The 115,343-nt window shown below is 62.9% G+C and carries 98 protein-coding genes and 2 riboswitches (2 of these 100 running past the window's edge); of the genes, 61 read left to right on the forward strand and 37 right to left on the reverse strand.

What is annotated here, in order from left to right:
- A protein-coding gene (locus EKO19_RS13060; RefSeq protein ID WP_175597044.1) for a hybrid sensor histidine kinase/response regulator crosses the window boundary here: on the forward strand, positions 1-1,320 show its 3' end. 1,767 nt of this gene lie to the left of the window's left edge; only the last 1,320 of its 3,087 coding nucleotides appear in the window; its start codon lies off the left edge, out of view; the stop codon is at positions 1,318-1,320.
- Between the two features lie 14 nt (positions 1,321-1,334).
- On the opposite strand, the gene EKO19_RS13065 is transcribed toward EKO19_RS13060, so the two are convergent.
- Positions 1,335-1,781: a putative toxin-antitoxin system toxin component, PIN family gene (locus EKO19_RS13065; protein ID WP_157995239.1), complete on the reverse strand. Its 447-nt coding sequence runs from the start codon at positions 1,779-1,781 to the stop codon at positions 1,335-1,337.
- 4 nt (positions 1,782-1,785) lie between these two features.
- Positions 1,786-1,920, reverse strand: coding sequence for a hypothetical protein (locus EKO19_RS39490; protein WP_281281054.1), 135 nt, complete (start codon positions 1,918-1,920; stop codon positions 1,786-1,788).
- 125 nt (positions 1,921-2,045) lie between these two features.
- Between EKO19_RS39490 and EKO19_RS13070 the strand changes: the two genes are divergently transcribed.
- Both EKO19_RS13070 and EKO19_RS13075 read left to right on the forward strand, forming a co-directional pair.
- The gene (locus EKO19_RS13070; protein ID WP_157995240.1) at positions 2,046-3,197 is read left to right on the forward strand and encodes a hypothetical protein; all 1,152 of its coding nucleotides are present in this window, start codon (positions 2,046-2,048) and stop codon (positions 3,195-3,197) included.
- Between the two features lie 72 nt (positions 3,198-3,269).
- Positions 3,270-4,010, forward strand: a complete 741-nt coding sequence (locus tag EKO19_RS13075) for a carbon-nitrogen hydrolase family protein (RefSeq protein WP_129776837.1) — start codon at positions 3,270-3,272, stop codon at positions 4,008-4,010.
- Here the strand turns inward: EKO19_RS13075 and EKO19_RS13080 are convergent.
- Positions 4,004-5,185, reverse strand: a complete 1,182-nt coding sequence (locus EKO19_RS13080) for a multidrug effflux MFS transporter (RefSeq protein ID WP_129776838.1) — start codon at positions 5,183-5,185, stop codon at positions 4,004-4,006. The two genes, EKO19_RS13075 and EKO19_RS13080, sit on opposite strands and share 7 nt — an antisense overlap.
- 155 nt (positions 5,186-5,340) lie before the next feature.
- Here EKO19_RS13080 and EKO19_RS13085 point away from each other — a divergent pair, with 155 nt between their 5' ends.
- Both EKO19_RS13085 and EKO19_RS13090 read left to right on the forward strand, forming a co-directional pair.
- Complete coding sequence (locus EKO19_RS13085) at positions 5,341-6,180, forward strand: helix-turn-helix transcriptional regulator (protein WP_129776839.1); 840 nt, start codon at positions 5,341-5,343, stop codon at positions 6,178-6,180.
- A gap of 34 nt (positions 6,181-6,214) precedes the next feature.
- Positions 6,215-6,667: a VOC family protein gene (locus tag EKO19_RS13090; protein ID WP_129776840.1), complete on the forward strand. Its 453-nt coding sequence runs from the start codon at positions 6,215-6,217 to the stop codon at positions 6,665-6,667.
- Here the strand turns inward: EKO19_RS13090 and EKO19_RS13095 are convergent.
- On the reverse strand, positions 6,664-7,092 hold the full coding sequence (locus tag EKO19_RS13095; protein WP_129776841.1) for an organic hydroperoxide resistance protein: 429 nt from the start codon (positions 7,090-7,092) through the stop codon (positions 6,664-6,666). The two genes, EKO19_RS13090 and EKO19_RS13095, sit on opposite strands and share 4 nt — an antisense overlap.
- A gap of 110 nt (positions 7,093-7,202) precedes the next feature.
- On the opposite strand from EKO19_RS13095, the gene EKO19_RS13100 reads away from it, so the two are divergent.
- A complete protein-coding gene (locus EKO19_RS13100; protein WP_129776842.1) occupies positions 7,203-8,033 on the forward strand; it encodes an AraC family transcriptional regulator in 831 nt (276 codons plus the stop codon).
- A gap of 59 nt (positions 8,034-8,092) precedes the next feature.
- On the opposite strand, the gene EKO19_RS13105 is transcribed toward EKO19_RS13100, so the two are convergent.
- The 3 genes from EKO19_RS13105 to EKO19_RS13115 all read right to left on the reverse strand — a co-directional run bounded on the left by EKO19_RS13105 (position 8,093) and on the right by EKO19_RS13115 (position 14,508).
- Positions 8,093-11,662 (reverse strand): hypothetical protein, encoded by a 3,570-nt coding sequence (locus tag EKO19_RS13105; protein WP_129776843.1) that lies wholly within the window; start codon positions 11,660-11,662, stop codon positions 8,093-8,095.
- Positions 11,663-12,152: 490 nt separating this feature from the next.
- On the reverse strand, positions 12,153-12,812 hold the full coding sequence (locus tag EKO19_RS13110; protein ID WP_129776844.1) for a tetratricopeptide repeat protein: 660 nt from the start codon (positions 12,810-12,812) through the stop codon (positions 12,153-12,155).
- A 7-nt stretch (positions 12,813-12,819) separates the two neighbouring features.
- Positions 12,820-14,508, reverse strand: coding sequence for a hypothetical protein (locus tag EKO19_RS13115; RefSeq protein WP_129776845.1), 1,689 nt, complete (start codon positions 14,506-14,508; stop codon positions 12,820-12,822).
- Positions 14,509-14,639: 131 nt separating this feature from the next.
- Here EKO19_RS13115 and EKO19_RS13120 point away from each other — a divergent pair, with 131 nt between their 5' ends.
- Positions 14,640-15,104: a GFA family protein gene (locus tag EKO19_RS13120; RefSeq protein WP_129776846.1), complete on the forward strand. Its 465-nt coding sequence runs from the start codon at positions 14,640-14,642 to the stop codon at positions 15,102-15,104.
- A gap of 3 nt (positions 15,105-15,107) precedes the next feature.
- On the opposite strand, the gene EKO19_RS13125 is transcribed toward EKO19_RS13120, so the two are convergent.
- Complete coding sequence (locus EKO19_RS13125; RefSeq protein ID WP_129776847.1) at positions 15,108-15,701, reverse strand: DUF2946 family protein; 594 nt, start codon at positions 15,699-15,701, stop codon at positions 15,108-15,110.
- 87 nt (positions 15,702-15,788) lie between these two features.
- On the opposite strand from EKO19_RS13125, the gene EKO19_RS13130 reads away from it, so the two are divergent.
- The 7 genes from EKO19_RS13130 (at position 15,789) to EKO19_RS13160 (ending at position 25,227) form a co-directional block, all read left to right on the forward strand.
- Positions 15,789-17,063, forward strand: coding sequence for an Hsp70 family protein (locus EKO19_RS13130; RefSeq protein WP_129776848.1), 1,275 nt, complete (start codon positions 15,789-15,791; stop codon positions 17,061-17,063).
- 119 nt (positions 17,064-17,182) lie between these two features.
- A complete protein-coding gene (locus EKO19_RS13135) occupies positions 17,183-18,709 on the forward strand; it encodes a methyl-accepting chemotaxis protein (RefSeq protein ID WP_129776849.1) in 1,527 nt (508 codons plus the stop codon).
- A 98-nt stretch (positions 18,710-18,807) separates the two neighbouring features.
- Complete coding sequence (locus tag EKO19_RS13140) at positions 18,808-19,821, forward strand: DUF6454 family protein (RefSeq protein WP_129776850.1); 1,014 nt, start codon at positions 18,808-18,810, stop codon at positions 19,819-19,821.
- A gap of 188 nt (positions 19,822-20,009) precedes the next feature.
- On the forward strand, positions 20,010-20,801 hold the full coding sequence (locus EKO19_RS13145; protein WP_129776851.1) for a Cof-type HAD-IIB family hydrolase: 792 nt from the start codon (positions 20,010-20,012) through the stop codon (positions 20,799-20,801).
- 62 nt (positions 20,802-20,863) lie between these two features.
- Entirely contained in the window at positions 20,864-22,540 is a 1,677-nt protein-coding gene (locus EKO19_RS13150) for a thiamine pyrophosphate-binding protein (protein WP_129777394.1), read from the forward strand.
- Positions 22,541-22,568: 28 nt separating this feature from the next.
- The gene (locus tag EKO19_RS13155) at positions 22,569-23,147 is read left to right on the forward strand and encodes an NnrU family protein (RefSeq protein WP_129776852.1); all 579 of its coding nucleotides are present in this window, start codon (positions 22,569-22,571) and stop codon (positions 23,145-23,147) included.
- Positions 23,148-23,427: 280 nt separating this feature from the next.
- On the forward strand, positions 23,428-25,227 hold the full coding sequence (locus EKO19_RS13160; RefSeq protein ID WP_129776853.1) for an ABC transporter ATP-binding protein: 1,800 nt from the start codon (positions 23,428-23,430) through the stop codon (positions 25,225-25,227).
- A 138-nt stretch (positions 25,228-25,365) separates the two neighbouring features.
- Here the strand turns inward: EKO19_RS13160 and EKO19_RS13165 are convergent, their stop codons facing one another.
- Positions 25,366-25,767, reverse strand: coding sequence for a GFA family protein (locus tag EKO19_RS13165; RefSeq protein ID WP_129776854.1), 402 nt, complete (start codon positions 25,765-25,767; stop codon positions 25,366-25,368).
- An 18-nt stretch (positions 25,768-25,785) separates the two neighbouring features.
- Positions 25,786-26,253: a DUF1203 domain-containing protein gene (locus EKO19_RS13170; RefSeq protein ID WP_129776855.1), complete on the reverse strand. Its 468-nt coding sequence runs from the start codon at positions 26,251-26,253 to the stop codon at positions 25,786-25,788.
- Positions 26,254-26,364: 111 nt separating this feature from the next.
- Between EKO19_RS13170 and EKO19_RS13175 the strand changes: the two genes are divergently transcribed.
- Positions 26,365-27,225, forward strand: coding sequence for a DMT family transporter (locus EKO19_RS13175; protein WP_129776856.1), 861 nt, complete (start codon positions 26,365-26,367; stop codon positions 27,223-27,225).
- Here the strand turns inward: EKO19_RS13175 and EKO19_RS13180 are convergent.
- Positions 27,215-28,387 carry an MFS transporter gene (locus EKO19_RS13180; RefSeq protein WP_129776857.1) on the reverse strand — a complete coding sequence of 391 codons (1,173 nt, stop codon included), beginning with the start codon at positions 28,385-28,387 and terminating at the stop codon, positions 27,215-27,217. The genes EKO19_RS13175 and EKO19_RS13180 overlap by 11 nt on opposite strands.
- Positions 28,388-28,500: 113 nt before the next feature.
- Here EKO19_RS13180 and EKO19_RS13185 point away from each other — a divergent pair, with 113 nt between their 5' ends.
- The 3 genes from EKO19_RS13185 to EKO19_RS13195 all read left to right on the forward strand — a co-directional run bounded on the left by EKO19_RS13185 (position 28,501) and on the right by EKO19_RS13195 (position 32,090).
- On the forward strand, positions 28,501-29,397 hold the full coding sequence (locus EKO19_RS13185; protein ID WP_129776858.1) for a LysR family transcriptional regulator: 897 nt from the start codon (positions 28,501-28,503) through the stop codon (positions 29,395-29,397).
- Between the two features lie 54 nt (positions 29,398-29,451).
- Positions 29,452-30,504: an ATP-dependent DNA ligase gene (locus tag EKO19_RS13190; protein ID WP_129776859.1), complete on the forward strand. Its 1,053-nt coding sequence runs from the start codon at positions 29,452-29,454 to the stop codon at positions 30,502-30,504.
- Positions 30,505-30,731: 227 nt separating this feature from the next.
- On the forward strand, positions 30,732-32,090 hold the full coding sequence (locus tag EKO19_RS13195) for a M20/M25/M40 family metallo-hydrolase (protein ID WP_129776860.1): 1,359 nt from the start codon (positions 30,732-30,734) through the stop codon (positions 32,088-32,090).
- Positions 32,091-32,112: 22 nt separating this feature from the next.
- Here the strand turns inward: EKO19_RS13195 and EKO19_RS13200 are convergent, their stop codons facing one another.
- The 6 genes from EKO19_RS13200 to EKO19_RS13225 form a co-directional block, all read right to left on the reverse strand.
- Positions 32,113-33,558: a DHA2 family efflux MFS transporter permease subunit gene (locus EKO19_RS13200; RefSeq protein WP_217705310.1), complete on the reverse strand. Its 1,446-nt coding sequence runs from the start codon at positions 33,556-33,558 to the stop codon at positions 32,113-32,115.
- 27 nt (positions 33,559-33,585) lie between these two features.
- On the reverse strand, positions 33,586-33,906 hold the full coding sequence (locus EKO19_RS13205) for a thioredoxin family protein (RefSeq protein WP_129776861.1): 321 nt from the start codon (positions 33,904-33,906) through the stop codon (positions 33,586-33,588).
- 57 nt (positions 33,907-33,963) lie between these two features.
- Positions 33,964-34,419 (reverse strand): type II secretion system major pseudopilin GspG, encoded by a 456-nt coding sequence (gene gspG, locus EKO19_RS13210; RefSeq protein WP_129776862.1) that lies wholly within the window; start codon positions 34,417-34,419, stop codon positions 33,964-33,966.
- A 175-nt stretch (positions 34,420-34,594) separates the two neighbouring features.
- Positions 34,595-35,437, reverse strand: a complete 843-nt coding sequence (locus EKO19_RS13215) for a lipid-binding SYLF domain-containing protein (protein ID WP_129776863.1) — start codon at positions 35,435-35,437, stop codon at positions 34,595-34,597.
- Positions 35,438-35,523: 86 nt separating this feature from the next.
- Positions 35,524-38,298, reverse strand: coding sequence for a serine/threonine-protein kinase (locus EKO19_RS13220; protein ID WP_129776864.1), 2,775 nt, complete (start codon positions 38,296-38,298; stop codon positions 35,524-35,526).
- The gene (locus EKO19_RS13225) at positions 38,295-38,876 is read right to left on the reverse strand and encodes an ECF-type sigma factor (protein WP_217705311.1); all 582 of its coding nucleotides are present in this window, start codon (positions 38,874-38,876) and stop codon (positions 38,295-38,297) included. The genes EKO19_RS13220 and EKO19_RS13225 overlap by 4 nt, the downstream gene beginning before the upstream one ends.
- Before the next feature lie 359 nt (positions 38,877-39,235).
- Between EKO19_RS13225 and EKO19_RS13230 the strand changes: the two genes are divergently transcribed.
- The 12 genes from EKO19_RS13230 (at position 39,236) to EKO19_RS13285 (ending at position 50,712) form a co-directional block, all read left to right on the forward strand.
- Complete coding sequence (locus tag EKO19_RS13230; RefSeq protein ID WP_129776865.1) at positions 39,236-39,973, forward strand: hypothetical protein; 738 nt, start codon at positions 39,236-39,238, stop codon at positions 39,971-39,973.
- Between the two features lie 50 nt (positions 39,974-40,023).
- Positions 40,024-40,257, forward strand: coding sequence for a hypothetical protein (locus tag EKO19_RS13235; protein ID WP_129776866.1), 234 nt, complete (start codon positions 40,024-40,026; stop codon positions 40,255-40,257).
- Positions 40,258-40,537: 280 nt separating this feature from the next.
- Positions 40,538-40,622, forward strand: a riboswitch (cyclic di-GMP riboswitch).
- A gap of 72 nt (positions 40,623-40,694) precedes the next feature.
- A complete protein-coding gene (locus EKO19_RS13240; protein WP_129776867.1) occupies positions 40,695-41,240 on the forward strand; it encodes a TlpA family protein disulfide reductase in 546 nt (181 codons plus the stop codon).
- A gap of 131 nt (positions 41,241-41,371) precedes the next feature.
- Complete coding sequence (locus EKO19_RS13245) at positions 41,372-41,950, forward strand: AraC family transcriptional regulator (protein WP_175597045.1); 579 nt, start codon at positions 41,372-41,374, stop codon at positions 41,948-41,950.
- A 3-nt stretch (positions 41,951-41,953) separates the two neighbouring features.
- Entirely contained in the window at positions 41,954-43,903 is a 1,950-nt protein-coding gene (locus EKO19_RS13250; protein WP_129776868.1) for a tetratricopeptide repeat protein, read from the forward strand.
- Complete coding sequence (locus EKO19_RS13255) at positions 43,900-46,731, forward strand: tetratricopeptide repeat protein (RefSeq protein WP_129776869.1); 2,832 nt, start codon at positions 43,900-43,902, stop codon at positions 46,729-46,731. The genes EKO19_RS13250 and EKO19_RS13255 overlap by 4 nt, the downstream gene beginning before the upstream one ends.
- Before the next feature lie 10 nt (positions 46,732-46,741).
- The gene (locus EKO19_RS13260) at positions 46,742-47,392 is read left to right on the forward strand and encodes a tetratricopeptide repeat protein (protein WP_157995241.1); all 651 of its coding nucleotides are present in this window, start codon (positions 46,742-46,744) and stop codon (positions 47,390-47,392) included.
- 8 nt (positions 47,393-47,400) lie between these two features.
- The gene (locus EKO19_RS38600; RefSeq protein ID WP_175597046.1) at positions 47,401-47,880 is read left to right on the forward strand and encodes a hypothetical protein; all 480 of its coding nucleotides are present in this window, start codon (positions 47,401-47,403) and stop codon (positions 47,878-47,880) included.
- Positions 47,881-47,965: 85 nt separating this feature from the next.
- Positions 47,966-48,658 (forward strand): MotA/TolQ/ExbB proton channel family protein, encoded by a 693-nt coding sequence (locus EKO19_RS13270; protein ID WP_129776871.1) that lies wholly within the window; start codon positions 47,966-47,968, stop codon positions 48,656-48,658.
- A gap of 40 nt (positions 48,659-48,698) precedes the next feature.
- Entirely contained in the window at positions 48,699-49,205 is a 507-nt protein-coding gene (locus EKO19_RS13275) for an ExbD/TolR family protein (RefSeq protein WP_129776872.1), read from the forward strand.
- Positions 49,202-49,768, forward strand: coding sequence for an ExbD/TolR family protein (locus EKO19_RS13280; protein WP_129776873.1), 567 nt, complete (start codon positions 49,202-49,204; stop codon positions 49,766-49,768). Before EKO19_RS13275 ends, EKO19_RS13280 begins: the two co-directional genes overlap by 4 nt.
- A gap of 14 nt (positions 49,769-49,782) precedes the next feature.
- The gene (locus EKO19_RS13285) at positions 49,783-50,712 is read left to right on the forward strand and encodes an AgmX/PglI C-terminal domain-containing protein (RefSeq protein WP_129776874.1); all 930 of its coding nucleotides are present in this window, start codon (positions 49,783-49,785) and stop codon (positions 50,710-50,712) included.
- Positions 50,713-50,801: 89 nt separating this feature from the next.
- Here EKO19_RS13285 and EKO19_RS13290 read toward each other — a convergent pair whose 3' ends face one another.
- Entirely contained in the window at positions 50,802-51,290 is a 489-nt protein-coding gene (locus EKO19_RS13290) for a GNAT family N-acetyltransferase (protein ID WP_129776875.1), read from the reverse strand.
- A gap of 146 nt (positions 51,291-51,436) precedes the next feature.
- Here EKO19_RS13290 and EKO19_RS13295 point away from each other — a divergent pair, with 146 nt between their 5' ends.
- Both EKO19_RS13295 and EKO19_RS13300 read left to right on the forward strand, forming a co-directional pair.
- Entirely contained in the window at positions 51,437-51,931 is a 495-nt protein-coding gene (locus EKO19_RS13295; RefSeq protein ID WP_217705312.1) for a ClpX C4-type zinc finger protein, read from the forward strand.
- A 115-nt stretch (positions 51,932-52,046) separates the two neighbouring features.
- On the forward strand, positions 52,047-52,376 hold the full coding sequence (locus EKO19_RS13300; RefSeq protein WP_129776876.1) for a hypothetical protein: 330 nt from the start codon (positions 52,047-52,049) through the stop codon (positions 52,374-52,376).
- Here the strand turns inward: EKO19_RS13300 and EKO19_RS13305 are convergent.
- Positions 52,361-54,175 carry a monovalent cation:proton antiporter-2 (CPA2) family protein gene (locus EKO19_RS13305; RefSeq protein ID WP_129776877.1) on the reverse strand — a complete coding sequence of 605 codons (1,815 nt, stop codon included), beginning with the start codon at positions 54,173-54,175 and terminating at the stop codon, positions 52,361-52,363. The two genes, EKO19_RS13300 and EKO19_RS13305, sit on opposite strands and share 16 nt — an antisense overlap.
- A 233-nt stretch (positions 54,176-54,408) precedes the next feature.
- On the opposite strand from EKO19_RS13305, the gene EKO19_RS38265 reads away from it, so the two are divergent.
- Positions 54,409-54,969, forward strand: coding sequence for a nitrogen regulation protein NR(II) (locus tag EKO19_RS38265; RefSeq protein WP_157995242.1), 561 nt, complete (start codon positions 54,409-54,411; stop codon positions 54,967-54,969).
- A gap of 56 nt (positions 54,970-55,025) precedes the next feature.
- On the forward strand, positions 55,026-57,740 hold the full coding sequence (locus EKO19_RS13310) for a phosphoenolpyruvate carboxylase (RefSeq protein ID WP_281281055.1): 2,715 nt from the start codon (positions 55,026-55,028) through the stop codon (positions 57,738-57,740).
- Between the two features lie 41 nt (positions 57,741-57,781).
- On the opposite strand, the gene EKO19_RS13315 is transcribed toward EKO19_RS13310, so the two are convergent.
- Positions 57,782-57,994, reverse strand: a complete 213-nt coding sequence (locus EKO19_RS13315) for a hypothetical protein (protein WP_129776879.1) — start codon at positions 57,992-57,994, stop codon at positions 57,782-57,784.
- A gap of 462 nt (positions 57,995-58,456) precedes the next feature.
- Between EKO19_RS13315 and EKO19_RS13320 the strand changes: the two genes are divergently transcribed.
- On the forward strand, positions 58,457-58,954 hold the full coding sequence (locus EKO19_RS13320; RefSeq protein ID WP_129776880.1) for a MarR family winged helix-turn-helix transcriptional regulator: 498 nt from the start codon (positions 58,457-58,459) through the stop codon (positions 58,952-58,954).
- Here EKO19_RS13320 and EKO19_RS13325 read toward each other — a convergent pair whose 3' ends face one another.
- The 3 genes from EKO19_RS13325 to EKO19_RS13335 are packed head-to-tail and all read right to left on the reverse strand — an operon-like array spanning position 58,955 to position 62,502.
- On the reverse strand, positions 58,955-59,851 hold the full coding sequence (locus EKO19_RS13325; RefSeq protein WP_129776881.1) for a bifunctional 5,10-methylenetetrahydrofolate dehydrogenase/5,10-methenyltetrahydrofolate cyclohydrolase: 897 nt from the start codon (positions 59,849-59,851) through the stop codon (positions 58,955-58,957).
- A 14-nt stretch (positions 59,852-59,865) separates the two neighbouring features.
- Positions 59,866-61,392 (reverse strand): malonate--CoA ligase, encoded by a 1,527-nt coding sequence (locus tag EKO19_RS13330; RefSeq protein ID WP_129776882.1) that lies wholly within the window; start codon positions 61,390-61,392, stop codon positions 59,866-59,868.
- A 57-nt stretch (positions 61,393-61,449) separates the two neighbouring features.
- Positions 61,450-62,502, reverse strand: coding sequence for a diguanylate cyclase domain-containing protein (locus EKO19_RS13335; protein ID WP_246038897.1), 1,053 nt, complete (start codon positions 62,500-62,502; stop codon positions 61,450-61,452).
- A 223-nt stretch (positions 62,503-62,725) separates the two neighbouring features.
- Here EKO19_RS13335 and EKO19_RS13340 point away from each other — a divergent pair, with 223 nt between their 5' ends.
- The 5 genes from EKO19_RS13340 to folD all read left to right on the forward strand — a co-directional run bounded on the left by EKO19_RS13340 (position 62,726) and on the right by folD (position 68,330).
- Positions 62,726-63,631 (forward strand): carbohydrate kinase family protein, encoded by a 906-nt coding sequence (locus tag EKO19_RS13340; protein WP_129777399.1) that lies wholly within the window; start codon positions 62,726-62,728, stop codon positions 63,629-63,631.
- 45 nt (positions 63,632-63,676) lie between these two features.
- Positions 63,677-64,861 carry a methionine adenosyltransferase gene (gene metK, locus EKO19_RS13345; RefSeq protein WP_129776884.1) on the forward strand — a complete coding sequence of 395 codons (1,185 nt, stop codon included), beginning with the start codon at positions 63,677-63,679 and terminating at the stop codon, positions 64,859-64,861.
- A gap of 78 nt (positions 64,862-64,939) precedes the next feature.
- Positions 64,940-65,030, forward strand: a riboswitch (S-adenosyl-L-homocysteine riboswitch).
- Positions 65,031-65,046: 16 nt separating this feature from the next.
- Positions 65,047-66,465: an adenosylhomocysteinase gene (ahcY, locus tag EKO19_RS13350; RefSeq protein WP_129776885.1), complete on the forward strand. Its 1,419-nt coding sequence runs from the start codon at positions 65,047-65,049 to the stop codon at positions 66,463-66,465.
- A gap of 135 nt (positions 66,466-66,600) precedes the next feature.
- On the forward strand, positions 66,601-67,449 hold the full coding sequence (gene purU, locus EKO19_RS13355) for a formyltetrahydrofolate deformylase (RefSeq protein WP_407676650.1): 849 nt from the start codon (positions 66,601-66,603) through the stop codon (positions 67,447-67,449).
- On the forward strand, positions 67,446-68,330 hold the full coding sequence (gene folD / locus EKO19_RS13360; RefSeq protein WP_129776887.1) for a bifunctional methylenetetrahydrofolate dehydrogenase/methenyltetrahydrofolate cyclohydrolase FolD: 885 nt from the start codon (positions 67,446-67,448) through the stop codon (positions 68,328-68,330). The genes purU and folD overlap by 4 nt, the downstream gene beginning before the upstream one ends.
- Positions 68,331-68,433: 103 nt before the next feature.
- Here the strand turns inward: folD and EKO19_RS13365 are convergent, their stop codons facing one another.
- Both EKO19_RS13365 and EKO19_RS13370 read right to left on the reverse strand, forming a co-directional pair.
- Positions 68,434-69,396: a hypothetical protein gene (locus EKO19_RS13365; RefSeq protein ID WP_129776888.1), complete on the reverse strand. Its 963-nt coding sequence runs from the start codon at positions 69,394-69,396 to the stop codon at positions 68,434-68,436.
- A gap of 21 nt (positions 69,397-69,417) precedes the next feature.
- Positions 69,418-70,062, reverse strand: coding sequence for a hypothetical protein (locus tag EKO19_RS13370; RefSeq protein WP_129776889.1), 645 nt, complete (start codon positions 70,060-70,062; stop codon positions 69,418-69,420).
- Positions 70,063-70,202: 140 nt separating this feature from the next.
- Between EKO19_RS13370 and EKO19_RS13375 the strand changes: the two genes are divergently transcribed.
- The gene (locus EKO19_RS13375; RefSeq protein WP_157995244.1) at positions 70,203-71,279 is read left to right on the forward strand and encodes a TonB family protein; all 1,077 of its coding nucleotides are present in this window, start codon (positions 70,203-70,205) and stop codon (positions 71,277-71,279) included.
- A 3-nt stretch (positions 71,280-71,282) separates the two neighbouring features.
- Here the strand turns inward: EKO19_RS13375 and EKO19_RS13380 are convergent, their stop codons facing one another.
- Positions 71,283-72,173, reverse strand: coding sequence for a rhomboid family intramembrane serine protease (locus EKO19_RS13380; RefSeq protein ID WP_157995245.1), 891 nt, complete (start codon positions 72,171-72,173; stop codon positions 71,283-71,285).
- Between EKO19_RS13380 and EKO19_RS13385 the strand changes: the two genes are divergently transcribed.
- Complete coding sequence (locus EKO19_RS13385) at positions 72,172-72,612, forward strand: hypothetical protein (RefSeq protein ID WP_217705313.1); 441 nt, start codon at positions 72,172-72,174, stop codon at positions 72,610-72,612. The genes EKO19_RS13380 and EKO19_RS13385 overlap by 2 nt on opposite strands.
- A gap of 52 nt (positions 72,613-72,664) precedes the next feature.
- On the opposite strand, the gene EKO19_RS13390 is transcribed toward EKO19_RS13385, so the two are convergent.
- Positions 72,665-73,156 carry a DUF1003 domain-containing protein gene (locus EKO19_RS13390; protein ID WP_246038886.1) on the reverse strand — a complete coding sequence of 164 codons (492 nt, stop codon included), beginning with the start codon at positions 73,154-73,156 and terminating at the stop codon, positions 72,665-72,667.
- Positions 73,157-73,295: 139 nt separating this feature from the next.
- Here EKO19_RS13390 and EKO19_RS13395 point away from each other — a divergent pair, with 139 nt between their 5' ends.
- The gene (locus tag EKO19_RS13395) at positions 73,296-73,931 is read left to right on the forward strand and encodes a hypothetical protein (protein WP_129776893.1); all 636 of its coding nucleotides are present in this window, start codon (positions 73,296-73,298) and stop codon (positions 73,929-73,931) included.
- A gap of 55 nt (positions 73,932-73,986) precedes the next feature.
- Here the strand turns inward: EKO19_RS13395 and EKO19_RS13400 are convergent, their stop codons facing one another.
- The gene (locus tag EKO19_RS13400) at positions 73,987-74,916 is read right to left on the reverse strand and encodes an aldo/keto reductase (protein ID WP_129776894.1); all 930 of its coding nucleotides are present in this window, start codon (positions 74,914-74,916) and stop codon (positions 73,987-73,989) included.
- A 31-nt stretch (positions 74,917-74,947) separates the two neighbouring features.
- Positions 74,948-77,065 carry a S9 family peptidase gene (locus EKO19_RS13405; protein WP_217705314.1) on the reverse strand — a complete coding sequence of 706 codons (2,118 nt, stop codon included), beginning with the start codon at positions 77,063-77,065 and terminating at the stop codon, positions 74,948-74,950.
- A gap of 180 nt (positions 77,066-77,245) precedes the next feature.
- Here EKO19_RS13405 and EKO19_RS13410 point away from each other — a divergent pair, with 180 nt between their 5' ends.
- The 4 genes from EKO19_RS13410 (at position 77,246) to EKO19_RS13425 (ending at position 83,873) form a co-directional block, all read left to right on the forward strand.
- Positions 77,246-77,728 (forward strand): RNA polymerase sigma factor, encoded by a 483-nt coding sequence (locus EKO19_RS13410; RefSeq protein ID WP_129776895.1) that lies wholly within the window; start codon positions 77,246-77,248, stop codon positions 77,726-77,728.
- Positions 77,725-78,777: a FecR family protein gene (locus tag EKO19_RS13415; protein WP_129776896.1), complete on the forward strand. Its 1,053-nt coding sequence runs from the start codon at positions 77,725-77,727 to the stop codon at positions 78,775-78,777. Before EKO19_RS13410 ends, EKO19_RS13415 begins: the two co-directional genes overlap by 4 nt.
- 98 nt (positions 78,778-78,875) lie before the next feature.
- Positions 78,876-81,593, forward strand: a complete 2,718-nt coding sequence (locus EKO19_RS13420) for a TonB-dependent receptor (RefSeq protein WP_129776897.1) — start codon at positions 78,876-78,878, stop codon at positions 81,591-81,593.
- Between the two features lie 87 nt (positions 81,594-81,680).
- A complete protein-coding gene (locus tag EKO19_RS13425; protein ID WP_157995246.1) occupies positions 81,681-83,873 on the forward strand; it encodes an Atxe2 family lasso peptide isopeptidase in 2,193 nt (730 codons plus the stop codon).
- Here the strand turns inward: EKO19_RS13425 and EKO19_RS13430 are convergent.
- Positions 83,830-85,767, reverse strand: a complete 1,938-nt coding sequence (locus EKO19_RS13430; RefSeq protein ID WP_129776899.1) for an asparagine synthase-related protein — start codon at positions 85,765-85,767, stop codon at positions 83,830-83,832. The genes EKO19_RS13425 and EKO19_RS13430 overlap by 44 nt on opposite strands.
- A gap of 12 nt (positions 85,768-85,779) precedes the next feature.
- Positions 85,780-86,472 (reverse strand): lasso peptide biosynthesis B2 protein, encoded by a 693-nt coding sequence (locus EKO19_RS13435; RefSeq protein ID WP_129776900.1) that lies wholly within the window; start codon positions 86,470-86,472, stop codon positions 85,780-85,782.
- Positions 86,473-87,103: 631 nt separating this feature from the next.
- Between EKO19_RS13435 and EKO19_RS13440 the strand changes: the two genes are divergently transcribed.
- From EKO19_RS13440 to EKO19_RS13450, 3 genes are all read left to right on the forward strand, one after another.
- The gene (locus tag EKO19_RS13440; RefSeq protein WP_129776901.1) at positions 87,104-88,429 is read left to right on the forward strand and encodes an IucA/IucC family C-terminal-domain containing protein; all 1,326 of its coding nucleotides are present in this window, start codon (positions 87,104-87,106) and stop codon (positions 88,427-88,429) included.
- Between the two features lie 100 nt (positions 88,430-88,529).
- Positions 88,530-89,003, forward strand: coding sequence for an ECF-type sigma factor (locus EKO19_RS13445; RefSeq protein ID WP_129776902.1), 474 nt, complete (start codon positions 88,530-88,532; stop codon positions 89,001-89,003).
- A 127-nt stretch (positions 89,004-89,130) separates the two neighbouring features.
- The gene (locus tag EKO19_RS13450; RefSeq protein ID WP_129776903.1) at positions 89,131-90,252 is read left to right on the forward strand and encodes a metallophosphoesterase; all 1,122 of its coding nucleotides are present in this window, start codon (positions 89,131-89,133) and stop codon (positions 90,250-90,252) included.
- Positions 90,253-90,265: 13 nt separating this feature from the next.
- Here EKO19_RS13450 and EKO19_RS13455 read toward each other — a convergent pair whose 3' ends face one another.
- From EKO19_RS13455 to EKO19_RS13470, 4 genes are read right to left on the reverse strand one after another with little or no spacing between them, the layout of a single operon-like run.
- A complete protein-coding gene (locus EKO19_RS13455) occupies positions 90,266-91,291 on the reverse strand; it encodes a LacI family DNA-binding transcriptional regulator (RefSeq protein ID WP_129777402.1) in 1,026 nt (341 codons plus the stop codon).
- 58 nt (positions 91,292-91,349) lie between these two features.
- The gene (nagA, locus tag EKO19_RS13460; protein ID WP_129776904.1) at positions 91,350-92,492 is read right to left on the reverse strand and encodes an N-acetylglucosamine-6-phosphate deacetylase; all 1,143 of its coding nucleotides are present in this window, start codon (positions 92,490-92,492) and stop codon (positions 91,350-91,352) included.
- Positions 92,492-93,523, reverse strand: coding sequence for an SIS domain-containing protein (locus EKO19_RS13465; protein WP_217705316.1), 1,032 nt, complete (start codon positions 93,521-93,523; stop codon positions 92,492-92,494). The genes nagA and EKO19_RS13465 overlap by 1 nt, the downstream gene beginning before the upstream one ends.
- Entirely contained in the window at positions 93,520-94,263 is a 744-nt protein-coding gene (locus tag EKO19_RS13470) for a GntR family transcriptional regulator (RefSeq protein WP_217705317.1), read from the reverse strand. Before EKO19_RS13470 ends, EKO19_RS13465 begins: the two co-directional genes overlap by 4 nt.
- Before the next feature lie 251 nt (positions 94,264-94,514).
- Here EKO19_RS13470 and EKO19_RS13475 point away from each other — a divergent pair, with 251 nt between their 5' ends.
- From EKO19_RS13475 to EKO19_RS13505, 6 genes are all read left to right on the forward strand, one after another.
- On the forward strand, positions 94,515-97,103 hold the full coding sequence (locus tag EKO19_RS13475) for a TonB-dependent receptor (protein ID WP_129776906.1): 2,589 nt from the start codon (positions 94,515-94,517) through the stop codon (positions 97,101-97,103).
- 115 nt (positions 97,104-97,218) lie between these two features.
- Positions 97,219-99,363, forward strand: a complete 2,145-nt coding sequence (locus EKO19_RS13480; protein WP_217705318.1) for a family 20 glycosylhydrolase — start codon at positions 97,219-97,221, stop codon at positions 99,361-99,363.
- On the forward strand, positions 99,360-102,140 hold the full coding sequence (gene ptsP, locus EKO19_RS13485) for a phosphoenolpyruvate--protein phosphotransferase (protein WP_129776907.1): 2,781 nt from the start codon (positions 99,360-99,362) through the stop codon (positions 102,138-102,140). The genes EKO19_RS13480 and ptsP overlap by 4 nt, the downstream gene beginning before the upstream one ends.
- 24 nt (positions 102,141-102,164) lie before the next feature.
- Positions 102,165-103,907, forward strand: coding sequence for an N-acetylglucosamine-specific PTS transporter subunit IIBC (nagE, locus tag EKO19_RS13490; RefSeq protein ID WP_129776908.1), 1,743 nt, complete (start codon positions 102,165-102,167; stop codon positions 103,905-103,907).
- A gap of 960 nt (positions 103,908-104,867) precedes the next feature.
- Positions 104,868-106,190, forward strand: a complete 1,323-nt coding sequence (locus EKO19_RS13500) for an amidohydrolase family protein (protein ID WP_129776909.1) — start codon at positions 104,868-104,870, stop codon at positions 106,188-106,190.
- A gap of 87 nt (positions 106,191-106,277) precedes the next feature.
- Positions 106,278-107,198 carry a dihydrodipicolinate synthase family protein gene (locus EKO19_RS13505; RefSeq protein ID WP_129776910.1) on the forward strand — a complete coding sequence of 307 codons (921 nt, stop codon included), beginning with the start codon at positions 106,278-106,280 and terminating at the stop codon, positions 107,196-107,198.
- A gap of 21 nt (positions 107,199-107,219) precedes the next feature.
- Here EKO19_RS13505 and EKO19_RS13510 read toward each other — a convergent pair whose 3' ends face one another.
- The gene (locus EKO19_RS13510; RefSeq protein WP_129776911.1) at positions 107,220-108,539 is read right to left on the reverse strand and encodes an MFS transporter; all 1,320 of its coding nucleotides are present in this window, start codon (positions 108,537-108,539) and stop codon (positions 107,220-107,222) included.
- Positions 108,540-108,584: 45 nt separating this feature from the next.
- Entirely contained in the window at positions 108,585-109,496 is a 912-nt protein-coding gene (locus tag EKO19_RS13515; protein ID WP_129776912.1) for a LysR family transcriptional regulator, read from the reverse strand.
- A 172-nt stretch (positions 109,497-109,668) separates the two neighbouring features.
- Between EKO19_RS13515 and EKO19_RS13520 the strand changes: the two genes are divergently transcribed.
- The 5 genes from EKO19_RS13520 to EKO19_RS13540 form a co-directional block, all read left to right on the forward strand.
- Positions 109,669-110,865, forward strand: coding sequence for an NAD(P)/FAD-dependent oxidoreductase (locus EKO19_RS13520; RefSeq protein ID WP_129776913.1), 1,197 nt, complete (start codon positions 109,669-109,671; stop codon positions 110,863-110,865).
- A 111-nt stretch (positions 110,866-110,976) separates the two neighbouring features.
- Entirely contained in the window at positions 110,977-111,264 is a 288-nt protein-coding gene (locus EKO19_RS13525; protein ID WP_129776914.1) for a (2Fe-2S)-binding protein, read from the forward strand.
- The gene (locus EKO19_RS13530; RefSeq protein ID WP_129776915.1) at positions 111,264-112,958 is read left to right on the forward strand and encodes an FAD/NAD(P)-dependent oxidoreductase; all 1,695 of its coding nucleotides are present in this window, start codon (positions 111,264-111,266) and stop codon (positions 112,956-112,958) included. Before EKO19_RS13525 ends, EKO19_RS13530 begins: the two co-directional genes overlap by 1 nt.
- 268 nt (positions 112,959-113,226) lie before the next feature.
- Positions 113,227-114,507: a sugar MFS transporter gene (locus tag EKO19_RS13535; protein ID WP_129776916.1), complete on the forward strand. Its 1,281-nt coding sequence runs from the start codon at positions 113,227-113,229 to the stop codon at positions 114,505-114,507.
- A gap of 91 nt (positions 114,508-114,598) precedes the next feature.
- Positions 114,599-115,343, forward strand: partial view of an ATP-binding protein gene (locus tag EKO19_RS13540; protein ID WP_129776917.1) — the 5' end (the start) only. The gene runs 1,049 nt beyond the window's last position; 745 of the gene's 1,794 nt are visible here — the first part of the coding sequence; its start codon is at positions 114,599-114,601; its stop codon lies off the right edge, out of view.

The raw sequence follows: 115,343 nt of genomic DNA on the forward strand, positions 1-115,343 counted from the left end.
GCCATGAGCGGTGACATCCGGGTGGATAGCATCGTCGGTGCCGGGTCGACCTTCACAGTGACTCTGCCGCTCGAAGCTGCGTCCGCGGATCTCATGCCGACGCGACCCGGCGTGATGGACCCTGCTCAATTGACCGGGCGACACGTACTCATCGTCGAGGAGAACGAGACGACTCGCGGTGTGTTGCGACAGTACTGCGATTCCTGGGGCATGACGGTCATGGATACGCCGTCGCCCACCCGGGCGCTGGACTTTGTTCGCGCTGGCCAGCAGTTCGATGTGGCGCTCATCGACTACTCCTTGACGCCCATGAATGGCGCAGCTCTGGTCAACGAAATCGCCACGTTGGGGGGCACGCGGTCGATGAAGGTTCTGATACTGGCGAGTCACGGCCCCGCCCATGAAGCCGCGCGCGCGGCGGGACCGAATGTTCAGGGCGTGTTGACCAAGCCGCTGCATCAGTCTCATCTTTTCGATGCGCTCGCGGCGGTGCTGACAGGCTCAACCGACGGCCTGCCGGATCAACGCAACTTTCAATGGGTCCACGGCCATTCGCAGCTGCAGTCGCCGTTGCGCATCCTGCTGGCCGAGGACAATGTTGTAAATCAACGGATGGCGCAGCTGCTGCTGGAGCGGCTCGCGCAAACAGCGGACATCGTGTCGAACGGCATCGAGGCGGTCGAGGCCGCGATCCGCTTGCCGTATGACCTCATCCTCATGGATGTTTTGATGCCGGAGCTGGATGGTCTGGATGCGACTCGCCAGATTCGCGAACGACTGCCGAAGGAACGACAGCCGCGCATCGTCGCGATGACGGCCAACGCGTTGACCGGCGATCGAGAGTTGTGTCTTGCCGCGGGTATGGACGATTACATCAGCAAGCCCGTGCAGCTCGACGAACTCGCCAGGGTGCTGTTACGTCAGCAGGTGCATGTGGAAGCGGCGGCTGCGGCCGCCCCAAGCGTTATGTCGGAGGCGGAGTTCCGGCAGGAGGCCATCGATCAACTCGTCTCGGCTGCCAGTGCGAAAGGCGCGGCGATGATATTGGGGACAATGGTCGACAGCACTCCTCGACTGCTGGAGGGGCTGCAGCGATCGCTGGCTGCGGGCGATGCGAAGGAGTTCAGACGCAGCGCTCACAGTCTCAAGGCCAACGCCGCCACCGTTGGTGCCGATGCGTTGGCGGCGCTGTTCCAGGAATTGGAGAATCTGGGGGCCGCCGGCGATTTATCGACTGTGGGCGACAAAGCCTCGCTGGCCGAACGCAGCTACCGCAGTTTGGTTGCGTCGATAGACGATCTACGCAGAAAGCTCGGCTGAGCCGGCAGTCGTCGTCATGGGCCGAGTTTCGTCGTCAACTGCGGCGGGCTGAGAATCGTCACGCCGAATTTCCGAGCACGCTTGGCCAGATCCAGCACGGCGCGGTCCTTGCTGACGATGGCGTCCGCGTGATGATGGTAGGCGAGGGCGATGAAGTGGTCGTCATCGCAGTCCTTGCAGCGAGGAAAGCCCGGGGGCATACCGAGATCCTGCATCGTCACGCCGTCCGGTAACGACACGATACGAACGCGAGATTCGTAGTCTTCCAACACAACGCCTTGCTCGCGCTCCGCGAGCTTGAACTGCGGGTACGTGAGCACGCGTCGCAGCTCATCCAGCGCTGGTATGTGAGTGATGAGCTCCAGGCGTCGCTCCTCCCAAGCGCGCTGTAGCTCGGACAGGCGAGAGTCTTTGAAGACGAGCCAGTCGAGGACGATATTGGTATCGAGCACCAGCTTCATGCGATCAGCGGCGTGACTTCTTTTTCGCGGCGGGCTTGGCCGCGTCGGCTGGATTGCCGAGTTCTTCATTGAATGCAACGGCCGCGCGCAGACGTAGGCATCGGGATTCGCCGCGGAACCTGATTTCTTCAATCACCATGACGATGCTCCGCCCGAAAGGGCATGGCTCCTCGGGTGCGTCTTACGGACGATTCGATGCGGTCGCCGACTCAAGATACTTCCGCGCGTCCTCATCACTCCCACCGTGCCTATAAGGAGATTGCAATGATAGCCAGGCGACTCGCGTTGGCGTTGATTCTCTTGCCGGCGCTTGCCTCCGCTGGCGAGCCGGCAGACAGCGTAGCAGACATTTCCGCCCACGACGCCGCTGGGCTCGAGTTCTTTCGCGGTCCGCTGGATTTCCTGAAGGCGCGCCAGCTGTTCGAGCGCGAGACCTTTGGCGGCAACGGTCGCACTTGTCTCACCTGTCACAGCCGCGAAACGGGCACGGTGTCGCCGGCGGATGCGCGCAAGCGCTATGCTCACAATCGCAAGGACCCGCTGTTCCTCGCGGACGGCAGCGATGACGGCGCGGGTCATGGGACGAAGCGCATGCTCGACGATGCAACGTTCCTGGTGCGCATCCCGCTGCCGGACAATGTTCGTCTGGCCAACGATCCCAAGGCTCGCAGTGTCGTGGTGAGGCGCGGCGCTGCGTCGACGTTGAATACGCCGGCGCTCGATCCGGTGCTGATGCAAGACGGCCGGCAGCCCGATCTGGTCGCGCAAGCTCGCGGTGCCATTTTCGATCACGCGCAAGTGCGTCGCGAGCCGAAGCAGCGCGACCTGGAGTTGATCGCCGCGTATCAGCACACGCCTCAGTTCTTCAGTTCGATGACGATGTTCAAGTACGCCTACTTCGGCACCACGCCGCAGCTGCCGGCCGCTCGCACAGCGTCGGAAGTTCGCGGTCGCCGCTTCTTTCTCGACGTGCCGCTGGAAGGCGATTTCAAAGCGGGCCTGTGCGCCAACTGTCACAGCGGCCCGATGCTCAACGAGACCAACGAGTTCGGCCCGTTCCCGCCGTTCGCACGCGGCGGCCGCTTCCAGACGGTCGGCGTGTCCGAGATGAATGTCGCCGGCAATCCGGTCTACGACTTCGTATTCACGAATCCCGATGGTACGACCACTACCGTGTCGAGCCCCGACCCGGGCCGCGCACTGATCAACGGTTCGACAGACTTCGAAAGTCTGAACGCTTTCAAGATTCCGTCGTTGTGGGGTGTGTCGCGCACGGCTCCGTACTTCCACGACAACTCAGCGAAGACGCTCGAGGAAGTCATGCAGCAGTACGCCCGCTTCTTCGGCGTGCTGGGCCTGACGCTCACCGAGCAGGATCAGAAGGATCTGGTGGCGTATATGAAGTTGATGCAATAGGCGGAACAGGCTGGAACAAATGCCGGCAGTGGCCCGTCGTTTCAGACGGGCCTTTTCAGCAGGGGTGTGGCCATGAAGATCACCGTCTGTGAGCTGCCGGACCGGCGCAAATCGTTCGATACCGCGTGGGTCGATCTCGTCGAGCACGTGCGCGGCGAGAACAGCGATCTGGTCGTGCTGCCTGACATGCCGTTCAGTGCCTGGTTTGCGGGCTCCGATCGATTCGATCGCAGCGTGTGGGCGGCGGCCGTGCATGCCCACGATGAATGGGAACATCGGCTGCGCGAGATGAGTCCCGCGATCGTGCTGGCGTCCCGCCCGGTCGATTTTGGCAACGAGCGATACGACGAAGGGTTTCTGTGGGAGGAGCCGCTGGGCCTATTGTCGGTGCACGCCAAATCATTTCTTCCCGACACCAAAGGGGCGCGCGAAGGCTCCTGGTACGACAGCGCGACCGCCGAGTTTATTCCGCTGGAAGTGCGTGGGCTGCGCATCGCCATGCTGATCGGCAGCGAGATGTGGGCGCCGAGAGGCTATGACGCTGAGACGGTCGATGTGCTCGCCATCCCGCGCGCGGGAGATATGGTGGAGCAGGGTGATTGCATCGAGCGAGCGTGCTCGTTGGCTCAGCGCACGCATGCATTTGCAGTGTCGTCGAATCGCTCAGGGACCTTCGGCGGTCGGGCGTGGATCATTTCACCGGAAGGTCAGGTGCTCGGCACCACGAGCGCCGACCAGCCATTTCTGTCCATGGAAGTGGCGCTCCATGCAACGCCGGGCGAATGCCGTCACTTCGACGTGTTTGCTCACTGATTCAGACGACCAGCCGAGCGCAGCACGAGCCAGCCCGCGGTGGAACAGGTTGCCATGACGAAGGCCATGGGCAGTGGGCCGGTCAGATCGAGCACACCGACCAGCGCCGCTGCGATGGAGCCCATTCCCAGTTGCAGAAAACCCAGCAACGAAGAGGCGCTGCCGATGTTCTTGGTGAAAGGCTTCAGTGCCAGCGCGGCTGCATTCGGATAGGTGATGCCGGCACAGTGCAGGAACACGAACAGTAGGGCCACCGTCGCCCACTTGCCGAGATCCAGCGTCAGCGCCAGCACCAGAAACGTCACGCCACCGATGACCTGAAGTGACAAGGCGCGGCGAAACACTTGCTCGCTGGCGAGATATCTCAACAGCAGATGATTCAATTGGCCGCCGAGAATCATGCCGCCGGCCAGGATGGCGAAGATCGCGCCGAAACCGCCCGGCCCGACACCGAAGCCGTCCATGAAGACCGCCGGCGAGCCGGAGACGAAGACGAACAATCCCGCGAAGGACAATGAGCCGGCGAGCGTATAGGTCCTGAACTGCGGCTGCGCGAGCGCATCGCCGAACGTTCTGAGAATCGGTGCGAGCCGCAAGCTCACGGACGGATCGGGTGAATAGGTGCGAGGGATGACGAATATCACCAGCGCGAGATTGAAGATCGCGAGCACCGCCAAAGCAGCGAAGATCACACGCCAGCCCGCGACGGTCGCGATCAAACTGCCTATGCTCGGCGCGAGCAGCGGCGACACGCTCAGCACGAGCATGAGCGTTGCGAAGGCGCGAGCTGCCTTTTCGGCGGGCACATGATCTCGCACCAGAGCAATGGCGCCGACCGACGCGGCACTGCCGCCCAGCGCCGAAATGAATCGAAACACCAGCAGCCCTTCGAAAGATTTCGTGGTCATGCAGCCCAACGTGGCGAGCACATAGATCGCCAGGCCACCGTAGATCGGGCGCTGCCGGCCGAAGCGATCGAGCAGCGGGCCGTAAATCACCTGACCCAGCGCAAAGCCGATGAAATACACGGACACGCTGAGCGACATGCGCGACACGGCCACGCCCAGATCGGCTGCGATCTGCGGGAACGCCGGCAGATACAGGTCGATGGTGAACGGTGTCAGCGCATTCAAGAAGCCGAGCACCACGATCAGGAACACAGGATGTCTTTGCATGCCGGAACAATGACGTCGGGGCGCCCCGCCGTCGGACGTATGCTGGAAAATGAAAAAGGGGAGCAGCGCCGGGCGGATTCCCCGGGGCTGGTGAGGCGGAGTATAAAGAGATCCCAGGCGTCCCGTCAGCAACAGATTGAGGAGGGCGAGCGACGATGATCCGATACTCTCCCGCCCGGCCGCTGGACGTTGCGATCGACTGCATCTGGCTGAGCCAGCGTCGCCAGCACTGCGCGAGTCTCGAGCACATGCTGCCGTCGGGCAAGGCGCAGCTCGTGATTCCCTTGCATGATTCTGCCATTCAGTGGGCCGCGCCCGAGAGCAAGGAGCTGTGGCATTCCTGGACTCGTGGCGTGATTCATGGCCCGCAGTCCCGCTACTACATGGCCGGGCCGAAGCCGCCGGGTGTCATTGTCGGCGCATCATTTCGGGTTGGTATGGCCGCTGAGATTCTCGGTGTGCCGCTGGATGAATTGCGCGATCGTCATGTTTCCATCGAGGAGCTGTGGGGCTATCGCGGACTCGATCTCCACGATCGGCTGGCTGCGATTCGCGAGCCGATGGATGTTTGCCGCGCGCTGGAAGCTGAGTTGATCGCGAGGATCCGGCGACCGTTGTTGATTCATCCCGCCATTGCGTACGCCTTGCATGCCGGTTCCGTATCGGCGCGCGTGGATCAGATTCAACAGCGCACCGGCTACAGCCCGCGGCATTTCATCGATTTGTTTCATTCGACGGTCGGGCTCACGCCGAAGCATTTCTATCGGGTCCAGCGTTTTTCCACTGCGCTCACTCAGCTGGCGCGTGGCGGCGGCAGGCTCGCCGACGTGGCATCGGCGGCGGGGTATGCGGATCAGGCGCATTTTTCCCGAGAATTCCGTGAGCTCGCGGGCGTCGCGCCGTCGGCTTATTGCCCGCCGGCCCCGAATAGCGAGCATCACCACGTAGTCGGCTCAGGTAAAAAAGCTTCAAGACTCGTGCGCCGCCCGGCGTGACACTATGCTCCTTCCTCGCGGACCAGGAGCAACCATGAGCGAGCAGACCATTCACGAGGTGTACGCATACCTGCGGCTGCACGACACCAAAGCTGCCATCGATTTCTACACGCGCGCGTTCGGCGCCAAGGAATTATTCCGGCTGGTGGAGCCCAGCGGCCGGGTCGGTCATGCCGAGCTGAAGATCGGGCCGGCAACCCTCATGCTGTCCGATGAGTATCCGGAGTACGGCATTCAGGGACCGCGGACGATTGGCGGCACCAGCGTGTCGATTCATATTCACGCCAGCGATGTGGATCGGTTGTTCGAGCAAGCGGTCGCGGCCGGCGCCACCGTCGTGCGTCCGTTACAGAATCAGTTTTATGGCGAGCGTTCCGGCACCGTACGGGACCCCTTTGGTCACGAATGGCTCCTCGGCGGCCACATCGAAGACGTGACCGTCGAGGAGATGCAGCGGCGTTATACCGCGCTGTTCAGTGAGGCTTAGTCGGCGACGACCAGCGTCACGTCGATGTTGCCGCGGGTGGCATTCGAGTAAGGGCACACGATGTGCGCTTTCTCGACCAGTTTCTGCACCTGTTCCTTGGGCAGACCGGGGGCCTTGATGGTCAGCTGGGCTTCGATGCCGAAGCCGGTCGGGATGGCGCCGATGCCGACACGGCCGGTCACGGTGGTGTCCGCCGGCAGCGCGACTTTTTCCTTACCGGCCACGAACTTCAGCGCGCCCAGGAAACATGCCGAGTAACCGGCGGCGAACAGCTGTTCCGGATTGGTGCCCGGGCCGCCGGCGCCACCCAGCTCGCGCGGCGTGGACAGCTGAATATCGAGGACATTGTCCGAAGACCTGGCGCGGCCGTCGCGACCTCCATTGGCGGTGGCCTGGGCGGTGTATAGAACTTTCTCGATCGACATGTCGGGCTCCTTGGCTGGTGGGGTGTTGTGCGTCAGTGGGGGGAACTTTACGCGTGCCCATCGGACTCCAGGTCGCCTAAAATCCTGAAAACTTGATCGGGAATCCTGAAATGGTCGATCGCCTGGAGTCTTTACTCTCGCACTTCGCGGTGCATGCCCACATGTTCCACTCTGGAGCGCTCTGCGGACTGAACGAAGTGCCGACCTTGCCCGGCACGGGGCAGCTGCATCTCATCAAGCTGGGGCCGGTCGAGGTAACGCATGAGGGCGAGAGTCCGCTGCATGTTGTCGAGCCCAGTCTGCTGTTGTATCCGCGGCCACTGAAACATCGCTTCCTGACGGATGCCAAGCGCGGCGCCGACCTCGCATGCGCGAATCTTCACTTCGACGGCGGCGTCGCGAATCCAATCGCCGCCGCGTTGCCTGCTGCGGTCTGCGTGCCGCTTGCAGAGATCTACGGCGCGGACGGCGTGCTCGAACTGTTATTCGATGAAGCCTTCAATCAGCGCTGCGGACGACAGGCGCTCGTGAATCGCTTGTTCGAAGTGGTGCTGATCCAAGTGCTGCGTTATTTGATGGAAAGCGGGCAGATTCGCAGCGGCATGCTCGCGGGTATGGGACATCCGAAACTTCGAAACGCGTTGGTCGCCATGCACGAGCAGCCCGCGAACGAATGGTCGTTGGAACAGCTGGCGGATGAGGCCGGCATGTCTCGCAGCGTGTTCGCGAATGCGTTTCGCGAGACTGTCGGGCTCACGCCTGGTGCTTATCTCCAGAGCTGGCGCGTGACGCTTGCCCAGCAGGCACTCCGCCAAGGTCGCTCGCTCAAGATGATTGCGGTGGAAGTGGGCTACGGCAGCGAGGCCGCGTTGTCCCGCGCATTCAAAGTTCAAAGCGGGCTGTCGCCGCGCGAATGGAAACAAGCGCAGACGAACACTTGATACAAAAGAAAGGGCCCCGCCTTGCGACGGGGCCCGATCTGGTTCGCCCTAAACGTTTCTTACTGCGCGATCGTGTAAGCCAGTTCCGCCGGGATCAGCAGTTGCTGGCCCACCGTCAGCGTCGGACGGCCGAGGTAGTCCCACAGCGCGGTCGCTGCTTCGCTACGGTTCGTGCCATACAGCGCCAACGTGATGCTCTGCCACGTGTCACCGGTCTGCACGACGTAGTTCGTCGGCGTCGGCGGCGTCACGGTCAGCGTCGTCGGCAGCGGCTGCAGGTGCAGGCCCGTCGTCAACGTCACATTCGACATCGCAGTCTGCAGCGCCGAGGCGGCAGGCACCGAGTCGATGCCGTACAGCGTGTTGGCGAGCGACTGCCACGTCGCACCGGCCGGCACGGAGTAGTACGGCACAGAGGTGGAGCGAGCGCCGTAGATCGAACGACGGACGCCGTCGGCCTGGATCCACAGCACCGTCGCGTTGGCGTTGCCGTCCATCGCGGCAACCGTCACCGTCGCGGCTTCAGCGCGATTCTCGATGTTGACCGCCGCGCCCCACACGCCGTTGGCGTAGCGGGCGGCATAGAGCTGACCGTTAGCCTGCGGCCAGGCGACGATGCCCTTGCCGTTGACGAAGGCCACCGTCGTCTCGATGTCGATGTTGACGGCTTCGCTGCTGTTTTCCAGCGCCACAGCGCTACCCCAGGTGTTGGTAGACGCAGTGTAGTGACGTGCGTACTGCGACGGACCCGTGCTGTCAGTCTCGACCCAGGTGGCGAGTGCATCGCCGTTGGTGTCGACCGAGACTTCAGCCGTGGTGCCAGCGCCGCCGCCGACGTTCAGCTGAATCTGCGGGCCCCACGTGCCGGTGGTCACATCGTAACGACGCGCGTACGCGCCGCCACCACGCCACACGGCAATGGCATTGCCGGCTGTATCCATGCTGATGCGGGCATGACGATCGCCCACGCCGTTGATGTTGAGCGGAACCACCGCGCCGAACGCCTGCGTGGTGTTGTCCCAGCGGCGCGCGTTGATGCGGAATCCTGTCGCCGCATCGCGCTGACGCCACACGAGGATCGCGTTGCCGTTGTCATCGACCTGCACTTCGGGGTGGTCGCCCACGCCGTAGTCATTGCCAGTGTCGACACGCTGCGGGGCGGCCCAGGTGCCGGCCACGAGGCGCGACATATACAGGTGCATCGCCGTGCCATCGGACTGCAGCCACGCGATCACCGCGTGTGCGCCCCTTCGCGCGCTGGCGGTCTGCTCCGACGAATCGGTGACTGCCAGATTGCTGGTCTCGAGCAGCTGCGGCACGCTCCAGGTGTTGGTGCTGGCCGTCAAGCTGGTGACATACATGGAGACCGCCACGCCATCGCTCTGCGAGAACGAGACGAAGGCGTCGCCCGTCACGCGATCGACGGTGACCTTCGGCGAGTACGCCGGCGTGGTGCCGATATCGACCGCCGTAGCCGTCGACCACTGACCGTTGCTGATCGTGTACCGGCTCACATAGATGTTGCCTGCCTGCAGCCACGTGGCGACGCCATTGCCGGCGTTGTCGAAGGCGACGCGCGGGTTGAACGCTTCGTTCGGATCCGTCTCCAGCAACACCTGCGTGGACCAGTTGGTCAGCGGCGTGGTCAGCACGCTGTTGTTGAGCTGGTGATAGGTGGTCGATGTGGTGTTGACGCGAGTCCAATCCAGCGGCGCGCGGAAGTTGGCCGACTCGGTGTAGACGAAGGAGCTCGGCACGACGAGGTGCGCACCCGTGGTCAGCGTGGTGGTGCCCACCAGCTGCTGCAAGCGGGCGATGGCGGCCGCATCGGTCACGCCGTACACGCGCTGAGCGACATGCGCCCAGGTGTCCGTCGAGAGCACGGTGTAGTAGCCCGGGATCGGCGTCGTCACAGTCAGCGTCGCCGGGAAGCCGCTCAGGATGGCGCCGGTGGTCAACGCGCCGCCGCCCATCGCGGTCTGCAACGCGGTGCCCGCTTCGGCATTGTTCACGCCGTACAGCGAGTTGGCGATCGACTGCCAGGTCGCGCCAGCCGGCACGATGAAGTTGGCGGTCTGGTACATCGCCTGGTAGATGGAGCGCTGTGCGCCATCGGCCTGCTGCCACAACACGGCGGCATTGCCCGCGGCGTTGATGGCGGAGGTCAGCTCGTTACCCGCTTCGGCGCGATTCTCGAGCAGAGTCATCGGACCCCACACGCCGTTGTTCATCTTCGAGGCGTAGACGTCGTTGGCGCTGCTGATCCAGGCCACGACCGCTTCGTTGCCGCTCATGGAGGCGGTGATGAAGGTGTCGGGATTGACCGGCACGGTGCTGGTTTCCACCAGCTCGGCATTGCCCCAGGTGTGGGTGGTCGCGCTGTAACGGCGCGCGTAGATCGACGGAATGGAGCTGGCGTTTTCGATCCAGGCCACCAGCGCGTTACCGGCGGCGTCCACCGACAGCTCGGCATCCACGGTGCCGCCGACGCCGGCGCTGAGGTCGGTCTGCGCGGTCCAAGTGCCCGTCGCCGCGTCGTAGTAACGGAAGAACACACCGCCGTTACGCCACACCAGGAAGACGTTGCCAGAGGGGTCGATGCCCAAGCGATGCTGACGCTCGCCATTGCCGTTCATCGGCATCACAGGACCCAGCGTCTGTGTGGCGTTGTCCCAGCGACGCGTATTGATGCGATAGCCCGTCACCGGATCGTTCTGACGCCAGGCGACCGTCACGTTGCCGCTCGAATCGACGACGACATCGGGATGCAGGGCCGGGTTGGTGCCGGTGTCGATCAGGAGCGGGGCGCTCCACACGCCGCTTTCCAGGCGCGACAGATAGACATTGACGTTCGTGCCGTCCGACTGACGCCATGCCGCGGCGGCGCGCGAGCCATTGACGTGCAGGTTCGAGTTCTCGGCGGCGCCGTCGACCGCGTTGTTCGAGTTCTCCAGAACCTGCGGCGCGCTCCAGGCGCCGGTCGACGCGGTGTAGCGAGTTGCGTAGATGGACTCGGCGACGCCGTCGCTCTGGGTGAAGGTCACGATGGCATTGCCGGTCGTGCGATCGATGGACAGGCGCGGCTGATGAGCCTGGTCGATGCCTTCATCGATGACCACCGGAGCGGACCAGCTGGCGGTGCTCGCGGTGTAGCGGCTCACATAGATATCGCCGAGCGCCCACACTGCGAGGCCGTTGCCGGCTGCGTCGAAGGCGACGCGCGGGCTGTTCGCGCCGTCGCGGACTTCATAGCGGGTCTCGTTTTCCATCAACGCGGTCGGGCGCCAGCCGCTGGTGCCCAGCGCGGCGGCGTTGATGTTGTACGTGTCGGTGCGAGTGGTCGTCAGCACGGACGAGTTCGCGGTGGCAGTGGCTGGATCGCCGATCGCCTGGTTCACCGGCGGCGGCGTGGTCGTGCCGGTCGAGCCGCCCGGAGTGGTGGTGCCCGAGCCGCCAGTCGAAGGACCGGGATTCGCGTTGCCGCCGCTCGAGCCCGTGCCGGAGGAGCCGGAAGAACCCGAAGGCAGAGCATTCTGCGTGACGCCCGGACCGCCACCGCAACCCGTCAGCACCGCCAACACCGAAAGACTCAGTACGGTGTGCCCGATTCCGCCAATGACCCGTGCCATGTTTGGTCCTTATTTCTGATTTCGTTTGCCACCCGTGACCGACTTCAGTCACGGGAATCGTTTCTAACACTAGTTTCGTTTGCGACGTCGCGTTCGATGTTCGGATGAACGATTGTTAATCCTGCCGGCACTCGCTCGAGCTCATGTGTCCGATTCTTTTACACATTTGCGCCCGTTTTCCCGGTGCCGCCGACCAACGTTCGCCGCGTCTGCGTGGATCCATCGGAGCACACTACGAAGCGGCGGAAAATGGATGGAAGTCACAAAGCGACCGGGCGAGCTGTAAGCGTTGCTGACACTCGCGTCAAAGTGACGGGAAACTTTCCAACTCGATCCGAGTCCGCGCCGGCGACTGTTCTCAATTTCGACACTCGTGTGCATCCGCCCCGTGACGCGCTGGAGCGAGGGCCGCGCCTGTGTCAGGAATCTTTACGTCACGGATTTCGACGCTGTGGACGCAAATCGAATCGAACTCACCGTCCGATTGGATTCACCAGCTCGAGGACGGCACATCGTCGCGGGTGGCCTCAGAGCGTCGCGCCACCCATTCGCTGAACCCGCTTACGTCAACTCCGTCGATGGTCGTGTTTTTGTTGGCGGCAACCCAGGAGCGCATTGCCTGCAGCAGCTTCGCTGCCTGGCCTTTGTTGAGCGCGTACAGGCGCAGATAGTTGAAGCGCGCCTGGTCGAGACGATTCAAGCCCAGCAATGCCTGGCCTTGATATTCGATGGCGTACGGATAGTCGGGATAGATCTTCAGCGCCTGCTGATACGCCGCGAGCGACCTGGTGTAGTCGCCCAACTTGCGATTGGCATAGCCGAGATAGGTGTAGGCCTCGTGCATCGACGCATCGAGGTGCACGGCCTCTTCGAAATGGCCCAACGATTCTTTGTACGCGGCATTCGCGGCTCGCCGTGCCTCGGCCTTTTCTTTCGCGTCGCTGCTGGCTTCGGCGAGTGCGAACGAATGATCGCCGCGTTGGATGGCGGCGTAGCCCTGGTTGTACGCGTCGATTGCGCCCAGCTCCGAAATCGTCGGCGGTGTAGCGGAGGGCGACGGTGGGCGATGAGCGCCGGGACCGTCCGCATGAGCGGTCACTGCTGTGGAGAGAATCCACAGCAGTGCCGCAAGTGATCGATGCAGTCGCATGCTCGCCTCAGAAACGCGAAGCCGTGAGCGTCACATCTGCATTGGCCCAGGCTTTCTTGAAATCGGCCTCGATGAGTTTGGCCTGATCCGGCTTGTTCTGCGCCTGCAATGCCTTGCTCAAGCCGAACAGCGACCAGCCGTTGTTCGGATTGCGACGCAGATCTTCCCAATACACCGCTTCGGCTTCGGCGGGACGGCCCGCGTCGAGCAGCACGGCGCCGAGCACATGACGTACCGGCTGATGCCAATCGTCGGGTTCGGTGTAGACCAGGTTGTCGTGATAGCGCACGGCGCGATCCAGATGCGCGATGGCGACGTCGTAGTTGCCTTGCGCGGCGGCGAACTCGCCATCGAGTACTTCCACCGCGACCCGCAATACCGAGTCGGCGAGATTGAGCGACATCGACGACGGCGTTTCGATCAGCTTCGGATCTTTCTGGATCTGACGCACGGCCTCGATCTCTTTCTGCGCGGCGCCGAAGTCTTTCTTGCGAATGAAGGCCATGCCACGAGCATAGTGACGCACGCCGCGAGTGAAGAGCGTGTCCGCACGAGGCATGGGCGCGGCGAGAATCTCATCCCACTTGCCGAAGCGAACCAGCGCGTAGTCCGGCACGAGCACGAAGCTTTGCAGGATGGGCAGCTCTTTCAGTGCCGCCGCCGGAATTGCGTCCGCGGTTTTGTAGGCTGCGTCGATCGCCGCCTTGCTTTGCCCCGCCATGCTGGCCGCGAACCACAGGAAGTGCACGTTGTGAGGATAGTAGCCAAGCGGGTACAGGCCCTGGGCGCGGCACTGAGTGATGTAATCCTCATCGGCGAGGATGGCCATCTGATTGGCTTTCATCGCGTCTTCGTAGCGACCTACGCGTTGATAGATGTGTCCCGGCATATGCACGAGATGACCGGCCGCCGGGGCGAGAGGTAACAGCCGATCCGCTGCGGCTTCGGCTCTTTCCGGGGTATTGCTCGCTTCCCACAGATGGATCCAGTAGTGCAGCGCGCCCGGATGATCCGGGTTCTTCGCGAGCACGCGGTCGAGCGCCTTGATGATGTCCTGGGTTTGATCATAAGGGCGTCCGTCGCGAGTCCAGTAATTCCACGGGCGCAGATCCATCACCGATTCGGCGTACAGCGTGGCGGCGTCGAGATCGTCCGGATAGGTTTCCTGCAGGATGCGCATCGCGCCGGCATAGGCCTGATCCGCGGCGGCACGATCTTCGGGTTTGCCGGTGAAGCGCAGGGCGAGCGCATCGATGTAGTCCCGCTCGCGTTGACTCACTTTGCCCTTGAGCGATTGGGCCTTGTGTATGAACGCGAGCGCCTTCGGCTCTTCCTCGGGGCCCATCGCCGCGTTGATGTTCGGGCCGAGCACCAGCGCCTGGCCCCAGTAGGCCATGGCGGCATTCGAATCGAGTCGCGCCGCTTCCGCGAAGGCGCGGCCGGCTTCGGCGTGATTGAAACCGTAGGTGAGATTCAATCCCTGATTGATGAAGCGCTGCGCCTGTTCGGATTGGGTCGTGACGGGAAACGTATGCTTGCCGACGTTCTGCAGCCGCGGCGCGATGGCGCCGGAGGGCGAGGTCGAGTCGAAGGATTCGGGTTCCTGATAGTGCTTATGCACCGGCACTTGGGCTTGCGCGGCGGTGCCGGCCAGCCAGAGTGAGCCGGCCAATGCAATGCAGATCTCGATGCGCATGGCAGTCTCCCCACATCGTTGTTGCTCCAGATCGCGATAGTGCGCCTCGGACGTGAGTTTGAGGTGATTCGTCGCGTGAAAAATGCGTGAATCCCCCGTACAGTCGCCCTGGCAACCAACGGGATCGAATCATGAACGATTGGAAACTTCCTTGGGACGGCGGCTGCCGCTGCGGACAGGTCCGCTTCCGAGTCACCGCCGCGCCACTGCTGACGATGGCATGTCATTGCAAGGGCTGTCAGCGCATGAGCGCGAGCGCTTATTCGCTGAGCGCGGCGATTCCCACCGACGGCTTCGCCGTCACTCGAGGCGAGCCTGTGATCGGCGGCTTGCACGGCGCCACGCGTCACTACTTCTGTCCTCACTGCAAGAGCTGGATGTTCACGCGGCCGGAAGGATTGGATCACTTCGTCAACGTGCGTCCGACTTTGCTAGATGACGCGTCGTGGGTCGCGCCTTTCATCGAGACATGGACTCAAACGCGGTTGCCTGCCGTGAACACCGGTGCCGCACACAGCTACGAAGGATTCCCGCCGTTTGAGGACTACCCGAAGCTGGTGGAGGAATATGCGAAGCGTGGGCCGCGACCGGGGTGACGATCAGTCCATCGCCCGCGTCGAGACTTTCTCTCCTTCACGCGGTGCCGGTTCGCGATCGAATCCCAGCACGGACGGGGCTTGGGCGAAGTCCAGGCGCTGCAATGGCAGTCGGGATGCACCGGTATCCAGCGTGATGCCGGTGTCGGATTGAGATGGAAGTTCGAGCGCCGCGGCCAGTGAAGCCTCGTCGTCGATGGACAATCTGTCCAGCGCCCATTGCAGATCCGTGCCACGCAACTCGCCAGGTCCGTGCTCGGTGACGAGTACGAGTGAGCCTGCCTCATCCATATGAGCCTCGCGCAACTGTTCGACCGCGAGGCCGGTATGAGTGATGAGATGTTGGTCATCGTCTGACACGAACAGGATCAGCGGCGTCGATTCCAGCTGCATGTAGCCCCGCTGCGGCCCGTTCTGGAAATACCAGCGACCGAACTCGTCCGCCGCGTAGTTGCGATTGATGACTTCGACGATGCGGGGATGGCTGATGGTCTCGCCTTGCACGAGCCAGCGGCCGCGCCGGTCCAGGCTCAGCCAGCCAAACAGGGCCGGCACGTTCGGCCAGCGTTTCAATGCGTTGAGGACCCATTCATCCATGGCATGAGTGTGCCGTCAGTGGCTGACGGGCTCAACTCGACCGTCGAGCTGCTACAATAACGGGCCAACTCCCCCCGGCGATCTTCCATGCAGCCCATTTCCATTGGTGTCGACTTCGGCACCAGCAATACCGTTATTGCCATGGTCGGCGCGGATTTCGGGTCAGCGGTGCTCAAGGTGTCGTCGCGAATGGGTGAGGGCGCGGCCCTGCCTTCCATTCTTTGCTTCCGGCCGGCCGAGCCGAATCCGCGAGAGCGTCCCATTAGTAGTGCCGGTGCCGATGCAATTGCCGATTACATCGCGCGCACTGGGCCGGCGCGGCTGGTGCAATCGATGAAGTCGTTTCTTGGCAGCCGTGCGTTCGTGGACACGAAGGTGTTCACTCATACATACACGCTGGAGTCGTTGATCGGAACATTGCTTCAGCATCTGTATGACGCGACCGGCGCGCGGGATCTGTTGAGTCGGGCACCGCTGGTCATCGGTCGGCCGATTGAATTCGCCGGTGCGTCGCCGGATGACGAGCTCGCGCAAACGCGTTTGAAGGCGGCGTTTGCTCTGGCCGGTCGGGAGGCGGATCGGATTGGCACGGAGCCCGAAGCGGCGGCGTATGCGTTCGCCAGCAGAGCGCGCGGCCGTCATCTCGTGCTCGTCGCCGATCTTGGCGGCGGTACCAGCGACTTCTCGATCGTCGAAGTCGATGCCGAAGGCGCGCAGCCGAAACTCACGCCGCTGGCGCAGACCGGTATCGGCATCGCCGGCGATCGTTTCGATTATCAAATCGTCTATAACGCGGTGTGCCCGGCGCTCGGCATGGGCTCGCAGTTCCAGCCGGAGTCCAAGAAGCTGCCGATTCCGCTATGGATCTACGCCAACTTCGCCAGCTGGCATCAGCTGTCGATGATGAACAACCGCCAGACGTTGCGACACATCACCGATATCCTGCGCACGGCGGTGGATCAGGAGGCGTTCGAAGGGCTGGTGCATGTCATTCGCAACGAGGAAGGCTTCACATTGTTTCAAGCCGTGTCGCGCGTGAAGCAGTCGCTCACGAAGCAGGAAACCGCGAAGCTCAGTTTCAAGGCCGGACCCATCGAGATCGATCGCACGGTCGCGCGTGGCGAGTTCGAAAAATGGATTGCGGACGATTTGTCCCGCATCGAAGCGACGGCTGATGAAGCCGTTGGTATCGCCGGCGTGAATCCCGCAACGCTCACGCGCGTGTTCATGACGGGCGGTACTGCGCTGGTGCCGGCGGTCCGCGAGCTGTTCGCGAAGAAATTCGGGGCGGACAAGCTGGTGGGCGGCGATGAGTTCTCTTCGGTCGCCCAAGGCCTGGCGCTGATGGGCGTGCCTCGCTGAAAGCAGCGTCGGATCCAGTCTGAGCCCCCCCTCAGACATCCCCTGAAAAGCGGCGCCAGGGTTTTTGTTGCACCCCGATCTGCCGATAGGTGCTGCACGGAGTCTCGTATCGAGTACCCATGCAACTCACCATCAAAGCACGTTTGTTTGCCCTCGTCGCCGTGACGCTCACGGCGATGCTGGCGTTGGGCTTCAGCAATTATCGGGGCATGACCCAGGCGGTCGATGGCCTCACCAGTGTGTTCGCGACCAGTCGGGCACTGCGCACTCACCTGGAAGGCGACATGATGCACGACGCGCTTCGCGCCGACGTGTTGTCCGCGTTGCTGGCGCAGACACCGGAAGAATGGGCGGCGGTGAATGCCAGCCTGCGTGAGCATGCCGATCATTTCCGGGAGATGATCAAGGAGAACGATTCCAACGTCACCGATCCCGAACTGCGCGCCGCGCTCCGCGATGTCGGGCCGGTGCTCGAGAATTACATTCGCAGTGCTGAGGGAGTCATCGGCACCGCTCATGCCGACGCCGCCAAGGCGCGGGAGATGTTGCCGGCGTTTGTGGAATCCTTCGAGCAATTGGAAGGCAAGCTCGCTGGCATCAGCGATCGTATTCAGGCGAGCGCTCGCGCCGCTGAGGAAAACGCGCAGAGCTCGACGGCTTCGGCGCGCTGGAGAGAGATCGGCATCCTGGCGCTGATGTTGATCGTCATCGTGGCAGCCGCGAGCTGGATCGTTCGTAGCATCACCGGTGGCGTCAACGGGCTGGTGAAGACGATCACCGAGATTCAGCGGACGCGCGACTTGAGCAAGCGTGTCGACGTGACCTCGCACGATGAGCTGGGGCGGCTGGCCGAATGTTTCAATGAGCTGGTCGTCGAATTGCAGGGAATCATCTCCGAGGTCAATCGCGGCGCCGCCGAGATCGATGGCGGCGCGGCGCAGATGAGCTCGTCGAGCCGCGTGATGGCCAGCGGCGCGTCCGAGCAGGCCGAGAGCCTGGGTCGTATCACACGCTCGCTGACGACGCTGTCCGATCTCACCGACCAGACCACGAAGATTACCGGTCGCGCGAACTCGCTCTCCAGCGATTCTCAGAAGGCGGCGGATCGTGTGTCGGACGAGCTGAAAACGATGTCGACCGCGATGGATGAAATCCGCGCCGCGTCGGCTGAGGTCGGCAAGGTGAACCGCGCGGTCGATGAGATCGCGTTCCAGATCAACTTGCTGGCATTGAATGCCGCGGTCGAAGCGGCTCGCGCCGGCGAGGCCGGTCGTGGCTTCGCAGTGGTGGCGGAAGAAGTGCGCAACCTCGCGCAGCGCTCGGCTCAGGCGGCGAAAGAAACATCGGCGCTGATCGATTCGGCCATGACTCGCGCCGAGCGGGGCGTGCAGATCGCCGGATCGGTGGGTGAGGCGCTTGGGAACATTGCGGTCGTCACCACCCAAGTGAACGACATGCTTCGTGACATTGCCGCCGCCGCCACCAGCCAGGCGCAAGGCGTTGCCGATATTCGCGGCGGCATCGGCGCGCTGGAAAAAGTGAGCCGGCAAGCGGCTGCGAACGCGGAGACGCTGGCGGGCGCGTCTCAGCAGACGGCGGTTCAGGTGCGCGTGATGGGCGAGCTGGTCGGGCGATTCAAATTGTAAGACTGACCCGTCACGGCGATTCGATCGCGCAAGAAAACCGTAAAGTTCGCTCTGTATAAAACGGGCCTCCTTATGTCTCATTGCCTTAAGGAGGCACCGTGAAATTTGCTCCTGTTCTTGCTTTGGGTCTGGCGCTGACCGGCTACATGGCCACGTCGCTCGCCGGCGATTCGGAACACGACCGCGGTCATTCCAAGAATCGCGATAACAAGACCACCACGCTGTTCCGTCTGATGGGCAAGAACACCGTCTGGACGCCGGTGAAGTCGGTGGCTGTGAACTGGCAAACCTTTCACACGCAGGGTCTGGTGAAGATCGGCGATACGTTCTACGTCTCCGCGGTGGAAGTGCTCGAAGGCACGGTGCGTAACGGTGCGTCGACCGACTCGCTCTATGACTTCACCCTCGATCGCTCGACCGGCAATGGCCGCGGCTGGCTGTTCAAGTTCAACGAGGCGGGCGAGCTGCTCGGCAAGGTCGAGCTCACCGACGGCAGCAAATATCACCCGGGCGGCATCGACTTCGACGGCAAGTTCCTCTGGGTGCCGGTCGCCGAATATCGTCCCAACAGCAACAGCAATATTTTCCGTGTCGATCCGAAGACGCTGAAGGCCGAGAAGATTTTCAGCGAGGCCGATCATATCGGCGGCATCGTTCACAACACGCACGACGATACGTTGCACGGTGTGAGCTGGGGCTCGCGTCGTTTGTACACGTGGGAATTGTCCAGGCGCGGTCGCGACACCAAGGTGCGTTCGTCGGACTGGGTGCCGAATCCGCAGTTCTACATCGATTATCAAGACTGTCACTACCAGGGCGTCGCCTACATGCTCTGCGGCGGTGTGCAGACTTACAGCAGCCCGAAGGGCAACGTGGCGCTCGGCGGTCTGGAACTGCTGGACCTGCGTCGCAATCGGCTCGAGCACCAGGTGCCGGTGAATCTGTTCATCGACGAAGGCGCCGGCCCGACCGGCACGCTCGCGCTGACTCACAACGCATTCTGGCTGGAGCCGCTGGGCAATGGCTCGATGCGTGGCTATTTCATGACCGAGACCGACAACCAGGCCGAGCTGGTGATTTACGACGCCACGCCCTGGGGAAGCTCTGATTAATCGATTTCCCCGGCCTCGGCAGGTCTGCAACTGATTGAAATGCTTCGCCGATCGAAACCGATAAAGTCGAGTGGTGGCAATTGATCAGATGTTTCCTGGATCAATCGCGAGTGAGCCGAATCTGACCGGCGTTTTCGCGGAGGTCACGCTACTATGGCGCGACCTCCGCTCGCGCTGGGAAGACACCGTTGATTGCGCTGATTGGTATCGACGTCGATGGCACGCTGGTAGGCAGCTCCGGCAAGGTGCCGGATCTCGTTTGGGATCTGGCCGCGCAGGCACGTGCCAAGGGAATTCATCTCGCCTTGTGCTCGGGGCGGCCGGCGTTCGGCCTGGCTGCCGAATACGCGCGCTATCTCGATGACGACGGCTGGCACATCTTTCAGAACGGCGCCAGCGTCGTCAATCTCGCCACTCGTCATTCGCGCTCCACTCCGCTTCCTGAAGGATCCGTGCGCGGCCTGATCGCGCACGCGCGCGCGACCGGTCAAGTGCTCGAGTTGTATGGCGACGACGATTACGTCGTCGAGAGTGAAGCGCCTTGGGCGAGAGAGCATGCGGAGCTGCTCGGTCTGCCATTCAAACCACGACCGTATGAAATATTGTCGCCGCCGCTGGTGCGCGCGCAGTGGCTGGTCGCTCCGGAAGATGCAAAGAAAGTAGTCGCGCCACCCGATCTCGAGATGGCCGAGTCGACATCGCCGCTGATGCCCGACGTTCGCTTCGTCGGCTTGACCCGGCACGGCGTGAGCAAGGGCAGCGCCATGCGAGAGATCGCCGCGGCCTATCGCATCGACATGCGCGACGTTATGTATATCGGCGACTCGGGCAACGACCTGTCGGCCTTGCGTGTCGTCGGTCATCCGATTGCGATGGGCAACGCCGATCCTCAGGTCATCGCAGCCTCTGAGCGCACGGTGGGGCATGTCGATGATGTCGGGCTGGCGGACGCGCTGAGGATCGCTATAAGCAGCCGGTAACATAACGCGCGAGTCGCGCTAAGATTGGCGCTTGTCCACGATGACAGGTGAGCGCCATGACCATGAGTTCGAGCCATCCGCCGCGTACCGGCGGGCAACTCATTGTCGATCAACTGCTCACGCACGGAGCCGAGCTTGCTTTTTGCGTGCCGGGGGAAAGTTATCTGCCGGTGCTGGACGCGCTGTATACCGTGCGCGACCGCATCCGACTGATCACCTGCCGTCATGAGAATGGCGCGGCCAACATGGCCGAGGCGTATGGGAAGCTGACCGGCAAGCCGGGCATTTGCCTGGTGACTCGCGGGCCGGGCGCGACCAACGCGTCGATCGGTGTGCACACCGCGTTTCAGGATTCGACGCCCCTGATTCTGCTCATCGGTCAGGTGGGTACGGATTTCATGGAGCGGGAGGCGTTTCAAGAGATCGACTACCGGCGCATGTTCGGGCCCATGTCGAAGTGGGTCGCGCAGATCGATCGTACCGATCGAATTCCCGAGTTCATTGCGCGCGCCTATCAGGTTGCGACCAGCGGCCGCATGGGGCCGGTGGTGCTCGCGCTTCCAGAAGATGTGTTGTCGGGAACCGCGGCAGTCGCCGATGCGCGGCCGTGGCAGCGAGTCGAGTCCGCGCCTTCGCCGGAGGCGCTGAGCACGTTGAGCCAGATGCTGGGCGAAGCGCAGCGGCCATTTCTGTTAGCGGGCGGCAGCGGTTGGGATCAGGCGTCCTGCGCACAGTTGCAACGTTTCGCCGAGACTCAGCAGATCGCCGTTGGATGTGAGTTTCGCTCGCAGGACTTGTTCGACAACGCGCATCCGAACTACGCCGGCGATGTCGGCATCGGCATCAATCCGAAGCTGGCCGAGCGCGTGAAGGCGTCGGACCTGGTGATCGTGCTCGGCGCGCGGCTGGGCGAGATCACGACCAGTGGTTACGGTTTGATCGCCGGTCCGGTGCCGACACAGCGGCTGGTGCACATCTATCCGGAAGCTGACGAGCTGGGTCGTTTCTATCACGCCGATCTGATGATCAATGCGACCATGCCTGCGATGGCGCGAGCGCTCGCGGCATTGCCCAAGGTCACGCGCGCGGAAGCGAAGGCGCAGGTCGTGGCTGCGAACGCGGATTATCAAGCGTGGCAAGCGCGCAAGGAGATCCCGGGCAAGGTCCAGATGTGGGATGTGATTCAACACATGGATCGCGTGCTGCCGCCGGATGTCATCGTCACCAACGGCGCGGGCAACTACACGACCTGGGCGCATCGATTTCATCGCTATCGCGGCTTCCGGACGCAGCTCGCGCCGGCATCGGGAGCGATGGGTTACGGCGTTCCCGCCGGCATCGCGGCGAAGGCGTTGTATCCGAAACGCACGGTGATCTCGTTTGCTGGCGACGGTTGCTTTCTGATGACGGGCCAGGAACTGGCGACCGCGGTTCAGTATCAACTCAACGTCGTCATCATCGTCGTCAACAACAACATGTATGGCACGATCCGCATGCACCAGGAACGCGACTATCCCGCCCGGGTGTATGGCACGTCGCTGGTGAACCCGGACTTCTGCGCGTTTGCCAGGGCATTTGGCGCTCACGGCGAGTTGGTGGAGACGACGGAACAATTCGGGCCGGCGTTGGAGCGGGCCCTGAACGCGGGCAAGCCGGCATTGATCGAAGTGCGTATCGATCCGGAAGCAATCACGCCGAACGCGACGTTGCAGTCGATCCGGAACGCCGCGCAGAAATAGTTCGAAGCTCGAAGCCTCGGGAGCCACGATGCTTTACCTGATCTTGGGACTGGTGATCTTCCTGGGCGTGCACTCGCTGGAGATTTTCTCGCCGACGTTGCGGAGTGCCGCGGTCGCCCGGCTCGGCGAGAAGCCCTACAAAGGGATCTACTCGCTGCTCTCCATCATCGGCTTCGTGCTGCTGATCTGGGGCTATGGCCTCGCTCGCCAGCATCCCATCCTGGTGTACGCGCCGCCGTTATGGATGCGCCACCTCACGCTGCTCCTGATGCTGCCCGTGTTTCCATTGCTGCTGGCGGCTTACTTGCCCGGTCGTATCAAAGCGGCGGTGAAGCATCCAATGCTTGCAGCCGTGAAGATGTGGGCCTTCGCGCATCTGCTCGCCAATGGCATGCTGGCTGATGTGTTGCTGTTCGGTGGCTTTCTGCTCTGGGCCGTGGCCGATCGCATTTCGGTGAAGCGACGCGCGGTGCTCCGGCCGTTGCCGGGGCCGCCGCCGAGTAAATTCAACGACGTCATCGCCGTGGTGGGCGGTCTCGCGTTGTATGTGATTTTCGTCTTCTGGCTTCACCTGAAACTGATCGGGGTCCCGCCGCTGGCGCTGTAACTTTGGGTGTTCGCGACGCCAATGTATGCAAAGACTTTGCAAATGGCGCTTGCTCAAAACAATCAACAATGATTCAATGACCGCTCTTCTCATTAGCCCCTAGCGAAGCAAGGAGGGCACCGATGAAACCAATCACCATGCACCTCCCGCCGGTGCGTACCCGGTAATACCGGGCTCCCGGTAGAAAAAACCGCGGCTTGACCCCATATCGGGGTGTTCGCCGCCTTCCCAGTTCGATCGGTTTCGCAAGGACGGCGCGTTCAACGCGCTTCGCTCAATCATGGTCAAATCCCGCGTCGAGGGCTCGCAGGTCCTCCGTAATGTGCTGGTTTTTACGCTCCGCCATTGGGCTGAGCATAAAGTGCTCGTGTTCGTCGTGGCTGCGGCCATGATGCTCGCGACGGTCACGGAACTGGTCGTGCCGGTCTACGCCGGCCGGCTGGTGGACGCGCTCGCGCAGGGTCGCGAATTTGCTGACGTTGCGCTCGATGCCTTCCTCGTCATGGCGGGGTTGGGTTTGACGATGGTGGTGCTCCGTCACCTGGCGTGGTGGTCGATCGTGCCGCTCACGTTGGGAATGATGCGCAAGGTCTCGCAGGGCGCGTTTCATCGCGTGCAGCGCTTCTCGACGGACTGGCACAACAACAGTTTCGCCGGCTCCATCGTTCGGAAGATCACGCGCGGCATGTGGGCGCTCGACATGATCAATGACGTGCTGCTGCTCGCGTTGCTGCCCTCGTTGGTCGTGCTGGTTGGAACCGTGTTGCTGCTCGGTCAGCGCTGGCCCGTCATGGGCGTCGTGATGGCGCTGGGCTCCATTGCGTACGTCGTGCTGACGGTCGCGCTCGCGACACGTCTCATCGCTCCGGCTTCGCGCCTGTCGAATGCGCAGGACACGCGCATTGGTGGTGTGCTTGCGGACGCGCTCGGCGGAAACGCGGTGGTGAAATCGTTCGGTGCGGAGGCGCGCGAAGATGCGCGACTCAGTCGCGTGGTCGATAAATGGTCACGTCGTACGCATCGCACGTGGATGCTTCACACCTGGAGTGGCACGGGGCAGCTCGCGCTGCTGTGGTTCGTCCGGTCGGCCATCACCGCGACGGCTTTGTGGCTGTGGTGGCAGGGGCGGGCGACGCCGGGCGAGATCACTTATGTGCTGACGACGTACTTCGTCGTGCATGGATATCTGCGCGATATCGGTCAGCACGTGCATCACTTGCAGCGTTCCGTGAACGAAATGGAAGAGATGGTTCAGCTGCATGCCGAGCCCATGGGGGTGGCGGATTCGCCGGGTGCTCAGCCGCTGAGTATCCATGCGGGTGAGGTGAAGTTCGATCACGTGACGTTCTGTTACGCGGGTCAGCAGACGCCGCTGTATCGGGACTTGAACGTGCGGATCGCGCCGGGTGAGCGCATTGGTCTGGTCGGGCATTCAGGCTCCGGCAAGACCACGTTCGTGAAACTGATCCAGCGACTGTACGACGTGACCGAGGGTCGAGTGCTGATCGACGGTCAGGATGTGGTGCATGCCACGCAGGAGTCGTTGCGCTCGCAGATCGCGATCGTGCAGCAGGAGCCCATTCTGTTTCATCGCAGTCTTGCCGAGAACATCTCGTATGCGCGGCCCGAGGCGACGATGGAAGATATCGAGCGGGCGGCTCGATTGGCGAATGCACACGACTTCATCGTGCGCTTGCCACGCGGGTATCAGACGCTGGTCGGCGAACGAGGGGTGAAGCTGTCCGGCGGTGAGCGGCAGCGCGTGGCGTTGGCGAGGGCGTTCCTGGCGAATGCGCCGATCCTGATTCTGGACGAGGCGACGTCGAGTCTCGACTCGGAGTCGGAAGCGCTGATTCAACAGGCGATGGATCGGTTGATGTCAGGGCGCACGTCTATCGTGATTGCGCATCGATTGTCGACGGTGCGAGCGATGGATCGGATTCTGGTGTTCGAGCACGGGCGCATCGTGGAGGAGGGTTCGCACGAGGCGCTGCTGCGCAGGCCGCACGGACATTACAAGCGGCTGTTCGAACGGCAGTCGGGCGGGGCAACTCCGCAGTTGGCTCGAGAAGCGGGCTAAAGAAGACCTTCACCCCCTGGCCCCCTCTCCCGTCGTGTACACGTCGGGAGAGGGGGAATTCTTTTTTTATTTTTCCCCCTGCGGGGCGCAAGCAAGAATTTCTCGGGATGGGGCGCCTGTCTGGCGCGGCGAGCTGGCTCAGAGGTAGCTGGTGATGGCGGGCGCGTTGTTCCAATTGTCGTGCTTGCCGTCGACATAAACGACCGGCGCGGCCGCCAGCTCTTCGGGCGTCGCATTCTCCAGGCAGCCGAGGTTGACGCCGTAAATTCGTTGGCCGTCGGGCGTGTTGCCGATGCCGAAACTCCGTACCCCGCAATGTTTGCAGAAGTAATGTTCGTTACGGCGGGTGTTGAACAAATATTTGGTCAGCTCGGCCTCGCCCGACAGCAGCCGGAACTGTTCCGGCATCACGATCGCCGGCCAGAAACGATTTCTGGCGCAGATCGAGCAATTACAGCGATAGGTCGGTTGCGTCAGATCGATGTCCGCTTCGAACCGGACCGCGCCACAGTGGCAGCTGCCTGAATAGGTTTTGAGCATGCGACCACGATAGCATGGCTATGCGCGGTCCACTCGGGCGGCAAAGCAGCCCCACTTCGCATTATGAACATGAAGATAGGCGACGGCGGGATTGCTGAACAGCTGTTCGATCAGATTTTCGATGGCGGTGCCCGGTGCCACTTCCGCCGCCTTCATCATTCCTTGTGAATCGAAAGCACGCAGCGACAACAGGCGAGGGCGCAGTAGCTGAGGAACCTCGTCGACTTCGAGGTGCGCTTCGGCGGCGGACTCGCGGACATAAATCGCGTGACGCGAGCGATACGGCGTGGCGACCGGCAGGTGTTCGTAGTTCAGCAGAAGCAACTTCTCGCCAACCTCGGCATCCTGGAGGCTGACGCGGCAAGGAAAGCCGGGACGTTCATCGGCGGTGACGCGAACGGCACCCTGGCGCGCCAACTCCGCCTCGGACATCGCGAACAAGGCGGAGAACTGGCTGAGCGGCAGGCCGGTGATTTGAAAGCTCATGGTCGACTCCGGAAGGGGGGATCGAGGGTGCCAGCTTGCCGCGCGTGGCTGCGGGCGGCACTCCGCTTCTTGCCCACGTTTTCGTGAGCTGCGCTGGTAACATCGCGAGCCATGCACCCTCTTGCGATCGCCGCCGTCCTGCTGGCGGCGTTTACTCACGCCACCTGGAATCTGGCCGCCAAGCGCGCCTCGGGCTCGCGGCATTTTGTTTGGTTGTATTCGCTGGGCTCGATCATTCTGTATGCGCCGGCGGTGCTGTGGGTTTTCATGTCCACGCGGCCGCAGCTCGAAACTGCGCATTGGCTGGCGTTGTTGATGACCGGCATTCTGCACATGGGCTATTCGCTCACGCTGCAGGCGGGTTATCGGGTTTCCGATTTGTCGCTGGTGTATCCGCTGGCTCGCGGTACCGGTCCACTGCTGTCATTTCTCGCCGCGACTTTCATCTTGCACGAGCCGGCCGGCCTGGTTTCGGTGCTCGGCGTACTGCTGATCGTCGCTGGCATCCTGCTGGTGTCCGGTCTGGCGAATGAAGCTCACAAGGCGCCGCGTGCCGGCATTGCGCTCGGCATGCTCACCGGTGTGTTCATCGCGGGCTACACGATCAATGATGGCTGGGCGGTGAAGGCGTTGATGTTGTCGCCGTTCCTGATCGACTTCAGCGGCAATCTATTGCGGCTCGTCGTGCTGGCGCCGATGGCGCTCAAGGATCCGCCGGCGCTGCTTGCCGAGTGGCGAATGTATCGAAACCCTATTCTGATCGTCGCCGTGCTCGGCCCGCTGGGGTACATCCTGGTGCTGTACGCGATGAAAGTTGCGCCGATCGGTCACGTTGCGCCCATGCGAGAACTGGCGACGTTGATCGGAACCTACTTCGGTGCGCGTCTGCTCAAGGAGCAGGTGACGCCGATACGATTGACGGGAGCCGTGCTCATCGTGACCGGCGTCATTGCTCTCGCGGTCACTGGCTAGCGCACGACGCCGTCTCGAGTCGCGACGCTCGCAATCCTTTGAGTGCCAGCGCCGCGGCGATCAGCGGCAGCAGCGCTGCGATCCACGGCAGCGCCGGCAAGCCGGGGCCGTGATCGATCACTGTGCCGCCCAGCCAGGCGCCGAGCGCGTTGCCGAGATTGAAGGCGCCGATGTTGAAGCTGGAGGCCAGGCTCTGGCCGGCGCCGTTGGATTTCTCCAGCACCCACATTTGCAGTGGCGGAACCGTCGCGAACGAGGCCGCGCCGAGCAGCGCGACGAATACCACCATCGCGATTGCGTCGTGAACGGCGAACGTCATCAGGCCAAGTACGGCCGCCAGCGCGAGTAACGAGCCGATCAGCGTCGTTTCCAGATAGCGATCCGCCAGCTTGCCGCCGACGATGTTGCCCACGACCAGCCCACCGCCGAAAACCAGCAGCACAAGTGAGACTGCCTGTTCGCTGACGTGTGTGAGCTGGGTGAGCATCGGCGCGATGTAGGTGAACACTACGAACATGCCGCCGAAGCCGAAGACGGTCGTCAGCAAGGCCAGAACGACCGGTCCGCGCGCCAGCGCGCGAAGGTCGCTACGCCAATCACCTTCCTCGATCTGTCCGGCATCACGTGGCACGAGTAGCGCAATGACGGCGAGCGCGAACGCGCCAATGCCGACGACGGCCCAGAAAGTCGCGCGCCATCCGGCCATCTGTCCGAGCCAGGTGCCGAACGGAACGCCGAGCACGGTCGCGATGGTCAGGCCGGTGAACATGATGGCGATGGCTGACGCACGCTGTTGAGGTGCGACCAATTGTGTCGCGACCACTGATCCGACCCCGAAGAACGTGCCGTGTGCGAAGGCCGTGAGTATGCGAGCCGCTAACAAACCCAAGTAATTCGGCGCGAGGGCGCAGGCCAGGTTGCCGATCGTAAAGATCGCCATCAACGCGAGCAGCGTCGCTTTGCGAGGCCAGCGAGCTGTGACCACAGTCATGATCGGAGCGCCCAGCATGACGCCGAGCGCATAACCGGAAATCAACATGCCGGCGGCGGAGATGGACACATCGAGGTCGCCGCTGACCTGCAGCAGCAAGCCCATGATCACGAATTCTGTAACGCCGATTCCGAAGGCGCCGACCGCGAGCGCGTATAAGGCAAGAGGCATGACCTGTTCCGAGGAGGCTGAGGGAAGGCAATGATGCGGGCCGGATGGATTGCTGATAAGAATGTCCGCATACACGACCGTCGTGCATTCGATGAACGAATCGGGACCGCGCCATGGACAACAGAACCGGTGAAATCGAGGCCTTTTTGCGTAGTGTCGAGGGTGGCAGCTTCGCGGCGGCGGCCAAGACGCTACGACAAACGCCGTCCGCCGTGAGCCGCAGCGTCGCGCGCCTCGAAGCCCGGCTCGGCGTGCGATTGCTGGCACGGACCACGCGTTCGCTGTCCGTCACGCCAGAGGGTGAGAAGTTCCGGGCGCAGGCGCAGAAGCTGCTGATGGATCTGGATGAATTGGAGCGCTCGTTCACGACGGACAAGAGCGAACCGCGCGGTCGACTGCGAGTGAATGCGTCGACGCCTTTCGGCATTCATCAGCTGTTGCCGGCGCTGCCGGAATTCCTGCGACGGTATCCGAAGATCACGGTGGACCTGTCGCTGAGCGACGCGTTGGTCGATCTGGTGGGCGAGCGGGTGGACGTCGCGATTCGCCACGGGGCGTTGCGTGACTCGTCACTGCGAGCGCGGAAGTTGGGGAGCAGCCGGTGGCTGGTGGTGGCTTCGCCGGAATATTTGCAACGTCACGGCACGCCGCAGACACCGACGGAGCTCGATCAGCACAACTGCCTGAACTTCAACTACCGGCGTTCCATCGAGGGCTGGACGTTCCGGGTCGGCAACCGGAGCAAACAATTTCAGGTCGCGGGGAATTTTCTGGCGAACTCGGGGGAGTCGTTGCGGCTGATGTGCGTGGGTGGGGCGGGGATTGCGAGGCTGGCGGATTTTCTCGTGGGGGGCGATGTGCGTGCGGGTCGCCTCGTTCCGCTACTGCAGGATTACATCAAGGCCGATAGTGAAGATATCCATGCGTTGTATATCGGGCATGCTCGGCTTGCGGCGCGAGTGCGGGTGTTCATGGATTTTCTGGTGGAACGGGTCACCGTCACGGACTGAACTTGGCCGCGGCTGCGGCGTTGATCTCGGTCAGCACTGCACAGGAGAGCGTTCATGCCCCGGGCCGCCAAGGCGTCGATTCCGGCCAGTCTCGAGCCGATGGAGGCGCGGCTGGTCAGTGAGTTGCCGACGGACGCGGGGTGGCAGTTCGAGCCGAAGTGGGATGGCTTTCGGTGCGTGGTGTTTCGGGACGGCGAGCGGGTCGAGCTGCAGGCGAAGTCGGGCAAGCCGCTGGCGAGATATTTTCCCGAGGTCGTCGAGCATGTGCGGGCGATGCGGCCCAAGCAGTTCGTGCTGGACGGTGAGCTCGCGATTCCCATCGGCGCTTCGTTGTCGTTCGGTGCTTTGCAGATGCGGCTGCATCCCGCCGAGAGCCGAGTTCGCAAGCTGTCGCATGAAACACCGGCGACGCTGATGCTGTTCGACCTGCTCTATGACGCGAAGGGGCGCAGCTTGCTGGAGCAGCCGTTCGAAGCGCGGCGCGCGGCGCTGGAGAAATTCTTCGACTCATTGCCGACCACCGACGGCCTGGTGCTCACGCCCTATACGCGTGAGCTGCGCGTTGCGCAGAAATGGTTGAAGGAAACCGGCGGCTCACTCGACGGTGTAATAGCGAAGCAGCTCGATCTGCCGTATGTCTCCGGCGAGCGGGCCATGCTGAAAGTGAAGCGCCTGCGGACGGCGGACTGTGTGGTCGGCGGCTTTCGCTATGGCACGGGCAGCACGCAGGTCGGCTCATTGTTGCTCGGCTTGTATAACGAGGAAGGGCTGCTCGATCACGTCGGCTTCACTTCGTCGATTCCGAATGCCGAGCGTAAAGCCATGACCCAGCGTTTGGAAAAGCTGCGGGGTGGTGCCGGGTTCACGGGCGACGCGCCCGGTGGGCCGAGTCGTTGGAGTACGGAGCGTTCGACCGAATGGGAACCGTTGCAGCCGAAGCTGGTGGTCGAAGTCTGTTATGACCACGTCACCGGCAATCGCTTTCGCCACGGCACCAGGCTGCTGCGTTGGCGGCCGGACAAGGCGCCCGATCAATGTACTTTTGAGCAGCTCGAACGTGAAGCGAGGCCGGCGAAGCTCATTACGACGCTGTTGAAAAAGAAGTGACGCCGGGCGTGGCCCGGGCCGCCGGTCGCATTAAAAACGTTTCATCAATCCGGCTCGGTATACAGGCCGGCGATCCACGCCGCGGCCGGTCACGGCCTCTTTCTAAACTTGCGCGCCATGCCAGAATGGCGGCCTGCCATGGCCAATGGCGATATCGCATGAGGTTTGAAGTGAAGTCCAGCTCGCTCCTGAAAAGATATGTTGCCACGCTGATCGGATGTGCCGCGATGAGCTTTGCAGTCGGTGCCGCGGCGGCCGGCAAGCCGGCCGTGGATCAGGCGTTGCATGATCGAGCACTGGAGATCCTGCAGAAGTCGATCAGTTTCCGGACCGTGGACGGTGCCGGTCAGGTGCCGGCCTATGCGGAGTATCTGAAGGGCGTGCTGGTTCAGGCCGGCTATGCGCCGGGCGATGTCGTCGTCGAGCCGGTGGCGAACACCGCCACGCTGGTCGCGCGCTACAAGGGCACCGACAGCAAGTTGAAGCCGATCGTGGTCATTGGCCACATGGACGTGGTGGAAGCGAAGCGCGAGGACTGGAAGCGCGATCCGTTCACGCCCGTGCTCGAAAACGGCTATGTGTTCGGCCGTGGCTCGGTGGATAACAAGTTCGAAGTGTCCATGATCGTCGCCACGATGGCCAGGTTGAAGCGGGACGGCTGGAAGCCCAAGCGCGACGTGATCCTCGCGTTCTCGGGCGACGAAGAAACGCAGATGGTCAGCACTCGCAAGCTCGCCGAGCAGTTCAAGGGCGCGGAGCTCGCGTTGAATGGCGATGCCGGCGGCGGTCTGTTGTCCGAAGAGGGCAAGCCGGTTGTGTACGGCCTGCAGGCGGGCGAGAAGACCTACGCGGATTTCAAGCTGACCGTCACCAATCCCGGCGGACACTCCAGCCGCCCCGGCAAGATCAACGCCATCAATCAGCTGGCGGCCGCGCTGGATCGCATCGGCAAGTATCAGTTCCCGTCCAAGCACAACGAGCTGACCATGGCCTACTTCCGCGAGAGCCTGCCGAAGTTGTCCGGGCCGACTGCCGAAGCCATCAAGCGCTATCTGGCGAATCCCGAGGATGCGCAAGCCATCGCGACCTTGTCGGAGGATCCGAGCTACGTTGGCCAGGTGCGTACCACTTGTGTGGCCACGATGATCGACGGCGGTCATGCGACCAATGCGCTTCCACAGAAGGCGGAGGCGAACATCAATTGCCGCATCTTCCCGGGCACGTCGGTGGAGGAGGTGCAGAAGACGCTGGGCGAAGTCGCAGCCGAGCCGGCAGTGAAGATTACTCAGGTCACCACGGGCTCGGTAGCGAGCGACGCGTCGCCTTTGCGCAAGGACGTGATGGCCGCCGTAACCAAGGCGGTGCATGCCAACTACCCGGGCTTGTCCATCGTGCCGTCGATGTCGGCGGGCGCGACCGACAGCATGCATTTCCGGGCGCAGGGCGTGCCGAGCTACGGCGTGTCCGGCCTGTTCATGAAGGACTCGGATGAGTTCTCGCACGGTCTGGATGAGCGGGTGCCGGTGTCGTCCATCGACGGCGCGCTCGCGCATTGGAACAGTCTGTTGAAGGATCTGGCGCGCTGATACCAAACGCGCGGGTCCGTCGCTAGTTGGTGACGGGCTCGCGCGTCGTTCCCGGCGTTTCGCTCTTCGCCGTCAGTGCCTGGCCATCCTCGGCATGCAAAGCCCAGAAGCTGAGGGAAGAAACAATCGTCGCGATGCCCAGCGTGATGAACGCGGCGTGCAATGCATTCGTGACCGCGATCTGATCGGTCTGCGGCAACCCGCCCAAGTACCAACCCGTCAGCAACGAGCCGCATGCCAGGCCGAAGCTCATCGACATCTGTTGCATGGTGCTGGCGATGGTGTTCGCCATGCTCGAGCTGCGTGCATCGATGTCGGCGAAGGCCAGCGAGTTCATGCTGGAAAACTGCATCGAGTTGCCCGATCCCACCAGGAAGCTCAGCAGCACGATCAAGACCAGCGGTGTGTTCCGATCCGCCAGCGCGAACGAGCCGATGATCAGGCCCACGATGACCGTGTTCACCATCAGCACGCGTCGATAGCCGAAGCGGCGGAGCAGGTGCGGAGCCGCCGCTTTCACCGTCATCGCGGCGATGGCGGAAGGCATCATCATCAGGCCGGATTGCCACGCCGGCATGCCCATGCCGAGCTGATAGAACAGCGGCAGCAGGAAGGGCAGGCCACCGATGCCGAGTCGAGTGATGAGGCCGCCGAGCACCGACACTCGAAAGGTGCGCGTCTTGAACAGCTGCAGGTTGAGCAGCGGATATTCGGTGCGATTCGCGTGGAAGGCATAGGCGCCGAGCAGTGCGAACGACACCAGGAACAGAATCGCGCTGGACGTGACGTCGAGGCGGTGCTCGCCAAAGACTTCCAGCAACCAGGACAGCAGCGCCGCGCCCGAGCTGAACAGCACCAGCCCGACCACATCCAGTGGCCGTGGCGAGTCGCTGCGATATTCCGGCATGTAACGACGGCTCATCCACAGCGCGACCAGCCCGACCGGGACATTGACGAAAAAGATCTCGCGCCACGACCACCAATGCACGATCAAGCCGCCGATCGTCGGGCCCAGCAGCGGACCGATCAGCGCCGGGATGATCACGAAGTTCATCTTGTCGAGCAGCTGTGACTTTGGAAACGTGCGCACGATGGCGAGCCGTCCGACCGGCGTCATCATCGCGGCGCCGAGTCCTTGCAGGATGCGGGCGGCCACCAGCATGGGCGCGTTCAACGACAGGCCGCACATCACCGAGGACACCGTGAAGATCGCGACGGCGGCGGTGAACAGCTGGCGGGTGCCGAAGCGGTCGGCGAGCCAGCCGCTGACCGGAATGCCGACGGCCAGCGCGAGGATATAGCTGGTGACGATGGCTTTGAGGCTGAGCGGCGTGACCCCGAGGCTGTGCGCCATGGTCGGCACGGCCGTGTTCACGATGGTCGAGTCGAGCGTCTCCATGAACAGCACGGCGCCGACCAGCCAGGGCAGGTAGCGTTGGACGATGGCGAGGGAGGGCGCTGGGGTCACACGCGCAGCTTAGCCATCGATGGGCTGTCAGGTGGGATCGATCTGCCTGGCGGCGTCGCGGATCGGTTGCGCCGAGCTGGGACGGATGACTCGCGCGACTTCGGTGCCGTCCTTCATGAAGACCAGCGTCGGCCACAGCTTGACCCGGAAGGAGCGGCCGAGCGGGCGGCCCGGCCCGTCTTCGATCTTCAAATGTCGTACATCGGGATGCGCCGCGAGCGCCTGCTCGATGTGAGGCTGGGCGGCTGCGCAGAAGCCGCACCAGTTGGTACCGAATTCGATCACGGTCGCGCCCGGCAAGGCGTCGACTTCAGCGCGCGACGGCGCGCTCTCGGTATAGGCGCTCATGGCGCCAAATTCTAGCGAGCCGACTGCACGGTCGTAAGTCGGCTTTTGCGTGCGCTGTTATTGCTGTTTCTCGGTGATCCAGTTGCCGATGTCGGCATCCAGACCCTCGCCGCCTTCCTGGTTGTCGGCGCCGTAAGTGAACAGGTCGAATTCCTTGCCGTGCGTGCCCGGGTAGACGTAGCGATAGTCGTTACCCCACGGATCCTTGCGCGCGCTCGGGTCGAGGTAGCCGCCTTGCTTCCAGTTGCGGACGCTGGAGTCGTTCGGTTTCTCGTAGAGCGCCTTGATGCCCTGTTCGGTGGTCGGATAACGGAAGTTGTCCATGCGATACAGGTTCATCGCGGTCTCGATGGTGCGCAGGTCGCTGGACACCTTGGTCAGCTGCGCGTCGTCGATTCGACGCATGACGTTCGGGGCGACGATCGCGGCCAGGATGCCGAGAATCACCACCACGACCATGATTTCGATCAGGGTGAAACCGCCGCTGCGCTGGAATTTGTGAGTCGATTTCATTGCAATCTCGTTGCGCTGTAATACATGCCGACTGCCGTGTCGGGCCGCGCGGATCATATCCGGATGGATCGTGCCCGCAAACTGGGTACGGCCCAGATCACTGCTGCTGGACCCGTTAGATGGGGCATCTTGCCGCGAGTTCGACTCGGCTCGCGGCCCCAGATTCACTGCATCGTTACTGCGGCGGTTCCTGACCGGGGTGTGGGTCTTCCATGGGGTAGGTCTGCACGCCGTTTTGACCCGAGCCGCTGCTGGCGGTCGATGCCGGCGCTTCGGTCGGTGCGGTCGGCGCTGGCGCATGGACCGGGGCGGCGGGCGCAGCGCCGGTGGCCGAGCGCTGGACGGCAGCGATGAATTGATCGGCCGGTGCCGGAGCCGCCGGCGCATCGGAGCGGATGATCTCGCTGGCGAGGATGCCGGGCTTCTTATAGAACGATTCGTTCGAGGAGCCGTCGATGGTGATGGCCGAGCCGTCGAGCGCCACGCCGGCGAACAGGCCACTGGCGCGCGAATACGAATACACCTGCGCGGTGAGTCCGATATCGGTAGCCGCCGAGCTCTGGCGCCCGATCGGGCCGGCCGCGACCGAGGCGTCCGCGCCCAAGGTCACCTTGCCGCCGACGATGCCTTCGATGCTTTGTTTTGAGGTGAAAACGAGCACGACGTCGGCCGATTGCACGCCCACCTGGAAGCCGAAGCTGCCGCCGGTCAGATTGATGAAGGTCGGGTTGCTCCACGCGCCCGAATCCTTGCGTACCACCAGCACGCCCTTGCCGCGACGACCGCCGATGCCGAGGCCCACCTTGATGACGCTCGGAATCACGGCAACTGCGTAAGCGCGCTCCAGCAACCAGGTAGGAATATTCTGCTCGGGCATGCGCATCAGCTCGCTCAGCACCTGTGTCGAGGTGAGCAGGCGTGCGTCCTGCCGCTCGCCGGCGACCGCTCCGGTCGTGATGGCGCAGGAAAGCAGTAGCACCGCGAGCTTGGTCGCGAACAGGTTGGATCGTGTGAGCATCGGTGGCGTCACTCCTACAATGAGTCTCTTATTCCTGAGACTGTAGCAGAAGCGATGGGTTCAAGCCCCAGGGGCGTGCCTGGTGGTTAATTCGGACGCGCTTGCGGTGAGTGGTCGGGCGCGGTGCCGCTGGTGGCGAGCATCAGGTCGTTGAGCTTCTCGCGCTGACCGTTGGCGATATAGAAGTGCTCGACGCGCTGGCGTGCCTTGATGCGCACGTCGCGATCGGCGCTGTCGTCGGCCGCGAGCTCGGTGTAAGCGCGGGTCAGATATGTTTCCGCCTCGCGCATGCGGCCCTGCTTGAAGAGCACTTCGCCGAGCGCGCTTGCCGAACGGGCCGAACGCCAGGCCGGTGCATCGGTGCGCTTCCAGCGGTTCATCGCCGCCGTCAGCATCGCTTCGGCATCGGTCAGGCGATTGGTCTCGAGCAGCACTTCACCCAGCAGATGCTCCGCCGAGCAGACGTATTGATGATCGGCTGGCCGCGTCTTCGCCAGCGTGTCCAGCGAATGTCGCAGCTCGCGCTCGGCGTCGCTGTATTTCCCGCGACGCATGAGCACCGCTGCATAGGCCGTGCGGAAGTACGGCGTGTACGCGTGCTCGGCGCCCATCGCATTCACGGCGGAGCTGAGCGACTCGGCGGCGAACTGCTCCGACTCCGCCAGCTGCCCTTGCGCGCGACGAATCTGCGACAGCGAGTCGAGCACTTCGGCGACCTGGCGGCTGTTGTTGCCGAACAGGATGCGCTGTTTCTCCAGCGTGGCTTCGAACATCACGCCCGCTTCATTGATGTGATTCTGCATCAGCAGCGCTTCGCCCAGGCGGGTCTCGGCGAGCACGCGATCGGGATGCAGGTCGGGCGCGGTCAGGCGGAAAATATCCACGGCCTGGCGCGTGACCCGTTCCACCGACGGGATATCGTCCATCCACATGAACACCAGCGACAGGTCGAGCAGCACGACGGCCACTTCCTGATCGTTCGGTCCGCGCACCTGACGGTTCAAGGCCAGTGCTTGCTCGAAGGACTGGCGTGAGCGGGTCACGTCGCCGCCGGCGAATTCGACGCGACCACGGTTGGTGAGCAGCGTCGCGTACGTCGGCGTGCGCTGGCCGCCGATCCGGTCGCAGATCGCCATCGCTTCTTTGATCACACGCGCGGAACCCTTCATGTCGCCGAGAATCCGCAAGGTCACGGCCAGTTCGGACATGTCTTCCGCGGCGGGCAAGCCGCCCGCGTTCGGCATTTGCCGGCGCAGATGCACGGCATCTTCGAGATAACTCAGCGAACGTTCCGGGTCGCCGCTGCGGCGGAATGCGCGGCCGATGGAAGCGAGCAGGCGGGCTCGCACTTCCGGACGCATGCCTTTGTCGGCACGCACCTGCAGTCCCGACTGTTCGAGCAGTTGGCGCGCGGTGATCTCTCTGCCTTGCGCTTTGAACGGCTCGGCCGCGGCAAAGACGTCGAGCATGAATTCGGAGACGGCTTGCGCCGATTTGCTTTCGTTGGCGGCTTTGTCGCGCTCGGCGGCGATGCGCTGGTTCTGAAACGACATCGCGACGGCGAAGGCGACGATGACGACGATGAAGAATGCGCCGGCCGACACACCGAACGTATGACGTCGCACGAAACGTTGCGAGTAGTACAGCCAGTTGCCCTGGCGCGCGACCACCGGCTCGGCCGTCAGATAACGGCGCAGGTCGGCGGCCAGCTGTTCGACCGATCCATAACGATGTTGCGGCTCCTTGCGAAGCGCGCGCATGACGATGGAGTCGATGTCGCCGAGCAAACGTTTTTGCAAACGATCCGGCTGCAGGCCGCGAGCCAATGCGATCGCCGCGATCGGCGACTCGCCTTCGGCGGCCTCGGCCGCGTCGATGGCCTTTTTCACCGCGGTGCTGGGGCGCTGCGGGTCGGTGATACAAATGGAACGTTCCAGCTCGAGCTGGCTGGCCGAGGAGGGCACGGTGTACGGCCGCAGCCCGGTGAGCAATTCATATAAAACGACGCCGAGCGCGTAAACGTCGCTGGCGGTGGTGACCTGGCGGCCCATGATCTGCTCGGGGCTCGCATATTCCGGCGTGAGCAGCCGGTCGTTCATGCGGGTCAGCGCCAGCATGGCCGCGGCGTCGCCGGTATCCAGCAGCTTGGCGATGCCGAAATCCAGCAGTTTGGGCGCGCCTTCGGCGGTGACCAGGATGTTGGCCGGTTTCAGGTCGCGATGAACGATCAGGTTCTGGTGCGCGTACTGGACGGCGTTACATATTTCCAGAAACAGTTTCAGGCGCGCGTTCAGATCCAGCTGCTGCCGGTCGCAGTACCGGTCGACCGGCTCGCCGTGAACATATTCCATCACCAGGTACGGCTGACCGTCCTTGGTTTCGCCCGCATCGAGCAGGCGCGCGATGTTGGCGTGATTCAGGCTGGCGAGAATCTGGCGCTCGGCGCGGAAGCGCAGGCCGAGATCGCCATGAATGGTCGCGTTATCGACGATCTTGACCGCGACCTGGGCCGAATACTGGCGATCGGCGCGCTCGCCCAGATAGACCGTGCCGGTGCCGCCGTGGCCGAGGATGGACGCGAGTTTGTAATTGCCGATGACGCGTCCGACCAGCGCCTTGCGTCGGTCGCGAGTGGTGGCGTCGATGGCGGCGCCCAGCGCGTGGGTCAGCGGGCCGGTGGACTGGCCGACATCGCAGGCCAGCAGCTCCAGCAACTCGTCCTTGAGCTCTTTATCGTCGCCGGTCTCGGCGCTGATGAACGTTTCCCGTTCGCGGTCCGGCAGCTCGACGGCGCGGGAAAACAGATCCTGCAAACGCTCCCAGCGGTCGTCGACGTTCTTCCCTGGCTGTTCCAGCGTCATGACGCTTCGGGTTCGCGATTCCGTGCCGGTCGGATCTGACGCAGGATCCAGGCCTTGGCGAGCCGGATTTCCCGATCGACGGTGGCCTCGGAGACCTTCAGCGTCTCCGACAGCTCCTGATAAGTCAGGCCGCCGAAATAATGCAGTTCCACCATCTCCGCGAGGCGGGGATTGTTGCCGGACAGGCGCTGCAGGGCCTCGTCGATTTCCAGCACGTCGATATCGCCCGCGGTGGCCGGACCGAGATCGAGCACGTCCATGTCGAAATCGTTCAGTGAACCCGTGGTGGTGCCGCCGCGTTTCTCACGAAACCGGGTCTTGGCGTGATCCACCAGAATACGTCGCATCTGCCGCGCGGCCACAGCAAAGAAATGCGCACGGTCCTGCCACGAGACATTCATCTCGACGAGCTTGACGAATGCTTCGTGCACGACGGCAGTGGCCTGCAGGGTATGGCCCGGCCGCTCGCGTTTCATATAGCGGCGGGCGCGGTTACGCAGCTCTTCATATATGAGCGGCGTCAGTCGTTCCAGGGCGCGCGTGTCCCCTGACTGCCACGCAGACAACAGCCTTGTCACTGCCTGCCGGTCGGGCGGTGGAATGGCCGCTGCGATTGTGTTGCTCAGTTGCGGGTCTCCGATTCGGGGCCTGTCTGTCTCTAGTTTACTGGCTCGATTGCGACAGTTTCTCACTTAGCGACTGCGCTGTGCCGCGAGCCGCCCGCCAAAACCGTCCTACGGCCGTCCCTGAATCCGGCTCAACCGATTGATTTCCGGGATCTCCCGAAATTCCGGCTGAGCGATGTACTGATTGTTCCCTTTTTCTTCCGCTTGTCCAGAGGGGCTGTGACGGGATTCTCAAAGGGACATCGCTTACACCAGTGATCGAGCCAGTCAGCTGGCGTTTTTTAGCACTTTTCCCGGGAGGGGTTGTTGTCATGCGTAACGTATTTGCAATTTCGATGGCGGTGGCGGGTGTTCTGTTTGCTTCCAACGCGAGCTTCGGCGCGCAATTGGCGGACGGCGACTCGGGTGGCAAGCGCCCGGTATTTAACATCACCGATGGCGACTCGGGCGGCAAGCGCCCCGTGCTGGCGGACGGCGACTCGGGTGGTAAGCGCCCGGTATTTAACATCACCGATGGTGATTCCGGCGGCAAGCGTCCGGTGCTGGCCGATGGCGACTCGGGTGGCAAGCGCCCGGTGTTCAACTTCACCGATGGTGATTCCGGCGGCAAGCGTCCCGTGTTGACGCTGGCCGATGGCGACTCGGGTGGCAAACGCCCGGTGTTCAACTTCACCGATGGTGATTCCGGCGGCAAGCGTCCCGTGTTGACGCTGGCCGATGGCGACTCGGGTGGCAAGCGCCCGGTGTTCAACTTCACCGATGGTGATTCCGGCGGCAAGCGTCCCGTGTTGACGCTGGCCGATGGTGACTCGGGCGGCAAGCGCCCGGTGTTCAACTTCACCGATGGTGATTCCGGCGGCAAGCGTCCCGTGTTGACGCTGGCCGATGGCGACTCGGGTGGCAAGCGCCCGGTGCTCGGCTTCACCGATGGTGATTCCGGCGGCAAGCGCCCCGTGTTGACGCTGGCCGATGGCGACTCGGGTGGCAAGCGCCCGGTGCTCAACTTCACTGACGGCGACTCGGGCGGCAAGCGTCCGGTGCTCGCGTAACAAACGAATCCTCGAAACCGTTTTGAATCTAATTTGAGTTGGAGAAACAGATGAAAAAGCGTATCGCCGTTGGCGCCGCCATGTTGCTGACCCTCGGGACCGCCGTTGCCAGCACGTTCCTGTACGGTCACGAACCGGCCGCGCGTGAGCGAATGGTCGAGAAGCAGATCACGTTGCCGTCCGACAATCAGCCATCAACGCAGACCGTGACGCCGGAGATGATCGCGATGTGGAAAGCCACGGCCGCGTCGACTGATTACGAAGCTCCGAAAGCGCCTATCTAACCGGCAGGCGTAATGCGGGTGCGGCCGGACCCCTCCCTCCGGCCGCACTTCGCTGCAGCTATTGCAGTGGGAGGAAAGGCTGTCAGTCGTCTGTGTACGGATACAGGCGTCGATGCGGTGTCGTCGCCTACCGACAGACCTTTGAAATGTGCGGTAAGTCACAGGCCCGTCGCGGTTTTGCGCCGCTGGCATCACACTTCGTTCGTTGACATATTTGCGCTGCGTATAGCACCCTAGCTGGCGTTGTCAGAGGGGTAGCCACGCTCACGTCAGGTGCCGCCTCATGCAAGGGCAAACTCACCGAAAGGTGGGGACGCAAAGCCACCGGTCTAAGGGAACACTCCTAGGACAGCGGGGTTGCCAGCGCCGGCCTCTCATTTAATCGGGGAGGCGCCGATCGGCTGCCTCACCGCGTGTCCGGCGACGAATAAAGATTGATGTCACAGTCCTCACAAGCTCGCCCGCCGCTCCGTGCTTCCGCCCGGTTGCCACGCTTTGCATTGCTGGCGCTGTTGCTGCTCGGACCCGCCGTGGGCATCCCGGCCAGCCTGCTGGTCGGTCAGCCCGCGCCCGATTTCGCGCTGCGCTCGTGGGACGGTGCCAACGTGCGCCTGTCCGAGCACAGCGGTGAAGTGGTGCTGATCAATTTCTGGGCAACCTGGTGCGGTCCCTGTCGCCAGGAAATGCCGCTGCTCGATGAAATTTACGGCAAGTATCGTCGCGCCGGTCTGGTGCTGTTCAGCGTCAACCTGGATGAGGAAAGCAATCTGGACTCGGCGCGTGAAATGGCCAAGACGTTGCGAGTCAGCTATCCGGTGCTGTTCGACGCTCGCAAAGAAGTGAGCCGCGCCTATCAGGCGAGCACCATGCCACTGACGGTGCTGATCGATCGTGAGGGTGTGGTGCGTTACGTATCCGAGGGCTACAAGGTCGGCTATGAAGCGCGTTACACCGAAAAGCTGCGTGAACTGCTGAACGAGTGACTCGCGCCGCCCGCAACGGATCCGCCTCGCCAATCGAATCGAACTCGTATCGAACTCCGAGCACCATCCACGGATTTTTCCCGGACACTGTCATGCTGCGTCAGAGCCTCCCAAAATTACTCATCACATGTTTGGCCACGTTGCTGCCGCTGCTGTTCGTAGCCGGGCAGTCGACCGCGCAAGATGCGCCTGCCGCGACCACCACGCCGTTGACTGACTCGAGCGCGACGGCATCGTCCGCCCCCGCGGGTGGCGGCGACAGCTTCAAGAGCCTCGACGAAGAAGTGCAGGCGTTGAAAAAGGAAGTGCTCGATCTGAACCGCGAGCTGTTCGTGCTCGAGGAAGAGCTGCTGTTCCCGGCCAACACTCAGGTGGCGGTGTTCGTGTCCATGGATGTCGGTGAATTCTTCGCGCTCGACTCGGTGACCTTGAAGCTCGACAACAAGGAAGTCGCCAACTATCTGTACACCGAGCGCGAGGCGCAGGCACTGCTCAAGGGTGGCGTGCATCGCGTGTTCATCGGCAATCTCAAGGCGGGCGAGCACGAGCTGATTGCGCTGTTCACCGGCCAGGGCCCGAATCAGCGGGACTATCGCCGTGGCGCGACCATCAAGCTGGAGAAGGGCGTCGGCGCCAAGTACGTCGAGCTGAAGATCAGCGACAAGGCGCTCAAGGCGCAGCCCGAGTTCATCGTCAAGGAATGGGAATAACCCGTGCCGGGCCGAGGTCACAAAGTCCTGGTCGCGGTGCTGCTCGCCCAATTCATGGCAATGGGGGTTACCAGCCCGGCGGTGGCCAAGGAGAAAAAGCCTCCCGAACCGCGGCCGCTGGTCGGCACCCCGCAGGTCGTGCGCGATCTGCATTGGGGCGACGTGCTGTTCTATTTCTATCAGGACGATTATCTGCAGGCGCTGACGCGGCTCGGCGCCGCGCAGGATTTCAATCGCGTGAGTCATCACGCCGTCGAGGCCGAGCTGCTCAAGGGCGGTTTGTATCTGTCGCTGGGTCAGCACGAAGAAGCGGGGCGCATCTTCAAGGCATTGTTGAACGACAACGTGCCGCTCGATGTGCGCAATCGCGCCTGGTTCTATCTCGCGAAAGTCTGGTACCAACGTAACTATCTGCAAGACTCCGCGACCGCGCTCGCTTCGATTCGCGGCGCGCTGCCCGGCGATCTGGAGCCGGAGCGTCATCTGCTCGAAGCGCAGGTGCTGATGTACCTGAACCGCTATGACGAAGCGATTCGCGCGTTGGAGCGGTGGCAGCCGGTGGGTAAAGGCGGCGACGTGTGGTCGTCGTATGCGCGCTTCAACATCGGCGTCGCGCTGGTTCGTCAGGAGCGCGTCGAGGAAGCGGCCGAGCTATTGAACGAAGTCGGTCAGATCGCGGCGCCGACCGAAGAGCTGGCGGCGTTGCGCGACAAGGCCAACCTCGCGCTGGGTTTCGCCTGGCTCAAGGCCAATCGTCCCGAAGACGCCAAGAAAGTATTGCAGCGAGTGCGGCTCGAAGGCCCGCAGTCGAACAAGGCGCTGCTCGCCGTCGGCTGGGCCGACTCGGCGGAGAAGAAATTCAACAAGGCGCTCGCGCCGTGGATGGAACTGCGCGAGCGCGACATGCTCGACGCAGCGGTGCAGGAATCGTATCTCGCCATTCCCTATGCCTATGCCCAGCTCGACGCCACCGGTCAGGCGGCGGAACAGTATGTGAACGCAGTCCAGGCGTTCGCGGCTGAGTCCACGCGCATCGATCAATCCATCCAGGCCATTCGCGATGGCAAGCTGCTCGATGCCATCGTCGAGAACGACAAGGCCGATCAGGTCGGCTGGTACTGGCAACTGCAGAATCTGCCGGACGCGCCCGAGACCCGCTATCTGTATCACCTCCTGGCCACGCACGAGTTTCAGGAAGGCTTGAAGAACTATCGCGACCTCAAGCTCATGCAACGCAATCTCGCCACCTGGGCGTTGAGCGTGCAGGCGTTCGAGGACATGGTGGACACGCGGCGCCATGCGTTCGATCAACGTCTACCGGTGTTGCAGAAGACGCTGGACACGGTCGACCTGGATGCGATGGAAGCGCACAAGAACGATCTGGAATCGCGTTTGACCGCGACTGAACGCGACAATGATGTGTCATCGCTGGCCACCGCCAAGGAAAAGGAACAATGGGCCAAGGTCCAGCAGATCGAAGCGGTGCTGGCCAAGGCCGACCAGAACGATCCGATGGTGCAGGAGATGCGCGAGAAGGCGCGTCTGATCCGCGGCAAGCTGCTGTGGGATTTCAATGGCAGCTACAAGGCGCGCTTGTGGAAAGCTCGCAAGGAATTGCGTGAGCTGGACGTGGCTTACAAAGAAGCGCGTCGCCGGTCGGTGCTGGTCGAGCGTGCTCGCGGCGACTATCCCGCTCGCACGGAAGAATTCGCGCGTCGCGTGGCCACGCTGCCGCCGCGCATCGATGGTTTGACGGCGCGGCTCGAAGCTACGGCTCAGGCGCAGAATCGATATCTCGCCGCCGTCGCGATCAAGGAGCTGGAGTCGCAGAAGCAGCGTCTCGCCGCCTATTCGTTGCAAGCGCGCTTCGCGCTGGCCTCGATCTATGACAAGGCGGCGACGGGCAGCAGCGCTACCGGCGAGAGCAACGTTGACAAGGGAGGCGCGCAATGAGCGCTTCAGTCAGCAAATCTCACAAACTTCGCATGCTGATTGCGTTCACGCTGTCGAGCGCGCTCGCCATGCCGGCATTCGCCGCGGAACAGGCTGCTCCCAAGCAGCCTCCGCGCACCATCCGCGATCTCGAGAAGAAAGAGGTCAAGGTCGATCCCGATCCGCCCAGCAACGTGAAGGCACAGCAGGCGATCGAGCAGTACCGCCGCTTCCTCGAAATGGAATCGCAGAACGAGAAGATGCGCGCCGAAGCGATGCGCCGTCTGGGCGACCTGCAGGTCGAGGTCGACGAGGACGCTCGCGCCAATGAGGCTGAGTTCGGCGGTCTCGGCGTCGATGAAGCCGTGACCTTGTATGAAGGGCTGCTCAAGTCCTATCCGAATTACGATCGCAACGATGTCGTGATGTATCAGCTGGCGCGCGCTTATGAAGCGAAAGCGCAGCCTGAGAAAGCGCTGGCCGTGCTCGACAAGCTGGTGACGACGTATCCGCGCAGCCAGTGGCTGGTGGAGTCTCAGTTCCGTCGCGGCGAAATCCTGTTCAGCCTCGGTCGTTATCGCGACGCCGAGAATGCGTACGTCGCCGTGACGACGCCGGGTGCCGATACAGGCTTCTTCGAACAGGGCTTGTACAAGCTCGGCTGGTCGCTGTTCAAACAATCGCGCGGCGAAGAAAGTGTCTCGGCATTCCTGCGCATGTTGGATCGCGTGCTGGTTCAGGACGGTCGCTTGCGCGCGCGCGATTCGTTGAGTCGTCCGGAGCGCGAGCTCACCGACGACGCCTTGCGCGCCATCGCCATCACTTATTCGGATCTCGACGGACCGGAGTCGCTCGACGCGGCCCTGGCGCAGCGAGGCGATCCGCCGTATGCGCATCAGTTGTATGAGGCGCTCGGCAATTTCTACATCGAAAAGGAACGTTATCAGGACGCGGCGCTGGCGTTCGAAGCGTTCGCCAAACGTCGCCCCGACGATCGTTACGCGCCGTCGTTACAGATGCGCACCATCGAGGCGTACGGCAAGGGCGGCTTCGCGCAACTGGTCATCGAGGGCAAACAATCCTTCGTCGAACGTTATGCGTTCGGTTCCGCTTTCTGGCGTGAGCGTACGGTCGCCGATGCGCCGGAAGTCGCTGCGCAGTTGAAGTCCAACCAGAAGGATCTGGCCGAGTACTACTACGCGCTGGCGCAGAAGGACAAGAAGCCGGAGAACTATGCGGCCGCGGCGCGCTGGTATCGCGCCATGCTCGACTCCTTCCCGCAAGATCCGGAATCGCCGGGCAACCGCTTCACGCTGGGGGAAGTGTTGTTCGAATCGGGTCGCTTCGCCGAAGCGGCCAAGGAATACGAAACGGCTGCGTACGACTATCCGGCGCATCCGAAGTCCGCCGCGGCCGGTTATGCCGCACTGGTTTCTTACCAGAAACACGAACCCTCACTGCAAGGCCAGGCGAAGGCTGTGTGGCATCAGCAGGGCATCGAAAGCGCGCTGATGTTCGCGACCAGCTTCCCCGAGCATCCTGAGTCGGCGCGCGTGCAGACCAAGGCGGATGAAGATCTGTTCGCGCTGAACGATTTCGAACGCGTGATCGAGGTGTCGACCTTGATTCTGGAACGCAATCCGCCGGTCGAGCGCAAGCTGGCGCGTTCGGCCACGACGTTGCTGGCGCACTCGCTGTTCGATCGCGGCCGCTTCGGCGAGGCTGAAGCGGCTTACGTGAAGGTGCAGGGGTTCCTGCCGCCGAACGATCCGGATCGCGCCAACATCGAAGAGCGCATCGCGGCGTCGATTTACAAACAGGCCGAAGCGAAACGCACGGCGGGCGATTCGACCGGCGCGGTCGACGACTTCCTGCGGGTCGCCGCGCTGGCGCCGAACTCGAAGGCGCGCTCCAACGCCGAATACGACGCCGCGAGCATCCTGTTGCAAAACAAGGAATGGGAACGGGCCGCGCAGGTGCTGGAAACATTCCGTCGCAACTATCCGAATCACGAGCTGGTGCCGGACGCGACCCGATCGCTCGCGGTCGCCTATCTCGAATTGGGTCGTGGCACGCAGGCTGCCGCCGAGCTGGAGCGCGTGGCTGCGCGTGACCAGGAGCCGGTCGAAGTCCGCCGCGCGGCGCTGTGGCAGGCGGCCGAGCTCTATGACAAAGCAGGGTCGCCGACCAACGCGGCCCGGTTGTATGCGAACTACGTGAAACAGTATCCGTCGCCGCTCGATCCGGCGATGGATGCCCGCCAGAAGCTCGCCGATATGGCGAAAGCCCAAAACGACCTGAAAGTCCGGTCGCAGTGGCTGGATGAGATCATTCGCGCCGATAAATCCGCCGGTGCGGCTCGTACCGATCGCAGTAAGTATCTGGCGGCGAAGGCCACCATTGAAACCGCCGACGTGCCTGTGGCGTTGTTCAAGTCGGTCAAGCTGAGCGCGCCGTTGAACAAGTCGCTGAAGACCAAGCGCGACGCCATGGAGAAGACCCTGGCGGTGTACGGTCAGGCCCTCGACTACGGCGTGGCCGAGGTGACTACGCAGGCAACTTACGGCATGGCCGAATTGTATCGTCAGCTGGGCGCGGACCTGATGGCTTCGGAGCGGCCGAAGAATCTCGACGCCGATGCCAAGGAACAGTACGACGTGCTGCTCGAGGAACAGGCGTTTCCGTTCGAGGAAAAGGCCATCGAATTGCACGAAACCAATGTCCAGCGCACCGGCGACGGCATTTACGATCAATGGGTCCAGCGCAGCTTCGATGTGCTGGCGAAGTTGAAGCCGGCGCGTTACGCCAAGACCGAGATCAGTGAAGACTATGTGCCGACGTTGCCTTAACAGCGCTCACATGGATCGCCCTGGCATTCGCGGGCTGATCGTCGGCGCGTTGCTCGGTTTGTTGCTGTCGGGTTGCGGTTCCGCGCCGACGGGTTCAGATGCCAAACAAGAGAAGGCAGGTGCCGAGGCGGCCGCGGCTGCTCCCGCCGAGCCGGTGTTGCCGCCCGAGGCTGTGCAGCAGTTCGATCGCGCCGTGAACGCGATGAGCTCCGGCGATCTCGCCACCGCCGAGCAGGGATTCCGCTCGCTCGCGACTGCGTATCCGTCGTATTCCGGGCCGCTGCTGAACCTGGGCATTCTGCACGCCAAGGCCGGCAAGCTGGAAGAGGCCGAGAAAGCGGTTCGCGATGCCATCGCTCGCAATGGCAACAACGCCGCGGCGTTCAATCAGCTCGGCATCATTCAGCGCAAGCAGGGCAAGTTCAAAGATGCCAACGACGCCTATACGCGCGCGGTGCAGATCGATCCGAACTACGCGCTGGCCTGGTTGAATCTGGGCGTGCTGTGCGACTTGTATTTGAATGAGCCGCAGCGCGCGTTGGAAGCCTATGAGCGTTATCTGGCCACGGCCGCCTCGCCGGATGCGAAGGTCAATGGCTGGGTGACCGAACTGAAGAAACGGATCGGCGCCGAGCCGCGAAGTGCCCAAACCGCCGAATGAGCACCGCTATGAGCACCATGCGCTTCACACTGCCCTTGCTGCTGATCCTGACGTCGGCTGCCGTGCACGCGGCCGAACAGCCGGGCACGTTATCTAAAGAAGCGACGCAGGCTGGCCCCGCCGTCGATACGAGCAAGACGAATGTAACGCCTTCGTCACCGCCGGCCACGGCTGAGCCGACACCGGCCGCGCAGCCAGCCGCGACGTCACAACGTGCCGGTGGCCCGCAAGCGGTCGTGCGTAACGATCGTTTGAACCTCGACACCACGGTCGTCACCGGTAATCGCGAACTGCCCAAGGTGCTGTACATCGTGCCTTGGAAAAAATCCGATCTCGGCGATCTGCCCGCGCAGCCGTTCAACACGCTGCTGGATGAAGCACTGACGCCGGTGGATCGTGACGTTTTTCGTCGTGAAGTGACCTACTACGGTGCAATGCATGGCGGTGCCGACGCACCCGCATCGCCACCTCCGAGCAGTGAGAAGTAGGTCGCAGCACGCTTGGTTTATGTAAGGCGATAAAGCGCGCCTTACACGGTATTCGAGTTCCGCACCGCATAGGAGTCCTACGACGATGGAATTGATACATTTCATGGTGAATTTCTTCCGCGAGGGAGGATTCTTCCTGTATCCGCTCGCCGCCATCTTCGTGATCGGCGTCGCCATCACCATCGAACGTTTCATCTACCTGACCAACGAGACGACCCAGAACCGTCGTCTGTGGGCGCAGGTCGTGCCGCTGATCAACAGCGGCAACTTCAAGCAGGTGGTGGCCATCACCTCCAAGTCCAAGGCCTCGATCGCGACGGTGCTGAACTACGGCATCGCCCGCCTCGCCAGCGCCCGTCGTCGCGACGACGTCGAGAAGGCGATGGACGAGAGCCTGCTCGAAATCATCCCGCGCGCCGAGAAGCGCACTCACTATCTGTCGGCGCTGGCGAACATCGGCATGCTCACCGGTCTGCTCGGCACCGTCATCGGCCTGATCGCGGCGTTCGCCTCGATCGCGCAGGCCAACCCGGCGGAAAAGGCCAGCTTGCTGGCGGCCAGCATCTCGGTGGCCATGAACAACACGGCCTCGGGCCTGTTCTGCGCCATCACGCTGTTGCTGGCCCACATGTTCCTGGAAGCCAAGACCACCAAGATGATCGACAGCCTGGAAATCGCTTCGGTCAAGTTCATGAACTCGGTGGTGGAGCGTCGCCAGGACGTGGACGGTGGCAACGACGATCTGGCGCCCTCGCGCGGCCGGGCCGCTCACGCCTGACCACCTGGAACGCCACAGCGGTCCGTCAAAGGGATAAACAATGGCTCAGTCCAAGGCACAGCGGCGGGTTACGCGCAATCATGCGCGCTACCGTGGCCGGCACGAAATCAACGTCGTGCCGATGATCGACATGATGATCATCCTGGTGTTCTTCCTGATCTTCACCGCGGTGTTCACCAAGACGAATATTCTGGAGCTCAACCTGCCGGGCGCCGACAGTGCGGTGCCGGACCTGCCCGAGGGGTTGAACCTGGAAGTGATCATTCGCAAGGACAAGATCGAGATCGCCGATCGCGGCACCGGGCTGCTCAAGAGCGTGCCGACCAACGACAAGGGCTACGATCTGGTCGGGCTGCAGGACTACCTGAAGCTGGTGAAGACCAAATATCCCGACAAGACCGACGCGACCATTCTGCTCGAGCCGGATATTGCCTATGACACGCTGGTGCAGGTGATGGACACGGTGCGTGTCTTCAGCGTGGCCGAGAACAGCTGGACTTACGGCGAGCTGTTCCCGGATGTGTCCGTGGGAGACGCGCCGACATGATCAATCGAATCAAACGCCATCGCAGTCGCAAGCACGGCGGTGCCGAAGCCGGCGGTCACATGACGCTGGTGCCGTTCATCGACATGCTGATGATCCTCACGGTGTTCCTGCTCGTGCACAACTCCGACACGGACATCCTGCCGAACACCAAGGCGATTTCCATTCCAGCCTCGCTCTCGGACAAGAAGCCGCGGCCGAGCGTGGTGGTGATGATCACCAAGGAAGATCTGCTGGTGGATGGCAAGGCCATCGCCAAGGTCGCCGACGTGATCAACGCGACAGACCCGGTGATTCAGCCGCTCAAGGCGGCGTTGCAGGGCCAGGCCGATACCGTGCTGGCGGACGCCGCCAAGCAGGAGATCAAGGATCGCGAAGTCACCATCATGGGTGACAAGAACACGCCGTACAGCGTGCTTCGCAAGATCATGGCGACCTGCACCGATGCCGACTACGGCAAGGTGTCGCTGGCGGTGGTCGAGCGCGAAGGCTCCAAGGTCAGCGCGACCGCGGCCGGACGCACGGCCGCGTTCAACGGTTCCTCGTCGAACGCCGTGGGTAGCTGAGGAGCGCGCCACTCATGAGCACTGCCATTAGCACCGGATTGGCCCCTTACTACCGTTTATATGACTTGCCTTGGTCGCCGACCGAGGAAGTCGAAGCACGCTTCCGCAAGGTGGTGCGCAACGCGTTCATCGTGTTCGCCATCTTCGCGATTCTGATTCCATTGATTCCGGTGCCCGAGCGCTCCCAGGTGAAGGCGCCCGCGATTCCCGATCGCATCGTCAAGCTGGTGATCGAGAAGAAGGAACCGCCGCCACCGCCACCGAAAGTGGAGGAGAAGAAGCCGGAGCCGGTCAAGCCGGTGGAGCAGCCGAAGCCTGAGCCCAAGCCTCAGCCGACCGCTCGCGAACGCGCGCAGAAGCAGATGGCGAACGTGATGGATCAGCTCGCCGATCTGCGCGACATGTCGGTGATCGACAAGGCCCAGCAGACCAAGAACCTGACGGGCAAGGTCGGTGAGTCGACCCGTTCGGAACGTTCGCTGCTGACATCCAAGGTCGGTGCGAGCAGCGGTGGCATCAATACCGCCGCGCTGAGCCGCGGCTATGGTGGCGGTCAAGGCTCGCTGGAAGGCGGCTCGACGACGACAGCAACGTCGGCCGTACTCACTCAGCAGGCAGCAGACAAAGTGCAGCGAGCTGCCGGCAGTGGCAAGGCGACGCGTAGCGAAGAGGAGATCGCCCTGGTCTTCGATCGCAACAAGGGTGCCATCTACGCGCTGTACACGCGCGCGCTGCGTGACAAGCCGGATCTGCAAGGCAAGGTCGTGCTCGAGCTGACCATCGGTGCCGATGGTTCGGTTCAACGCTGCGACATCGTGTCGAGCGAGCTCAACGATCCTGAGCTGGAGCGCAAACTGGTCGCCCGCGTGAAGTCGTTCCGCTTCGAAGCGAAGGATGTCGGCACGATCACGGTGACCAAGCCGATCGATTTCTTCCCGGCGTAAGACGGGAGAGCTGCGCTACTGCGGCCCCGCCAATCCGGCGGGCCTCGGTCATTATCAGAGTCAGCGCGGCTTCTGCCCGGGCTCGCAAGTTACGATCTATTGGTCAGGTCCAGCGCGTAGAACCGCGTGCCCGGCAAATACTTGTCGTTATACGGCGCGGTTTCGATGAAGCCGAGCTTGCGATATAGCGTCTGGGCCGAAGTCATGCTCGGCAGTGTGTCGAGGCGCAGCGTGTGGAAGTGCGCCTGTCGGGCGGCGTCGATGATGGCGTTGACCAGTTGGTTGCCCACTCCCAGGCTGCGATAGTGCGGGCGCACGTATAAGCGCTTCATTTCTCCCGAACTGTCGTCCAGCGGTCGTAATGCCGCGCAGCCGGCCACTTCACTATCCACGTATGCAATGAACAACGCGCCGCGCGGAGCTGCGTATGGGGCGGGCAGTGCGCCGAGCTCGGCGGCAAATCCTTGATATTCGAGATCGATGCCCAAAGCGTGGGCGTATTCTTTGAATAAATCGCGTGCCGTCGCGACGAGTTCCGGCGAGACCGCCGTGATAAGTACGATGGTGCAAAGGGGCATGCTTGCCGGAGATTAGATGAACCCATTGGCGGGCTGGAAGATACACAACAGGGCCGGCGCGGCCATGACAGCGGAAAGGTGTAGGCACGGATCTTATTTCGGCTCGTGACGTTTCTATCCATGAAGGCATTCCGACCTCGACCTGCATGAGCGACGACCACCGCAATCCACCTCCACCCGTGATCGACGCGGCGCGAGTCGTGTCGTATGCCTTCGTGGACGACATTCCCTATTGCCAGTCCGGTTCGCTGTTCACGGACGAGGCGATGGTTGCGCAGGTGCCGAGGCTGGCCATCGCGGTCGGGTTGGGCGCGCAGCCAGGGCCGCTGGTGTTCTACTGCGACGAGGAGTGGATCTCACTCGCCATCGCCGATGCCGAAACCGTCGAACAGGCGAAGCAGGCCATCGAGCGCAACTATCCCGGCGTGAGCGAGCGCTGGATCGACACCCACGTCACCCTCGAAGAGGCGCTGGCGTACTACGACTCCGAAACCGCGGGCCTGAGATGTTCCTTCTGCGGCAAACGCCCGTTCGAAGTCGAAGGCATCATCGAGTCGCCGACGGCGACCATCTGCCGTAACTGCGTCGAAGAGTTCTACGGCGATTTCCAGACCGACGGCGGGGACGAGCTCGGCAACTGAGTGCCGGAATGTGACATAGGCCCGTCGTTTCGACCGCCCGTCCCCACCCGCACGCCGTTCAACGCCTGCATTTGCCTGGCCCGGGGGCAGCCGGGATCATGGCGGTGGAGGGCGCATGAATATCGAATCGGAGATTCGGAACTTCTCGGGGCTGTCCGCCCATGAACAGGCGCGCTTCATGACTCGTTTCATGTACGAGCTCACCCTGGAAGGCCGCAACTTCTATTCGCCCGGCGGCCAGCAGCACATCGATCCCATGAAGCTGCGGTTCATCAATGAGATTCAGCATCGGGTGACGCGCTTCATCGAGCAGATCCTGACCGACGATCCGGCGCGGCCGTCCGACGATGTCACATTGCGCCTGCTGCTCGCGCCGCGCGCGGAAAAAGCCATCGAAGGTCTGATGCAGGCCGCCTACGTTCGGACCATTCAGGCGGTCGCCTGAGTTTTCTCCTCGGCGCGCTCCGACTCGCTGCCGCGCACGTCCTCTTCGAACAGACCCTCCAGTTCCCTCGCGGCCTGTTGCGACGACTGAATCAATTTTTGCTCGTCGTCACCCGCCAGCCGTTGCTGCTCCAGCAGCTTGCGATCGTGCGCATCGAAGCGCCGGATGCTTTCCAGCGCTTCGGCGCGCGACAGTCCCAGAGCCTCCAGGGTGTTCTGCGCCATGTCCAGGCTGGAGTAGTACGTCTCGCGCATGAAGTAACGAACGCCCAGATCCATCAGCCGGATCGCGTGCTGACGATTGCGGGCGCGGGCGAACACTTTGAGCTGCGGGAAATGTTTCTGGATCAGCTCGGCCGTGCGCACCGACGCCTCGATGTCGTCCATCGCCAGCACGAAGATCTCGGCGCGCCCGGCGCCGGCCGCCTGTAACAACTCCAGTCGCGACGGATCGCCGTAATAAACCTTGTTGCCGAAACGGCGCACGAAGTCGACCTGCGCGACGCTCGACTCCAGCGCGGTAAAAGAGATGTGTCGCATGCGGAGCACGCGCGCGACGACCTGGCCGACGCGGCCGAAGCCGGCAATCAGCACACGGCTGTTGGGGTCGTCGATGGTGTCGAAGTCACGCTGCGGCTCACCCTTGGTGTAGAGCGGTTCGATGAACGCGGCGTGCAGTTTGATCACCAACGGCGTCACCGCCATCGAAAGGGTCACGACGATCACCAGCATCTGCGCCAGCGGTCGGTCCATGATTCCGTAGCTGACGGCGAGCGCGAACAGCACGAAACCGAACTCGCCGCCTTGCGCGAGCGACGCCGCCAGCGGTGAAGCATGGCGCGACGGAATGCCGCCGAGGCGCGCCAGCCCCCACAACAGGACTGCTTTGATGGCGAGCAGGCCGACCACCAGGCTCGCAATCAGCAGTGGCCGTTCGAGCAGCAGGCTGATGTTGGTGGTCATGCCTACGGAGATAAAGAACAAGCCGAGCAGCAGACCTTTGAACGGCTCGATGTCCGCTTCCAGTTCGTGACGATATTCGCTTTCGGCCAGCAGCAGGCCGGCGACGAAGGCACCGAGCGCCATCGACATTCCAACCGCGTCGACGAGCAGCGCGGTGCCGATGACCACGAGCAACGCCGCCGCCGTGAATACTTCCGAGACTTTGGTTTCCGCCACGAATCTCAACAGCGGACGCAACACATAACGGCCGCCGAATACCAGCAATGCGAGTACGCCGAGACCTTTGGCAGTGCCAAGCAACGTCGCGCCGAGCGATTGTGTGGCACCGGTCGTGCCCAGCATCGGCAGCACGGCCAGCATCGGCATCACCGCAATGTCTTGAAACAACAGGATCGCGAACGCCGGTCGGCCGTGTTGAGTGTTCAGCTCGTGACGTTCGGCGAGCAGTTGCAGGACCAGCGGCGTGGACGAGAGTGACAGCGCGAAGCCCGTGACGAACGCGGCATTCATCGGCAGGCCCAGCAAGTGCGCGATGAATGTGAGTAGCGCCGTCGTGCTCGCCACTTGCAACACGCCGAGTCCGAAAATGGATCGCCGTAGCGCGCGCAGGCGCGAGGGCTGCAATTCCAGGCCGATGACGAACAACAACAGCACGACGCCAAATTCAGCGAGGTGCATGACGCCTTCGATGTCGTCGATGACCGCCAGCCCGAACGGTCCGATGGCCACGCCCGCCGCCAGATACGCGAGGATGGAGCTCAGGCGCAGGCGCCGGAACATGGGCACCGCCAGCACCGTGGCGCCCAGAAATACCGCGATTTGTCCTGTTAACGTCATGCGCGTCTCGTCGTAAAACCCGGTCGATGTGAAGCAAAACCTTAAGCTCGCTACGTCTCGGGTTCGCTATCGGGTGGTAATCGTATCAGCCGCATACCGCGCTCGGGCGGGGGCGGCATTCAGGGGCAACCTCATGGGCCGCTTCTGACGGCGGGCCGATGATGTGGATCGTCACGACGGCGTTTTCGTTCACCGTCCACTTTCCGCCGGCGTGACTGTTTATGGTCAACGATATGGCGGATCCCCGTCCTGTTTACATCATCGATGCGTTGGATCGCATCGTGTTCGTCAATCCCGCGTGGAGCCGGTTCGTGGCGCCGGCGCGAGGTGTCGGACCGAGCCTGGCCGAAGTGCTCGGCCAACCGATCTGGCAACGAATCCCCGACGGCGTCGTGCGCCAGTTGTGGGAATTGCTTTACAGCCGCGTGCGCGCGGTCGGCGGCAGCGTGTTCGTCCCGGCGCGCGCCGACCGGGTCGATGAGCGCCGGCTCGTCGACATCGAGCTGTCCCCGCTCGCCGACGGCTCCATCCGTCACGTATGCGAGCCGGTGTGGAGCGAAGCCCGCCCGGCGGTGGCGTTGCTCGACCCGTCCTATCCGCGCGACGAGCGCAGCCTGCGCTGTTGCATGTGGTGCCGGCGGATCCAGGTCCGCCTGGGGGCCTGGGAAGAGATCGAGGACGCCCAGCAGACCCTGGCAATCCCCGCCGACAGCACCTTGCCGCGCCTGGAGCCGGGGGCGTGCTCCACTTGCAAGCAGTCGCTGCTGAAGACTTTTCCAGCCCGCGTAGCCTGAAATCGACACCGGCCGGGGTGGGAGGCACGGGGCACTCTGATAAACTCCGCGCCCCCATGCCTCGCTCCGACATTAGCTTTCCGCAAAAAGACGCCGAGCTGCGGGAAGACGTACACATGCTTGGCGCACTGGTCGGCCAGGTCATCCGCGAGCAGGGCGGCGATGCCCTGTTCGAAGCGGTGGAAAGCGACCGGCAAGCGGCCATCGCGCGCCGGGAAGGCGACACCGCCAGCGGCCGTGAGCTGAGCGAACGGACCCGCAACGTCCCGCCGGAGCAGGCACGCGATCTGGTGCGCGCATTCTCGACCTGGTTCGAGATGGTCAACATGGCGGAGAAGGTTCATCGCATCCGCCGCCGCCGCCAGTATTTCAACGAAGGCAAGACCCAGCCCAGCGGCATCATCGAGGCGGTCAACAAGCTCAAGGCGCAGGGCCTGTCGCTCGAGGATGTCTGGCGGTTGATGCTGCAGATGTGGATCGAGCCGGTGTTCACGGCGCATCCCACCGAATCCACCCGTCGCACCATCCTGCGCAAACAGCAGAAGATCGCGCAGTTGCTGCTGAAACGTATCGGCCTGCCGCGCACCGCGAATGAAACGCGCGTGCTGTGGGATCGCGTTCGGAACGAGATCACGTCGGGCTGGCAGACGGCCGAGAACTCACGCGAGCGTCTGACGGTCGCCGATGAACGCGAGCACGTGCTGTTTTTCCTTGCCGAAGTGCTCTACAAAATCGTGCCGACGTTCTACGAAGAGATCGAGACGGCGCTCGAGCAGGCGTACGGTGAGGAAGCCCGCGAACGTGAATTGCCGGAGATCCTGCGCTTCGGCTCCTGGGTCGGCGGCGACATGGACGGCAATCCCGATGTGCATGCCAAGACCCTGCGCGAAACCATCGCGCGTCACCAGCAGATCATCGTCAACAACTATTTCCTCGAGTGCAAAGGCCTCGCGGAATCGTTGTCTCAAAGCGCCTCGCGCGTCGGTGTTACGCCGGAGCTGGTGGCGCGGGTCGAGCAGTATTCGGTGCTGTTGCGCTCGGGCGGGAGCCTGTCGCCGGCCCGGCACGACCGCATGCCTTATCGCGTCTTTTTGGGGCAGATCATGGAGCGGTTGCGTGCGACCTACGAAGGGCGCGCCAATCAATACGAGGGCGTCAACGAGTTCCTCGGCGACATCAATATGATCTCCGACAGCCTGCGCGCCAACAAGGGCGAGCACGCCGGATTGTTTCAAGTGCGTCGCCTGATCCGCCGGATTCGAACCTTCGGATTCCATCTGGCCACGCTGGATCTGCGCCAGAACGCGGCCGCGCATCGCGCCGTGGTCGGTCAGGGGTTCAATGACGCGGGCTGGGCGAATCGCACCAGTGCGGAGCGCACGGCTCGGTTGCGAGATGCGCTCGAGCGCGACGAAGGGCCGAGCAACGTACTCGACGCCACCGGCAAACGCAGTCTGTGGGTGCTCGAAGCGCTGGCGCATTGTCGTCATCGCTACGGTGACGACGCGATTGGGGCTTATGTCGTGAGCTCGACCCAGGGCATCGACGACATGCTGTCGCTGCTGTTGCTGGCGCGCTGGGCCGATACCGCCGATCGTCGTACCGGCGATGTGCCCACCGACGTGGCGCCGATGTTCGAATCGGCCGAATCGCTGCAACGCTGCGGCGAGATGATGAAACAGCTGTTCGAAGAACCGGTTTACAAACGTCACCTGCAGGGCCGCGCCAATCATCAGTACGTGATGATCGGTTATTCAGCCAGCAACAAGGAAAGCGGCATCGTGCGCGCGCGCTGGCTGATTCGTCAGGCGCAGGAATCCTTATTTGCCGCGGCCGATGCCGCTGGCATCGATTTGACACTTTTTCACGGTCAGGCCGACGGCATCGATCGTGGCGGCGGCCGCACCGAAGTGCTGGTCAGAAGCGCTCCGAACGGCGCGCGTCGTGGTCGATTGCGCATCACCGAGCAGGGCGAGCTGGTCAACGAGAAATACGGTCTGCGCCCGATCGCACTCCGGGTGTTCGAGCAGGCATTCAACGCGCTGTCGCTGTCACGGGCGGGTGTGATGCCGCCGGAGCGGGTCGAGCCGGCCTGGCGCGAGGCGATGGAGCTGATGAGCACGGAGAGCTCGCGCGTGTATCGCGGCCTAGTATTCGACGATCCCGAGTTCCACGACTTCTTCTGTCAACTGACACCCATCGACGTGATCGAGCGCATGCAGCTCGGCTCGCGTCCGGTGTCCCGGCTGGACCGCGTCGGCATCGCCGCCATCCGCTCCATCCCGTGGTGGCATGCGTGGTCGCAGTGTCGTTACATGATGCCCGGCTGGTTCGGCGCCGGCTCGGCGCTGGCGCTGGCGTCGAGCACGCTCGGCGACGCGGTCCTGCGCGACATGCACGAGCACTGGTTCTTCTTTACGAATCTGGTCGACGACATCGAGCTGTCGCTGGCGCGCGCGGACCTGGATATCGCGCGCGTCTATGAACAGCTGGTGGACGAAAAATATCGGCGCTTCATTCCCATCCTGCGCGCCGAATACGAGCTGGCCCGGCAGCAAGTCCTGCAAATCCGCTGCTGCCAGCAGTTGCTGGAAGGCGCGTCGACGGTCCAGCGCTCTATTTTATTGCGTAACCCGTACATCGATCCCATGCATCTGACGCAGGTGGACCTGTTGCGGCGCTGGCGCGCCGGCAAGCGGGACGACCGCGAATTGTTGTCGGGATTGCTGGCGACGGTCAGCGGGATCGGCCAGGCCTTGCAAGGCGCCTGAGGCGGCCGCGGGATCCATTGATATCGATCGATGGGCTCGGCTCAGTTGGTCTGGCGAGTCAGATACGGCAGCAGCCACTCGACGATCACGTCGTGATTGACGTGGTCTCGGCCCCGGTCGCGCGCAAACATCTCCGGCCGGTCTTGTAACAGCCTGAACGCGAACACGACCGCGTCGGTCGCGTGCAGCCGGCGCGATTCCGGCAACCGGAACCACTCTTCTATGACGCGGGCTTGGGCTTCTGGTTGTGGCATGAAGCGTTCCACGGAGCGCGGCGGACCATAGCAGTCCGTTTTTATCGCCGCACCAGTTTTTTTCCCGTGTGTCCGCTTTGTATGCGTGGTCGCGAAACGTCACTTGCGATTCGCGGCGTGCAAACAGGCAGATACAGTGTGGCGCGTAACAAATGGACAAAATTTGTCACGTGCGGGCGTGAACGCGCGCGCCGGGGCTACCCAGAAAACACGGCAAATTCTCGCGCAGAAACATCGACGCTCCGTTCAGCATTCGCGCGTGATTGCATAACGTACGAAAGTGTCGAGAACTGCATGTTTACAACTTTGTTAGCTGCGATGTTCTATTCAAGCGCGATTGCTTACGGCAGAATCCGCGTCCTCCTAAACTCTTCGGCCTATTGCCGAATTGGCACGTAAGTGAAAGCTCCTTCGCAAAACAAGCCGCGGCAGCGGTCAACAACCAAGACAGCCTCGCCCTGGATGGCGGTGTCGCGCAGCGGCTCGCATCTGAACGTGGAGGACTTCCTCACGTTTCGATTGACGCGCCTGTCGAACTCCCTGCGCACCAATCTCACCAAGCCGTATCTGGAGCAGTTCGATCTGAGCCTGCCGGAATGGCGCCTGCTGGCGCTGGTGGCACGCTTCGCGCCGATGCGCTTCTCGGAAGTCACGACCCGCAGCGGCATGGACAAGGGTCAGGTGAGCCGGACGTTGCGCGTGATGGCGACGCGCGGGCTGACCAAGACCAAGGCGATCAAGGATCGCGGTTCGCGTTCGACCGAAGCGCTGGCGGCGCCGGTGATGGTTTCGATCACACCGAAAGGCACCGCTTTGTACAAAGCGGTGCTACCGGTGGCGCGCAAACGTCAGGCAGACATGCTGCTGACGTTGAACGAGTCGGAGCGCGTGTCGTTGTACTCCATCATCGACAAGCTGGCGGCGACCATCGGCAACGCCGACAGCGCCGACGCTGAGTAACTATTGAGAAACACCGATGAGCGGGCCGAGCGTGCCCGCTCGTGAACGGATCGCCGCGTTCACAGTGTTCATCAGCAGGCATGCGATGGTCATGGGCCCGACGCCGCCAGGCACGGGCGTGATTGCACCGGCATGTGACAGTGCCGCGTCGAAGTCGACGTCGCCGACCAGTTTGTTCTTCCCATCCGCGCCCGTGGTGCGATTGATGCCCACGTCGATGACGATCGCGCCGGCGCGGATCCAGTCGCCGGCGATGGCTTTCGGTCGCCCGATGGCCGCCACCAGAATCTCCGCCTCGCGACACAGCTGCGGCAGATCGCGCGTGCGCGAGTGAGCAATCGTTACAGTGCAGTCGTTTTGTAACAGCAACTGTGCCATCGGCTTGCCGACGATGTTGGAACGGCCGACCACGACGGCGCGCTTGCCGGCCAGATCGCGCGTCACTTCGCGAATCAGGATCAGACAGCCGAGCGGCGTGCACGGCACGGTTGCATCCTGACCCAGCGCCAGCCGGCCGGCATTGACCGCATGAAAGCCGTCGACATCCTTGGCCGGATCGATGGCGGCCAGCACCGCCGCGCTATCCACGCCGACCGGCAGCGGCAGCTGCACCAGAATGCCGTGCACATCGTCGCGAGCATTCAATTGCTCGACCAGTGCAATCAACTCCGAGGTGCCGGTGGTCGCGGGCAGGCGATGATCGAAATGTTTCAGCCCGGCCGCCGCCGCTTGTTTGGTCTTGCTGCCGACGTACACCTGGCTGGCCGGATCGTCGCCGACCAGCACCACCGCCAGACCGGGAATCACGCCGTGCCGGGCCAGCTCGGCGGTGCGGGCGGCAACGCGGTCACGCAGACGTTCGGCGACGGCGCGGCCGTCGATCAGAGTGGCGGTCATGTGGAATTTCCTGGTTATGTATAGAGATCGCGATAGCGTTCGCGCAGGGCGCTTTTTTGTACTTTGCCCATGGTGTTCCGGGGCAGCTGGTCGACGAACACGATGCGCTTGGGCAGCTTGAATCTGGCCAGCCGTTGCTCGAGCGCGCTACGAATGCTCGCTTCGTCCAGCACGGCGTTCTCGTTCAGCACCACCACCGCGGTGACGCCTTCGCCGAAATCTGCATGGGGCACGCCGATGACGGCGCTCTCGTTCACGCCGGGCAGCGCGTCGATTTCCAGCTCGACCTCGATGGGATAGACGTTGTAACCGCCGGTGATGATCAAGTCCTTGCCGCGACCGACGATATATACATAACCATGGGCGTCGCGCTTGCCGAGATCGCCGGTGATGAAAAAACCGTCCTCGCGAAATTCAGACGCGGTTTTCTCCGGCATGCGCCAGTAACCCGAGAAAACATTCGGGCCCCGCACTTCGATCATGCCGATGGCGTCGGGCTGCGTCAGCGGCGCGCCGCTCTCCGGAGCCGCGATCCTCACTTCGACACCTGGCAGCGCGGGGCCGACCGATCCTGGAATGCGCTGGCCATCGTACGGGTTGGACGTGTTCATCAGCGTCTCGCTCATGCCATAGCGTTCCAGGATGGCGTGGCCGGTGCGTGCCTGAAATTCCCGATGGGTCTCGGCCAGCAGCGGCGCCGAACCCGAAACGAACAAGCGCACGTTGCGCACCGTGTGCCGGTTCAGTCCGGGGTGTTGTAACAGGCGCGTGTAGAAGGTCGGCACGCCCATCATCACGCTGGCCCGGGGCAGCAGCCGGATGATTTCGTCGGCGTCGAATTTCGCCAGGAACAGCATCGAGCTGCCCGACGCCAGCACGGTGTTGATCGCGACGAACAGGCCATGCACGTGAAAGATCGGCAGGGCGTGCAACAGCACGTCGTGCGGGCTGAAGCGCCAGGCCTGTGCCAGTGTCGTCGCATTGGATGACAGGTTGGCGCGCGTGAGCATCGCACCTTTGGAGCGGCCGGTGGTGCCGGAGGTGTAGAGCAAGGCTGCCAGCGTTGCCGGAGCATGAGCGGCCCTTTGAGGTGCGTGGCCGGCGATTTCCAGCAGCGAGCCGCCGCCGCGATCGTCCAATGTTTCCACGTGCTCGACGCCACACGCCGCGGCGATCGGTCGTACCTGCTCGCGATCGGCGGGGCGCACGACCGCGACGCTCGGGGCGGCATCGCCAAGAAAATATTCGAGCTCGGCGAGGGTGTAAGCCGTGTTCAAAGGAACGAAAGTCGCGTCGAGGTGCAGGCAGGCCAGGTACAGCGCGATGGCCTCGGGAGATTTCTCGACCTGGGCGACGACCCGATCGCCGGGCTTCACTTCGAGCGTCGTCAACGCTCCGGCGAGCCGTCGGGTGAGCGCGGCCATTTGACCATAATTGAAGCGGCGTCCCGTGCCAGTTTCCAGCAACGGGCGTTCCGGATCGTCAGCGGCGACGGCTTCCAGCCACTGTGACGGATCGTCGGTGGCAGCGGCATTCGACATCGGCGGATCTCATGAGGCGTGGTCAGGCGCCCATGATAGCGCCCCGGCCCTGACGACTCAGGCCCGGTTGGAGACGGCGCGCTTCTCTTCGTACATGGCGGCATCGGCGCGCGCCAGCAGCGACTCGAGGTCTTCTTCGGTGGGAATGTCCACCAGCGTCATGCCCACGCTGATGTTCAGCGGATAGGGGCGGCGATGGGTTTGATTGAAGACCTGCAGATGATCGCGCAGCCGGCCGGCCAGCGCGTGCAGGTCCTGAGTGGAATGCACGTGCGCCATGGCGACGAACTCGTCGCCGCCGATGCGCGCCAGAATGTCCGAGCTGCGAAATGTATCGCGCAGTACTTCGGCGGTATCGCGCAGTGCCTGGTCGCCGGCCTGATGACCGAGGTTGTCGTTGATGCGCTTCAGGCCGTTCAAGTCCATGAAGAACACGCCCATCGCATAGTGCTCGCGCTGGGCCACTTTCAGCGCCTGCTGGGCCAGCTCGAAAAAGCCGCGGCGATTGCGCAGCTGGGTCAGCTCGTCGATCAGCGTCAGGTTCTGCAGCAGCTCGGCGCTTCGGCGCAGTTCTTCTTCGCGCTCGCGGACTTGCTGCTCGGCGCGATGCTTGTGGATGGCGACCTCGATCGCACAGCGCAGCTCGTCTTCCTGGAACGGCTTGATCAAATATCCGAGCGGACCGGTGAGCACCGCGCGCTGGAGCGTCTCGGCGTCGCGATGACCGGTGAGAAAGATGACCGGCACATGCGCGTGTTCCTGCATCATGCGCGCCGCCTGAATGCCATCGATCTCGCCTCGCAGGCTCACGTCCATGACCACCAGCTCGGGCCGCAACTGGGTGGCCATGCTCACCGCCTGCGCGCCCTCGCTCGCCACGCCGCTGATGCGGTAGCCGAGGCGGGTGAGTGCTTCCATCAGGTCCTGCGCGACAATGCCCTCATCCTCGACGATGAGGATGGCCGGTCCTGCGCATCCGCGCGCGCCCGGCATTTGGGCGTCCTGCCCATCAGATGCCGGCCGGGACTCGGGCTCGACGTCGGTCAGATCGTCGTCGGATGGCGACGAATCCTGCCGGGTCGAACGGTCGAAGCGGTTGCGAGGCTCCACGTTGAACAATCCGTCACTCCCCTCGGGGCGCTCCCCACCTTGAATGCTCCGTAACGCTTGAACCCACCTACGGGTTCACCAGTAATTCCATCCGTTGGACCCACGGGACGGCCGCCAAGGCTACAATTCGGTTTTGACAATTTCAGGAGAACGGCGTTTGACTCAGCATGCACAGGCCGGTGGACGGGCTCTGATCTGCGGCTCGGTGGCCTTCGATACCATCATGGTGTTCGAGGACCGGTTCCGGAATCACATCCTGCCCGACAAGATCCACATGCTGAACGTGTCGTTCCTGGTGCCGCAGATGCGGCGCGAGTACGGCGGCTGTGGCGGCAACATCGCCTACAACCTCAAGCTGCTCGGCGACACTGGATACCTCATGGCGACGGTCGGCCGCGATGCTGGCTTATACCTGGACTGGATGCGGCAGAACGGTATCCCCACGGATTACGTGCGCGTGCTGGAAAGCGAGCACACCGCGCAGGGCTTCGTGACCACGGACCTCGACGACAATCAGATCTGGGCCTTTCATCCGGGCGCCATGCAACAGTCGCACGTCAATGAAGTGTCGCAGGCGATCCAGCGGGCCGAGCAGCCCATCAAAGTCGGCATCGTCGCTCCCGATGGTCGCGACGGCATGCTTCAGCACGCCGCGCAGTTCGCCGCGGCCGGCATTCCCTTTATTTTCGATCTGGGCCAGGCCATGCCGTTGTTCGACGGCGAGCACTTGAAGAACTTCATCAGCAAGGCCACCTATGTGACGCTGAATGATTACGAGTGGCAGGTGGTGCAGCAGCGCACCGGCTGGAACGAAGCCCAAATACTCAAGCACGTCCAGGCATTGATCGTCACGCGTGGCGCCGAGGGCTCGGAAATCCATACCCGCGAGGGCAAGATCGTGATTCCGACGGCGAAGCCGAAGGCGGTGGTCGATCCGACCGGTTGCGGCGATGCCTATCGCGCCGGTCTGCTGCACGGGCTGATCCATGGTCGGGATTGGGAGACGACGGGCCGGATTGCGTCGCTGCTCGGAGCGATCAAGATCGAATCCCGCGGCACCCAAAACCATCGGTTCAGCCGCGACGAATTTGCTACCCGCTATCGGGAAAACTTTGGTACCCCGCTGTAACCGCCGGCGGGTTAGCATTCGAATTCAAGTCAAAGGACCTTCTTAATGAGCAGCAGCTTCCTGTTTACCTCCGAATCCGTCTCGGAAGGGCATCCGGACAAAGTCGCGGATCAGATCTCCGATGGCGTCCTGGATGCCATCCTGGCGCAGGATAAGTACTCGCGCGTTGCCGCCGAGACCCTGTGCACGACCGGCCTGGTGGTGCTTGCCGGCGAGATCACGACCGGCGCCGTGGTCGATTTCCAGGCGGTCGCGCGCGACACGATTCAACGCATCGGCTACGACAACACCGACTACGGCATCGACTACAAAGGCTGCTCGGTGCTGGTCGCGTATGGCAAACAGTCTCAGGACATTGCCCAGGGCGTGGACGAAGGCCGCGGTATCGATCTGGATCAAGGTGCCGGCGACCAGGGCCTGATGTTCGGTTACGCGTGCGATGAAACGCCCAGCCTGATGCCGCTGCCCATCTATCTGTCGCATCGTCTGGTCGAGCGTCAGGCGCAGTTGCGCAAGAACGGCAAGCTGCCCTGGCTGCGTCCGGACGCGAAGTCGCAGGTCACCATTCGTTATATCGACGGCAGGCCGAAAGAGATCGACACCGTCGTGCTCTCGACCCAGCATCACCCGGACATCGAGCACAAGCAGCTGTCCGAGGCGGTGATCGAGGAGATCGTGAAGCCGGTGCTGCCGAAGGAAATGATCGGCAAGAAGGTGAACTATCTGATCAATCCCACCGGCCGGTTCGTGGTCGGCGGTCCGCAGGGCGATGCCGGTCTGACCGGTCGCAAGATCATCGTCGACACCTACGGCGGTGCCGCTCCGCACGGCGGTGGCGCGTTCTCGGGCAAGGACCCGTCGAAGGTCGACCGCTCGGCTGCTTACGCTGCGCGCTACGTCGCCAAGAACATCGTCGCCTCGGGCCTGGCGACCAAGGCTCAGGTGCAGGTGTCGTACGCGATCGGCGTCGCCAAGCCCACCAGCATCATGGTCACCACTTTCGGCACCGGCAAAGTGTCCGACGAGCGCCTGGAAGAGCTGGTCGCGAAACATTTCGACCTGCGCCCGAAGGGCATCATCCAGATGCTGGACCTGCTGCGTCCGATCTACCAGAAGACCGCCTCCTACGGCCATTTCGGCCGCAATGAGCCGGAATTCACCTGGGAAAAGACCGACAAGGCCGAGTTGCTGGCGGCCGAGGCCGGCGCCAAGCGCGCGGCCAACGCCTGACGAATAGACTGTATTGGTTCACACGCCGGGCTCGACGCATCGTCGGGCCCGGCGTTTTACGTTAGAATCCCCGCTCCGCGATCCGAGGGGCGCTGCAGCAGCTCGAGGCGTTCCGCCCATGACTGCCAGGCTCGGCTCGCAAGCCAACAGGCAACGGCGCCCTCCAACTTAAGACGGAGATATGTATGAGCGCAGTCGCCAAGCCTGCTTCCACGGGTGATTTCCATGTGGCCGACCTGAAGCTGGCCGATTGGGGTCGCAAGGAAATCCTGATTGCCGAGACCGAAATGCCCGGTCTGATGGCGATCCGCGAAGAGTTCGCCAAGTCCCAGCCTTTGAAAGGAGCCCGCATCACCGGCTCCCTGCACATGACCATCCAGACCGCGGTGCTGATCGAGACGCTGCAGGCGCTCGGCGCCCAGGTGCGTTGGGCCTCGTGCAACATCTACTCCACGCAAGATCATGCCGCCGCCGCCATCGCGGTGAAGGGCACTCCCGTGTTCGCATACAAGGGCGAAACGCTGGATGAGTACTGGGATTACACCCACCGCATCTTCGAATGGGCCGACGGCGGTCATTCGAACATGATCCTCGACGACGGCGGCGACGCGACGCTGCTGTTGCATCTGGGCACGCGCGCCGAGAGCGATCTGAGCGTGCTGAACAACCCGGGCAGCGAAGAAGAAATCTGCCTGTTCAACGCCATCAAGGCCAAGCTCAAGGTCGACCCGAAGTGGTACTCGGTGCGGTTGAAGGCCGTGAAGGGCGTCACCGAAGAGACCACCACCGGCGTCAAGCGCCTGTATCAGATGGCGAAGGACGGCAAGCTCGCGTTCCCGGCCATCAACGTCAACGACTCGGTCACCAAGAGCAAGTTCGACAACCTGTACGGCTGCCGTGAGTCGCTGGTCGACGGCATCAAGCGCGCCACCGACGTGATGATCGCCGGCAAGGTCGCGGTCGTGGCCGGCTATGGCGACGTGGGCAAGGGCTCGGCGCAGGCGCTGCGTGCGTTGTCCGCCACCGTGCTGATCACCGAGATCGATCCGATCTGCGCGTTGCAGGCGGCGATGGAAGGCTATCGCGTGGTGACCATGGAAGAGGCCGCCAAGCTCGGCGACATCTTCGTCACCACCACCGGCAACTTCCACGTGATCACCCACGATCACATGAAGGCGATGAAGAACAACGCCATCGTCTGCAACATCGGTCACTTCGACAATGAAATCGACGTGGCGTCGTTGAAGAAGTACCCCTGGGAGAACATCAAGCCCCAGGTCGACCACATCATTTTCCCGGACGGCAAACGCATCATCCTGCTGGCGGAAGGTCGCCTGGTTAACCTGGGCTGCGCAACCGGTCATCCTTCCTACGTGATGAGCTCGTCCTTCGCCAACCAGACCCTGGCGCAGATCGAGCTGTTCGCGAACACGGCGAAGTACCCCATCGGCGTCTATGTGCTGCCCAAGCACCTGGACGAGAAGGTCGCCCGGCTGCAACTGGCCAAGCTCGGCGTCAAGCTCACCACGCTGACCGACGAGCAGGCCAGGTACATCGGTGTCGACAAGGCCGGGCCGTACAAGCCGGATCATTATCGTTATTGAAGCGGGGCACTCCGTCCCGTCCAGGAGATGACCATGTCCGACGGCTCGACTCCCGCCAACCTGAGCTCCCTGTCCCGCGCCGTTGTGCCCAAGGGGGGTTCGGGTCGAGGTCCCGGGGTGGCGAAGCCGCCGAGCATGGTCCTGACCACGGCCTGTCCCGACACCACCGGTGTCGTGGCGGCCGTGGCCAGTTTCCTCGCTACCAACAATTGCCTCATCACCGAGGCACAGCACTACGACGATCCGGATTCGGACACGTCGTTCATGCGCACCGTGTTTCATGACAACGGTCAGGGCGCGCCCTCGTTACAGAAGATGGACGAGGCCTTCTCGAATGCAGTCGCGCAGCGTTTCGGCATGCGCTGGAAATTCCACGAAGCGTCGCGCAAGTGTCGCGCGGTGCTGGCGGTGTCCAGGCAAGGCCACTGCCTGAACAGCATGTTGCATCGCTGGAGCACCGGCACGCTGCCCATTGAAGTGGTCGCGGTCGTCTCCAATCATCAGGACATGCGCAGCCTGAGCGAGTGGCACGGGGTGCCGTATCACTATCTGCCCGTGCTCGACGGGCGCAAGGCCGAGCAGGAACAGCGCATGATCGATCTGTTCGAGAAGGTCGACGGCGAGCTGCTGGTGCTGGCGCGCTACATGCAGATCCTGACGCCGCGGGCCTGCGAATATTTCGCCGGCCGGGCCATCAATATCCATCATTCGTTCCTGCCGGGCTTCAAGGGCGCCAAGGCGTATCATCAGGCGCACGCCCGCGGCGTGAAGCTCATCGGCGCGACCGCGCACTATGTGACGACGGATCTGGATGAAGGCCCGATCATCGAGCAGGAAGTGGCGCGCGTGGATCACACCATGACGCCGGAAGAATTGGTCAGCATCGGCGCCGATCTCGAGAGCGTGGTGTTGAATCGGGCCGTGAAGTGGCACGCCGAGCGGCGCGTGTTCGCGAATGGCAGCAAGACGGTGGTACTGAAGTGACGGCAAAGATTATCGACGGCAAGGCGATTGCGAAAAAACTGCGCGCGGAATATCACGCTCGCGTCGACGTGCTGCGCTCTCGTCACAATGTGACGCCGGCGCTGGCAGTCATTCTGGTCGGCGACAACCCGGCGTCGCAGTCCTACGTTCGCAACAAGATCGCCGGCTGCAAGGAAGTCGGCATCCGCTCCGAGCTGGTCGAATTGCCGGCGAGCACCACCGAGGAGCAGGTGCTCGATCACATCGAACGTCTCAACAACGACCCGACCGTGCACGGCATCCTCGTGCAGTTGCCGTTACCGGCGCACATCCGCGTGTCGAGCGTGCTGGAGAAGATTTCCGTCGAGAAGGATGTGGATGGCTTTCATCTGTACAACATGGGCGGCCTGGTCACCGGCAGCACGGTGTTTTCGCCGTGCACGCCGTACGGTGTGCAGAAGATCCTCGAGCACGAAAACATCCGGGTCGAGGGACAGAACGTCGTGGTGGTCGGCGCCAGCAACATCGTCGGCAAGCCCACCGCGCTGATGTTGATGCAGCAGGATGCGACCGTGGTCATTTGTCACAAGAAGACGCGCGACCTCGGTCATTTCACGTTGCTCGCGGACATCCTGGTCGTGGCGGCCGGCGTGCCGAATCTGATCGTGCCGCAGATCGTGAAGACCGGTGCGGTGGTCATCGACGTGGGTTTCAATCGCCTGCCCGACGGCCGTATCGTCGGCGACGTCGACTTCGAGGGCGTGAAAGAGAAGGCGTCGTACATCACGCCGGTGCCGGGCGGCGTGGGTCAGATGACCGTCACCATGCTCCTGCACAACACGATTCTGTCCGCCGAGCGCGCCGCGTCCGCGACGACGTCGCCGTTCCGTCGGCGCGCCTGATCTCCCGGCATCACCCAGCCGATTCAGGCGACCCGACCAAATATCACCGCCGTGAGCATTCAGGCGATTCGGGCCGGGCGGCGAATAACATCGCCGCGAGTGCTCAGGCGATTCGGGCCACGCGGCGAAATAACATCGCCGCGAGTTGCGAGCCCATGCCGCTCGCGACATAGGCCATCCGTTTGTTGTCGGTGAGCTTGCGCAGCCAGTCGAACGCGCCGCCGTCGATCAATGGCACGGCGTTGCCGTCCGGTGTGCCGGCGTCGAGCATGAATCGCAGTCCGTCATAATACCGATGCTCCAGCGTTTCCAGCGTCACCGGCAGCTCGCGTGGTTCCTCGCTGACGCGTTCGCTTGAATGCCGCCGCTCTGGCGCGCTGAATTCTCGGCCAATGCGTTCGGCCACGTGCCGCCGTTCCGGGGTGGCAAGCAGCCTCAGCCGGCGATCCGGGAAGTGGTAGCCGTGCTGCTCCAGCCGGTCGAGCGCCGCAATGTGAGTTCGAATGTGCTCGATCAATGCTTCGGTGACAAAGCCATGATCCTTGCGTTCATGCGCGGCCGACGCCAGACAAAACATTCGAAAATGCGCGGCGAATCCCGGTCGCTTCGGTAGGGCTTGCGCGCGCACGCAGCGGTGACTGGTCGTGAGCTTGATTGTCGCGTCGGGCGCTTCTCGTAAGCGCCTGGCGCACTCCAACGCGAGCACGTTGGTCGGATCGGAAACGACTTCGGTACCGCGCGCGGTAGAAACAATTCTGTTCTGGCTCGTCAGCGCTACCGTCGAGCAGGACGCGAGCGGTGCGACCGGCGATAGTTCGAGTGCTTCGAAATCGGCGGCTGCGGCGAGCAGATGTGAGTCCAGTTCGTTCAGCGTGCGCTGATTCACCGCGCAAGGTTGCACGAACCGATCAGTTTCCCATTGCTGACGAACCGTGGAAGGCGAGCGCTGCGCGGCGCGCTGCCCCAATACCGACAGCAGCAAGGACCATAGCTCGGTCGCGGCCATTCCCTGCGCCAACGACTGGCGCAGCGTTGCATCGATGCTCACAGGGTCCGTGCGGCTCATGGCACGCCGAGAGTACACCAGTCACGGCACGGCCTGCGGTTTGCGCAGATGTTCGAACAGATCGCCCTTCGGTTCGAGTTTGCCCACGGGGAAAGTGCACAGAGTCATCGGGGTGGTGCGGAAGGGATCGTCGAGCGGCAACTTGCGATTCTCGAACCTGATGTAGCAGTTCTCGCTCAGCCATAGCACCGGGTTTTCCAGCGCGTCTTCGCCCAGTTCGCCGCGCTTGTGCTTGGGCGGCGGTTTGAACGGCGAGCGCGGTATTTTGATTTTCGGTGCTTCGGCACGCGGGCCGAGCGCTCGATAGTTCCTGCTCGCGGCATCGGCCGCCGCGTCCGTGCCGGATTGTTTCCAATCGGGCGGGGCCATCGCCGATCCGGAAGGCGCGGCCGCTTCACTCGGCAGATCCAATGGAGCCAACCCTGGCTGCGGTGGCGGCGTGATGGCGCCGGTGACAGGTGCCATGGTCAGGGGCGGCGGTGGCCGTTGCTCGCGAGGCTGCGCGGGGATGAGGACAATGCTTCTCGGTGGCCCCCAGTAGCCGGAGTCGGTAACGCGCTTCTGCGGCCACTCGATGAAGAAGGCCGTCAGGTGCGCGCCGACGACGACCGCCAATATGGCCGGTCGCGACGCGCGCTCGTCGTACAGGAAATCCCTCGCCGCCACGTCATCCCCACTAGGTCCCTTGCCAATAGAGGCCGGTCCGGGTCGAAGGTTCAGTTCGGCGGCGCGCCGCTGGCGCCGGCGCTACGCATCGCCGACAATTGGTGCATCAGAAGCTTCGAGACGGGGATATGCGATTCGCAGTGATTGCTTCGAAGAGGCTCGTACTCACGGCGCTCGCGCTGGCGGCGCTTCCGTTTGGCTCGGCGTACGCGGACTGCACGCGACCGAACTTCAAGATCACCATCCCCGCCGGCGCCTCGGCGACCGAAGAGGAGATGAAGACGGCCACCCAGGCGCTGCTCAAGCTCGACCAGGACATGGGCGAGTATCTGCGCTGTATCAAGGGCGCGGCGAGTCAGTCGACGGTCGGCAAGGACGAGGCCACCCGGCAGAAGCTGCTGCAGGAATATGTCGACTCCCATAACTCGACCACCGATGAGCTGGCGGGTCTGGCGGCCTGCTTCAACGCGCAGGTGGCGGAGTTTCAGAAGACCAAGGGCGGCGCTGGCGGCAAAGCGGCGGACTGCTCTTCTCACATGGCGGCCGCGAAGAACAGAACGCCGGCACCCGCGCCGGGCGGAACGCCCATGCCCAGCAATATCGTGAAGGAAGCGGACGGCTATTCCTTCGAGCTGCAAGGCGGCTCGTGGAGCTACACGCTGATCCGCGACGACACGCCGCGCTATTGCGGCGAGAAAGCGGACAAGCACTGTGTGAGGCGCACCGTATTCGTCAGCAACGGCTCGGACCTGGAGCTGGAGTGCAAGGCCTATATCAAATACGACGGCACCGACGCCAAGGGCGTCGCGCAGCCCGAGGCGCAGGCGGTGGTGCTCAAGAAAACGATTCGCGCGGTGCTGGCCAGCATGGCAGTGGAGGGCGTGAACGCGGGGACTTTCGAAGCGACCTGCAAGCCGCGTCCGCCTTTGCCGCCGCTCAACACCGAAGCGAACTGCAAATATGAAGTGGTGAAGCCGGTGAATATTTCCGACTTCTATCCGGCCGAAGCACGTCAGCTCGACGAGCAGGGCCCGGTGGTCGTCGAATTCACCGTGCCCGGCAAGGCGGCCAGCCCCACCGACATCAAGGTGGTGGCGAGCAGCCTGTCGACTCGTCTGGATCAGGGCGCGGTGCAGGCGGTGGGCGCGATGATCATGAGCAGCCCCTGCAAGAACCAGCGCTATCGGCTGCGCTTGAACTTCCAGCTCGAGGAATAGCGCTCAGCTCGCGAACCACCACGCGACGGCAATCGTCGCGAGAGTGAACAGGCCTGCCGCCCATTGCAGGCCGTATGAATCGAAGCGGCGCTCGGGAACCATCCCGAGCGCCACGCCGAGCAGACAGCCGCTCGCAAATCCCGTCACGTGCGCGACCACGTCGGTGCGTTCACCGCCGGCGCCGAGAAATCCAAGCAACATCACACCGGCGATCAGCGGGCCGAGCCGCTTCGCCCAGCGCAGATTGGTGGCGGTTTCGAGCGTCCATGAATACGCGCTCAATATGCCGAGCGCCGCGAACACCGCGGTCGATGCGCCAATCGATCGTTGTTCCACCGGCATCCACAGCGCGTCCAGCGCGTTGCCCATCATCGCGCCGATCAGAATGCTCGCCCAGGCGACGCCGCCGCCCACTGCGCGTGACACTAGAAAGCCCAACACCGTGCCGAACGCGAGATTGCTCAGAAGATGACCGACGTCGGCGTGCAGTGTGAGTGCGGTTACGACCCGCCACCATTCGTGGGTCGATGGAATCCCGCCATTCAGCGCGCCACCCTCGAGCCAATCGAAACCGAACATGCCGCTGCCCGCTGCGTAGGCAACCCACATCATCACCAGGGCATAGAGGATCGATCCGGTCCAGGCGCGAGGCTGGATTCTCGGCAGCTTGGGGATGTGGACAGGCGCCCGCGCTTCCTGGGCCACCTCGGTCAGATGGCGCACGGCCACCGCCGCCGACTCCTCCGGCACGACCACGACGAACATGCCCCCGCGCACCACGGTCCAGGAGTGAATGCCGACCGCCGAGAGGATCAGCGTCTGCTGGTCGCAATCGGGCATTCGCAGCGAGCGAAAGACCTCGACCAGATTCGGGGGCGCGTCGTCGGGCGTCATGACCTGTGGTGCTTTTCCGGGCCGGTCCGCAGGGGTGGGGGCGGCCGGCGGGGATTCCAAGGCAGCCCCCCAAGCCCTGCAGGCCCTGCCACCCGCGGCGGCCCAGGCGCTGCGCGCCCTGGGCGAGAACCTGGCCATCGCCCGGGTCCGGCGCCGGGAATCCCAGCGGACCTGGGCCAAGCGTCTGGGCATTTCGGTGCCCACCCTGATCCGGATGGAACGCGGCGATCCCGGCGTCAGTGCCGGGATCTATGCGACCGCGCTCTGGCTGATGGGCCGCGTAGCCGCCCTGCCAGCCGTCGCCGCCCCCGCTGAGGACAAAGGCGCGCTGGAAAGCGACGTGCACAGCGCCCTGAAACGCCGCGCCGTCCGCTCGGCCGCTTCCATCGAAGCGCGCCTGGCTCGTGGCAAGCGAGCCAAGAAACAAGAAGCGTCATGAGATCTCTTCGGCGCGAAGGAGGGGCTCGCACAGCAAGCAAACAGTCGTGTGATCAGCGGTCCGTCCTGCTGTCGAGCTGCGCGACCAGGCGGATCAGCAGGTCGAGCTGTTGCTGTTGTTTGAGGAGCAGCTCGTTGAGTTGCTGGGTGCGGACCGCGTCGAGTTTTTCGTGCAGGGCCATGATCTCGATCTCGGCCTTGAGATTGACCTCGTAGTCGTGGGTCGCCATCAGCCGGTCCTTATCGGCCTGGCGGTTCTGGCTCATCATGATGATGGGGGCCTGCAGCGCGGCCAGCATGGACAGGATCAGATTCAGAAAGATGAAGGGATAGGGATCGGGCGCGTGCTCCCGGCCGGCGAGCAGATTGAACGCCGCCCAGCAGATGAGGAACACGATGAAGCCGAGGATGAAGGCCCACGAGCCGCCGAAGCCGGCGACGCGATCGGCGAGCCGGTCGCCCAGGGTCGCTTCGGCGTCGAGCCGGCGATTCGGGTCCTGGAGCGGGGTCCGGCGCAGAAAATCGACGATGGTTGGATGATTCATGGGGCCTCGCTGATCCGGTCTGCGCCGGATCATGAACGAGTTTTAACGACGGCGCTGGGATGGCCCGGGGAACATGCCGGGGTGCCATTCGTCCAAGCTCTATAGACCGGGTAACGGTTAGGGTGTTTCGGAGAGATTCATGAGTAACGCGGCCCACAGATTCAGAAATACGTTCATCGCGGCGCTCTGCGGCGGCCTGCTGTTGCCGCTCGCGGGCCACGCGGACGGTTCAGCGCCGGTTCAGGCCGGCTGGAAGACCCAGGAGATTCGTTACAGCTACACCGGCTTCACGACGGCGTACGACTGCGACGCTGCCGAGGATCGGATCCGAGCCATCCTGCGAGCGCTGGGTGCGCACGAGCAAACGCGCGTGATGGCGCAAGGTTGCACGTTGAATCGGCCGTCGCGGAATTTCTTCATCACCATCACGACCGCCACGCCGGTGCCGGTGGCCGACCTGCCCAAAACGCCCGCTCCGACCAGTCGCGACGACTTGCTCAAGCGCCTGGGTGTGCCGGCCAACAAGCTCGATGAAACATTCCCCGCCGAATGGAAAACCGTCGAGCTGTCGCGCGATCGCAAGCTCGACCTCGAGCCCGGCGACTGCGAGCTGATGGAAGGTCTGCGCGATCACGTGCTGCCGAAGCTGTCGGTGAAGATTCAGACCGATCGGGTCCAGTGCATCCCGCGCCAGGTGTCGCTGCAGACTCCGGAGCTGACCGTATCGGCGCTGGTGCCGCTGCCGAAGCCGGACGCCGGTAAAACCAAGAGCTGAACATTGAGCAGGCCGCCGGCAATGTTTCCATTGGCCGGCGGCGATCTGAGCAAGGTCAGCCGAACAGGCTGACCAATTCTTTCTTTTGCGCCGCCGACAACAGCGGGCCATAGCCGGCCTGCAGGTTGTCGGACTGGCGATCGGGTTTACCGGTGGCGGGGATGACCGCGGTCACGGCCTCGTTGCTCAGGCAGAACTTCAGAAACATCTGCGCCCAGGAAGTCACGCCGATCTCCCTGGCCCAGCCCGGCAATTGTTTGTCCTTCACCTGATTGAACAGCTTGCCGTCGTTGAAGTTGCGATTGGCGAGCACGGCGATGCCGAGGTCCCTGGCCATCGGGAACAGGCGTTGCTCGGCGCCGCGATTGGTGACCGAGTAATTGATCTGCAGAAAATCCGGCTTGGTTTCCTGAACGACGTCGGCGAGTTGATCGTGCGCGGAGTCCAGGTAATGGGTGATGCCGGTGTACTTCACCTTGCCTTGTTGCTTCAGCTCGCGCGCCAGCGCCAGCTGGGTTTTCCAATCGCCCAGGTTATGAACCTGCAGCAGCTCGACCTTGTCGGTGCGCAACGACTTGAGCGTCTTCTGGAATTGCGCGAGGCCTTTGTCGCGACCGACGACGCCCGAGAGCTTGGTGGCAATGAATGCTTTCGGACGCAGTTTCGCCTCGGCCAGCAGCGGGCCGAGGATGTCTTCGGCGTTGCTGTACGTCGGCGCGGTGTCGATCAACGTCGCGCCGCCATCGAAGAAGCGCTTGAGCACTTCCTTGAGCGCCTCGTATTCCGGGCTGCCCTGTGTGATCTCGAAGCTGCCCGAGGTGCCCATGCCGATCGCCGGCACGGCCTCGCCGCTCGAGGGAATGGTTCGTTTCAACATCGTGCCCTCGCTGGCCGCGGCGGCCAGCGATTGCCACGAGCCGCCGAGGAGTGAAGACCCTGCGAGCATCGCAGCTGAACGGCTCAGGAACTGGCGGCGTGTAGACATTGCACGTTCTCCTCTACTGGAACGTGCAACGTTACTGAGCTTTCAGCCAGCGCGCCAGCCACTCGCGAACTTCGTTGAAGAACTGCCGGCTGTTCTCGCCTTGCAGGATCCAGTGATTCTCGTCGGGGAAGATCAACAGGCGGCTCTCGACCTGCTGACGTTGCAGCACGCTCCAGTATTCGAGCGTGTTGTTCATCGGCACGCGGAAGTCACGTTCACCGACGGTGACCAGCACTGGCGTCTGCCACTGCGACGCATAGCGAATCGGATTTTGTTTGTTCCAATCCACGCCTTGCTGCCACGGCGGGCCGCCCATGTTCTGTTCACGTGAATAGGTGACATCGCTGGTGGCCCACTGGCTCTCGAGATTGATCAAACCCGCGTGGCTGATCAGACAGCGATACCGCGTCGTGCTCGCCTGCATCCAGTTGGCGAGATGGCCGCCGTAGCTCGCGCCGCCGGCGCATTGACGCGAGCCGTCGATGAACGAATAACGCGCGATCGCCTCATCCGCCGCTTGATTGATCTCCAGCGCCGGCCCTTCCAGCGGATCGCCCTGAATGGCCCGTGAGAAGTCCGCGCCGAAACCAGTAGAGCCGCTGTAGTTGGTGAGCAGCACGACGTAACCGGGCGCCGCGACCAGGTGATAGTTCCAGCGCAGGGAGAAGGCATCGCGCCACATGCTGTGCGGGCCGCCGTGCATCAGTACCAGCAATGGATATTTCTTGGTCGCATCGAAGCCGGGCGGGCGCACGATCATGTTGTGAATGCGCGCGCCGCGCTTGCTGTCGAACCAGAAGTGTTCCAGCGGCGCCAGGTCGAGCTGCGCGATCTTCTCCGCCGTGAACTTCGTCAGCGCCTGATGAGTGCCCCGTTGCAGATCGATGCGCACGACTTCCGGCGGGCTGACGGCGCTGTCGAAATTCGCGATCAGCATCGGCGCGCTGGCTCGATCCGCGCCAACGAGGTTGCCGTAGCCGCCGGCCTTCACATCGAACGCGAGCTGCGCCTCACCGCCAGTGCTCTTGCCGCGATAGATCTTCGAATGACCCGCGTCCTCGGCGAGCAGATAAATGTCACGATTGTTGGGCGCGACGACGAAGTTCAGCGGATCTCGTTCCGCCGGCAAAGTGATATCGGTGCGACGAGACAGTGACGGCCAGTCGAATGCAGCCAGATGCGTCGGGCCGAACACCGACTTGCCACGCACTTCGCGAAGCGCGTACAGCGTGCGACCGTCCGGGCTGAACTCCGGCTCGCTCCAGCCGTCGCCGCCTTTCAAGTCTTCACTCCCGGTCAGGCGCTTCGGCTCGCCGCCTTGCGCGGGAACTTGCCACAACTCGGTGTTGGTGTAATCGAAGGCGCCGCGATTGGAGTTCCGGGATGCAGCGAAGATCAAGCTTTCGCTATCGGGCGACCAGGTCAGATCCAGCTCGCTCGCGCCCGGCGTGCTGCGGCCGTCGAAGCCGTGCTGTTTGATCAATTCGGTGCCGGCGAACAGATCGCGCGCATCGTTCGCGCCAATCGTTTGCACGAAGGCGTGCGGCTGGCGATTCTCGGGCATCCAAGTATCCCAGTTGCGGATCGGGAAGCTGTCGTAGGCGCGAATCTTATATTTGCGCGCCTTCTCTTCAGCGACGATGCGCTTGCTGTCTTCGTCACTGCGGCTGGCTGGCGGCACGTCGCTGGTGAAGGCGATCTTGCGGCCGTCGGGTGAGAATTTCGGCAAGCGGGCGCCCGTGCTGAGGGTCGTCGCGCGCAGGGCTTCGCCGCCGGTGGCGATGTCGAGGACATAAATCTGATTGGCGTCGTCGCCGTCGCGTTTGGTGGCGAAGGCGAGGCGCTTGCTGTCCGGGCTCCAGGTCATGCCGGACTCGCCGGCGCGCGTCTGGGTGAGTCGGCGCGGTGGGGATTTGCCGTCGGTGCTCGCCAACCACAAATCGCTCACTTGCTGATCGTTGGCATACGCCGGCTCGGTCACGCTGAACACCGCGAGCTTGCCGTCGGGACTGACGGCCGGCGCACCGACTCGTGGCAGCAGCCAGACATCTTCGTGTGTGATGGCTCGACGTTCGGCGGCGTGGATCGTTGGGCTCATCAGGCCGATGGCAACCAATGCGATCGCACGTGCTACGAAGCAAGTATTCACTAGCCGCGGCTCCTTGTCGGGGTGGTCGGGCGATTATTACCGATCGATGCTGCGTGTGCGCAGGGTTTGTTTATTTCCGGCAGTAAGCAGCGGGCTCCGTTGTCACGGGCGTGTCGAATCACGCAATATGCCGCGCGTTTAGCGACGGACCGAATCGTCAGGGATGCCGAGGCTTCTCATATGGATGTGCTCTTGAGGCAGTTGCGTGGCCTGAAAAGGTTGCTTCGCCGGCGCGGGGCGTCGCCGGAACAGGCCGAGGATCTGGTGCAGGAAGCCGTACTCCGGCTGCACGCATATACCCGCCAGGGTGGCCAGATCCAGAATCAGGAAGCCTTCCTGACCCGTACCGCGATCAATCTGTCCGTCGATCAGCACCGTCATGCCCGGCTCGACAGTTACGAGAGCCAGCCCATCGAGGAGCTGGAGCTGCCCGATCTGGAGCCCGCGCCGGATGAGGTTTTTGCAGCCGAGCAACGTCTGATGAGAATGCGGGAGGCGCTGGATCGCGCCAACCCCAGGACACGGGAAGTCTTCTTCATGCATCGTCTTTACGGGTTCAGTCATGCCGAGATCGCACGCCGCTTGCGCATCAGCGTGAGCGCCGTGGAGAAGCATGTCGCGAGCGCCGTCACGATTCTGGCCATCGAACGGCAACGAGAATGAGCCCTATCGAAGCGCCGACCCTGCAGCCCGTCTCGCCGGAGCGACTCGCCGAAGCCAGTGTCTGGATCGCGAAGTTGCACGGCGACGCGCGTGGCCGCGCGATCGAGGATGGCCTGCGCCGCTGGTTGCAGGCGCATCCGGAGAACGCCCGTGCGTTCGAGCTGGCGACCGAGGTCTGGGACGAAGCGGAGCAACTGCGCAGCGCGATCCCCTTTCGTCCGTTGCGTCATGTCGAGCATCGCCCGCGTTGGGGCGCGCTGGCGACGGCGCTGGCTTGCATGCTGGCGCTGGTGATCGTCGGCATCGTGTGGTTACAAAACGTGGGTGTCGTCGCCACTGCGGTCGGGGAGCAGCGCCAGTTGGTACTCGAAGACGGCACTCGCGTTTTTCTCAATACCGACACGCGCATCGTCGTGAAGTACGACAAGCAGGTGCGCCGGGTCGAGCTGCGTCGAGGCGAAGCGCTGTTCAACGTCGCCAGGCGCCAGGATTGGCCGTTCATCGTGACGGCGGGCGATCGTCAGGTCAAAGCGCTCGGCACGTCGTTTGTGGTGCGCAAGGATGTCGAGCGTCTGGCGGTGACGCTGGTGGAAGGCAGCGTGCTCGTGTCGCCAGTGCAGCCAGTGTTGCCCGAGCAGATTCAGCCGACTATCGACGCACCGGGCGCGATCGAACAAACACCGGCGGCCGCGGTCCCGGAAGCTCGCAACGGTGCCGGCGAGTTCAAACTCGCGGCGGGTCAACGACTCACCTTCGACACCGGCTCGGTCACCAAGCTCGATACGCCTTCCATCGAGAAGGCGACGGCATGGCGCCGCGGTCAGGTGATCCTCGACGACACGCCGCTGCAAGCCGCGGTCATCGAGATGAATCGCTACAACGACGCGAAGTTGATCGTCGCCGATCCGGACACGGCCGCGTTGCCGATCAATGGTTTATTTCAGGCGGGCGACTCCACGCACTTCGCCAACGCGGTGGCGCAGGCGTACGGGCTCGTCGTCATCCAGCGCGGCAATGAAATAGTTCTATCCGGCAAACCCATTCAGTGAGGATTTTCTGAGGCTGCAACGTCGATAACCGGTGTGTCAAAAATCCTGACATCTGTTCAGGAGCTGGGGATTGGGGATTCATTGGTTAGGAGACCACTTTGAGCACCAACAAACGGATGTTTCATCGCGCCCGCTTCGCGCCTCGCGCAGCAGCGCTCACAGGGAGTGTACTGGCCATTCTTGCCGCCGCGGCCGACGCGCAGGCAGTCACTGAATGGGATCTGCCGGAGCAACCGCTGGCGAAGTCGTTGAGAGAGATCGCCGCGCAGACCGAGAGCAACATTCTTTTCGACAAGAAGCTGGTCAATGCGCAGTCGGCGCCGCCGCTGAAGATGAAGGCCACGACCGAGCAAGCATTGAAACAACTGCTGGAAGGCACCGGCCTCACTTATCGTCACCTGGACGACAAGACCGTCACGATTCAGCTGGCGAGTGCCGAGCCGTCGGCAACCACGAGCGGCAGTTATGGCCCGAGCGACGGTCGTATCCGGCTCGCTCAAGCGGATACCGGCGAAACCGCCGCGCCCCGCGAGCGCACGGTCGAAGGCCGGCCGCTGACCGATATCGAAGAAATCATCGTCACGGGTACCAACATCCGCGGCATCGAGAACAACACGGCGCAGGTCACCGTGTTGTCGCGTGAATATATCAATGCCACGGGCTACAGCACCGTGACCAAGCTGCTCGAATCGGTGACGCAGAACTTCGCGTTGGCGAATCAGAGCGGTTTGAACATTCCGGGCGTGGGCGGCTCGCGCGAGCAGGGCGCGGCCATCAATCTGCGCGGCATCGGCGAAGGTACGACCCTGGTGCTGATCAATGGCCGGCGTCTGGCGCCGGGCTTCCGTTCAGCGGCTGTCGATATCTCCGCATTGCCTCTGTCCGCCGTCGAGCGGGTGGAAATCCTGCCGGACGGCGCCTCGGCGCTGTATGGCTCCGATGCAGTCGGCGGCGTCGTCAACTTCATCCTCAGAGACGATTTCGAAGGCGCCGAGACTCGTCTGCGCGCCGGCACGGCCGATGGTATCGACGAATACCGCGGCAGCCAGGCGGTGGGCGGTTCCTGGGATTCCGGCAACGCGCTGATTTCGGCGGAGTATTACAAGCGCGACCTGCTGCTCGCCAGCGATCGCGATTTCGTGCCGAGCACGTCCATCGTCGGTTCGTTGTCGCCGGAGGAGAAAAATTATTCGGCGCTGTTCACCGGCCGCCAGAACCTCGCCGGCTCGCTCAGCGTGTTCGCCGATGCGTTCTATTCCAAACGTGAAAGTTACAACTTCGGCGGGCGTCTGACGCTGGGAGAGAGCACCACCAGCGACAATCCCCAGATGGCCGCGACCCTCGGCGTGGACTGGAGTTTCGGCGGCGACTGGCAGCTCGAAGTCTCCGGCAGCTATGCCGACAACGAGCTGGAACAGACCCAGAACAATCGCACGGCGACCGGTGTCGCCAACAACAACATGTTCGATTCCGAGTTCGAGATCCAGGCCGGCGAGGCCAAGATCGACGGCACCTTGTTCAACCTGCCGGGCGGCCCGGTGCGCGCGGCGCTGGGTGTCGGGTATCGTTCCGAGTCGTATTCGGACCTTTCCAAACGCGTGGTCGGCGGCGCGGTCAACTTCAGCGTCGATTCCGATCAGAACATCAAGAGCGCGTTCGGCGAGTTGTACGTGCCCATCTTCGGCGATACCAATGCGGTCGAGGGCGTGCGGCGCCTCGAATTGTCCCTGGCCGGTCGTTATGACGACTACTCCACCGCCGGTTCATCGGTCGACCCGCAAGTCGGTCTGATGTACGAGCCGGTGGCGGGTTTCCGTCTGCGGGGCCGCTACGGCACTTCGTATAAGGCGCCCAATCTGGCCGACTACAACCTCGCGTCCAACAGCGCGATCGCGGCGTTCGCCAACATTCCCGGCCTGGGGCAGCGCTATCTGCTGCAGGTCACGGGCACCGACGTTTCCGGACTGGAGCCGCAGGAGTCGGAAAGCTCCTCGTTCGGTTTCGATTACGTGCCGGAGTCCGCCAACGGGCTGACGCTGTCCCTCAACTATTACCGGATCCGCTATTCCGGATTGATCGCGACGCCGGCGACCGCGGCGGTGATCCTGTCGAATCCGGCCGTGTACGGCGACTTGATCTTCAACGACCCGAGCAACGATCTGGTCAATCAATTCGTTGCCATCGGCCGGCAGGGCTTGACGGGCTTCCGCGCCTTCCTGACCCCGCCGACGCTGAATCCGAACTTCACGCCCGACCAGGTCGACATCATCGTCGATGGGCGGCGTCGCAACCTGAGCGTCGTCAAGACCAGCGGTCTCGACCTGTCGACGCAGTACGACGCCAAACTGGCGGGCGGCACGCTAACGGTCGGCGTGGGTGGCACGTACATCCTGGAGCGCGATACGCAGGTGACCCGCAGCGCTGGCGAGACCGACACGGTGGATACCATCTTCAATCCGCCCAACTGGCGCGCCCGAGCGATGGTGGGTTGGCAGCGGGCCGGGTTCTCCACCAACCTGTTCGTGAACCACACCGATTCGTACACCGACAACCGGCTCGTCACCGGGTTGCCGCCGAACAGAGAGGTGGACGCATACACGACCATGGATGTGCGAGTGGCGTACGACTTCTCCAAGCGGTTCAAGGAGGGGTTCCTGTCGGGATTCGTCGTGGCACTGAGCGCGCAGAACGCGTTGGATGAAGATCCTCCGAGCACGGCGATCTCGGGCGTTTCCACTTTCGACGTGGGCTACGACCCGGCCAATGCCAGCCCGATTGGACGGTTGATCGCCATCGAGTTCACCAAGGCCTGGTAATTCAGTAAAGACGGGGCGGGGCGGAGGGGCTGTCTTCGGACAGCCCCTCGGTTTTTCTGGAACAGCTCAGCGATGCCGACCATAGCAATGAAACGTTACGTCATCCCGCTGTGTCTGGGGCTCGCTGCGACCTTGCTCACGCGTGCCGCCGTCGCTGCCGAAACGCGCCCGCCTTTGGTCATTCCAAGCGTGGTGGTGAAGACCGAGCCGCGCGCCATCACTGTCGATGACATGACGGCTCTGCGTCGCATCGACTCGCTGAGTCTGTCGCCCGACCGGCGCCGCTATGTGATATCGGTGCGACAAGGCGACCCGCTGGCGAATGAGTATCGGCTCGGCTGGTTCATCGGCGACACATCGGGCGGCGCATTGACTCCGGTCGCGCAGGGCGGTGAGGCGCGACTGGCACAGGAGGGGCCCGGGGGCAGAGTCGGTGGCTCGATCGAACGACAGACCGCACGCTGGTCACCCGACGGGCAATGGATTGCGTATCCATCCGTGCGCCATGGCGAAGTGCAATTGTGGCGCGCGAAAGTCGACGGGAGCTTGCAGGAACAACTCACTCACAACGCTGCCGACGTGCGCGAGTTCGCGTGGAGTGAGGACGGCAGCGTGCTCTACTTCGCAGCCGGCACGCCACGTGCTGAGCTGCGAGCGCTCGAGGAAAAAAAGGAGCGCGGCGGTTATCAATACGACGACGATCTGAACTTCTCAGGCGACTTGCTGCTGCCCCAGCGCGAGCGAGGTTGGGATAAAGATCGATCGGTGTGGGTGGTGACACTCGCGGATCAGCGGGAGCGGTTGGCCAGCGACGCGGAGAATGAAGCGTTCAAGCTCGCCAAGGCGCGCAATGCTGGAGGTGGCGGTGCACGCCTGTCGGTAAAGGCGCCGCAAGACGCGATCTTCACGGTGAATCGCGGCGATGGTGCCGCTGCCTGGCTGGCGCGCGGCGGCGATTATTCCTTTCGAGTCAACGCGACGATTTCGGGAAACGCCGCGAGCCCCGTCGCATGCGTGGCGCAAGAATGCGCCGGGTTCATCGAAAAACTCTGGTGGCGAGGCCAGGAGGTGCTGTTCTTCCGTCGCGAGGGCAGCGGCGGCGGCGAGACCGGAATTTATGCCTGGTCGCCGACTCGCAATGCTGTTTCGACGGTGCTGCATACGGTCGATGATTTTTTCTGGTACTGCGACCAGGCCGCCGCGCAGCTGATCTGCGTCCGGCAGACCAAGGCGCGTCCCGCGCACGTGGTGGCAATAGATATGCGCTCGGGAAAAATTCGTGAGCTGGCGGACGTCAACCCGGAGTTTCGCAATATCCGTCTGGGCAAGGTCGAGCGCTTCGAATGGCAGACGCCGCAGTTTCCCTGGCTCGCGCCGGGCCAGCCGCTGGCGGGGGCTTATCCCGAGCGCACCTTCGGCTACATTCTTTATCCGCCGGATTTCGATCCTGAAAAGAAATATCCGGTGCTGGTCGAGCCGTACAGCGCGGTCGGCTTCGACAACGCGACCAACTACGAGCTGCCGTTGCACGTGTTCGCGGCGAGCGGGATGGTGGTGTTGAATACAACTTTCCCGACTGCGATAAATAGCGGTGCCGCGCGCCGTGGAGCGGATTCGGTCAAGCTGAAATATTCCGCGGAGCTGGATTTCCCGCATCTCACGATGTACATGGAGTCGACTCTGCGAGCCCTCGATGTCGTCGCGGCGCGCGGGTTTGTCGATGAGCGTCGCGTCGGCATCGGCGGGGTCAGTCACGGCTCGTTCGTGCCGCTGTATATGGTGCTCAAGCATGATCGACTGGCGGCGGTGTCGCTCTCCAGTCCCGGCTGGGGCCAGTGGGAGTATTACCAGGCCACGCGCGCCGGGAGGAAAGCGTCGGCGGCGGGCTACAGCGACTGGATGGTCAAGCCCGAAGGCGCCGGGCTGGATTTCTGGAAACGCATCGACCTGGCCGACAATGTCGACACCATCGAAGCGCCCATCCTGATCCAGGCGGCCGCCAATGAGATGTCGGGCCAGATCCGGCTCATGAATCACATGGCCGAGGCCGGCAAGCCCTACGATGCGTATGTGTTCGCCGGCGAGACGCACATCAAATGGCAGCCGGCACACTTGCGCGCCATCGGCATTCGTAACATCGACTGGTTCCGTTTCTGGCTGCAGAGCTACGAAGATCCCGACCCCGCCAAGACCGCGCAGTATCAGCGCTGGCGAAAGCTGCGTGAATTGCAGGAGCTCAAGGCGCCGCGCTCCGCAACGTCGCCGGCCGCGTTGAACTGACCTGTCCGGCCAGATCGTGCCATTGCTGTAACCAGATCTCGGCGGCGAGATAGCTCAGCAGGATAGGCGCGGGGATCGTGAGCGAAGGATCGTCCGCGGCCAGACACTCGTCGAGTTTGCGGCGATCCAGATAACGTTCCTTGATCAACAGTCCCTCCAGCAGGTGCTCGCGCAGGAAGGCACGATTGCGCCGGACCAGATGTTGATAGAACGGACCGCCGGTGCCTTTCACCTGGCGCTTGCGGATTTCCGCCGGCAGCAGATCCGCGAACGCCTGTCTGGCCAGTCCGCGACTCACCCCGCCTGTCAGCATCGTGTAGGACGGAAGTCGCAGCGCGCATTCCCAAACAGGTTGCGAGTTCAACGGGTCGATGTGATCGGCATGCTGTCCGCTGTCGAAGACGAAATCGTAGTAGGCCGACCACGCGACACCTCGCACATGGTTCTGTTTGCCCGGCGGCAGGTTGGCGCGCGCGGCGAGCTCGGCGAGCGGACTGGTAAAATGTTTCCTGGTGAGGCCGCCCGCAAGCTCGGTATCGAGCAGCGTGGGACGATCGAAGACGCTGATCGGCGGGGCGTAGGGTCGACGCAGGATGCCGTGAGAGAATGTTTTGCCGAGCACGGTCCAGAGCGAGTCCCTGCTGAGCACCGATGTGTCCGCGATCTGCTGCCACAGGCCGCGTTTGAAACCGTGCAGATGAGCGTAGTCCATCGCGGGCAGCGGCTGCAGCGTGCCGAGAAACACCGAGTCGCCGGCTTGCCCGGAAAAGAACGCCTGGCTGCCGCGGCTCTTCACCAGCGCGAGCTCCGCATCGGTGGTTTCCAGCTTGGTGAAGTACATGGCCGGGCTGGTCCTGAGCGGCACCTGCCAGAGCCGGCGCAGGTCCATGGACAGATCCCGCTGCGTTTCGATCAGCTCGATATTCCAGCGTTGCGCGACCAGCCGCGCGAAATGCCGCTCATCGCCGTGCCCCACGATCGCGCGAATTTTTTCGGCGAGCCGCGGATCGAGTCCCGGCGCACGAAACCGTTCCTGATCGAAGCCCACGTCGACCGAGAGATTCAGGTACGTCGTCGCGGGCCTGGAAGGAGACTGCGCGAGACAGCCCGCCACGATCGACGAGTCCAGCCCGCCTGAGAGGCGATGTGTGACATGCCGATAGCACGAGGCCCAGGCGTCCACCGTGTTCTGCACGACCGAGCGCAGCGTCTTCGCTGCCGCATCGGGTGCGGCGAAATCCGGATCGCGCGCGATCGCTATCGGATCCCAGATGCGAGAGCGCGAAGCACTGCCTTGCGAAAACGTCAGGCGTTCTCCCGCTGGCAACAGCGCTACGTTTTCGAGACCGGTCTGCGTGGTCGTGAGGCTGGTGTAGAACAGCCAGCGCGCGAGGTAACCTCGATTGATCGGGAAAGCCACCGGCAGCAGGCGCGTGCAGTCTTCGATGTGAGAACAAAAAATCTCGACACCGCCGTGACTGACGCGATAGCACGGCAGCGTGCCGACGGGATCGCGAAACACGTGATATCTGGATTGCGCGACGTCATGAACGATGGCGAGATACGTGCCCCAGTAGCGGTCGACCAGATGCTGGCCGGCGCTGTTGACGATCTTGCGGGTGTCGCTGTCGTTGAAGGACAGCGCCGGGGCGGTCGAGTAGTCGTCGTGGTGCCGATCGAAGAGCCTGCCGAGGACCACGCCCGCTTGATCGCGCAACGGATGGATCTGCGCCGCGACGTGCTGGGTTCTGGGTTGCATCACCAGGACTCCCGGGCCGTGATGCGCCGTCGACCAGTCCCTGGTCGGCAGGGCCGATGTGACATCGAGGGCATCCAGCGTCCGGAGACTGTCCAGGCTCCGGACGTTCCAGAGCAGGGCGATGTAGCGCTGCATGTCGTCTCGCTCCTAAACGACCATGATGGGCGTGTAGCCGGCGGCCTCTTCGACGCCTTCGTTGAAGGCGAACGTTCCCTGTTGTATCCAGCAGTGCGCGACCCAGGGCTCCAGCTTCACGCCGAACACCCAGGTCGGGAAGATGCGATAGCGGGCGAGAAATTCGACCAGCGCCAGCGAATCGAACAGGCACAGATAGTTGAAAGGGAAATAGGTGCGCAGCTTGTAGAAGATGGCGGTCAGCTCACGCGCTCTGGCCACGTCGAGCCGTGCTCCGGGCGAGTGCCGGGCTTTGCGCCGGGCGACCGCCGCGATGGTGTTTTCCAGCCGGCCCCACTTCAAGCGAACGGCCGCCAGGGTGCAGGCGGTGAAGAACCGCCGGAAGTCGGTGAATGTCACGCGAACACCGGAGACGGCACCGGGCTCCAGCAACTGTTCGGTCGCCAACTCCGTCTGTGTGATGGCGAGGCGTCGGCCCGCGCTGGAGTTGGTCGTCAGCAGTCCGCCTTTCAGCAACTCGTCGAGCGGGCTGGCGGAGGTTCGCCGCGCTGTCGAGTCGGCGGCCTGCGTCGACAGCTGCGCTCGTAACGCGGTCGCGGCTTCGCCGTTGATCAGCGTGTAGTCGTCCTGTTTCAAATCGAGGAAAACGAAAGCATCGCCACGGCGACAGAAATGCACGTGCGCGGGCAGCAAGTACTCATCCATGAGAGATCCCCAGGTGTAGCTCCATGAGAAGGCGCATGGCCATGCGACGATGCGCCTTCCCCGCCTGACTCGATCAGTGCAGGCGGTAGGTCTTCTTAGAAGAAGATCTGCGGCAGGCCGTCCGTTTCCGGATCCGTCAGGAACTTGGTGTCACGGGTTTCCTGAGAAACTTTGCCGAGCTTGATCATGTCGTTACTCCTTTGCGTCGATTTGACTCGCCATCAGCCTGATGGCGTCGGCGAGGTTTATGTCGGGGGCGGTGGATCTCAACCTGATTTCGCGGAACGAACTTGATCGTGGCTGTGATGAGCGGCTGCTGCCGTGGCGTGCTTGCCTGCCGTGCGTTACGTGGATCGACGATGACATCGACGTGAATATCCGAATCGTTCTGAGATCTTGGGGCGCAAAACCGCGGTAGCGGCCGCGCGCTGAATTTCCGACGCCGCGTGGCTGACTGCGCGTTGCGGGTTGGCGTCGGCGTCTTTGCGAGAGTCCGCGGTGCAGCAGGTGACAGTGTTTGATTATTGGAGTTTGCGAACGGCGTTCGCGATGCTTCGACACCGCGACGAAGATGATATTTTCCACCGCCAGGATCAGGACGATCGCCATAACGTGACAAAGGAGTGCTTCTGTGTCGGCCAAAACCATCGGGCAGAAGGTCATCGAGCAGTTGCCGCCGGCGCTGGGCGAGTGGCTCGAGCTGGAGCGCTTCCAGTTGCACAAACCAAATATCTTTCAAAACACCGCGCGTGATCCTGCGTTCGATATTCGTTACCTGCCACAAAATTGTCAGCCCTTCCTGCTCCCTTGTTTTTGGGTGCCGAGAAAATATCTCTATGTGCGTGGCGAGCAGGCACCGGCGGCCGGGCAGATTCGTTTCCTTTCGGGTGAGCCGGCTAACGAACGAGTGCTGTTTCCTGTTCATCCCTCGGCCATCGATCACTATCGTGCGTTCTTTCGTGAAGCCTCGGCTCGCGATGCCGTCGCCGCAGGGTTGCGTATCTGGGCCGTGCCGACTTCGAGTACCAGGACGCTGTTGGCGTGGCCCGATGGGGCGGGCGATCGAGCGGTATTCATCAAGACGTCGTTGCACTCGCCGATCTTCGGTGATCGCCGTGTCTCACGGCTGAAGGTGGGGCGTAGCATCGGACTGGCCCGAGTGGTCGGGGATGCCGGTCCGATGCTTCCGGGCGCATTACATTTCTTGCGTGAGGTCGTTGGCTTCTCGCCGCGGGGCCTGCCGGACAGCGGAGCGGTCATTCGCGTGGTTCCGCCGGAGGTGATGAGCGGACGCGTGCGGCTGGCGCCACTGTTCTCATTGCTGGGCGGAGGCGAGGGACGTCAGCCTGTGTTGTTGACGCTGCTCGAGCGTACCGGCATGGAACCGGTGAAGTGGGTGGAGCAGGTGCTATGCGCTACGTTCGCACCGTTGTGGTTGGAGATGTCCCTGGGGCACGGTTTGATTCTCGAGGCGCACGCTCAGGATCTATTGCTCGGTCTGGGAGGCGACGGACTGCCGTCGGGCCAGTTCTACTACCGGGATTTCGAAGGGCTGCAGGTGGATTGGGAATTGCGCCGCGCACGCGGCTGGCCGGCGCCGCACGACATGCCGAATGCCTGGGCCTGGCGCGAGACGTACGGCACCTGGGGTTATCGTTACTGTGATTTCCCCTGGTACAAGTGGCGTATCAGTCTGTACAACTATTTGCATTTCGTGCTGAACGAGATAGAGGTTTCACTGCGTGAGTGGCATGGACGCGGCCTGCTGCGTGGGCCGAAGTGCGAGGAGGGCGAGCTCACGATGCTGTTCTCTCGACACATGTTCGCGGCCATCGAGAGAATGTTCGGGACCCGCATCGACGCGCCCTACAATATCTATCGTTCGCTGAATCGTTTCGTCGCGCTGCTGCTGAAACACAGAGATCCGGGACAACCTGTCGGCAATGTTCCGTCCTGACCGGATCGCCACATTCACCCTGGGTTGGGAGCGAATGCCGCTTGAGGTTTTTGCGCCGCTGCCACGTCTGATTAAGAGGTGAAAAGCAAGGTCCGGCCCAATGCGCTCGGCAGATGCCATTCATTCCAGCTCCGTTTCCATGTCCAGCCTGGCCGGCCGGGTCCTGGCGAGCCTGTCCACGTCCACGCGGGACGAGTTATGTGAGCACGCGGCCGACTGCTCCACGCGATTGCGCTCGACGCTCGAATCGTTGTTCGTGAATCGGCTCGGCGGCCACCACCCAGGGTTCGAGCAGCTGACGTTCCTGTTCTTCGTGGCGCCGCTGGTGCGGCGGCTGGTGATCGGCTCCACCCTTCAGAGCCGCCAGGTGCGGGGCACGGACATAACGTTCGCCGACCTGAAAGCCTGGCTCGAGTGGCTGGACGCGCTGGACCCGGTGTGTGCCCGCATGATCGACCTGCGCTACTTCGCGGGCGTCAGCGTCAAGGAGACGGCTTGGCTGCTGGACCTGCGTCCGAACGCCGTGGTGCGCGAGCTGCGCTTCGCGCGGGCCTGGCTGAACATTAAAACCTGAGTTCCGGCGGCCGCCGGTCTTGTAATCGCCCCTATTGAGGGCCATTGAATCCCGCTCTATATCGTCAGCGCTGTACTTGCCAGTACACGCGGTGGGAGCGAGTTCCTTGCGACGCGGATTCCTGTTCATGTTGGGCCTGCTCGGCCTGCTGCATGTCTATATCGGCGTGCGGCTGTTACCTGCGCTGTCAATTGGGGTGACGGGCGAGGTCATTGGCGCGCTGTTGCTCCTGGCCTCCTGGGTACTGATTCCGATGGGATTGACGGCTCGGTCGCGACAAGCGGACGAGGGCGGCGCCGACACGCTGGTCTGGACCGCGCTCATCGCCATGGGGCTGTTCTCGTCCTTGTTCGTCTGCACGCTGCTTCGAGATGTGGCATTGCTGATCGCGGCGTTGTTCACGCCTGTCGTGGCGACGACTCGGTTTCAAGAGACCTCCGCGTGGATCGTCGTTGGCGCGGCGGTATTTGCGACGCTGCTCGGTTTCATCAACGCCCGGCGTGTCGCGCGAGTCGTGCATGTCGATGTGCCCATCGCGAATCTGCCGCCGGCGCTGCATGGTTTCTCGATCGCGCAGATCAGTGACGTCCATGTCGGCCCGACGATTCGTCGCAACTACGTCGAAGGAATCGTCGCGGCCGTGAACCGGCTCGACGCGGACGCAATTGCAATCACCGGCGATCTGGTGGATGGCAGCGTGCGAGAGTTGGCGTCGCACGTGGAGCCGCTGTCGCAGCTGCGCGCGAAGTACGGAACGTTCTTCGTCACCGGCAATCACGAGTACTACTCAGGCGAGCGTGCTTGGACGAAGGAGCTGCGGCGTCTCGGGGTGCGCGTGCTCATGAACGAACATGTCGTCGTCGATCATGGCGACGCGAAGCTGGTGATCGCGGGCGTGACGGATTTCGGCGCGCATCACTTCGATCCCGTCAATCGCAGCGACCCCGCCGCGGCGCTCGCCGATGCGCCAGCGGATGCGGGCGCGAAGATTCTGCTCGCTCATCAACCGCGCTCGGCGCCCGAAGCCGCCGCGGCTGGTTTCGATTTGCAACTCTCCGGACATACGCACGGCGGACAGTTCTGGCCGTGGAATTTCTTCGTGCGCTTCCAACAGCCCTTCACCGCGGGGCTGGATCGACTCGGATCGTTATGGATCTACACCAGCCGGGGCACGGGCTATTGGGGACCGCCGAAACGTTTCGGCGCGCCATCGGAAATCACGCGCATCCGATTGGTCGTTGCTCACTAGGCCCGATCCCTCGTCATTGGGTCGACTGCCGAATGACCAGCTTCGCCGGAATGGTGTGACTCTGCACCGGCTCGTCCTGAATCAGCGCGAGCAGACTTTCGACCAGCAATGTCGCGGCGGCCTTCGTGTCCTGTTGCACGGTCGTGAGGCTGGGATTGGTGAAGCTGGCGATGGGAATATCGTCAAAGCCCGCCACCGCCACGTCCTGTGGCACTCGGATCTTCCGATCGATCAGTGCGCGCATCGCGCCGATCGCAATCAAGTCGCTCGCGCAGAACAACGCGTCGAATGCAACGCCGCGTTCGATGAGCGCAGTGGCTGCGTCGTAACCGGAGCGCTCGGTCGTGAATGCGTCGATCTGCAGCTCCGGTCGGACCGGCAGGCCCGCGTCATGCAACGAGTCGGAGTAACCTTTGTATCTGTCCAGGAACTCGGGATAGTGATCGGACGCGTGCCCGACGAACGCGATGTTCCTGCGTCCTTGTTCGAGCAGATGCCGGGTCATGTCGCGGCCGCCCTGGAAATTGTCGCAGCCGATGGTGACGCCGGGCTGACCTGGCAGCACGGTGCCCCAGCGAACGAAATGCGTGCCTTGTTCGAGCAGCAGCTCCAGGCGCGACACGTACTCCAGATAATCGCCGTAGCCGAGCAGGATCAGGCCGTCGGCTTTCTTGCTGTCCTCGTACTCGACGTGCCAGTTGCTCGACAGCTGTTGGAACGAGATCAGCAGGTCGTAGCCCTGCACGGCGCAGGCGCGGGTCAGCGAGCCGAGCATGGACAGGAAGAAGGGATTGATCAGCGAGTCGTCGAGCGTCGGGTCTTCGAAGAACAGCAGCGCCAGCGTGCCGGACTGCTGATTGCGCAGATTGGAGGCGTTCTTGTCGACCTTGTAGTTGAGCTCGTGGGCGATCTGCAGGATGCGCTGTCGCGTCTGCTCATTGACCGTCGGGCTGCCGCGCAGGGCGCGCGACACGGTCGGCTGCGAGACGCCGGCCCGATAGGCAATGTCGAAGGACGTGGCTTTACCTTTGCCGCGCATCAGGCCCCCGTGCCTGCTGAACAGGGGAGTCATCCTACCGGTTCTTCGCAACTGCCGCTCAGGGCGACGGCTGTCCCCCGATCCAGGTCTCGATCACGTTGAGACCGCCATCCACCAGCACCAGGTCGGCGCGATAGCCCGGCTCGATGCGGCCCAGCTCGCGATCCAGACCCAGGAAGCTGGCCGGGTACAGGCTGGCCATGCGAGCGGCGTGCGGGAGGTCCACGTCGAGCATTTCCAAGGAGTTGCGGACCGCGGTCGCCATGTCGATGTCGGAGCCGGCCAGGCGGCCGTGCGCGTCGACCAGCATGTTGTCGTAGGCCACCGAGATCGGCCGGCCCTGCAGGCTGAAGGTTTTGTTGGGCGCGCCGACGGTGGGCATGGCGTCGGTCACCAGCATGAAACGATCCCGGCGTTTACTGCGCATGGCGATCTTCAGCACGACCGGATCGACGTGATGACCGTCGACGATGATTCCACACCAGCTGCCGTCATCGTCCAGCGCCGCGCCCACCGCGCCCGGCTCGCGCCCGGACAGTTGCGACATCGCGTTGAACAGGTGAGTGAAGCCCGTCAGGCCATGATCGAGCGCCGTGCGGATCTCGGCGTAGGTGCCATTGGTGTGGCCGGCCGAAACGATGACGCCTGCATCCGAGAGCTTGCGAATGATTTGCGGTGTCGTGCGCTCGGGGGCGAGTGTTACCAGCGTCTTGCCGCCTTTGAGAGAGGTCAGCAGTCCCAGCGCATCCTCGTCGAGCCAGCGCAGCTTGGTCTCGTCATGCACGCCTTTGCGTGCGGCATTCAAGAACGGACCTTCGATGTGGATGCCCAGCACACCGGGCACGCCTGCTTCGATGGCATCGTGCGCAGCTTTCACCGCGCGCGAGACAACGTCGAGATCGTCGCTGATCAGCGTGGGAAGAAAGCCGGTCGTGCCGAAGTGGCGATGCGCGCGGCCAATTTCCCGAATCGACGCGACGCTCGGATCGTCGTTGAACAGCACGCCGCCACCGCCGTTGACCTGCACGTCGATGAAGCCGGGCAACAGGGTCTGGCCGTGCAAATCGTAAGTCGTGTCCGCGCTCCAGTCGGAGTCGCGAGCAACGATTTGCTGGATGCGTGCGCTGTCGATGAGCACGACTTGATTCTCGACCCATCCCGAGTCGCGCAGCAGGCGGCCATTGACCAGCGCGAGCGTCATTACAGCGTCTCGGTCACTTTGTTGAGATGCGGAGGCTGATCGGGATCGAAGCCGCGCGCGGGGGCGAGCGCCGCGATCATTCGATAAAAACTCTGCACCATGAGCAGCGGTTCGATCACGGCGTGGGCAGAAATCGTCGGCAGAGACATCGCTCCCGTCACTCGCGGGCCCGCAACGAGCACGTCGGCGCCGCGCGCAATGAAGTCGGTCGCGAGCTTCTCGATACCGCTACGGCTCTCGTCGTTCTGCGACAGCATCAACACTGGAAAGCCGCGACCCACCAGCGCCATCGGGCCATGTTTCACTTCGGCCGCGCTGAATGCTTCGGCGTGCAGGCCACAAGTCTCCTTGAACTTCAACGCCGCTTCTTGCGCGACCCCGAGTCCGTAGCCGCGGCCCACAACAAACAAATTGGTCGCTCGCTGCAGCACCGGTGTCGCCGCGCTCCAGTCGAGCTGCCACGCCTGTTCGAGCTGATCCGGCGCGCGCATCAGCGAGTTGATCAAAGTTTGATCCGAGGTCCAGCACGCAACCAGATGCACGATGGCACTGAGCGAAGCGATGTAAGACTTGGTCGCGGCGACGCTCGTTTCCGGCCCCGCGTTCAGCGGAATCGTGTGATGCGCCATCTGCGCGAGCGGCGATGCGGGCGAGTTGCACAGCGCGATCACGCATGCGCCATTGCGTTTGGCGTTCTCGGCGGAGGCGAGCAGGTCGGGGCTCTTGCCCGATTGTGAGATCACCAGAAACACGACGCCGCGCATGTCCGTTTGCGCGTTGTACAGAGAGCTCAAGGAGGGCGAGAACGAGGTCGTCAGCAGTTTGGTGTGCGACTCGATCAAATACTTCCCGAACGTCGCCGCATGATCCGAACTGCCGCGTGCGCAAGTGACGACTGCGCGTGGGTTCATCTCTCTCAGCAGCGCGCCGATCCGGCGCACGTTGACCGCATTGTTCTCCAGCTGGCCGCGCACCACGTTCGGTGCCTGGCCGGCTTCCTGGAACATGCGGCTGTCCGTACCCATGGTCATGACGATGCGCTGAGCTCCGCGACGAAATCATAAATGTCGCCGCGATAAAACGATTGTGAGAATTCGACGGCGCGGCCGTCCTTGAGAAAGCCGACGCGCTCGACCAGCAAGCCCGCGTCTTTCTCCTGCGCTTTCAACAATTGCGCCTGTTCGGCGGTAAGCAAGACGGCGCGCAGGCGTTGCAAGGCGCGCACGGGACGATTGCCGGTGCGTTCCAATGCTTCATACAACGATGTTTCCACCGACTCGACCGATGGCAGGCAATCGGCCAGCACCGTCGCATATTCGAGTGCCATCGGCGCATCGTCGGCATAACGAATACGGCTGAATCGATATACCGGCGTGCCCGGGCTGGAACGCAGCGTGAGCGATTCGCCTGGCGTGACTGCGCCGGCCGCGCGATCGAGCCAGACACTACGGGGCTTGCGTCCGCGGGCGCGCATGTCTTCGGAGAACGACGTGAGTTTGGCGAAATTCTTTTCGACTCGATTGGTGACGAAGGTGCCCGACCCTTGCTTGCGGATCAGCAAGCCTTCCTCGACCAGTCCGTCGATGGCTTTGCGCACGGTGATGCGCGAGACGTTGAGCTCCTCGGCGAGATCGCGCTCGGGCGGTAGTGCGTCGTCGGCACCGAGAACGCGGTTTTCGATGGCGAGTCGCAACTTGCGCTGTAGCTGCTGATACAGCGGCAGGGTGCTTGCTTCATCGAGCGGCTGCAGATGCTCGGAGAGTGGCGTCAAACCGATGCTCCTCGAAGGTGATTCTTGCTGTTGTAGTGCACTTATGGAGTGCGAAGATGCCATTGGAATATTACCAATGCAATACCAATAGCCGAGTGGTCTGGCAGGTATGAACACTCAAGTCACTGTATTGGCGCTGAAAAACTCGATTAAAAAGTAATGGTACTAACTAGGCTTGGCTTTTTGCTCAGACTGGTACTATATTGGACCCATATTGGTCTGATCAAAACACAACCAAGGGGTAGGGAGCGATGAGCAAGAGAAGCACGACTCTGATCGGTGCCGCCGTCACGCTGGCGCTGTTCCAGCAGGCCGCGGTTGCGCAAACGCAGACGACCGATCGCAATGAAGTCGAGGAGGTTGTAGTTACCGGTATTCGCGGCAGCTTGCGCGAATCGGTGGAGACCAAGCGCGAGGCGACCGCCATCGTCGACGTGATCTCCGCCGAGGACATGGGCAAGTTCCCGGACAAGAACGCGGCCGAGTCGTTGTCGCACGTGCCGGGCGTCAACATCGATCGTCAGTTCGGTCAGGGCGAACGGGTCAGCATCCGTGGCACCGACCCGGCGTTGAACCGCACGCTGCTCAACGGCCAGACGGTGGCGTCCGCCGACTGGTTCATTCTGGATTCGCCGGGCCGCACGTTCAACTACACGCTGCTGGCGCCTGAGATCGTTTCGAGCCTCGAGGTGTATAAGAGCCCCGAAGCGCGCATCGATGAAGGCAGCATCGGCGGCACTGTGATTCTGAACACGCGCCGGCCGCTCGATCTCCCCGCGAGCACTCTGCGCACTTCGCTCGACTACGCGTACAACGATCGCGCCAAAGAGGGCAAGCCGAACTACTCCGCGCTGTTCAGCTGGAAGAACGATGCCGATACCTTCGGCGTGATCTTCACGGCGCTGCGGTCCCAAGAGGAACTGGAGCGTCATGGCATCGAGACCTTCAGCTATCCGACGGCGGGTGGCGCCGGGATTCCGGCCAGCGTCGTGGCGGATCGTTCCGCCGTGTTCCCCAATGCAATCAACTCGGCGCTGTTCGTGCAGGATCGTACGCGCAACAGTGGCACGATCGGCCTGCAATTGAAGCCGAGCGACAGCTTCGAGCTGAACCTCACCGGCTTGTATGTGAAAGCCGAGTACGACAACTACAACCAGAGCCGTTATGCGTTCTTCGGCGCGTCGGCCGCGAATGCCACCAGCGCCACCGTGAGCAATGGCTTGATCAACTCCGCCTCGTTCTCCGATGGCCTGACGCTGCTCGACGCGATCTCGCGACGTTCGGAAGTGGAAACCTATGCGGTCGACCTGAAGGCCGACTGGCGCGGCGACGGCTGGAGCGCGAGCGGCACCATCGGTACCACCGAAGCGGACGGCGGCACTCAGCAACAATACTTCCTGGAGTACGAGGGCCGCGGCGCTTTCAGCTACAACATCGGCAAGGAACGCGCGTCGGTCACGTTCGCGAACGATCCGGCCAGCCCCGCGTCCATGCCGAGCATCGGCTTCGGCCAGTCGCGTCAGCAGCCGACGCACGACGAAGAGCAATACGTGCAGGCGGACTTCACGCGCGATCTCAGCTGGGGTCCGATCAATCAGTGGCTGTTCGGCGCCAAGTATCGCGAGCACAAGACGGATCAGGACTCGCGGCTTGGAAACATTGCCGGCAGCGCGCTGGCCGGTCAGGGCCTCGCCAATTTTGCCGGCGGTCTGACGCCTGGAAACATGCTGGACGGCGTGGACTCGAATTCCGGCCTGGATCGCTGGATGACCGTGAATCGCGGCGCCCTGGAGAATTTCGTGCGCGGCGTGCCGGTGGTCAACCCGCTGACCAGCCCGCCGACTCCGTTGGCCTCGGGGCAGCTGACGCCATTCCCGAACGCCATGTTCAATGTGGAAGAGGAGATCTCCAGCGCCTACACGCAGTTCAACTTCACTGGCCAGGGTTTCCGCGGCAACCTCGGCTTGCGGTATGTGATGACCGATCAGTCCAGCGCCGGCTTCACGGGCGTGGGTGCGGGCAACTTCGTGCCTAACTCGTTCTCGCGCGATTACAACGACTGGTTGCCCAGCTTCAACTTCGCGATGGACGTGGCGGATGACGTGGTGGTGCGCTTGTCGGCGTCACGCTCCATGGCGCGCGCCAACTTCGCCGACCTGGCGTCGTTCGTGGAATTGGATAACACGACGAACTCCGGCCGCGGCGGCAACCCCAACCTCGATCCTTACCGCGCCGCCAATTTCGACCTTTCGGCCGAGTGGTACCTGGGCAAGGAAGGCCTGCTGGCGGTGACGCTGTTCTATAAGGACGTGCGTTCCTTCATAGTCAGTCAGTCCTCGCCGGAGCAGCAGTTCGACACCAACTCCGGCCAGGTCGAAACTTTCGACGTGACCCGTCCTCGCAATGGCGCCGGCGGCCAGATCCAGGGCTCGGAGCTGACCTATCAGACCAGTCTGTGGGGCGACTTCGGCCTGCAGGCCAATTACACCTACGCCGACGGCAGCACGGATGAGGGCCTGCAGATTCCGTTCAGCTCGAAGCACACCATCAATCTCACGCCGTACTACGACAACGGCACCATCAATGCCCGCCTGACCTATGGCTGGCGTTCGAAGTACTTCCGTGAGATCGGTCGTAACGGTGTGGCAGTGACCACCGATGAGTACGCCCAGCTGGACGCGGCCTTCGGCTGGCGTCTGACCGACAACATCGAGTTGACGGCGCAGATTCTCAACATGCTGGACGAAACGCACTACGAGTACGCGGGCGAAGAGAGTCATTTGCTGAACCTCTACAAGAACGGCCGCCGGTACTTCGCCGGCGTGCGCTTCTCCCTCTAAGTGCCGATGGGGCCGCGGATTGAAACATCCGCGGCCCTGATCCAAGCTCGTGCCCACGGCAGACGGTTCGTCTGAAGCCGGCGAGTACTCACGCATGATGCAAAGACGAATGACTGTGGCGAATCGCACTGTCATGGGAGTGTTGGCCGCTCTCGTGCTCGCTGCCTGTGGCGACAAAGCGCCGCTGCCTTCCAGTCCGACCTCAACGCCAATCGCCGTGATTCCCGCGCCTCGCAAAGTCGAGGCGGGCAGCGGCGTCTTTGTGGTCAAAGAGGGGACTCGGCTGGAGTTCGGCGACGGCGTCGAGGGCGAGCGCCTCGGTGGCTATCTCACCGACTTGTTTCAAAAGACTTACGGCATTGGCCTCGGTGCCTCTGGCAATGTGCCCGCCGCGGGCGTGATCCGTTTCGAGCTCACCGGCGGCGCCGCCGGTCCTGCGCATCCCTGCGCCCCCGGCATTTGGGCGTCCTGCCCATCAGAAAGCTATTCGCTTGCGTCCTCCCCCTCGCGAATCGTCATTTCCGCCGCCGACTCTCGCGGCCTTTTCTACGGCGCCGTTACGTTGTGGCAGTTGCTGTCGAAACAGCAGGGCAGCTTCGTGGTTCCTGTGGTCACTATCGAAGATTCGCCGCGCTTCGCCTGGCGCGGATTGTTGCTGGACTCGGCGCGCCACTATCAACCGCCCGAGTTCATCCGCAAGTTCATCGATGTGATGGCGCTGCATAAGTTGAACGTGCTCCATTGGCATCTCACCGACGATCAGGCGTGGCGTCTGGAGATCAAGAAATATCCGCGGCTCACTGAGGTGGGCGCATGGCGCGTGCCCGCTGGGCCCGCGGCTGCTGCCGATATCGATCCGGCGACCGGCAAGCCTCGCTTGTACGGCGGTTTCTATTCGCAGGAGGATGTGCGGGGCCTCGTGGCCTACGCGAGGTCTCGCAACATCACCATCGTTCCCGAAGTTGATATGCCGGGTCATGCCAGCGCTGCAATCGCCGCCTATCCGAAGCTGGCGGTGCTCGATCGACCCTCGGCCGATGTGCCGGCGGATTGGGGCGTGTATCCCAATCTGTTCAATGCCGAGGAAGCGACGTTTAAATTTCTCGAAGATGTGTTGGCGGAAGTCGTCACCCTGTTCCCGGGGCAGTACATCCACGTCGGCGGCGATGAAGCGGTGAAGGATCAGTGGCAGGCGTCGCGTCGCGTGCAGGCTCGCATGCGCGAGCTCGGTGCGAAGGACGAGCACGAGATGCAGAGCTATTTCATCAAGCGCATGGAGAAATTTTTGGCCGGCCAGGGCCGGCGCTTGATTGGTTGGGATGAGATTCTCGAGGGCGGGTTGGCGCCGAATGCCACGGTGATGTCGTGGCGTGGCATCGATGGAGCGGTCGCCGCCGCGGCTTCGGGGCACGACACGGTGTTGTCGCCGCAGCCAACGCTTTATTTCGATCGGCGGCCGTTCGATACGCCGACGTCGCCGGGCCGGGTGCAGATTTCGACGGTCGAGAACGTGTATGCGTTCGACCCGGCGCCGGCTGCGATCGGCGAGGCACAGCGCAAGCATATCCTCGGCGTCCAGGCGAATATCTGGACGGAACACATTCGTACGCCGGAGCGCGTTGAGTTCATGGCGTTCCCGCGTGCGGCGGCGCTGGCCGAGGTTGGTTGGTCGGCGACCAAAGATTGGGCGGGGTTCTCCGAGCGGCTGCCCGCGCAGCTCGAGCGCTACAAGGTGCTCGATGTTCGTTTCGCCGAAGCGCCGCTGCCGCGACCCGTGGATCCATTTCATCGCACCAGTCATGAGATGGTGCTGTGTACGGAGAAGATTGCGCTGTCGCTGGAGGATGATGCGCCGGTCGCTGGCACTCGCGCCGTTTTCAAGGTCGATATCATGAATCCTTGCTGGCTGTTCAAAGGCGCGGATCTTTCCAAGGCAACTGCGTTGGTGGCGTCGGTTGGCCAGGCGCCGTTCAACTTTCAGATCGGCGATGCGGTGAAGGAGATTCCCTTGCACAGGCCGGCGACTCCGGAAGGCGAGCTGGAAGTGCGTGTCGATGACTGCAATGGCGAACGCATCGCGGTGCTGCCGCTGGCGCCGGCGGCCGGGAATTTCGCGGTGACGACTTTGCCGGCGGCGAGCATCAAGCCGCGCGAAGGCTTGCACGACCTGTGCCTCACGTTCACCCGGAAGAGCATCGATCCTATCTGGACCATCGACTCCATCGAACTGAAAACCACCAGGGCCGCGGGGACGGAATGAGCGATGCTGTGAAATCGTTGAAGCTGCACTCGCCGCTGCGCGGCTGGTGCGCGTCGCTCGATGAAACGCCGGATGAGGTGTTCGCGCAGCGGTTCCTCGGTGATGGAGTGGCCATCGATCCTACAGGCGATACGTTGTATGCGCCGTGTGATGGCGAGGTTGTGTCGGTGGCGTCGTCGAAGCACGCAGTTGCTTTGCGCGCCGAGAATGGCGCGGAGATTCTTTTGCATGTTGGCATCGACACGGTGGCGTTGGGTGGCAATGGATTCGAGGCGCTTGTTCAGCCGGGCGTGCGAGTTAGCCGCGGCGATCCGCTGTTGAAGTTCGACCTCGATGTGCTGGCGCGCGGCGCGAAGAGTTTGATCACGCCGATGCTGATTACGAATGGCGACCGCTTCGCGGTTGCCAATGCATGTGTTGGGGTGGCGGTTGAGGTGGGCGACGCGTTGTTCGATGTGGTCGCCACGGGTGCGGCTGTCGCCGCGTCGTCGGGTGGAACGACGCAGGAACAAACGTTGAGGTTTGTGGTATCGCTGGAGCATGGGATTCATGCGCGACCGGCGGCGTTGATTGCGAACTTCGCCAAGGCCCAGTCGCTGGAAATCACGATCGCCGCTCACGGCCGAAGCGCGAACGCGAGAAGTGCGGTGTCGCTGATGGCGTTGGGTGTGAAACACGGCGACGAGATAGCGCTGACCGCTCGCGGCGACGCCGCCGCCGCGCTTGAGCAGATGAAACAGGTGATCGTTGGGATCAAGGAGGCGCCGTCGGCTGGTGCGCATGCGGGTTCGGCGAATAACGTTGCCGCCGCGCTGGGCCGTTCCGCAGCACGCGCGGACCAGGCTCGGACAAGAAGTGGCTTTGTCGCGAGCGGTGCTGAATCGCCACGGGCGAAGGAATCGGGGGGCGAATCGGCGGGCGGCGCTCAACCAGCGAGGGAACTCGGCGGGCAATCGGCGAGTGGCGCGCAAGCAGCGAAGGAGTCTGGCGGTCAAGCGCCGATCGGCAAGGAAGCCACTGGCGACTCGCGCTCCGGCGGCGTTGAGAGGAATGTGTCAGCGGCCGCGGGCTTCAGCCGTCAGCGCGGTGTCATCGCCAGCCGCGGCCTCGCGGTTGGCCGAGCGATCACTTTGAAAGCTGCCGAGATCGCCGTCGTCGAAGCCGGCAAAGGCATCGCACACGAAAGTGCCGGGTTCGAACGCGCTCGTGCCGAAGTCCGCGCTCGTCTCAACCAACTCGCGCAGCACTCGCAGGGTGCAGCCAAGGACGTCATCACCGCCCATCTCGAATTCATCGACGACTGGGAGCTCGTCGCCTCCGCGCGCCGCGCGATCTCTCGTGGCAAGAGCGCTGCCTTCGCCTGGCGTCGCGCTGTCCGTGATAGCGCCGATACACTGCGCGCGCTCGGCGACCCTCGCATGTCGGAGCGGGTCGATGATTTGATCGACCTGGAATCTCAAGTCCTGCTCGCCCTCAGCGGCGAAGCCCCGGTCACGATTCCTCAGCTCCCTGACCGCTCGATCCTGGTCGCTGAAGATCTCAAGCCCTCACAACTCGTCTCGTTAGACTCGACCAAGCTCGCCGGCATCTGCCTCGCTGCAGGTGGACCCACTTCTCACGTCGCAATCCTCGCCGCCGCGATGGGCGTGCCCGCGCTCGTCGCACTCGGAGAGAGCGTGCTGAGCATCGAGGACGGTGCCTGGCTCGTGCTCGATGCCGAGCAGGGCAACCTCACGATCTCCCCTGATCAAGTGGCGCTGGCTGCCGCCGAACAAACATTGACGCAGCGAAAGCAGCGCCAACAAAGCGAACGGGCCGCAGCCCATGTCGACTGCAGAACGGCCGATGGCGAGCGCATCGAAGTCTTCGCCAATCTCGGCTCCGTCGCCGAGGCGCAAGTCGCGGTCGCGCATGGCGCTGAAGGATGTGGACTGCTCCGCACTGAATTCCTGTTCCTCGACCGCGATTCGCCGCCAAGCGAGGACGAACAGCTCCAGCAATATCAGGGCATCGCCAGCGCCCTCGAAAACCGGCCGCTGGTCATTCGCACTTTGGATATCGGCGGCGACAAACCCATTCCCTATCTGCCACTGCCCGCCGAAGAAAATCCAGCGCTCGGCCTGCGGGGTGTGCGTACGAGTCTGTGGCGTCCGGATCTGCTCCGGGTTCAGCTGCGAGCCATCCTGAGAGTTCAGCCCGTCGAGCAATGTCGCGTGCTGCTGCCGATGATCACCGATCCGGCCGAGATTCGCGCGGTGCGCCGGATGCTCGACGAGGTTCGTCGTGAGCTGTCGATCACGTCGCCCGTGCAAGTGGGCGCCATGATCGAAACACCGGCATCAGCTGTGATTGCGGGCCGTATCGCGCGCGAAGTGGATTTCCTGAGCATCGGCACGAACGATCTCACGCAGTACACGCTTGCGATGGATCGCGGTCACGCCGAGCTGGCGCATCGTATCGATGGTTTGCATCCGGCTGTTCTGAATCTGATCGCGATGACTGTTGACGCCGCCGAAGAGCAAGACAAGTTGGTTGCGGTGTGTGGCGGCCTGGCCTCGGAGCCGGCGGCTGTGCCCATTCTCATCGGCCTCGGTGTGCGTGAGTTGTCGGTGGTGCCCACATTGGTGCCGCAACTGAAGAGCTTGATCCGCACCGTGACGGTTGAAGCGTGTCGATCACTGGCACAACGTGCGCTGGCGATGGACACGGCCGAAGCAGTGCGTGCGTTAGCCAATGAGGCAATGACGCCGGCGCGAGGGTTGTTGGCGGCGGAATAGCGACGCTTCCGCAGGGGTGAGGTGATGAAAAACATAGTTACCGGCTTGCAGTCCATCGGCCGCGCGCTGATGCTGCCGATTGCCGTACTGCCTGTCGCGGCACTCCTGCTGCGTCTCGGCCAGCCAGATCTACTCGACATTCCCGCGATTGCCGCTGCCGGCGATGCCATATTTTCCAACCTCGGTTTGTTATTCGCGATGGGCGTGGCGGTCGGTCTGGCGCGTGAGAATCATGGTGCCGCTGGATTGGCGAGTGTCGTTGGCTACTTGGTGACGACCAAAGGTGCGGAGGTCTTGATCTCGGTGCCGCCGGAGGTGACGGCGCAATTGACCGGCCAAGCGCGCGACTTTGCCATTGCTGCCTTCCGTGCGCGCGAGCTGGCGAAACTCAGCGTGCCGGCGGGTTTGTTGAATGGTTTGATCGCGGGCTATCTGTACAACCGTTTCAGTGACATTCGTTTGCCTGCCTATCTGGCGTTCTTCGCGGGCCGACGTTTCGTGCCCATCGCGAGCGGTACGGCCGGCATCTTGCTCGCGCTGGCGTTCGGTTTCGGCTGGCCGATCCTGGAGCGGGGCATGGATGCGACGAGCGATGCCGTTCTGGCGTCGGGTTCGTTTGGAATATTCGCGTATGGCGTGCTGAACCGGGTGCTGATCGTCACCGGGTTGCATCACATCTTGAACAATGTCGCCTGGTTCCTGCTCGGCGATTTCCACGGGGTGACTGGCGATCTCAAACGTTTTTTCGCGGGCGACCCGACGGCGGGTGCGTTCATGTCCGGTCACTTCGCAGTGATGATGTTCGGTCTGCCGGCTGCATGTCTGGCCATGTATCAGGCGGCGGCGCCGGCGCGGCGTGCTGCTGTCGGCGGCATGTTGTTTTCCATGGCGCTCACGTCGTTTCTGACTGGCGTGACGGAGCCCATCGAGTTCTCTTTCATGTTTCTCGCGCCGGTGTTGTATGGGATTCACGCGGTGCTGACGGGTGTCGCCATGGTGGTCATGGATTTGTTGAACGTGCGGCTCGGCTTTGGGTTCTCCGCGGGCTTGTTCGACTACGTGCTGAGCTTTGGCAAGGCGACGAGGCCGCTGTGGCTGGTGCCGATCGGGCTGGTGTATTTCGGGCTGTACTACGGCCTGTTCCGATTCTTCATTGCGCGTTTCAACCTTGCGACGCCGGGGCGTGAGATTGAAGATGCGGCGAGTGCGCGGGGTGATGCGGGTACAGAGGATGATGCTGTTCAGGCTTGGATTCGCGGGCTTGGCGGTGCGGGCAATCTCGTGGCGGTCGATGCGTGCACCACGCGATTGCGATTGTCGATCGCCGATCAGAAAGCGGTGAATGAAACGGCGCTCAAGTCGCTCGGCGCCCGAGGATTCGTGCGGCCGTCACAGCAAACGTTACAAGTCGTGGTGGGGCCGATTGCGGATCAGTTGGCGTCCTCCATTCGAGCTGGACTGAGATTGCCTGCAAGCGTTGCGTCTACTACGGCACCGGCTGCGGTAGAAACACCATCCGAGGTGCCGAGTGCAATCTCGGCATTGCAGTTGGTGAAGACCCTCGGTGGCTTCGAGAATATTCGCGACATGCGGGCGGCTGCCAGTCGTTTGTGTTTTACCGTGCGCGATGACGCGGCGGTTAGCGCTGACGTCGCCAAGCTTGCGGGCGTGCGAGGAATGGCCCGACCGATGGCTCATAGCGTTCATGTCCTCATCGGTCCCTCGGCGCCTGGCGTACTCGCGGAATTGGGGCGGCTCCGGGTTTAGGCGCGTTGTTTGCTGCGGTCGTCGGAGTCGGAGTCGGAGTCGGAGTCGGAGTCGGAGTCGGAGTCGGAGTCGGAGTCGGAGTCGGAGTCGGATTTCGGAGGCGTCGGTGGTCTGCGTCGCCGGGAGTGACCTACCTCGTCCCGGCACCGGGCGCCGCCCGTCGCGCAGTGCGCTCCTTGGCGCACGTCCCTGATGAGCCCTGCTGTTGCGGCCCCGTCCCTGTGCCGCAAAGCTGCCGGGACGAGGTAGGTCACTCCCGCCGCCGCCGATACGTCACTGGCGCATTCGCGCGTGACTCTTCTCCCACCGTGCAACCGTCAACGGGTACTTTAGCGGTTGCTCGTTGTGGAACCTTCGTTGCGGCCGCGTTTGGGCGCGGCCGCTCTTCCGAGATTAGCTTGTGAATTGAGGCTCGATCGATGTAGCAGTGACCGAGGTTAGCTGTTGAGTTGAAATCGATCGAAGTGGCAGTATCGAGGGTAGCTACTGAATTGAGCTCGATCGTTATAGCAGCGACAGCGGCGGCTGCGCTCAAGCGCGGCCGCAACGCCAGTTCGACAACGAGCACGCTCAACTTCGCTGTGACGGTTGCAGGGTCGGAAGAGCGTCACGCGCAACGCGCAGTTGACGCATCGGGCGGCGTCAGGGTGGGGGATCTCCTCCCCGGCAATTGGATCCGCCAGGGATGGCGGTCCTATAGCAGCCACAGGGAGGTGCAGCAGGGCGCCCGCGACAGCGGGAGCGAAGCGTGCGCAGGCGTGTGTCGCGGTGCCGGGGAGGAGATCCCCCACCCTGGCGACGCCGGACCACCGACGCCTCTGAATCCGAATCCGACGACGTGGCGACACCAGACCACCCACGCTTCTTAAATCCGACTCCGAGCGAGGCCATGCAGATTGACCTGCGATAGTGGCCGCTTCGATGATATGGCTACAGGCATTTCGGAGCGGGGAAACGATCATGTGGCGACGGTGTAAGCAATCGAAGCTGTTGGCTGTGCTTTTGCTGAAGGTCTCGCTCATCCCCGCCGTGTCGCTAGCCGTACCCACTGCAGTGTTCTCGCAGGCAGCCGCGCCTGCAGGCACCACAGTCATCGTCGGTGCATCGGTCGTAAATGTCGAAGATGGCTCGGTGATTCCCAACGCGGTCATGCTCATTGAAGGCGATCGCATCAAGGCCGTGGGGCCGGCTTCGGCCGTGAGTGTGCCGGCGGATGCGCAGAAGATTCGTATGGATGGCAAGTGGCTCGTGCCCGGCCTGTTGAACATGCATACTCATTTCGGCCTGAAATTACCGGGCCCCGCGGGTGCGGCGCTCGAGAACGAGACGGACATGCAGCTGGTGCTGCGCATGGCGGACAACGCGCGACAGTCGTTGTATGCAGGCGTGACGACCGTCCGTCTCGTCGGTGAAGAGCATGGCAGTGATTTCGCGCTGAAAGCCGCCATCGATGGTGGCACCGCCGTCGGTCCTCGTATCCAATCCGCAGGTGAAATCATCGCAACCACCGGCGGACACGGTTTTCTCGAAGCCGATGGCACGGCCGAGCTGGCGAAGGCGGTGCGCCAGCAGATCAAGAACGGCGCGACCTGGATCAAGGTCGCGATCTCCGGCGGCATCTCCGATTCTCACGGCAGCATTGCCGCCTCGACCATGACGCATGAGGAGATGCAAACGGTCATCGAGGTCGCGCATCGCAATGGCGTGAAGGTGACGGCTCACAACGGCTCGCCGGTCGCGGCGGATGAAGCGCTGGCGCTGGGTATCGATTGTTTCGAACACGCCTATCACTTGACCGAGAAACAACTGCGCACGATGCAAGCCAAGGGAACGTGGCTGGTGCCGACGGCGGTAGTGACTGATGAAGGCGCGATGGAGTTTTTTCGTAAGATCGGTTCGCCGCCGTGGTATCTGGAACGTGTGAAGAGCACGCGCGAGGATCACCTCAAGATGCTTCGGGCCGCCGTAAAGCTCGGTGTGAACATCGCGCTCGGCACCGATCAATTTCCCTTCGAGCCGAACGCCGGAACGACGGCGACGGTGCGTGAGGCCGAGCTCTATGTGAGCGCCGGCATGACCCCGCTGCAGGCATTGCAGGCCGGGACGCTCAAGCCCGCGGCGCTGCTCGACATGTCAAAAGACGTGGGCTCGCTCAAGCCCGGCCACTACGCGGACATCATCGCTGTGGATGCCAACCCCGCGCAAAACATCGCCGCATTACGGACCATCAACTTCGTGATGAAGGGCGGACAAGTCGTGCGTCACGACCAGCCGTTGCCGTGAACGCAACGTAATGTCGCGCGGGGGGCTATTGAATCGGCGCGGCATTGTTCTTAGCGTGTCGGCCGTCGAGGCTTGGAAGGTCAAGATATGGACAGGCATTCGGTCCAGTGGCGGGGCTACATTCCGGCGATCACGACGCCGTTCACCGCCGACGGAGCGCTCGATCTCGACGCTCTGGACCGCTTGTTGACGTGGCTGCATCAGGAAGGAATGCACGGGATCATCGTCGGTGGCACGCAGGGTGAGTGGTGCACGATCGATGCAGCGGAACGCAAGCAGCTGATGCAGGCGGTCGCTCGCAAGCTCAGCGGCAAGCTGCCGCTCATCGCGGGCTGCAGCGGTTACACCGCGCGGGAAGTCGCGGCGCACGCGAAGCTCGCGGCGGATCATGGATTCAATGGCATTCTGGTCACGCCGCCACCGTACATGGTGCCGACCGATCGCGAGATTCTCGAATTCTATCGCGACGTGAACGATCGGGTGTCGTTGCCCATCTGTGTCTACAACTGGCCGCCGGGCACGAACGTGGATATGTCGCGCGACTTGCTGCAACAGATCGCCGGGCTGTCGAACGTTGTCGCGATCAAGAACTCGACGGCCGATCTGCGCCGCTTCGTCGATGTGTTCTTCGCGTTGAAGGACGAGGTGCGCGTGTTCGGTGTGCCCATGAACGACCTGGGCATCTTGCTGGTTCAACAGGGGGCCGACGGTACGATGGGCGCGGGTGCCGTGCTCGGTCGCGAGCAGCCCGGCTACTTCAATGCGATTTGGGAGAACGATATCCCGCGTGCGCATCAGCTCGGTGCCAGAAACGAACTGCTGATGCGCGCGTGGTTCAACGCTGATTACACGGGGCGCTTCGGTTCGGCGCAAGCCATCTTCAAGGCGGCGTTGAACGAACTCGGACTGCCGGGCGGTTATCCGCGGCGGCCGTTGTTGCCGCTCGAACCCGAGGGCATGAGCGTCGTGAGACAAACATTGGCTCAGCTCGGCAAGCTCGGAGCCTGAGTTTGTCAGTGCGAGTCATTCTCAAAAAGTCCGGACCAGATTCACGGTACTTGCTTTCGGTCGCTCGAGGAGAGTAAAAAGCACGGCGAAGGCCAACAGGGGAATAGCACCGGCTGCAATAAAGACTGGTGCGTAACCATAAGTATCGAGTGTCCAGCCGGTGGCCATGGTAAACACCATGCCACCGGCTCCGGCGCCCATCCCGCCCAGACCAACCACCGAGCCGACCGAGTCGCGCGGAAAAGCATCGGCGCACAACGACATCATGTTCGGCGCCCACAGGCCGAAGCCCAGCATCGCGGTGCTGATGCCTACAAAAATAATGGTGATGCCGAGATCGAACGCCGCGCTGATGCCGGCCGTCATCAACAACATTCCAATCAGCATCACGGTGAGGCGCGCGGGCAGCACGCTCATTCCTCGACGACACAACAGATCGGAAAACGCGCCGCCCAGCACGATGCCCACGCCCTGCGCGGCGAAGGGAATCCACGCGTACTTGCCGATGTCGGCGGCGGTGAAGCCGGCGCTGCGCGTGAGATATTCGGGAATCCAGAAGTAGTAGAACCAGACCCACGGATCGGCGAGCACGCGCGCGGCGATCACGGCCCAGACGTTGCGCGAGCGAAGCAACTGCAAATAGGGCGTGCGCTTGACCAGGAGGCTGCGCGACTCAGGTAGCGCGGCTGAGGAAATCCCGCGGGAGACGGACGGGTCGGGCGCGCTGTCCTCGCTGATATGACGCAGCTCCTCGTCGGTGACGGCCGAATGCGCGCGAGGCAGGCGATAGAGCCACAGCCAGGCCGCGAGCCAGACGAGACCGACGAGCCCGGTGAGAACGAAGGCCCAGCGCCAGCCCAACGTGAGATTGATCCAAGCGACGATGGGTACGGAGATGACGAGGCCTGCGCTCACGCCTGCGCTCCACAGTCCCGTCGCGAAGCCTCGCTCTTTGCGCGGGAACCATTCGGAAACGGCTTTGACGCAGGCGGACCAGCTGCCTGCTTCTCCCGCCCCGAGCAAGAAACGACACACAGCGAACGACGCGACACTGTTCGCCACTGCGTGCAGTCCCGCTGCGATCGACCACCACGCCATGATCAGAGCGAATCCCATGCGCGTGCCGATGCGATCGATCAGCCAGCCCATCACCGGCTGCATGAACGTGTACGCGAGCAGGAACGCCGTCAGGATCGACGCATAACCTGTGTTATTGATCTGCAGCTGATCGCGCAACGTCGGCGCGAGCACTGTCAGCACCTGGCGATCGACATAGCTGATCGCCGTGGCGGCGAACAGCAGCAGCACGATCACCCAGCGAAAGTTGGGAATCTTTTTCACGGTGTCAGCGCCGCTCGAGAGGTTCGAGCGGCGTGCGTAGGTTTATCAGCTGTTGGGCGCGATCAAGCTCTTCAAATGCGCCTCGACCCTCAGCATCAATCGATACACGCCGTTGGGCACTTGCCGGCCGGTGCGGGTGATCAGGCTGATGCGCGTCGAATTCAGCACCGGATTCTCGATCGGGATCGCGACCAGCTTGCCCTCGGTCAATTGCGGCTGCGCCAGGAACTCCGGCAGGAACGTGAGGCCGCGGCCGCACTTCGCGAAGTCCTTCAGCAACATCATCGAGTTCGCGATCAGGCCGGGTTCGAGGAAGACGCCTTCGGCATGCTCGGCCTCCCGCACGATCTGACGGATGCGGAACGAATCCTCCGGCAGGCCGATGCTGTAGTCCTTGAGATCGCCCAGCTTCACGCTCTTGCGACCGGCCAACTCGTGCTTGGGATGCACGATGGCCTTGAGCGGCTGCGACAGCGTCAGGCGCGCGCGCACCTTCGGGTCCTTGGGCACATCGAAGATGAGACCGAAGTGAGCCTCGTCCTCGCGCACCAGCGCGACGGCATCGTTGCTGCCGCTCATCTTCACGCGCACCGTCAGCCCCGGAAACCGGCGCATGAACTCCTGCAGGACTTCACTGAACGAGTCGTTGATGAAGGCCTCGCCGACCGCGAGGTTGATGGTGCCGCTGCGAATGCTGCGCAACTCGGCGACTCGCGACAGGAACACTTCTTCGTGCGCCTGCATCTCGCGATAGTAAGCAAAGGCGGCGTTGCCGGCCTCGGTCAGCTTGATCTTGCGGCGTCCGCCTTCGATCAACCGCATGCCCAGTTCCTTCTCGAGCGCGGCGATCTGCCGGCTGATGGACGAGGTCGCGACATTCAGCTCGTCGCTGGCCGCCCGCATCGTGCCGAGCCGCGCCGCCTCGTACAGATAGCGCAGTCGAATTTCCCCGTGCATGCGTTCCCCCGATAGTTGCCTCTAACGCAACGAAGTCGAGTCTATGTTGAGCTCGGCTTCAGATTCAATCAGCGTCCGGCTCGCCCGGGCGGGATTCGGGGAACGCCTGAAGGCGCTTGACCGGCCGCCGGGGCGGCTGAATCATGCCGCCCGCAACAGGCTCTCAACAACGATGACTCGCTTCGACGTGGTGGTGCTCGGCGGCGGCCTGGTGGGCTGCGCGGCCGCCTATTACCTGGCCAGGCGTGGCGCCAGCGTGCGCTTGATCGAGCAGGGCGATCTGAACCGCGAAGCATCCGGCCGCAACGCCGGGTCGCTGCATTTTCAACTCGAATACCGGTTGATTCGTTACGGCGACGAGCGGGCTGCGCAGTTCGCGCAGATCATTCCGCTGAGCCGGGTCGCGATCGAGGATTGGCGTGGGCTCGAAGCCGAGTTGCAGGCCGACCTCGAAGTCGGGATGCACGGTGGTTTGATCGTGGCTGAGTCGGAGAGTGATGTGGCCTTGCTCGAGAAGCGGCAGGCGCTGCAGGAGAAGTGGGGGCTGGGGTCCTCGTTGCTGTCAGCGTCGGAAGTGCGGCGGATCGCGCCGTATCTGGCCGACAGCGTCATCGCCGCTGGTTACTTTCCACATGAGGGTCATGCGAACCCTCGACTCGTCACGCCGGCGTTCGCTCGTCGGGCGGCAGCGTTGGATGCGAGCATTCAGACACAGACGCGAGTGACGGCGCTCCTGCGCGATGGCGCGGAGTGGGTGGTCTCGACGGTTGATCGTGCCGGGTGCACTCAGGATGTGATGGCTGGAGCGGTGCTCAATGCCGCCGGTGCTTGGGCCGGAGAGATCGGGGCGCTCGCGCATCTGCATCTGCCGATCTTTGCGGTGCCGCTGTCGATGAATGTCATCGAGCGTGCCGCGCCTTTGATTCCTCATCTCGTGCAGCATGCCAGTCAGCGACTGACTCTCAAGCAAGTCGCGGCGGGCAATGTGTTGGTGGGCGGTGGGTGGTCGGGGCGGTTTGCGCGCGAGGGTTCGGCGATGAGCACTCAGCGGCGCGCTGAGCCCGTGATCGAGAATGTGATGGCGAATTTGTCGCTGGCCGCGCGGCTGGTGCCCGCGATTGGCGGGTTGCATTTGTTACGTTCGTGGGCTGGGATCACCGGGATTACGACCGATCAAATGCCGCTGCTCGGCGCGGTGCCGGAGGCGCCTGGGTTCTTCGTCGCTGCGGGTGGCGCGGCGTTTACGCATGGGCCGACGTATGCGAGGTTGATCAGTGAGCTCATCGTCGATGGGCGGCCGTCCATGAGTATCGATCTCTATAGCCCGGCTCGGTTCAGCCACATCAATAACTTCATGGCTTCGGTGTGACATGAGAGTCACGCATTTTCCGAGCTTCACTGGTCCGTGTGCGCCATGCCCAGCGCTTGCCCGCGACGCTCGTGTGAATGCGTGGCGGCTCGTGTTGCGGGCGGTCAGAGCATGAGCAGGAGAATTACGCTGGGTGTCGTGAGGCCGGCGGCGGTCAACATTTTCGTCAATGGCAAGGCGGTCGAGGCTTACGAAGGGGAGTCGGTGCTGACGGCGCTCATGGCGGGCGGTGTGCTTGTGATGTCGCGCGATAGTTTCGGTCGGATGCGCGCGCCTTTCTGCAACATGGGTGTTTGTTTTGACTGCATGGTCGAAGTGGAAGATGGTTCCTCTCGTGTGCGCGCGTGTTTGACGCCGGTGCGTGCCGGGTTGCGTGTGATCGTGCCGGACCATAATTGATGGTTGCTAACGAACAGCAAGCGGCCGTTGCGACGTGCGAGGTCGCCATCATCGGCGCCGGCCCGTCCGGCCTCGCTGCCGCCGCGCTGCTTCGAGAGCATGGTGCCGCTGTGACGATCATCGATGAGCAGGCGCGCGCTGGCGGGCAGATTCTGCGCCAGCCGCCGAAGAGTTATTCCGTCGCGAATTGGTTGCCGGCCAAGTTGTACGACGGCGTGAAGGTCGCGCTGAGGGCGGTAGAAGAGCGACAGGATATCGATTGGCGGTTTCAGTCGACCGTGCTCGGGATCATGCGGCCGTCGCCGTATCGGGCGCTGCGCGCCGGCGCGGTTCGTAGCAACCACATTGATAACAATACGAACGTCGCTGGTACGGAACCGGATCTGGCGAGCGGCAGCCAAGATACTAGGGGTGAGGGCAGCGCTGGCTATGGATCGGCCGGAGTGAGAGATAGCCGTAATCCTGGTGGCATCGCCGGCTCGGAATTGGCCGGAGTGAGTGACGGTCGCAATCTTGGGAGCATTGCCGGCTCGGGGCTCTGTGGCGGTGGCGCGCACGAGCTGTGGATTCATGGGCCAAACGGTTTGTATTTGCTCCGGGCGAATGCGGTGCTTCTGGCGCCGGGTTGTTACGAACGTCCGTTGGCCTTTCCGGGCTGGACGTTGCCGGGCGTCATGGGGACGGGTGCCATTCAAACGTTTGTGAAGAGTCAGCAGTTCGTGCCGGGCAATCGTTTCCTGCTCGCGGGCAGTCATCCACTGCAACTCGTCGTCGCGGATCAATTGCTGAGCGCCGGCGCGCAAGTCGCGGCTGTCGTCTTCACCCAGCGCAAGCAACAAGCCTGGCTCCTCATGCGCCACCCGCTCGTGGCGCTCCGGCATCATCGGCAGCTGCTCGAAACCTCTCACATCTTCAGAAGACTGCGTCGGGCCGGCGTGCCGGTGATCTTTGGTCACACCATCGTCAGTGCCGACGGCGCAGCCGTCGTAGAGCGCGCGACGATAGCGGCCATCGATGCGAAAGGAACGATTGATCGGCATAAGACCAAGGTCTTCGACTGCGACCGCGTCGGCATCTGTCACGGCTTTCTCACGTCATCCGAGCTCGCGCGACAGGCCGGTGCCGAGATGCATTGGAAGGATCACGCCGGCGGTTGGCTCGCGCGTCACAACGAGTGGCTGGAATCGAGTGTCAAAAATCTGTTCCTGGCCGGCGAGATCACCGGCGTCGATGGCGCCGACGCGGCGTTAGAGAAGGGCCGCATCGCTGCGGTTGGCATCCTGCGTTCCCTCGGTCGCGTGGACGATCGCCAGGCACACAACCTGGCGGCGACAGCGAGGAATCGTTTGTCACATCAGCAAAGCTTCGCCGCGATCCTGCAGGAACTTGCCCGCCCACCCGCGAGCCTCGCGTTACAAACAATGAGCGACGACACCATCCTGTGTCGCTGCGAGTCCATCAAACGGGGCGAGCTTTGCCAGGCACTGGCAGACAACAAACATATCCTCTCCGCGGACGCCGCGAAGCTACTGACCAGAGTGGGCATGGGCCTGTGCCAGGGCCGACTGTGCGGCGACAATGTCGCTCGAGTCATCGCCGAAGCCCGCGGTGTGCAGCCCGGTAAAGTGGGTCCGTTCCAGGCACAAGCGCCAGTGAAGCCCGTACCTCTCGCGGCATTCATGCGTCGACCCTGACCCCAAGCTTCGTTGAGGACGCACGCGACGGCTCGACCATGCTCGCCGCAATCTGAAAACGCTGTCTCGCCGCTTCTCGACGACTGAGCCGCCCCGTCGTCGTCTCATTTCTCCGTGCATCAATGGTTTGCGACTGATGAAGCGCCTCGTGGCGATGAGTTAGCGATATCAACGCCGTGACCCCCTTTCCGCCCGGCCCCTCTCTCTGGCATGCTGACAACGTTGTCACCTTGAGCGACAGCGTCGGCAGCAATCCGGGGGATAGAGAATGAATTCCGATAGCGGCGCACAGCCGAGCTACATGCCTGCACTGCTGGTGCTGACCTCCCTGTTCTTCATGTGGGGGTTCATCACTTCGCTGAACGACATTCTGATTCCGCACCTGAAGGCCATTTTCACGTTGAGTTACGTGCAGGCCATGCTGATCCAGTTCAGCTTCTTCGGTGCTTACTTCGTGATGTCGGTGCCCTCGGGGTATCTGGTGGAGAAGCTGGGGTACCGGCGCGGCATCATCATCGGGCTGTCGACGGCGGGCATCGCCTGTCTCTGCTTCTACCCGGCGGCGTCGATGCAGTCGTATCCGCTGTTCCTGGCGGCGTTGTTTGTACTGGCGTCGGGCATCACGCTGCTCCAGGTCGCCGCGAATCCTTACGTCACCATTCTCGGGCCGAGCGACACGGCCGCGAGTCGATTGAATCTGACCCAGGCATTCAATTCCCTGGGCACCACGGTCGGCCCATTCCTCGGGTCGATGTTCATCCTGTCCGCGGCGGTGAGTGCGGGCGTGGCGGTGGATACGGCGAAGGAAATCCAGACGGTGCAAGGGCCGTATCTGGTGCTGGCCGGCCTGTTGTTCCTGATCGCCATCGTGTTCTCGCAGTTCAAATTGCCAGTAGTGAAAGGCACGGACGCGACCACCGCGGGGGCCGACGATCACAACGTGCCCAGCGTGTGGAAACACTCGCACCTGGTGCTGGGTGCTGTCGCCATCTTCACTTACGTCGGCGCGGAAGTTGCGATCGGCAGCTTGCTGGTGAATTTCATGTCCCAGCCCGACGTGGGTGGACTCACCGAGAAGACCGCGGGCAGTTATCTATCGCTGTACTGGGGCGGCGCCATGGTTGGCCGGTTCATCGGTGCGTTCGTGCTGCGGAAGATCAAGCCGGGCCTGGTGCTCGCGTTCAACGCCGCTTGCGCCATCGCGCTGTTGCTGATCGCGATGAGCCTGTCGGGCAAGGTTGCGATGTGGGCGGTGCTGGCCATCGGCCTGTTCAACTCCATCATGTTTCCGACCATCTTCACGCTCGGCGTGGCGAAGCTGGGCCGTCACACCGGCGAGGGTTCGGGCGTGCTGTGCATGGCCATCGTCGGCGGTGCCATCGTGCCGGTGATTCAGGGCTACTTCGCGGACACCATCGGCTTGCTCTCGTCGTTCTTCGTGCCCGCGATCTGCTATGCCTACATCGTGTTCTACGGCTTGAAGGGGCACGTGGTCCGCAGCGTTCCTGACACGGAGATTTCGGCACGAGGGGCGCGCGCCAATATGTGACGCCGCTCCGGTAACCGCTGGCCCCGGGTGGCGGGAGCCAGTGTCCGCGTGAGAGACTGCCGGCGCGAAGAAAATCCCGCACGGGCAACTCATGACGGATGGCAACTGGCAGCGCGTAGCAGGACGCACGCATCAGCGAGGATTCATCGACGGCGCACTACCTATGCTGGTGAAGCGTGCGGTGGTCGCGCAAGCTGTTCTCATTCTTGCGGCGCTGTGGAGCTACGCCACCTGGCGGGTCTACAGCGACAAGGCCGAAACCCTCGAATCCGCCCGCCACGAGCTGCGAGCCGTCGCGGCGGGCATGTATGTTCATTTGCAGGCGGTCCTGAACGACAGTCTCGGCGCGGCGCGTACCGCGGCTCAGGCCATCGATGCCAATGGCGGGTTGAGCGAAATCCCGCCGGAGACCGCCGCCGAATTGCTGGCTCGGGAGTTGAGCAGCGGCGACTACGTTCGTGGTCTGTTCGTGCTCACGCCGAACAAGTTCGTGGCTGCCGTCCGCAATCGCGACACGCAGACGCTCGATACGCCGCCGCCCTGGTTGCAGCCCGCGATCGACGAGACGCGCGGCGTGTTCATCGGCAAGACGCTCGAAGATCCCATCGAATCCGGCCAGCGCGCATTTCCCATCGCGGTTCGTACCGTCGACAGCTCGGGTGCCACGGTGTGGGCAGGTGCTCTGCTCGGCGTCGATGCGCTCGATCAGCTGTACGAGACGATGGCGATCCCGGGCGGCGCCTTGAGTGTGACGTCCACTGCCGGCGATCTGTTGTTACGAGTGCCGATGCCGGCGACGGCTCACAAAGGTCAGATCAACGTTCGCGACACCGACG

Source organism: Peristeroidobacter soli, from assembly GCF_004138485.1.
GTDB lineage: Bacteria > Pseudomonadota > Gammaproteobacteria > Steroidobacterales > Steroidobacteraceae > Steroidobacter > Steroidobacter soli.

Bases quoted from the DNA above. Each gene is read 5' to 3' on its own strand.
- EKO19_RS13065 (WP_157995239.1), bottom strand. From the start codon at position 1,781: ATGAAGCTGGTGCTCGATACCAATATCGTCCTCGACTGGCTCGTCTTC.
- EKO19_RS39490 (WP_281281054.1), bottom strand. From the start codon at position 1,920: ATGGTGATTGAAGAAATCAGGTTCCGCGGCGAATCCCGATGCCTACGT.
- EKO19_RS13070 (WP_157995240.1), top strand. From the start codon at position 2,046: ATGATAGCCAGGCGACTCGCGTTGGCGTTGATTCTCTTGCCGGCGCTT.
- EKO19_RS13075 (WP_129776837.1), top strand. From the start codon at position 3,270: ATGAAGATCACCGTCTGTGAGCTGCCGGACCGGCGCAAATCGTTCGAT.
- EKO19_RS13080 (WP_129776838.1), bottom strand. From the start codon at position 5,185: ATGCAAAGACATCCTGTGTTCCTGATCGTGGTGCTCGGCTTCTTGAAT.
- EKO19_RS13085 (WP_129776839.1), top strand. From the start codon at position 5,341: ATGATCCGATACTCTCCCGCCCGGCCGCTGGACGTTGCGATCGACTGC.
- EKO19_RS13090 (WP_129776840.1), top strand. From the start codon at position 6,215: ATGAGCGAGCAGACCATTCACGAGGTGTACGCATACCTGCGGCTGCAC.
- EKO19_RS13095 (WP_129776841.1), bottom strand. From the start codon at position 7,092: ATGTCGATCGAGAAAGTTCTATACACCGCCCAGGCCACCGCCAATGGA.
- EKO19_RS13100 (WP_129776842.1), top strand. From the start codon at position 7,203: ATGGTCGATCGCCTGGAGTCTTTACTCTCGCACTTCGCGGTGCATGCC.
- EKO19_RS13105 (WP_129776843.1), bottom strand. From the start codon at position 11,662: ATGGCACGGGTCATTGGCGGAATCGGGCACACCGTACTGAGTCTTTCG.
- EKO19_RS13110 (WP_129776844.1), bottom strand. From the start codon at position 12,812: ATGCGACTGCATCGATCACTTGCGGCACTGCTGTGGATTCTCTCCACA.
- EKO19_RS13115 (WP_129776845.1), bottom strand. From the start codon at position 14,508: ATGCGCATCGAGATCTGCATTGCATTGGCCGGCTCACTCTGGCTGGCC.
- EKO19_RS13120 (WP_129776846.1), top strand. From the start codon at position 14,640: ATGAACGATTGGAAACTTCCTTGGGACGGCGGCTGCCGCTGCGGACAG.
- EKO19_RS13125 (WP_129776847.1), bottom strand. From the start codon at position 15,701: ATGGATGAATGGGTCCTCAACGCATTGAAACGCTGGCCGAACGTGCCG.
- EKO19_RS13130 (WP_129776848.1), top strand. From the start codon at position 15,789: ATGCAGCCCATTTCCATTGGTGTCGACTTCGGCACCAGCAATACCGTT.
- EKO19_RS13135 (WP_129776849.1), top strand. From the start codon at position 17,183: ATGCAACTCACCATCAAAGCACGTTTGTTTGCCCTCGTCGCCGTGACG.
- EKO19_RS13150 (WP_129777394.1), top strand. From the start codon at position 20,864: ATGAGTTCGAGCCATCCGCCGCGTACCGGCGGGCAACTCATTGTCGAT.
- EKO19_RS13155 (WP_129776852.1), top strand. From the start codon at position 22,569: ATGCTTTACCTGATCTTGGGACTGGTGATCTTCCTGGGCGTGCACTCG.
- EKO19_RS13160 (WP_129776853.1), top strand. From the start codon at position 23,428: ATGGTCAAATCCCGCGTCGAGGGCTCGCAGGTCCTCCGTAATGTGCTG.
- EKO19_RS13165 (WP_129776854.1), bottom strand. From the start codon at position 25,767: ATGCTCAAAACCTATTCAGGCAGCTGCCACTGTGGCGCGGTCCGGTTC.
- EKO19_RS13170 (WP_129776855.1), bottom strand. From the start codon at position 26,253: ATGAGCTTTCAAATCACCGGCCTGCCGCTCAGCCAGTTCTCCGCCTTG.
- EKO19_RS13175 (WP_129776856.1), top strand. From the start codon at position 26,365: ATGCACCCTCTTGCGATCGCCGCCGTCCTGCTGGCGGCGTTTACTCAC.
- EKO19_RS13180 (WP_129776857.1), bottom strand. From the start codon at position 28,387: ATGCCTCTTGCCTTATACGCGCTCGCGGTCGGCGCCTTCGGAATCGGC.
- EKO19_RS13185 (WP_129776858.1), top strand. From the start codon at position 28,501: ATGGACAACAGAACCGGTGAAATCGAGGCCTTTTTGCGTAGTGTCGAG.
- EKO19_RS13190 (WP_129776859.1), top strand. From the start codon at position 29,452: ATGCCCCGGGCCGCCAAGGCGTCGATTCCGGCCAGTCTCGAGCCGATG.
- EKO19_RS13195 (WP_129776860.1), top strand. From the start codon at position 30,732: ATGAGCTTTGCAGTCGGTGCCGCGGCGGCCGGCAAGCCGGCCGTGGAT.
- EKO19_RS13205 (WP_129776861.1), bottom strand. From the start codon at position 33,906: ATGAGCGCCTATACCGAGAGCGCGCCGTCGCGCGCTGAAGTCGACGCC.
- gspG (WP_129776862.1), bottom strand. From the start codon at position 34,419: ATGAAATCGACTCACAAATTCCAGCGCAGCGGCGGTTTCACCCTGATC.
- EKO19_RS13215 (WP_129776863.1), bottom strand. From the start codon at position 35,437: ATGCTCACACGATCCAACCTGTTCGCGACCAAGCTCGCGGTGCTACTG.
- EKO19_RS13220 (WP_129776864.1), bottom strand. From the start codon at position 38,298: ATGACGCTGGAACAGCCAGGGAAGAACGTCGACGACCGCTGGGAGCGT.
- EKO19_RS13230 (WP_129776865.1), top strand. From the start codon at position 39,236: ATGCGTAACGTATTTGCAATTTCGATGGCGGTGGCGGGTGTTCTGTTT.
- EKO19_RS13235 (WP_129776866.1), top strand. From the start codon at position 40,024: ATGAAAAAGCGTATCGCCGTTGGCGCCGCCATGTTGCTGACCCTCGGG.
- EKO19_RS13240 (WP_129776867.1), top strand. From the start codon at position 40,695: ATGTCACAGTCCTCACAAGCTCGCCCGCCGCTCCGTGCTTCCGCCCGG.
- EKO19_RS13255 (WP_129776869.1), top strand. From the start codon at position 43,900: ATGAGCGCTTCAGTCAGCAAATCTCACAAACTTCGCATGCTGATTGCG.
- EKO19_RS13260 (WP_157995241.1), top strand. From the start codon at position 46,742: ATGGATCGCCCTGGCATTCGCGGGCTGATCGTCGGCGCGTTGCTCGGT.
- EKO19_RS38600 (WP_175597046.1), top strand. From the start codon at position 47,401: ATGAGCACCATGCGCTTCACACTGCCCTTGCTGCTGATCCTGACGTCG.
- EKO19_RS13270 (WP_129776871.1), top strand. From the start codon at position 47,966: ATGGAATTGATACATTTCATGGTGAATTTCTTCCGCGAGGGAGGATTC.
- EKO19_RS13275 (WP_129776872.1), top strand. From the start codon at position 48,699: ATGGCTCAGTCCAAGGCACAGCGGCGGGTTACGCGCAATCATGCGCGC.
- EKO19_RS13280 (WP_129776873.1), top strand. From the start codon at position 49,202: ATGATCAATCGAATCAAACGCCATCGCAGTCGCAAGCACGGCGGTGCC.
- EKO19_RS13285 (WP_129776874.1), top strand. From the start codon at position 49,783: ATGAGCACTGCCATTAGCACCGGATTGGCCCCTTACTACCGTTTATAT.
- EKO19_RS13290 (WP_129776875.1), bottom strand. From the start codon at position 51,290: ATGCCCCTTTGCACCATCGTACTTATCACGGCGGTCTCGCCGGAACTC.
- EKO19_RS13295 (WP_217705312.1), top strand. From the start codon at position 51,437: ATGAGCGACGACCACCGCAATCCACCTCCACCCGTGATCGACGCGGCG.
- EKO19_RS13300 (WP_129776876.1), top strand. From the start codon at position 52,047: ATGAATATCGAATCGGAGATTCGGAACTTCTCGGGGCTGTCCGCCCAT.
- EKO19_RS13305 (WP_129776877.1), bottom strand. From the start codon at position 54,175: ATGACGTTAACAGGACAAATCGCGGTATTTCTGGGCGCCACGGTGCTG.
- EKO19_RS38265 (WP_157995242.1), top strand. From the start codon at position 54,409: ATGGCGGATCCCCGTCCTGTTTACATCATCGATGCGTTGGATCGCATC.
- EKO19_RS13310 (WP_281281055.1), top strand. From the start codon at position 55,026: ATGCCTCGCTCCGACATTAGCTTTCCGCAAAAAGACGCCGAGCTGCGG.
- EKO19_RS13315 (WP_129776879.1), bottom strand. From the start codon at position 57,994: ATGCCACAACCAGAAGCCCAAGCCCGCGTCATAGAAGAGTGGTTCCGG.
- EKO19_RS13320 (WP_129776880.1), top strand. From the start codon at position 58,457: ATGGCGGTGTCGCGCAGCGGCTCGCATCTGAACGTGGAGGACTTCCTC.
- EKO19_RS13325 (WP_129776881.1), bottom strand. From the start codon at position 59,851: ATGACCGCCACTCTGATCGACGGCCGCGCCGTCGCCGAACGTCTGCGT.
- EKO19_RS13330 (WP_129776882.1), bottom strand. From the start codon at position 61,392: ATGTCGAATGCCGCTGCCACCGACGATCCGTCACAGTGGCTGGAAGCC.
- EKO19_RS13340 (WP_129777399.1), top strand. From the start codon at position 62,726: ATGGTGTTCGAGGACCGGTTCCGGAATCACATCCTGCCCGACAAGATC.
- metK (WP_129776884.1), top strand. From the start codon at position 63,677: ATGAGCAGCAGCTTCCTGTTTACCTCCGAATCCGTCTCGGAAGGGCAT.
- ahcY (WP_129776885.1), top strand. From the start codon at position 65,047: ATGAGCGCAGTCGCCAAGCCTGCTTCCACGGGTGATTTCCATGTGGCC.
- purU (WP_407676650.1), top strand. From the start codon at position 66,601: ATGGTCCTGACCACGGCCTGTCCCGACACCACCGGTGTCGTGGCGGCC.
- EKO19_RS13365 (WP_129776888.1), bottom strand. From the start codon at position 69,396: ATGAGCCGCACGGACCCTGTGAGCATCGATGCAACGCTGCGCCAGTCG.
- EKO19_RS13385 (WP_217705313.1), top strand. From the start codon at position 72,172: ATGACCTGTGGTGCTTTTCCGGGCCGGTCCGCAGGGGTGGGGGCGGCC.
- EKO19_RS13380 (WP_157995245.1), bottom strand. From the start codon at position 72,173: ATGACGCCCGACGACGCGCCCCCGAATCTGGTCGAGGTCTTTCGCTCG.
- EKO19_RS13390 (WP_246038886.1), bottom strand. From the start codon at position 73,156: ATGAATCATCCAACCATCGTCGATTTTCTGCGCCGGACCCCGCTCCAG.
- EKO19_RS13395 (WP_129776893.1), top strand. From the start codon at position 73,296: ATGAGTAACGCGGCCCACAGATTCAGAAATACGTTCATCGCGGCGCTC.
- EKO19_RS13400 (WP_129776894.1), bottom strand. From the start codon at position 74,916: ATGTCTACACGCCGCCAGTTCCTGAGCCGTTCAGCTGCGATGCTCGCA.
- EKO19_RS13410 (WP_129776895.1), top strand. From the start codon at position 77,246: ATGGATGTGCTCTTGAGGCAGTTGCGTGGCCTGAAAAGGTTGCTTCGC.
- EKO19_RS13415 (WP_129776896.1), top strand. From the start codon at position 77,725: ATGAGCCCTATCGAAGCGCCGACCCTGCAGCCCGTCTCGCCGGAGCGA.
- EKO19_RS13425 (WP_157995246.1), top strand. From the start codon at position 81,681: ATGAAACGTTACGTCATCCCGCTGTGTCTGGGGCTCGCTGCGACCTTG.
- EKO19_RS13430 (WP_129776899.1), bottom strand. From the start codon at position 85,767: ATGCAGCGCTACATCGCCCTGCTCTGGAACGTCCGGAGCCTGGACAGT.
- EKO19_RS13435 (WP_129776900.1), bottom strand. From the start codon at position 86,472: ATGGATGAGTACTTGCTGCCCGCGCACGTGCATTTCTGTCGCCGTGGC.
- EKO19_RS13445 (WP_129776902.1), top strand. From the start codon at position 88,530: ATGCGCTCGGCAGATGCCATTCATTCCAGCTCCGTTTCCATGTCCAGC.
- EKO19_RS13450 (WP_129776903.1), top strand. From the start codon at position 89,131: ATGTTGGGCCTGCTCGGCCTGCTGCATGTCTATATCGGCGTGCGGCTG.
- EKO19_RS13455 (WP_129777402.1), bottom strand. From the start codon at position 91,291: ATGCGCGGCAAAGGTAAAGCCACGTCCTTCGACATTGCCTATCGGGCC.
- nagA (WP_129776904.1), bottom strand. From the start codon at position 92,492: ATGACGCTCGCGCTGGTCAATGGCCGCCTGCTGCGCGACTCGGGATGG.
- EKO19_RS13465 (WP_217705316.1), bottom strand. From the start codon at position 93,523: ATGACCATGGGTACGGACAGCCGCATGTTCCAGGAAGCCGGCCAGGCA.
- EKO19_RS13475 (WP_129776906.1), top strand. From the start codon at position 94,515: ATGAGCAAGAGAAGCACGACTCTGATCGGTGCCGCCGTCACGCTGGCG.
- ptsP (WP_129776907.1), top strand. From the start codon at position 99,360: ATGAGCGATGCTGTGAAATCGTTGAAGCTGCACTCGCCGCTGCGCGGC.
- nagE (WP_129776908.1), top strand. From the start codon at position 102,165: ATGAAAAACATAGTTACCGGCTTGCAGTCCATCGGCCGCGCGCTGATG.
- EKO19_RS13500 (WP_129776909.1), top strand. From the start codon at position 104,868: ATGTGGCGACGGTGTAAGCAATCGAAGCTGTTGGCTGTGCTTTTGCTG.
- EKO19_RS13505 (WP_129776910.1), top strand. From the start codon at position 106,278: ATGGACAGGCATTCGGTCCAGTGGCGGGGCTACATTCCGGCGATCACG.
- EKO19_RS13515 (WP_129776912.1), bottom strand. From the start codon at position 109,496: ATGCACGGGGAAATTCGACTGCGCTATCTGTACGAGGCGGCGCGGCTC.
- EKO19_RS13520 (WP_129776913.1), top strand. From the start codon at position 109,669: ATGACTCGCTTCGACGTGGTGGTGCTCGGCGGCGGCCTGGTGGGCTGC.
- EKO19_RS13525 (WP_129776914.1), top strand. From the start codon at position 110,977: ATGAGCAGGAGAATTACGCTGGGTGTCGTGAGGCCGGCGGCGGTCAAC.
- EKO19_RS13530 (WP_129776915.1), top strand. From the start codon at position 111,264: ATGGTTGCTAACGAACAGCAAGCGGCCGTTGCGACGTGCGAGGTCGCC.
- EKO19_RS13535 (WP_129776916.1), top strand. From the start codon at position 113,227: ATGAATTCCGATAGCGGCGCACAGCCGAGCTACATGCCTGCACTGCTG.